We start from the raw sequence: 115,343 nt of genomic DNA, 5'->3' as shown, positions 1-115,343 counted from the left end.
ACGAATATCTTAAGAAAGAATGGATTAATAAATAATAAGATAGTTTCATGAATCGATCAGGAATCAGTAAAGCAAGATCAAACATAAGGAGTACTGGAGTTATGGATGCATTAGAAGCAATATTTAAAAGGAGAAGTATTAGAAGTTTCAAAGATATAGAATTGGAAAATGAACGAATCATACAGCTATTGAAGGCAGGAACCTCTGCACCTACGGCTGTTAATGCGCAGCCCTGGGAATTTGTAGTGGTAACAGAGAAGGCTATATTGAAACAGTTGCGTGAAAAGCTGGTATTTGCCAGATATGAAGCACCATGTTCCATAGTTGTCTGCGGCAATATGAAACTGGCTTTAAAGGGGCAGGAAAAAGACTTGTGGATTGAGGACTGCAGTGCAGCTACGGAAAATATGCTGATTGCGGCTACCAGTATTGGATTGGGATCTTTGTGGATCGGCATTTATCCCGTTGCAAGCCGGATGAGTACGGTTAGAAGAATATTAAATATGCCTGAGGAGGTCATACCGCTTAATATGGTATATTTTGGCTACCCTAATGAAATAAAAGAAGGAAGAACAAGATATGATGAAAAACATATTTACTGGCAGACTTATGAGCCTGACAGGAAACACAAAACCAAGCATAAGCCAGTAATTGGTCATTATTAAGTAAATCAGGTCTGTCATAACATATAGTTTAAGTTTCTAAAACCCTTCAATATGAAAGTAAAATGTTTTGATAGACCTGATATATAGTGCTGTTGTGTTTACCGACAAAACTAGAGCATCGTTTTTAATTACTGGTCCGTTATACTTGTCTGAACTTCTGCATTATAATAAAGACATGAAAAGAAAATAAAAGGAAAGTAAAAGTAAAGATTTACAGTTATTGTATCTTCTGTTATAATGATATTGTCTTTATATTCTGATAATACCCATCAACAACTTCTGTTAAGTCGATATCCTCCTTTTAGAAATCCATTTTATTTTATTATTGTTTTTTGCTATTCTGACTATTATATCGAAAGTTGAAAAGTATAGATAATCTAAAGTATGGGAAATTTTAAAGTATGGAAATTTGCCGGAATAGGGAGTAGGTTGATCTAAAAGTCATAATATATAAAATTGTCATACAGAGTGTTATAAGTTAATGAAAAAGCAATGTGGGATAAACAGAAAATGAGAGAACACCGAAATCTCTCCAGATGTAATTTGATATGGTTTTAATAAACGGCTTAACAAAGTCAATTCGAATATGTTTAAATAAGATAGCAAATCAATATGTGAACAAGATGACAATTCATTATTGACAAAAAGTATGTAATAAGTTATTATAATAATAAGAACATAAGTTCGTGAATGAAAAGGAGATTGAATATGTCAAGGGAAGATAAAACAAGAGCATTAGAATCCGCATTAGCGCAGATAGAGAAGCAATACGGTAAAGGTTCCATAATGAAATTAGGTGATACGGCCGCTCATATGAATATTGAGACAGTTCCTACCGGTTCCATCAGTCTGGATATTGCTTTGGGTCTTGGAGGTGTTCCAAAGGGAAGAATAATTGAAATCTACGGACCGGAATCCAGTGGTAAAACAACAGTAGCATTACATATGGTTGCAGAAGTTCAAAAACGTGGAGGTATAGCTGGTTTTATTGACGCAGAACATGCGCTTGATCCGGTATATGCCAAGAATATCGGTGTTGATATTGACAATTTATATATATCCCAGCCTGATAACGGTGAGCAGGCATTAGAAATCACCGAAACCATGGTTCGTTCGGGAGCTGTAGACATTATTATTGTTGACTCGGTAGCTGCTTTGGTTCCCAAGGCAGAAATTGATGGAGATATGGGCGATTCCCATGTAGGTTTGCAGGCAAGGTTAATGTCACAGGCCTTAAGAAAGTTAACTGCAGTAATCAGCAAGTCTAACTGCATTGTTATATTTATCAACCAGTTACGTGAAAAAGTAGGTGTCATGTTTGGTAATCCTGAGACAACAACAGGAGGCCGGGCCCTTAAGTTTTATTCTTCCATACGTCTGGATGTACGAAGGATTGAATCATTAAAGCAAGGCGGAGACATAATAGGTAACAGGACCAGAATCAAAGTCGTTAAGAATAAGATTGCACCTCCCTTTAAAGAAGCGGAATTTGACATTATGTTCGGGCAGGGTATTTCCAGAGAAGGCGATGTACTGGATCTGGCAGCCAATGAGAATATTATAATTAAAAGCGGAGCCTGGTATGCGTATAATGATGCTAAAATTGGACAAGGCCGTGAGAATGCCAAGACTTACTTAAAAGATAATCCGGAAATCTTTGCAGAAGTTGAAACAAAAGTTCGTGAGAAATTTAATATTACGGATGATCTTGTTGATTTTTCCAAGAGTACGGAAGAAAACAATAAATGATAAGTAATTAACTTATTATAAAACTTAGCGGGTATTCTGCTAAGTTTTATTTTATGATAAGGATATAACAGATGAGTATTCGAAGAAAAAACTGAACTATAATATGATAGCCAATATTTAAGGAGAAGGCAGTTATGATAATTACAAAAATTGAGAAACTAGATAAAGGAAAGGTTAAAGTATATATTGATCAAGAATTTAAATTCTGTCTTTATGAAAAGGATCTTAAAATTCACCAGATAAAAGAAGATGCAGAAATTTCAGAGATGGTTTATCGGGATATCTATAACAATACGGTATTGCGTAGGGCAAAGCAAAAAGCACTGGCAGTTTTAAAGTTTATGGACCGCACAGAAGCAGAACTTATCCTAAAATTAAAGCAGGCCGATTATACAGATCCTATTATTTCCGATGTGCTTACCTATATAAACAGCTATCATTATATAGATGATGAGAGGTATGCGTCCAGCTACATACGTTCAAAAAAAGATATAAAAAGTAAACGACAGATTTATGCGGAACTGGTTCAAAAGGGAATTGATAAAGGGAATATTGACCAGGCTTTCAGTGAAGAATATGATAATGAGGAGTCCGCAATACTAAGAGCTGTTGCTAAAAAGTCAAAATCAGTGAAAGACATGACCTATGAAGAAAAAACCAAACTAATTGCCAGTTTATATCGAAAAGGTTTTCAGTTAGATTTAATTAAAAAAATAATTGATTAAATTCAAATCTTGTTGAAAAATACTATTGCTAATTATTAAAATATAATTAAAAATGAAGTTTTATGCATCTCAGTATTGAAATTTTACCAAAAAAGGAATATACTTATAATTGGCAGAAAATTTGATTTTAATATCACAAAATAGAAAAACGGAGGGCAGAAAATGAATACGACAGCGCAATTGTCAGCAAGAGAAAGAATAAACTCTTTGCTTGACGACAATAGTTTTGTTGAAGTTGGTGCACTAATAACTAGAAGAAGTACCGACTTTAATCTGCAGCAGAAAGAAGCACCTGCTGATGGAGTTATTACCGGTTATGGGGTTATTGATGGTAATCTGGTATATGTATACTGTCAAGACAAATCCATACTAAACGGTACCATCGGAGAAATGCACGCTAAAAAAATTGCATATATTTATGATTTAGCACTTAAGGTAGGAGCACCGGTCATTGGTATCATTGACTGTGCAGGTTTAAGACTGCAAGAAGCAACAGATGCATTAAATGGATTTGGAGAAATCTATTTGAAACAGACTTTGGCATCTGGAGTTATTCCACAGATTACAGCAGTACTTGGTACTTGTGGTGGTGGAGCAGCGGTTTTAACTTCCTTAAGTGATTTTTCATTTATGACTAAATCAAACGCTAAATTATTTGTTAATTCTCCTAATGCATTAGAGAGTAATTATACTTCCAAACTAGATACTGCTTCTGCAGATTTCCAGGCTAAAGCAGGAACTGTGGATTTCGTTTTAGAAGATGATTCAGCTGTTCTTACTAAGATCAGAGAATTAGTTACCATATTACCATCTAATAATGAAGATGACGCATCTTACGATGAATGCGAAGATGATTTAAACAGATTAGTACCTGAAATCACTGGATTTATAGCCGATTCTGCAGCTGCTTTAAGAGCTGTTTCAGATAATAATTATTTTCTTGAAGTAAAGGCTGAATATGCCAAAGAAATGGTTACCGGATTTATCCGTCTTAATGGAATGACGGTAGGCGCTATTGCCAACAGAACCGAAATACTGGATGCTGAGGGTAAGGTTTCTGAGAAGTTTGATGGAACATTAACTACTGCTGGCTGCTATAAAGCTGAAAAGTTTGTTCAGATATGTGACTCCTATAATATTCCTGTTTTGACCTTAACCAATGTTACCGGATATAAAGCAACGGTTAACGAAGAAAAATCCATTGGTATAGCAACAGCAAAGTTAACCTATGCATTTGCCAATGCGACTGTACCAAAAGTTAATGTAATTGTTGGAAAAGCTTACGGAAGTGCTTATCTTACTATGAATTCCAAGCATATCGGCGCGGATTTGGTATTAGCCGTTGAAGGCGCAGAGATTGGTATGATGGATGCGAAATTAGCTGCACAGATTATGTATGATAAGGAACCTGAAGTAGTTGAAGCAAAAGCTTCCGAATATGCAGAACTTCAGTCCAGTGCTGTAGCGGCAGCCAAGAGAGGCTATGTTGACAGTATCATCGATGCAGCAGCTACTAGAAAACATTTAATCTATGCATATGAGATGTTATTTACAAAGAGAGAAAGCCGTCCCAGTAAAAAACACGGCACTGTATAGTAAATTACATCCCTGATATATACTTGCGCATAAGCGCAGATGGGAGCAAACTATGAATTTATTACATTCAGGATATAGTAATATCGTATTGGCAGCGAATGGCGATTCAAGTTTTGCGGATAGTATTCCCCAGCCATTGTTGAATATTTTAATAGGTTTAGGAATTATATTTGCTGCAATCGTTTTCATCGCTGGCCTGATTTATATAATAAAGTCAATTTCAAATTTATCGAATAACAAACCGAATGACACAGTATCAGGTTTTACAGGTGCCGTTAATAATGGGTCGAATACCGCTGTAAATACTGGTAATGACGCTGTAGTGGAAGAAGAACTGGTTGACGATTTGGAATTAGTAGCGGTTATAACAGCTGCAATCATGGCATCTATGGGTAAGGAAGCTCCTGCGGATGGATTAGTTGTAAGATCTATAAGGAAAGTTAATAAAAGATGGCAGAATGCATAATAAGATTTAGTTAATTTACTACTGTTTTTGATTATTAATATAGTTACCTTGTAAATGAGGGCATTTACAAGAGGCACAAGGAGGAAATATATCATGAAGAATTACACAATTACCGTCAATGGAACAGCATATGAAGTAACAGTGGAAGAAAATACAGGAAGTTCTTTTCAGGCGGCAGCACCGAAAGCAGCGCCTGTAGCAACACCGAAAACAGCACCCGCAGCAGCACCGGCCGCAAAAGCTGAAGCACCTGCAGCAGCACCTGCAGCAAAAGGCGGAGCTGCCGGCAATATCAAAGTAAATGCACCTATGCCTGGTAAAATTATAGCTATTAAGGCAAACGTAGGACAAACCGTAAAACGTGGTGATGTTCTTTTAATCTTAGAAGCTATGAAGATGGAAAATGAAATAGTAGCTCCTGATAACGGTACCATTGCAAGCATTAACGTATCCGCTGGTGATATGGTTGAATCCAGTACATTATTAGCTACTTTAAACTAATCAAATAAAAGTGACTTAAATTTAGTGAAATTATTAACAGGAGGTATAAGAATGTCAGAGCAAGTAAAAAGACCGGTAAAGATTACCGAAACTATATTACGTGACGCACATCAGTCCTTAATTGCCACCAGAATGACAACAGAACAGATGCTTCCCATTGTTGACAAGATGGATAAGGTCGGTTACCATGCAGTGGAATGCTGGGGCGGCGCAACTTTTGATGCGTCCTTAAGATTCTTAAAAGAAGATCCATGGGAAAGACTTAGAAAATTAAGAGCCGGATTTAAAAATACAAAACTTCAGATGTTATTCAGGGGACAGAATATATTGGGTTACCGCCATTATGCAGATGATGTGGTGGAATATTTTGTTCAGAAATCATTGTCCAATGGTATTGATATCATCAGAATATTTGATGCCTTAAATGATTTAAGAAACTTAGAATGTGCGGTAAAGGCAGCAAATAAGGAAAACGGTCATGCACAGGTTGCCATTTCCTATACTTTAGGGGATGCATATACTACAGAATACTATATTGATATGGCTAAAAGAATAGAAGAAATGGGTGCAAATTCAATCTGTCTTAAGGATATGGCTGGTTTATTGGTTCCTTATGAAGCAACAAGTTTAATTACTGCATTAAAATCTGCCGTAAGCATACCGATTGACCTTCATACTCATTATACCAGTGGTGTGGCTGCGATGACATATATGAAGGCAGTAGAAGCAGGCTGCGATATTATTGATACGGCTATGTCACCTTTTGCTATGGGTACCAGTCAGCCGGCAACAGAAGTTATGGTTGAAACTTTCAAAGGTACACCTTATGATACCGGTTTTGATCAGCAGCTACTTGCTGAAATAGCAGACTATTTCAGACCGATGAGAGATAAAGCTTTAGAAACCGGATTATTAAATCCTAAGGTTATGGGTGTTGATATTAAGACATTATTATATCAAGTACCCGGTGGTATGTTATCCAATCTTGTATCACAATTAAAGGAACAAAAAGCAGAGGATAAATATTACGATGTATTAAGAGAGATTCCAAGAGTACGTAAGGACTTTGGTGAACCGCCGCTAGTTACACCTTCCAGCCAGATTGTTGGTACACAAGCTGTGTTAAATGTTATAGCTGGTGAACGTTATAAGATGGTAACAAAGGAAACCAAAGCAGTCTTATCCGGTGAATACGGACGTACCGTTAAACCTTTTGATCCAGAGGTTCAAAAAAAGGTTATCGGAGATGCAAAACCGATTACCTGTCGTCCTGCTGATTTGCTAAAACCTGAATTAAAAACAATAGAAAAAGAAATGGAACAATGGAAAGAACAAGATGAAGATGTATTGTCCTATGCATTATTCCCTCAGGTAGCAACAGAGTTCTTTAAATACCGTCAAGCGCAAAAAACAAAAATTGATGTAACAGCAGCCGATACCGCTAATAAGGCATATCCGGTTTAATTGATAAAATACAGAATTATACAGGACAGAATCTATTGAAAGGTTTTGTCCTGTTTTTCTTTTAAAAAAGATGAATAATGGAAAGGGATATTAAAAGGAATATTAAAAGGAATAATCTCGTAAAAGAGAATCAGATAAATCGGAGGTGTTTCATGAAAAGTAATAAGTCAAAGTATATTATGATTATTCTGGGATTATTTTTACTTATAACCGTTGTAATTATCATATCGCATAAATTTAGTCTCAATACGACTTATAGCAGCGTATCCTATGATAAGTTAATGGCAGTGTTGGAGCATAAGGGGTTTTCGATAGATAGTAAGGCGGTTGATAAGGATATTCTAGAGGGTATAAGAAACTATGTAACGATCGATGAAAAAGATAATATTTCGGTTTATCTATATAAAAATAACAAAGCGATGGAAAGAGATGCGGGATATATTTCACCGGACGGTTTTGGATATGATAAGCTGATAAAGCATGTATCAGTAGATTGGATTGCTCCTCCGCATTTCTACAAAATGGATAACATGATTGTATTATATTGCGGTGAAAGGGAAGAAATTATTAACTGCCTTAAGGAATTTATGGGAGAGCAATTTGCGGGACAATAAATTTAGAGCAAACATAAAAATATTATGTAAACTTATATTTCTGAAAATATCATATTTACAATAATGAAATAAAGAAGACAATACAAATCAATTCAAAATAGTAAAATTCATATGAAAGTTTATAATTATTTTTTATATTTTAATTTTTTATATATTTACTTATTTCTTAAAATAGCTTACTATAAATAGATAAAAAGTAGGCAATATTAAGTTAAAAATGTTTGGAGGAATATATGGAGCACATTAAACCATATAAAAAAGGAGTAGAGTATTCCTATACTTTGGGAGCATTCCCAACATTCGAATTGATAAAAGCACATCCTGAACTTGTGAAGGCTGTTTATATACATTCCACTTTTACTGACAGAGAAAACCTTGTCAGTTTGTGTGGTGAAAAAAAAATACCTGTTTTAGCAGAGGATAAAATATTTAACAAATTAAGCGATAAGGAAAATTGTTTTGTAATCGGTGTTTTTGATAAATATGAATGTCTTTTAGAACAGAACAAATCTCATATTGTACTGGTAAATCCAAGTAATATGGGCAATCTGGGAACTATTATCAGGACTGCCGTAGGGATGGGAATTTATGATCTTGCGATTATAACACCCTGTGCCGATATTTTTAACCCTAAAACCATACGTTCTTCTATGGGGTCATTATTTAAACTAAGGCATCAGCATTTTGATTCCTTTGCGAAATACAAAGAGTGCTATCCAAAGCACGATGTGTTCACTTTTATGCTTAACGGTGCCAATACCTTGGAGATTCAAAATTGTCCAAAAACAGAACTATTTTCCCTTGTCTTTGGCAATGAAGCGACAGGCTTGGATGATTCTTTTCTAAAAGAAGGGACAAGTATTTGTATCCCCCAATCACCAGAAGTGGATTCCTTGAATATAACAATTGCGGTAGGTATCGGAACATTCATTTTTACGCATCAAGGTGGTTAAAACGTTATGATTTCTTTGTTACCCTAAGCGGTAAATGAAGGGAAGGTCAAAGGGTGGAAGAAAAAATACGATTTGAAAGGATGCTGCATTTTGATTCTTTTAAAGATTGAAAGAAATACACGATTTGAAAGGATGCTGCATTTTGATTCTTTTAAAGATTGAAAGAAATACACGATTTGAAAGGATGCCACATTTTCATTCTTTCAAAGGTTGAAAGAAAATATACGAATCGAAAGGATGCCACATTTTCATTCTTTCAAAGGTTGAAAGAAAATATACGAATCGAAAGGATGCCACATTTTTATTCTTTCAACCTGATTGTGGCTATATCGCAAGGGGACTTGTGGTATAACTATGGGATTAAAAATGAGTCGGATCACTGTAAGAATGGCAGCCCTAGAGGATGCAGAAGAAATATATTACATTTATGAACCTTATATCTTAAATACGGTAATAACCTTTGAATATGAAAAAGTACCGGTGGAGTTGTTTCGGGAACGTATGAAAAAAGTAATGGAGAAGTTCCCCTGGCTGGTTTGCATCATTGATGATGAAATCGCAGGTTATGCGTACTGTTCTCCACACCTGGAACGAGCAGCTTTTGGGTGGGATTGTGAATGTTCCGTCTATCTGAATGAAAAATACCACCGAAGGGGGATTGGAACTGCGTTATATAACGCGATGTTCAATATAATAAAGAAACAAGGATTTTATAACATTTACTCATTAATCTGCGTACCTCATGAAAGCAGCGTAGCACTTCATAAAAAGTATGGTTTTACAGAAGTGGGAACTTATAATAATACGGCATATAAATTAGGACGGTGGAGACATCTATTGGTTATGGAAAAAAGACTTAAGGAAACCACCGGAGAACCTGAACCGATTGTTTCGGTACATAATATTGATAAGGATTTTCTGGAAGAAGAATTCCGTAAAGCAGAGAGTTTATTACGTTAAGTATCCTTAATAAATTTTGATTCCCAAATTGTAATCCAGAAAGTAATACTTTTACAGGAAAATATGTTTGGCTGTGAATTCATTGTCTGAAATAGAGATAATATTTTAAAAAAAATGATTATTAGTCAAGAATATGATTTTTAAGAAAATAATTATTTGTCAAGGATATGATTTTTAAGAAAATGATTATTTGTCAAGGATATGGTTTTTAAGAAAATTATAATTTGTCAAGGATATGATTATTAAGAAAAATAATTATTTGTCAAGGATATGGTTACTAAGAAAATGATTATCTGTCAAGAACATAATTTTTGAAGAATTTTTGAAGAAAATGAATGTTTGTCAAGAAAATTCCTTGACAAACATATCAGAATCAGATATACTATCATCTGTAAAGAAAATAACTTTACAGGTGGTGCTGATATGGATGATATGATAATGGACGATAAACTAAAAGAAAAAGTTGAACTTTCAATATTATTTGATTTCTACGGGGAATTGTTAAAAAACCATAATAAGCAAATATTTGAAGATTATATTCTCAATGACTTATCTTTAAGTGAGATTGCAGAAGAGCAAGGCATCAGCAGGCAGGGTGTTTATGATATAGTAAAGCGCTGCAGCAAACAATTAAAAGAATGTGAAGAAAAACTTAATTTAGTAAAAAAGTTTGAGGAAACCAAAGCCTTAGTTAACCGGATTAAAGCCCTGTCTGAGCAGATGAAGATATCCGGAAAATTGACCGGCTTAGAGGATATCATTATATTATCCGATAACATAATGAAAGACTTATAACCAAAATAATTTATATAAATAATTCAATTTGTAATTAGAAATTTAAACTTGCTATTCATAACACGGATTTTTAATTTAAATTTATAGTTTGAAATTTGCAGGACAAAACAAGTTAATTAAAATTTACGTAATTGTTGTCCGAAACTACGCAGCAGTATTCTCAAATTTGAGAATGTATGTAATCATTAGGAGGTTGTACATGGCATTTGATAGCCTATCTGAAAAACTGCAAAATGTATTTAAAAATTTAAGAGGTAAAGGACGCTTATCCGAAGCGGATGTTGCCACTGCTCTGAAAGAAGTTAAGATGGCGTTGTTAGAAGCCGATGTTAATTTTAAAGTTGTTAAAAATTTCATCAAATCCGTACAGGAACGTGCCGTAGGACAGGATGTAATGTCCAGCTTAACACCGGGACAGATGGTAATTAAAATCGTTAATGAAGAAATGGTTAACCTGATGGGTTCTGAAACCACTGAAATATCCTTTAAACCCGGAAACGAAATTACCGTCATTATGATGTGTGGGTTACAGGGTGCAGGTAAAACCACTACTACAGCTAAATTAGCCGGCAAATTCAAATCCAAAGGGAAAAAACCTTTGCTTGCTGCCTGTGATATCTACAGACCCGCAGCGATTGAGCAGCTACAGATTAATGGAGATAAGCAGGGGGTTCCCGTATTTTCCATGGGAGATAAGCATAAACCGGTGAACATAGCAAAAGCTGCCATCGAACATGCCATTAAGAACAATTATAATGTTGTTATATTAGATACGGCTGGTCGTCTTCATATAGACGAAGACATGATGAATGAGTTAATTGAAATCAAGGAAAATGTAAGTGTACATCAAACCATATTAATTGTTGATTCCATGACTGGTCAGGATGCGGTTAATGTAGCTGAAAATTTCAGCAATAAAATCGGTATCGATGGTGTTATTTTGACCAAGCTGGATGGTGATACAAGAGGTGGTGCAGCCCTTTCCATTCGTGCTGTAACCGGAAAGCCAATTCTCTATGTTGGTATGGGTGAGAAATTATCGGATCTGGAACAATTTTATCCGGATCGTATGGCATCCAGAATCCTTGGAATGGGTGATATCCTCACTTTAATTGATAAGGCCCAGGCTGATTTTGATGAAGATAAAGCAAGACAATTGGAAAAGAAAATCAAAAAAGCAGAGTTTGACTTTAATGATTTCTTAGATCAGATGCAGCAGATTAAAAAAATGGGCGGCATTGGTGATATATTAAAGATGATGCCTGGTATGGGCGGAGGAATAAAAGACGTTGACATTGATGAAAATGCCTTATCTGGAGTTGAAGCAATAATTTATTCTATGACAAATGCAGAACGTTCCAATCCGGATATCTTAAATCCCTCCAGAAAAAAACGTATTGCTAAAGGTGCCGGTGTGGATATCAGCGAAGTTAACAAACTGGTGAAACAGTTTGAACAGATGAAGAAAATGATGAAACAGTTTTCCGGTATGATGGGCGGGAAAGCCGCAAAACGAGGCAAATTCAAATTGCCCTTTGGATTTTAGTTGGTATTATGTTATAAACAATATTTGTTATAACTTTTACAATAGAAACTTAATATATATTGTATATTAAGAGATATTAATTTAAGGAGGTGAAATCAATGGCAGTTAAAATTAGATTAAAGAGAATAGGACAGAAAAAAGCTCCTTTCTATAGAATCGTTGTTTCTGATTCCAGATCACCAAGAGATGGAAAGTTTATCGAAGAGATCGGTACTTATGATCCGACCGTAGAACCAAGTGCTTTTAAAGTTAATGAAGAAGCAGCTAAGAAATGGTTATCAAATGGTGCACAACCTACTGAAACAGTTGGTAATTTATTTAAAAAAGCAGGTATTTCTAAATAGTGCCTGTTAACTATTACGGTTTAGTTGCTACAAGAATTGTACATTTTTTGTACTATGCATTTCACATTCCAGTGGAGGTGAAGAGTAATGAAAGAATTAGTTAAAGTAATTGCTACATCACTCGTTGATCACCCTGAAGAAGTTGTTGTAACTGAGAAGGAAACCGATAAGTCTATAATTGTTGAATTGAAAGTGGCCCCGGAAGATATGGGTAAGGTCATTGGAAAACAAGGCCGTATTGCAAAGTCCATTCGTACAGTTGTTAAAGCAGCAGCTACAAAGGATGACAAAAAAGTAGTAGTCGAAATACTACAATAATTCCCAATTAAAACAAAAGTCGAATGTTCATGCAGGAAGCTTTGTTTAATTGCAGTATTTATCATATGAATACTGTTTTAAGATACAAGAACCCAGTCTTATTGACTTGCCTTTTTGGCTCGGGTTCTTGTTTTGTATTAAAAAGTAATCATATCTTTATTTAGAAAACCAATCATTATCATATTAATTATTTTTATAATATATTAAAGTCTTCATAATGATATTGCAAGCCATTCATAATGATATTGCAAGCTGTTCATAATGATATTACAAGCCATTCATAATGATATTACAGGCTTCATAATGATAATACAAGCCTTCATAATGATAATACAAGCCTTCATAATGATAATACAAGCCGTTCATAATGATATTACAAGCCGTTCATAATGATATTACAAGCCGTTCATAATGATATTACTTGTCGTTCATAATGATTACAAGCCATTTATAATGATATTTTACAAGCCATCCGCAAGGATATTATAAAAGCATTCGTAATAATAATGATTTTATAATGGGTCATCCATAATAATATTTTACTCAGTATTTTAACTGGCAATAATTTAATTAATACTAATGTTTTGATATATATATTTTATAAGAACAGATAGGAGCTGTAATGGATAATTTTTTACGTGTTGGAGTAATTTCTTCAACCCATGGTATCCGAGGTGAAGTAAAGGTATATCCTACTACTGACGATATCAATCGGTTTAAAAATTTAAAACAGGTTATATTAGATACCGGAAAAGAACAGATAAACCTTGAAATAGAAGGGGTTAAATTCTTTAAACAACAGGCCATCCTGAAATTCAAGGGTATTGATAATATAAATGATATTGAAAAATATAAAGGCAAGGATCTTCTTGTAACAAGAGAGAATGCAGTAAAACTTGAGAAAGATGAATATTTTATATATGATATTATCGGTTCAAAGGTTATTACAGATGAAGAGGAAGAGTTAGGAGAATTAACAGAAGTAATGACTACCGGAGCTAATGATGTATACATTGTTTCAACAAAGGAAGGAAAAGAAATTTTGCTGCCCTCCATTAAGGAATGTATATTAGATATAGATGCTGTTAATAAAATAATAAAAGTCCATGTTTTACCAGGATTAATCTGATTTGCCCGATATGCTGCAAAGATAAAAAAAGAATTATATCCGAAATAAATTGCACCGGGATAAATAAAGGAGTTTTACATGAATTTTTATGTTTTAACATTGTTTCCTGACATGATTGAACAGGGACTGAATACCAGTATAATCGGTCGGGCACTGGATAAGGGATTGTTGACCCTGAATATGGTTGACATCAGAGATTTTGCTGAAAATAAACATAATCGGGTGGATGATTATCCTTACGGGGGCGGAGCCGGCATGGTTATGGCACCGGGCCCGGTTTATCGTGCACATCAATATATTATGGAACAGATTAAATTAAGGAAAGGTCTGACACATAATAGATTCGAATATCCAGATAAAATGGAAGCTGATAAAACAGTATCAGCAGAGACACTAGAAGAAAACAAATCAGAAAAAAACCAATCAACCGAAGTGGATAAGCAGAATTCTAAGCCTATAAAAAAACAAACCAGAGTAATTTATCTTACTCCACAAGGCAGCGTATTTAATCAAGGTATGGCAGAGGAATTCGCAGAAGAAGAAGATCTGATATTCTTATGTGGTCATTACGAAGGTATTGACGAGCGGGTGTTGGAAATGGTGGTAACCGATTATGTTTCCATCGGAGATTATGTACTTACCGGAGGTGAGCTGCCGGCCATGGTTATGATTGATGCCATTGCAAGGTTAGTGCCAGGGGTTTTAAATAATGATGTTTCAGCAGAATTTGAAACCTTTCAGGATAATCTGTTAGAGTATCCACAATATACAAGACCTGAAGTATTTATGGAAAAGTCTGTACCGGAGGTGTTATTATCCGGTCATCATGCCAAGGTAGAAGAGTGGAGAAAACAGCAGTCCATTTTAAGGACAGCTAAAAACAGACCTGATTTGCTGAAAAAAGCGGAACTGTCTCAAAAGGAGAAAAAATTTCTTAATGATTATTTAAAAAAGTAAATTTGAATTCTTAGACATTGGAAGGCTTCATGTTCCTTACAAATATGTAAAAAAGTGAGATATATCCTTTTCTTTCTTTATTTTCTCTTGATTTTACTTTTATTTAATTTTACTAGAAAATACTTGCAATCTATATCCCCATCTTTGACAGGTCAAAAGCGGAAAACGCTGTATTTATAAGGCATTTTCCGCTTTTTAATGATGAAAAAATGTAGCTATATATTATTACTTTTTCTTTGTTTCTCGAATAGTCTTCTTCATGTTAACGTCGGTTATAATCTCATAATCCGTACGGAAACCAAAGGCTTCATGTAAAGCATCCGTAAGGTCTGTCCTTGTGTAGGCTGGTATGTAACCAAGTTTTTCTCCTGGGCGTGATATCATCATAGTTCGCAAGGTATCCATGATCTCTTCACAGGTGTATTCTCCAGAAAGCTTTTTCTCCAGTACCCGGAACACGAATAATGCAATGTAGCACGTAATGAAATGTGCTTTGATACGATCTTCTTTCTGAAGATATATAGGGCGGGCTTTAAACTCTGTTTTCATGATACGGAAGCATTCCTCAATCTCCCAGCGCTTCTTGTTAATCTTAATAATCTCATCAATCCCCATGTTCTCAAGGTTCGTACATACGGAGTAAAAACCATCATATCGTTCTTCTTCATGGATAGCAGTTGCATCCAGAAATGGGATATCTTTTGAACATACCTCACCATCCTCCGTAACAACCTCATGTCCAATAAAACGGTGTGGGTCGTTCTGATTTTTGGGACGTTGTTTATATTTTCCACTATTGATAAGCTCCTGTGCTCGGTCAATCTGCCCCTGACGTATTTTGCGTTGATAGCGTTGATACTTTAAAGAAAAGGAAACAATCAAATGCTGTTCCAGTGGGGTAGCACCCTGTTTGATTTTTCTTTGGGACAGGTCTTCTTTTATCCAGCGATCCTTGTAGTAAATCTTATTGTAATCTTCTGTTTCATCCAGCTCACTAATGTTATAGGTTCGGCTGTCGCCAGCCAGGCGCCACCCATCTGGATCAAGGGCAAAGTCTTTTAGATAGGAAGGGAGTTGTTTGACTGACTGCGTAGTAATAAAACTACGGAGTCGCTCGCCTCCAATGGATTTATCATTAAATTTACGGTTGCTCTTGGATGAGAGCCCTGCATCGGTGCAGACAATGATCTGATCCAGACCATAATCACTGATCACCTTTTTTTCTAAAGGTTTCAGAGTAGGCTGCTCGCTTTGATTTCCGGGAAAGATATCAAAAGCCAGAGGAATACCATCGTAATCCATGAAAAGACCCATACCAACCAGGGGTAAAGGCTGATGCTGCTTGCTCTTTCCGTATCTGCGAAGATCATCCGCTTCTTCAAGTTCAAAGTAAAAGTTAGTACAATCGTAGTAAAGGATATCCTTGCGTCGTTCCACGACTTTCTGACTATTTTTATAAAGCTCTGCCTGGATAAAGTCATTTTCTTGTGCCAGAACAGATAAGGCACGATAAATATCATGCAGTTCGAAAGAAGGTTGTTCTATGAACACGTCGGCCTGCCTGTTTGAAGCCAGTTTAGAAGAAGGATAGAGAATCCTTGTATAAATAAGTTTGGAAAGGATATCATTTAGGTCATACTCAAAGGAATGCCTTGAACGGATTGAGCTGCATATTTTGTGGAGACCAAGACTGTAGTAAGCATCCTGCAAGAAAAGATATCCGCAGTTAAAAGCTTTTTGCTCACCCTTTTTTAAGAGTTTAGTAGGGGAATAACTAACAATAATCTCTTTCTGTTCGTCGTACACTTTACGATTGAGTTCATTTACGTATTCCTGAGCCCAAATATATGGATCCATGCCATGAGCTTTTGTTCTTACTTCATCAAGGTTACCTAATTTTTCAACTGTAACAGTGGTAACAGAGCCATTCTGCTTGCGTATGGTTTTTTGTACATAGAAAGATGAAGAATTTTTGGACTTACTAACAGTTAGTTTCATAAAAAACACCTCCATGCCTTATTATACCATATATAGCCAAAAATAGCTACATATATTTACGCGAAATTTGACAAAAAAATAAGCCTATATCAAGGCTTACAGCAATTTATTCTTCATTTAACTGTCAAACTTCCGGCTGAAAAAAGCGGAACTGTCTCAAAAGGAGAAAAAATTTCTTAATGATTATTTAAAAAAGTAAATTTGAATTCTTAGACATTGGAAGGCTTCATGTTCCTTACAAATATGTAAAAAAGTGAGATATATCCTTTTCTTTCTTTATTTTCTCTTGATTTTACTTTTATTTAATTTTACTAGAAAATACTTGCAATCTATATCTGAATATGTTAAAGTAAGATGTTGTGAGATGGGATGGTCCTCTAATACACCGCTTTTCTGATTTTCAGGACATGTTTTTTACATATCCGTAAAGCAAGGTATTAAGAACATCTAAATATTAAGGAGGTCACAAAATGAACAATATTATTAAGAATATTGAAGCTGCTCAGCTCAAAGAAAACGTAGCCAGCTTTAACGTAGGCGATACTGTTAAAGTATATGCTAAAGTAAAAGAAGGTAACCGTGAAAGAACACAGATTTTTGAAGGCACAGTTTTAAAAAGACAAAACGGCGGAGCAAGAGAAACTTTCACTGTCAGAAAGTCCTCTAACGGTATTGGCGTTGAAAAAACCTGGCCATTACATTCTCCAAGTGTTGAAAAAATCGAAGTTATCAGACGTGGTAAAGTTAGAAGAGCTAAGTTAACTTATTTACGTAATAGAGTAGGTAAGAAGGCTAAAGTAAAAGAAATCGTAAAATAATTCGATCGTTTACAGATGAACAAAAAACGGGAAGGGACAACTACTTAGGTATTGTCCCTTTTTTAACAGGAAAAGATAAACGGAATCGTTTGTTGGTTTAACAGGAGTAAGGTTATGGATTTTGATTTTGATAAGGCAAGTAAAGGGCCTCTGATTAGAAAGATTATATTTAAAATAATCATATGGATTGTTGAGATTGCTTTTGTAATTACATTAGCTTATCTTATAGTAAATTATGCGTTAGAAAAGACCACCATGTTTGGTGTATCCATGGAAACAACCTTAAAGGATCAGGATAAAATAATCATTAACAAGTTTGCATACAAATTATCAAAACCAAAGCGCTTTGATATTATTGTTTTTAAACAAACGAATAAAGAACACAGCTATTATAATATGAAAAGAATTATCGCGCTGCCTGGAGAAAGAATTCGTATTGATGGCGGTAAGATCTATATCGACGGTAAAATCATCGAGGAACCTTTTGTTACTGAACCAATAAAAAACAGTGGACTTGCAGGGGAAGAAATTCTGCTTGATAAAAATGAATATTTTGTATTAGGTGATAACAGAAATAATAGTGAAGACAGCCGTTTTGCCAATATTGGTAATATACTTTTTAGTGACATAATCGGTAAAGCCTGGATTCGATCCAATAATTTCACCTTTATTAGTAATATAAATAAGAAAGAAATCAATAAGAATAATAATTCTACGGATACAACTGAAACAACCAATGATGAGAATTAATATTTATTAAAAGAGCTTAAATGAAAGAGTTAAGAGTTAATTGAAAGAGTTAATTGAAAGAACTAATTGATAGAGCTAATTGAAAGAGTTAATTGAAAGAGCTAAATGAAAGAGTTAATTGAAAGAGCTAAATGAAAGAGTTTAATTGAAAGAGCTTAATTGAAAGAGTTAAATTGATAGAGTTTTAATTGAAAGAGTTAAATTGAAAGATTTAATGAAGGGCTTAATAGAAGGAGTCTAATAGAAAAAACTTAATTGATTTGAAATTAATAGGAAAGAAAAGGTAGGTAAGTGAATGCATTTTCAATGGTATCCTGGGCATATGACAAAGGCAAAACGTATGATGCAGGAAGATATGAAATTAATAGATGTAGTAATTGAATTGGTGGATGCCAGAATTCCCCTTAGCAGTAAGAATCCGGATATAGATGATATGGCTAAAAACAAATCCAGGGTCATCTTATTAAATAAATATGATCTGGCTGATGAGAAACATACGGAAAGCTGGAAAACTTACTTTGAGAATAAAGGGTATTTCGTTACTTTGGTTAACTCCAAGAACGGAAATGGTGTAAGGAAAGTTAACGATGTGGTTCAATTAGCCTGCAAAGAAAAAATTGAAAGAGACAGAAAAAGAGGTATTTTAAACCGTCCGCTGCGTGCTATGGTAGTGGGAATCCCTAATGTGGGCAAATCTACCTTTATTAATAGTATTGCCGGTAAAGCCGCCACCAAGACCGGTAATAAACCTGGTGTAACAAAAGGAAAGCAATGGATTAAAATAAATAAAAACATTGAATTATTAGATACTCCTGGAATACTATGGCCAAAATTCGAAGATCAGTCCGTGGGATTAAAACTGGCTTACATTGGTTCTATCCGTGAGGAAATACTTAATATATATGAATTATCCCTGGAATTGATCCGTTTTCTTTTAGTTCATTATAAAAGCTGCCTGGCCAGCCGGTACGAAATAGAAGAAGATGAGGACAATTCCATAACTTTAAGCCGGATTGCTGAAAAAAGGGGTTGCAGAATTAAGGGCGGTGAATTAGACTTAAATAAAGCAGCGGGTTTTGTAGTGGATGATTTCCGAAATGGCAGATTAGGTAATATAACATTAGAATTCCCCGAGGTTTCTGATGCTGAGTAAATGTAACCTTCCATGAAAGAAAGTGGTGATTGGTGTTGGAAAATCAGGAATTGGAATCGAATGAAAGCCGTAATACAGGGGGCAGAACTAAGAAGGTTTTTACAGAGGGGTTACATCTGTTTTTTTATCTTGTAATTGTTATTCTGTCCACATTTTTAATCATGCATTTTATTGGTCAAAGAACACAGGTATACGGTCAATCTATGGAAAATACTCTTTCTAATCAGGATAGCCTGATTGTAGATAAAATATCTTATCATTTTGCTAAACCCCATCGTTTTGATATAGTGGTATTCCCTGTTGACGATAAGAAAAATATTTACTATATAAAACGTATCATCGGGCTGCCCGGAGAAACGGTGCAAATCATTGACGGAAAAATTTACATTAATAATAAATTATTAAAAGAAGACTATGGAAAAGAGGTCATTGCGATTGATCGGGAAGGTCTTGCCGCTCAGCCGGTTATGCTTGGCAAAGGTGATTATTTTGTGCTTGGTGATAATAGAAATCATAGTATGGACAGCAGGGATCCCGAAGTAGGCAATATATCAAAATCTTCTATAATCGGTAAAGCGTGGGTCCGTGTATGGCCTTTGAAGAAATTTGGATTTTTAAATCATTAGCAGTATGTTAAACTACAGATAAAGGAGACACGTATTTTGGATATTAAAATAACTGATATACAAAAGGAACTGGAGCTAACGGAACCTGGCAGTCTTGACGATATTTTAAATAAATACCGATCTGACAGCCGAGCAGGTGTTATGAAATTAATTCATAAATATGATAAGGAAAAACAAAAACTGGAAGCAGAAATTAAAAGAACCGAAGATATGAAGTGCTATGAAAAGAAATACCAGGAATATTCCTATATCTGCGGCATAGATGAGGTTGGAAGAGGTCCTTTGGCTGGTCCGGTAGTAGCCTGTGCGGTAATCTTACCAAAAGATTGCAGTATTCTGTATATTAATGACTCCAAACAGCTTACACAGAAGAAACGGGAAGAATTATATGATGAAATCATGGAGCAGGCAGTTGCGGTCGGTGTAGGAAGTGTACCTCACTCTAAAATTGATGAGATAAACATACTACAAGCAACCTATGAGGCGATGAGGCAAGCAATCGGTAATCTGGCTATAAAGCCTGATCTGCTTTTAAATGATGCCGTTACCATACCAGGAATCTCCATAAAACAGGTTCCCATAATTAAAGGAGATGCAAAGAGTATATCCATTGCAGCCGCCAGTATTGTTGCAAAAGTAACAAGAGACAGACTGATGACAGCATATGATAATATTTTTCCCCAGTACGGCTTTGCGGCAAATAAGGGATACGGTTCAAAAGAACATATTGAGGTACTAAAACAGTCAGGACCGTCACCAATACATAGACTAAGCTTTATTAAGAACTTTTTGTGATTTTAACGATTAGTATATTTCCTATAAGTGTCAGGAGTTTAACACTGAAAGAACAACAAAATCGAATCTGCTACCATAGCCTAGAAGTGGCAGAACCAGCATTACCTGGAAAGGTGTAAATTTTTAATTAGAAAGGATGCCACATTACGCTTCTTCAATCGGTGATACTTGTGTAACATTATATTCTGTGTAGTATCGTAGGAACATGCGGTAGGCAATAGGTGTAAAATTATGGCAGATAATTTTGATAAATTCAAGGATAAGAATAAAACAACTCACCATAATAAAACAGCAGTGGCGCTCACTTATAATCCGGAGGAAGCAGCACCAAGGATTATAGCTGCGGGAAAAGGTTATCTAGCAGATAAAATCCTTGAGAAAGCAGAACAGAATCGCATACCAGTCCACCAAGATGAACAGCTGGCAGCTACCCTTTCTAAATTGGATATTGGTGATTATATACCGCCGGAATTATATGATGTTGTATCTGAGATACTTCTTTTTGTTGATAATATGGATCGGATTAAAGCCAAGGTTCTTCCGAAGGGAGAATAGAATGTATAATAAGCGGTCGGTGGGTGCTCAAAAGGAAGAGATGGCAGCAGCCTACTTAAGAGAGAGGGGTTATGTGATCCTTGAACAGAATTTCCGATGCAGGACGGGTGAGATAGATATTATAGCCAGGGAGAAGGGATATCTTGCATTTGTTGAAGTAAAATACCGCAAAGACAGTGCTAAGGGATATCCGGAAGAAGCAGTAGATTTTCACAAAATGCAGAAAATAACCCGTACTGCTCAGTTTTATATGCTTATTAAGCATATACCGGAGGACACATCCTGCCGGTTTGATGTAATTACTATCTTAGATCAGGATATCACGCTAATACAGAATGCATTTGAGGCAGTCTATTAGAAAGGTAAAGTAGTCATAATGAAATTTAAAGATAATGAAAAAGCTGTTCTAAATATAGAATCGATTGCGCCCTATCTTACATTTCCTTCTTTAACCGGAATTGATTTTATTAAACACGGATTCTCAACCAGACTTGGTGGAGTAAGTGAAGGAATCTACGAATCCATGAATCTTGGTTTTAGTAACGGAGATGAGCCTGATCACGTTATGGAGAATTATAATCGTATCAGTAAGAGTATTGGCTTTTGTCTGGATTCGATTGTGACATCGGATCAGGTTCATAACACGGAAGTCAGACTGGTTACTGCCGAAGATAAGGGAAAAGGAATTAAGACAAGACGGGATTATAAGGGAATTGACGGTTTAATAACAAAGGAAGCCGGTATTATGCTGGCAACCTACTATGCAGACTGTGTTCCGCTTTATTTTATTGATAAAAAAAATCATGCTATTGGATTAAGCCACTCCGGTTGGCGTGGAACAGTCAAAAGAATGGGTGAGGTGACTCTTAAGGCTATGAAATCCCACTTTGGAACGAATCCTTCCGATGTTATAGCTATGATTGGACCCTCCATATGCGGTGACTGTTATGAAGTGAGCAGTGATGTAGCAGAGGCTTTTCAAAAGGAATTTAATGAAGAACAGCAAAAAGATATACTGATAAGGAAAGAAAATGATAAATACCAGTTAAATCTCTGGGAGGCCAACCGCCATATATTTGTAGACGCCGGGATAATACCTGAGAATATTCATGTCTCGGAAGTATGTACGTCCTGCAACAGTAGTCTGCTATTTTCCCACAGAGCATCAAAAGGCAAGCGGGGAACTCTGGCTGCATTTTTAATGATAAAAGAGTAGTAAAATCAGATGTGAATACGATTGCGGAATGTAATGGTGTTTGCTAATTATTAATATCAATATATTTAATAAACTCCTACAAACTAGGTTATATAACAAGAATAGTTTTGCGGGAGTTTTTATTGTATAAAATATAAAAGAAGACCAAACGAAACAGTACAAATAAATAATGCAACAAAACGACTAAAAGTAAAAATTAGAAAATACATAGATAAATGCCATATACCAATAACGTATACGAATGCGAGTATCAATGCAGTATATTAATGTGATATATTTATTATAAATGAATATCATTAAAATGTAAATGTAATAAGCTGAATGGATAATATATAGGAGATTTAATGATGTTATAATTGTCTAATTATTCCTCTTATAATCAGCGACAATATCCTGTATACGGGTAGTAGAGTCTAATATGCCATCTACGGACTGATCATGGTTTATGGTATGAATAATCAGCGCAAGATAGCGGCTTAAATCAACATTAGTATAATACTTTTTAGCAAGTAACTCAGGGGAACAATAAACAAGATTAGTTGTAAAAACACGATCTATGATTCCTTCTTCTACATATTTATCAAACATTCCATATCCATCCGTAAATAAACCGAAGGTAGCTGCAATATATATTTTAGAAGCTTTTCTTCGCTTTAATTCCAAAGCAATATTAAGAATACTGCGACCGGTAAAAATCGCATCTGCTACAATCAGAACATCTTTACCTTCCACGCTTGTACCTAAAAACTCATAAGCAGACACTGGTTTGTCTACATCAAAATTCTCTGTATAATCATGTTTTTTATAAAACATCCCCATGTCCACACCTAATATATTGGTGTAGAAAATAGCTTTTGACATAACACTTTCGTCCGGACTGATTATCATTAGGTGTTCACTGTCTAGTTTCAATCCCTTTTCTGTTGCCAGCAAAGCTTGTATAAATTGATAGGAAGTATAGAAATTATCAAAGCCATCAATCGGTATGGCGTTCTGAACCCGGGGGTCCAAAGCATCAAAAGTAATAATATTCTTAACACCCATCTTTACCAGTTCCTGTAGGGCGGTAGCGCAGTCGAGGGATTCTAAGTAAGTACGTTTGTGTTGTCTTCCTTCATATAAAAAAGGTATGATAACATTGATACGATGTGCCTTGCCATTACAAGCGTCAATCAACCGCTTTAAATCCTGAAAATGATCATCAGGGGACATCATATTGTTCATACCATCTAAACTATAATTTATGTTGTTATTTGTTACGTCAGCTAAAATATATAAATCAGTTCCATGAATGGATTCTCTGATAATTCCTTTCGCTTCACCTGAATTAAATCTAGGACAAGCTGCATCAACTAAATAAGTATCCGCTTCATAGCCGTTAAAAGCAGGTAAGTTTTTACATTCTAAAGCCTGGTTGTGTCTTGCATTTACAATTAATGAGTTTACTTTTTCTGCCAGGGGACGAAATCCATCCAATGTCATTATTTTTAAAGGTGCAACGGGAATAGTTTCTATCATATTATTGGTTGTCATAAAAGCCTCCAAAAGAAATCATTATCATACTATTTATAACACTACCGATGCCATTCGTCAATAAATAACAAAATATTAAGTGAATTAATTTCATATGAAAATTGCCGAAGTCTATTAATTTGAAAATATTTATAATTATTTCCAAATCCTATTGACAAAGTTATTAATTGCGTTATAATTAAGTAGTAAGTAGTAAGTAGTAAGTAGTAAGTAGTAAGTAGTAAGTAGTAAGTAGTAAGTAGTAAGTAGTAAGTAGTAAGTAGATTAAGAGCGAAAATGACGGAAGTGAAATTGAAGCAGTAGAGAAAAACACAAAATATAAGACGGAAAATACATTCATAATAACGGAATTAAAATTGTAAAGTAGTTAAAAACTAAAAAATCATAATTGGAGGTAATACCTTGAAAAATTTATCATTTATCCAGGAATTTTTTCTATGTGCATTAAAACCGGAAGGAAATATGTCATCTTTGAAATCAGTAGAAATTTCTACCTGTATTGTTGCGGGAGGTGTCTTAGCGTTATTGATTGATAACTATATTCTGATTGATGCGAATAAAAAAGTTCAAGTTGTGAAAGAACTTGATGCAGGCAAAAAGTATTTGGAACCACTATATCATTATATAAAGGACAGTAAAGCAAAAACGGTAGAGGGAATTGCGGAATCTTATATTTTTAGTTCGAATAAGAAATATAATAAGTTGATTCAGGTATTGGCGTCGTCTTTAGAAGATGGTTATGTTGAACTACATGATGATAAAGGGCTGCTCCGAACGAAAACAACAGTGGTTCCAATCCAGGGTGAACAACTGAAAATCATTGAAAAATTGAGAGCTGAATTTTTAGAAGAAGGCAGTGTCTCCGAAGAGACACTGACACTGGGAGTTTTGCTTTTGAAAAGCGGCTTAATAAAACGTTATTTTTCCAAGTTTGAAGCTGACAGATTAAAGGAACGTCTGGAAGAACTTAAAAAAAGTGATGCCGGAATATTTATTAAAAAAATCGTTGATTATATTGACACATTAATAACAATAATTGCGGCAATGTAAGCTTACTCCTGGTATAGTACACGATACCAGTTTATGAATTCTGAAAGAGAGGTGATCTGATTGTCTAGACAAAGAAGTATAGAAACTATAGAAAATGCTGAATATGTCACAATCGGAGAATTAGTACGGCTTACAGGAGTAAGGTACAGTACTTTAAAGTTTTATTCCGAAGAAGGAATTTTAAGTTTTGAACAAGATGATATAAACTTAACCAGACGATATAATAGAGAAGTTACGTTAAAAAAAATATCAACAATCAAAGAACTGAAGGAAAAGGGATTGACAATTCCTGAAATAAAAGAATATTTTTAAACTGATATAAAGATATATAAATCAGTACTTTACCTGCTATGCTGTAGGTTGTTCACTTAGTCAAATTAAGTAACCCTCCGTTGTCTTCAGACGGAATTTTGGGTAATACCCCCCCAGAAACTAGCAGGTAGAGCACTGGTAGTTAATAGTAATTACATTATAGAACATCTACATTACAATACCTTTACATAATATAACATAATTAGATACAAAATTGATTTGACAACATATGGAAATAAAGGTAGAATTTATTACAGAACATAAAATGTTAAATTATAACAATACTTATAATGAAAAAAATGATTTATATCGAAGGGGGATATATATTCGTGTTTCATATAGCAATTTGTGATGATGAGGTAGAGATTTGTTCTCAAATTGAAGCAATTATTTTAAAATATCAGAAACTTACTTCTCATGAGCTGGAAATAGAGGTTTTTTCATCGGGGGAAGAGTTATATAAATATTTGTTAGAAGATCACTTTTTTGACCTGATTTATTTAGATATTGAAATGAAGGAGTTAAATGGGATTCAGGTAGGACGAATGATACGGAAAACTATGGATAATTATTATACCAATATCGTTTATATATCCGGTAAGGATTATTATTATAAAGAATTATTTGAAGTTCAGCCCATGCATTTTTTGGAAAAACCCATAGACGCCGTAAAAATTATTGAAGATATCTGCCTGGCGATGAAGTTATCCAATAAACTTAATAAATTGTTTATATATAAAAAAGGTTATAACACTTATAAAATACCAGTAACGGATATATTATATTTTGAAAGTTCGGATCGTGAAATAAAAATTGTAACCACTAAGGAAGTTGAATGGTTTTATGGAAAGCTGGACGAAGTATATTCCCAGGTGGCAAAGCATTGCTTTATTCAGATTCATAGATCCTACCTCATTAACTATGCCCAGGTAAAAAAGTTTAAATATGATGAGGTACTTATGTTTAACTCGGATAACCTACCAATCAGTCAGTCCAGAAGAAAAGAAGTAAGAAAACATCAGCTGGCATATGCAAAAGAGAGGTTTTTGATATGATATTAAGTGTGTACAATATCATATATCTTTTCGGTAATGTATTTGGCACTTATACGATATATAAATTCATGAAGGTTTTCTTTGACAAAGATCGAACCTCAAGAACAACTGAAATTTTCTCTTACTTCTGCTACAATATTGCTATTTCTCTTATTTACATGTTTATTAATATTCCAATTGTATTGATGATAAGTAATATCCTTGCTTTTTTTCTTTTATCCTGGAATTATGTATCCAGCTTTAAATTAAGGATATTGGCAGCTTTATTTATATATTTAATACTAATGTGTATTGAAATGGCAATAGTAATTATGACGGGTTATCTTAAATTTCCTGTTTTAGAACAGAATGACTATTCCTCGGTTTATGGTATTTTAAGCATGAAATTGGTTTCTTTTGCGGTGGCATTAATCATCAATAATTTCAAAAATATCCGCAAGGGTAAGAATGTACCTAATTTTTATTGGGCTCTAATTGCACTGATACCGGCGGCATCATTGTATATCATAGTTCTTTTGTTTTGCTCAAAAGAACTTCCCTCCCCTTGGCTGGTCATCAGCATAATTTTAATATTGCTAATCAACTTTTCAACCTTCTTTTTGTATGATGTTATAATGAAGGTTATGTGGGAGCAAATGGATAAAAGATTGCTAGAACAGCAGAATCAATATTATGCGAGACAATTCAGCATTATGAAAGAATCCCTGCAGTCTTTAAAAGAGATGAAACATGACTGGAAAAACCATTTATCTGCGGTACATTCCTTAATTCAAAGAGGCGAAATAGAGAAATCTCTTCTTCACATTTCTGAAATGTTCCAGATTTCCAGTCAGGTGGGGCAAGCCCATACCGGCAATATTGTTGTGGATAGTATATTAAACTTTAAGCTTCAGGAAGTCTTTCGCAATCACATAGAAATCTCTCTGGATATTAATATTCCAGAGACTGTAAATATACCATCGTTTGATCTGACCGTTATTATTGGAAATCTTATCGATAACGCCATGGAAGCAGTTTTAAAATTAGAGGATAATCGATATATCAACATAAAAATGTCATACGATAAAGGGCAATTCCTGTGTTGTATCATGAATCCCTTTGACGGTACCCTTAATAAGGTCTTAAATCAGTATAGAACAACGAAAAATACGAATGAAAATCATGGGATCGGGTTGGAAAGCATAAAAAGTACATTAAAAAAATATAAGGGATCTATTGATTTAGAGCAGAATAATAATGTTTTTACTGCTCTGATTATGATGTACGTAGAGGAAGGAAGTTAACTAGAGACTTAAGAAAAGAGGTAAGAAAAGAGGTTTTTTGCATGGAAGCTGCAAATTATAGTGGGATTATGAGATTACATGTAAGAATAAGACTTAGATTTTGTTAATTTTGCAAAATCTAAGTCTTATTTTTTCACTTTTATAAGAATTTATAACTTTTAATATAAGAACACTTAAAACCACTTTTATAAGCACTATTGTAAATAAAACCACTTTTATAAGCACAATTGAAAACCCGTTTAAAGGCGCTTTTTATCGGCCATGTTCTGTGTCCAACTTAAATATATGAATAATTCACCTTAACAGTTTTACTTTATTACAAAAGTATATATAACCTACTGCAATACTCCGCAAAAAAAATAATATGTATTACAATTAACTTACCAAATTATTTTTAGGGAGGGGAGGGAGAAGCCGTGAAAAAATTTATGAAGAAACATGGGAAAATAGTGGCAGACATAGCATTAAAAGTTGTAAAAAGTAATGTTAATTCCGCATGTATGTTTGTTGCACATCAGCCTAAATTACCAGAAGGAGCAGAAAAGCTGCGTAAGTATTAAGAGGGAGACAAAATAAGATAAAGTTACCTCGTATTTAACCTGTCAGGTTATTACGTAAAATATGTACTTTGGGAGGATTTATAATGATTGATTCTTTGGACTTAACAAAAACCATTTTCGATGAAATTAATATATCAAATGATCTTGTCATGGATTTTGACGGATCTGCATATTCAGCCCGGGATTATATGAAGAAATATTATAATGGTATGAGAAGACAGTTTGAGAGAGGGGTATTACCTAAAGCTTATGAGCATCCAACCGGTGCCCAGCTTGAGTTAACCTACCGGTGTAATCAAAAATGCCGACACTGTTATAATCAGTCTGGCGGAGATAATAGTAACAACCCAAGCTTATCCTTGGAAGATTGGAAACGTATTGCTCATGAATTAGGAGAATTAGGTATTTTCCAATGCGTAATATCAGGTGGAGAACCAACTCTGATGGGAGAAGGTCTGTTTGAAATTATGGATATTCTGCATAGTTATAATGTAAAGTTTATCATAATAACCAATGGTATGCTTATTGATAAAGAAAAAATCAACCGACTTAAAAAATATAAATACAGTTGGTTTCAGGTGAGCATAGATGGTTCCAGACCGGAATTGCATGATTATGTCAGAGGAGTGGAATCCTGGGAGAAGGCTGTGAATGCAGCTAATCTGGTCGTGGAAGCAGGTCTGCCCCTTGTAATTGCCCATGCTGTGGTTAAGAAAAATTTGGATTACCTGGAAGAAATGATAGATATGGCATATTTATTAGGAGCGGTTAAAATAACAACGGGACCCTTTAGTTATATGGGACGGGCTGTACTAAACAGTGATGAACTTGAACTTACCGAAGACGAGAAAAAGAAGGTCTACGAAATCTCTAATAAGAAAGCCGCTGAATATAAAGGCAGACTTCAGGTTGGTATTTCCTCAGAAGAAGCGATCTCTCTTCGGATGAAATTAATTGAGCCTAATGGTGTTATGTTAATAAGACCCAATGGTGACGTTAAATTTGATTGTGTTGCACCGTTTAAAATTGGAAACGTCTTAACAGAAGACATTCAGGATATTTGGGATAAGGTAGGCAAAAACGTGTGGAGTAACCCAAGAATGGTCGAATATGTGAATTCAATTAAGTCCTCCAGAGATTTATTAACGGTAAAACCTAGAATCAATGTGGATGAAGATGAATTATTAAAACCATTTGAGAGGAGTTTATAACAATGCATGATTATGTTTATGAAGTTATTGGTAAAAGGATTCCAAGGCAAAAAAGATATAAGGGCAGAATAGACGGAAAGCACTACTTGATTTTAGCAGAAGAAGCAGGCGGATTAATTACATCCTTAAATAAAACCTCCCTTGCGGTTCTTGAATTATGCAATGGGCAGAATAGTATAAAAGAAATTACGGATATTATGGGAGCAAAATACCCCGGTGTAGAGAAAGATATTATCATAGCAGATACCGCAAGGTGCATCTGTGATCTTAAGGCTATGAATCTGGTTTTATTATAATGTTTATATTGTCATTGGATTTGATAATATAAAAATATTTTGAGAAAGGAGGATTTGTCATGAGTGATAGTACATATAAAGTTATTAATACTGAAATAGCAGATGAATATCTGACTCCAACAGTAAGCAATGTTTCTGCTGATGAATTTGTTATTCCGGCAGTTGTAGTTGCAGCCGTAGTTTCAGGTGCAGTTTCAGGGGCAGTTTCTGCAGTTGTTACCAAAGCAATCAGCTAATTAGTAAAATCCAGGTGGAACAGCGCTAGGTAAATAGTTACATGTCTCTAAGAAACTGTTTTCCACTGCGCTTTCCACATTGCTATAGAATCAATGAATAAAGTGAGCTAAATTCATAGTAATGAGGTGTAGGATGGAATGTATTCTTGAAATCAAAAATGTGGTAAAAACGTATGCTTCTTCTAAAAAAAGAGCTTTGGATAACCTGTCACTGGATTTATATAAAGGCGAGGTATTAGGTTTAGTAGGTGCGAATGGTGCCGGAAAAAGTACCTTGATTAAATGTATTGCAAAATTAATCCATTATAATGAAGGATCCATCAAATTATCGGATAGTTTAAAGGATATTAACAAGTCCATCGGTTATATGCCGGAAGAAATTAATCTGTATGATTTTTTATCTGGAAAGGATTATTTAGAACTTATAGGCAAACTAAGAGATTTAACGAAATGGGATATCCAGAAAAAGATTGACGAACTAAAAGAGGTTTTAGAACTGCCAGACCTGAATATGCTGATAGCTTCGTATTCCAAAGGAAATAAAGAAAAAATTATGTTCCTTGCCTCGATACTTCATGAACCAGCAATCATAATTTTGGATGAACCATTTACAGGTCTTGACCCTATTGTTATTGAAAAAACGAAAAAGTACATTATGGATTATGCGAGAAATGGGCATACGGTTATTTTTTCTACTCATATATTGGATATGATACTTCAGCTTTGCAACAGAATAGCAGTAATATCTACAGGAACAATTAAAGGAATTCATGATATAGATGAGTTCAAGAAAAATTCAGGTAATTATGATAAGTTAATAGAACTTTATGCCAAGGAAATTAAGGGTCAAGACTGAAAAAATATGATATTCAAGCCAGAGTCGCTTATTTATTACGTTGTCCCGGATTTTTATGCGCCATTTGCGGCTGCTGGGCAGCCATGTCGGGAAGTGTGAAGAAAAGCATCTTTGTACTGGAAGACCTTTTATTTCTGCGGCATTATTTCGGGAAGGTTGAAGAAAAGATAAGAATTGAAAGGATGCCACATTGTCGCAATGTAACTTGCGAAAGGTATGGGTATAAGTATGAAAACAGTAAAGATTATTTATTTATATTCACTGAAAGGAATCATTAACCGCTTTAAGCAGCATCCAATTAAAATGTTTCTCATATTACTGGCAGCCTCAGTAATCATATTTCTTCCGGCAGTACTAATAGGGGAGTCGGCGGAAGGAATAAAATTACCGTACAAATGGATTCTTTTGCTTTCTTCGGTTCTATTTTCTAGATTTAGTTTTAAAATTTATTTGAAAGGAAATGATTTTAAAGCCATTCCACAGGATTTCATATACCTGTTGACGGTAACTCCAGAAAAAGTAAAGAAATTATACCGTATATTGGTTATGGATACTTTTATTAAAAGTTGTGTTTCTTATTTAGTTTTATATTCTTTGTTTTATTTATATACAGGGGGAGAAATTGGGTATCTTTTTCTTAATCTTATTATTGTAATTATTTTAATTTCTGTGGTTACATTATTAAGCGGTATTATTTCTGTGTTGTCCACTTTTATGGTACCTATTGTGGTAAGGGGATTTTTTTTATTGTATAGTGTGTTTTTGATGGGATCCGGTATTTATACATTTATAAAAGGAAAGTATATCCCTGCACATATGTTACTTGGTAATTACATATTTGCAGATTCGGCAGAGTATGTCCTAGGTAGTGGCTATTCTGCCCAGGGATATATGAAAGCATTATTAATGGCGGTTTTATTATTGGTAATTACTATGGCGCTTTTTTTATGGTTGCTTCGCAGCAGCAGACTGAGTGCCTATCATATAATTGAAAGCAATTATTATAATGAGACAGGTAAAAGCGGAAACCTCCTGACTAAAGTCAGCAGTAAATTTTTCTTTTTGCCTGAAAAGATGCGTTTATTAGTATCAAAAGAACTGGTGCAGATGTGGCGTGAACGGTCGCCGTTGGTTTCTGTTATCCTGCAATCTGTCCTTGCTGGTTTGGTTATGCTTATATCTGCTAAGACCTTTGAGGGGGCAATCGTACAGTTGGGATTAATTGTTATTCTGGCCTATGAAACTTTTTTGCTGTCATTATTTTCTATTCCCAGGGAACTAAAAGGAATTTGGAATATTAAAGTGATGAACCCGGATTGGATGATGTTTATCAGATGTAAATTTTTTGCGTGTTACATCGGAGCGATCATTTTATCGGTTCCAATTTGTATTTTATATATGGCAGCCGTATATTTGTTATTACCGGTAAATTTAATTGTAATCCTTAATATTTATCTGGCAGGATTAATAACAATTGTACCTTTAAGCATTGGTTTAGGCTTTTTAATGAGTACCTTTATGCCTTTTGATATAGTAGATAAAAAGAAAAAGGTTACCTATAAATTCAATGGACTTGAAGGTGCAATGCTATTTATCCTGGTATTTTTAGCAGTCGTACCTACCTGGGTCATGATAGATAACCGTGAAATCTTTATTATAATATTGATTTATGCCCTTTATGCCTTAGTTCTTTTGTATATCTCATTTTTATGTGCAAAAAGGAAGTTGTTAAAATTCTAATCGAGTCTGAAGGAAAGTGCGCTAAAGCGTACGGAAAGGAATAAGTAGAAATTATATGGATAAAGATAAAAAATTATCGGTGGTTTTTTCAGTTAGTTATACGGTAGTGATTATGTTAGCATTACTATTTTTCTTTGTAGATATTATAACGGGTAAAAATATGGATTACCGGCTAATGGCTCTTATCGTATCCGGAACGTTAACTTATATGGTACTGAATATTCTTATTAAGGATAAACCGTTAAATAAAGACAATTAATTCTTGAGGATGGAGGAAGTGCTCCGACTGTTGATGGGCAGAGCACCACTGTTAATGAAAATGTTAATTAATTTAATCTTTCCGCCCTTGTGGGAGTGTGATTCACCGTATTCGAGTATAGCTTATTTAAGCGCATATTTAAAGAAAAACGGCTTTAAGGTAAATTGCTGTGATCTGAATATAGCAATTCAAAATTATATTCTATCGGAACAGGGAATGAAGGAGGCTGTTAACAGAATAAAAACAGACTTGTCTCGTTTGTCGGAAGAAAAAGGTGATTATTTAAGAAAAATCTTATCCTTATATGAACTGGTGGGAATGGAAAATATACTTAAGGCAGTAGAAACCTTAAAAGAAACGAAAGATATTAAATCGATAACCCGTGCCAAGAGAATTTGTGAAATCGGCAGAGTATTATACTCAGCACCATATTATCCTGCCAGCTTTGATGCGAACCGTTATCTTTCCGGACAGGGTGAAATTAATGATATCGATACCTTACAAAAATCAATTGAGGATAGGGATGGAAATATATTTTATTCATTTCTAGTTCAATATGTGAATGCGCATATAGATGAGTATGATATTTGGGGAATTTCCATTGCAAGTTCGAATCAATTGGTACCTGCTTTTACCCTGGCTAAAATTATTAAAACCAGAAACAGTGAGAAAAAAATTGTTATAGGAGGGGCTATTCTGCCCTATATGTATACGGCAATATTAAACTCACCGGAATTGTTTAGATATGCTGACTGTTTTATTTTCGGGGAAGGTGAAACTCCCTTGATGAAATGGCTGGATTATTTAAATGGAGCGATTGCCATAGAACGTATTCCCAATATTATGTATCTGGAACAAGGTCTTGTAAAAACAACGACAGAGCAAACCATAGAAAATATTAATTCTTTAGCTGCTCCGGATTATTCCGGTATTGCCTGGGAGTCTTACTTTTCTTCACAGCATATTAGTTCTTATATTTCCTCCAGAGGATGTTATTGGAATAAATGCAGTTTCTGCGGACTTACCTCGAACTATTCGCAGTTTTACCGAATCCGTGATATCAAGCTGGTTTTGGACGATATCAGTACGCTGGTATCAACCTATGGAATCCAATACATTAATTTTAATGATGAAGCATTATCTTCTAACCGGTTAAGACAGCTGGCGGAAGGTATTCTTGCGCGGAATCTGAAATTTTATTGGACCTGCTTATGCAGACTGGACAATAACCTGGAAAACGATTTGTTTTATTTATGTTATAAGGCTGGTCTTAGAATCATTTCCTTTGGTTTGGAAAGTGCATCGGAAACCCTGCTTAAAAAAATGAATAAGGGAATTCATTTAAACAGTGTTCCTGATATACTGAGAAACAGCCATAAAGCTGGAATTTGGAATAATGTATATCTGATTTTAGGCTTTCCAGGAGAACAGGATAAGGACATTCATATAACGAAAGAGTTTCTCAGCAATTACGGGGAATATATAGACAGTCTTGGATACGGAAGTTTCCGACTGGACGGCTACAGTAAAGTCTATAAAAACCCACAGGACTTCGGAATCAGCAGAAAACCCGTGAATATAAAGTATTTTGGACCGGATTATCCCTTCTGTTATGAAGAGGAGCAGTCACTGCATGATAAAATTAAGAATTTTGATGAATCGATCAGACATCAGAAATATTATCATGAAAATTTCTCTTGTGTAGACGTAAATAATTTATTCCTACTGACGGGGGAATATAGTAAAAAAGAAATATGGGATAATTGCTTTGAGGATATCCTTGCCAAACGAAAAGAATATGATCACAACTTGGAAAATAAACCGGATGGTCTTTATATTCAGCTTAAAAATATCAAAAGTCTGAAAGTTACTTTGAGTAAAGGCAGTTCTTTATATCTTTTTCATAATAAAACCGGAGGCTGTATCGAATTGGATGGACGGATGGAATTAATTATAGAAAAAATCAAACAGGGCAGTCATTACAATGAAATAATTAATTATATTGAAGAATTATTTCCGGTTAAACCAGAAGTCAGTAATGAAATTCTTAAGCAGTTGATAATTCACTTGAGAAGTATTGATGCAGTCATCATAATTGATAATAGGAAAATAATGAGTGCTGCTGAACTTAAGCATAGGTAAAGTTATTTCGGATATACGGTTTATTTTTCAGGAGGTGAATAATGGAGAATTTTATTTTGGCATTATTTGACACGGGTACAATCCAGATAATTGTGGCAATATTGATGGGTTTAAGCTTATATTGCATGGCTTTTTTTGCCATAGCTAACAAATGGAAACATATAAATCATCCATTGCTCGGATATGTACTTTACCTGAGCTCATTTTCGGGCGTTATTATTTATCTGCTTACCAATGCTAGGAATCGGGAAGTTTTTAATCATAGTAATTTTTTCGTAAGTTATGAATTTAAATTCAGTTGGTTCATCATTATTTTACCGGTAATGCTGAATGCAATAAACTACATATTTAACAGAATTACAAATAAGCAAGTGAAGTATTATAAAAATAAAAGTGTTAAACAAAATATAGTTCAATCCGAAAAAAAGACAGCGCCGTATCCATTTCATTTCATTTATACTATATTATTAGCACCGACTATTGAAGAAATATTATTCCGTGGGATATTATTTTGGCATATTTATTTAAAATTTGGATTAATTCCTGCAATGGTAATAAATTCTATGATTTTTGCATTCTTACACTTAAAACTAAGAGTTCTTATCTTTTCCTTTTTTGGAGGTCTTATCTTTTCTTACCTGACTTTTGAATGCAATTCTTTATATGCGGCTATTTTAGCACATTGTTTCTATAACTTTTTGAATTTTGTACCTGGAATTTTCGGAAAAATTAATTTTGTTCTTTCCAAAAACAGTCTGGGAGGAAAAACATAAATGATAAAGAAGTTTATTTCTGACTGGATTACAAAAAGTCTTATTAATAATAAGTTCATAAACGACCAGGACAAGGATTTATATGCCTATGGACTGCAACTGGGAATCACGGCATTGCTTAATATTTTTATAACAATTATACTGGGTATTCTTATGGGCAGGATATGGGAGAGTATTGTTTTTCTTTTGACCTATATTCCATTAAGGAGTTATGCAGGGGGCTATCATGCTAAAAATCAGTTCAGATGTGATGTGTTGTCAATTTTACTGATTATTACAGCCTTAATTGGATGCAGTCTGTTAATAAAATATGATTTTGCCGGGAGGTTATTGTTGCCCGCTTCCGGAATAATTATCTTTTTTCTTTCACCGGTAGAGGATTTTAACAAGCGGTTAAACCAGGAAGAAACGAAAAACTATAGAAAAAAATCCAGGATACTGGTGGGTGTTATTTTTAGTTTTGTCATTTTGTTACGGCAGCTTTATTATCCTCATATTGCAGCTCCATTAATAATGGTCTTTATTATTCTGGCTTTGATGCTGATTGCAGGGAAAATAAAGAATCAATTCCTTACCTGGCAGCAAAGCAGTTGAAAAAAATACTTATATTTCTTAAGAACTGCTAATGCATCCTTCACGGAGTACTTTTTATTTTACAAGATGGGTTATAGATCTTTGCTTGTAAAAGAACAAAGAGTCTGGCTCGCCAGACTCTAGCGCTGACGCACTGTCACGACAGTGACAATCTTCCTTAAGTGCGTCATGCGCATCCTGCCTGGAAGGCTTTTTTATTGCATAGGTAAGTTCGAAGAAGTTTCCTATGCAATAAAAAATAAGTACTGACATAAAACTTGTTTCGAAGTTTATATCAGTACTTATTACCCCCCCGTTAATACTTTATTATTTACGGCACCGGAAGATACCTGCCATTTTTGTGATTTTAAGACTACCGGTTTTACTCATTTTTTTCTTTATAAAATCTTTAAATTCATCATATCTGTCTTTTAAATATTCCTGCTGATTACCGTGACAGGATAGTATATAGTCAAAGAGCGGAGGTATCTGATTTACCATAAGACAGTCATCATATATTAACTGTTCTACTTCACGGAAGCAGTCTTTTAGATCATCCATACCATTTTCCATACCAAAAATGTCATAAAGATTTATTTCAGAAAGGGATATTCTTGAATCGAACTCTTTGACTAATTGTTCTATTTCCTTCATATGAGCCTTTCCATAGGTACTGCAATAAAAATAACCGTCATTTTTCAGAACACGATTTATTTCTTTAAAAGCTTTTTTACGGTCTTTCAGATAAAATACCAGATGATTGCCAATTACGTGATCAAAAACATTTGGTTCAGCCGGAATATCATGACAATCAAAGACCTTAAACTGAAAGGGGCTGTTAACTTGTTTCAGATTCTCCTTGGCATCACTAATCATTCCAACAGAAAAGTCGGATAGCAGGAGCGTACAATCAGGAGGAATTTTATCCTGGTTAACCCGCCATAATTCGCCGTTTCCACAGCCAATTTCCAGGATATTCTGCTTTGGTTTAATATATAGATTAGAGAATATCCAGGGAAACCAGCCTGTGGGATTCACAGAAAAGTTCTTATGAAGCTTGATCCGAATTGCCACATTGGCTGAATCCTTATATTGCTTATTCAGATCCTTTTCCATATTGGTAATATGGATGAGAGGAATAATCTGCTTCCAATCAACTTCTTTCGTTCCTTCAAAAAGTTTGGAGGTATCCTGAATGGTTTGCTCCATTAACTGAAGCTGTTCTATTTTTCTCCTGACAAGCTTTAGCTGCAGCTCAAAAGAGTTCATGATATAGTTGGAAGCATTGTTATTTCCGGTAATATCGGTAATTTCCTCAAGGGAAAATCCCAGGGATTTTAAACATAGGATAATTTGAAGATTACCAAAATCTGAATCCGTATAGAAACGGTATCCGGTATCATTGATAAAGCTGGGTTTTAATATACCCTGCTTATCATAATAGCGTATGGTTCTAATTGATACTCTGGCCTTTTTGGCAAATTCACCGGTGGAATAATATAAATTATCTTTCATATTCAGTGTGTACCTTTCGCCTGACTTATACTATACCTTTTAACTGACTTATATTATACCTGAAGTTTTAAATACCAGGCAATTGTTTTTTGCATGCCATCATAAAAACTAATCTCAGAAGACCAACCTAGTTCCCTCTTTATTTTACCCGAATCAATGGCATATCTGCGGTCATGACCCTTTCTGTCGGGGATAAAAGTAATATTGTCCCCTGATACATCAAAATTGTATTTTTCATTCAGTATCCTAAGGATAATTTCAGCAATTTCTAAAGTGTTTTTTTCATTGTGGGAACCAATATTATAAACTTCTCCGGGGTTACCTTTTGTAAGCACAAGATCAACTGCCTTACAATGGTCCGTTACATAAATCCAATCTCTGACGGCAAGACCATCCCCATAAACCGGAAGCTTTTTATGGTGTATACAATTGGTTATAAATAGTGGAATCAGTTTTTCATTAAATTGTCCCGGTCCGAAATTATTAGAACACCTGGTCCGAACAACGGGAAATCGGTAAGTTTCATAAAAAACCCTGCACATCATATCCCCGCTGGCCTTGGTAACAGAATACGGATTCCTGGGTACGAAAGGAGAGGCTTCCGTGAAATAGCCCTCCATTCCTAATTCCCCGTAAACCTCATCGGTAGAAATATAGAGAAACCTCCTGCCGTCTTTAAAACCGTCCTGGGTTTCCCAAGCCTTTTTTGCGCAGTTTAACAAATTCAAAGTCCCCATAACATTTGTACGGACAAAAACCTCCGCATCCTCAATGCTTCGATCCACATGGGTCTCTGCTGCAAAGTGTACAACATAACTGATATCATAAGCATTAAAAATCCCCTCAACCACCTTCTTATCACAAATATCGCCCTGAATAAACCGATATTCAGGAAAATCTTTAATCTCAAGCAAATTATCCATATTACCTGCATACGTCAATAAATCCAGATTAATAACTCGTACCTTGTCACCATACTTTTCAAATATAAACTTAATAAAATTAGAACCAATGAATCCAGCACCACCTGTAACAAAATAAGTAATCATAATAAATCCTCCTTGTATAAAAAATTTTATTGTAATGTCATTGTAGGGGATTACCTAAGGTCACGGTCAATACGTGATTTAAGAAAATTTAAGAAAATTAAGAAAATTAAGAAATTCGTTTGATTAACTAGAATGACGTGTTGTTGTTCATAACCTTATATTACTCGATATCTTGTTTCATTTACTAATTATTTCTTTTCAAATTATTATTCGAATTACTCAATAACTCTGTCTTATAAAAGAAAAAATTTAAAATAAAAATATTAAAAAACAGCTTTGCCTCACAACCTGTCGCAGGGGTGGAGGGTACCGGGGGTATTTTTTTGTGAATTGAAAGAATCCCTCATGTACTTATGTCCGGATAACTGCGCCAATCTTTGAAAAAGCCGGCTGTCTGAGCCAAGGGTCAGAAACAAAACCATTATCCAAAGAGTATAATCCCTTGGCGAGTTCCGGTTTTTCAAAGATGCCTTAAGCAGATATCCGAACATTAGTACATAAGAGGATTCTTTCCTGAACAAAAAAATACCCCCGGTACCCTCCACCCCTGCGATAGGTTGTGAGGCAAAGCGTCCGTCCTAAAAAAAAACCATATTCCACATAAATACCAAAATTCATTTGATAATTTTTAACTCAACTGCTATACTAATAAAGTAAAAATCAGAGAGGACAAGATTTTAATGAATAACAAAGGTCATCTCATTAAATCCGTAGCACCAGAAAGCATCGCCGAAGAACTGGAAATAGAAGCCGGGGACAGGCTGTTACAGATCAATGAGAAAGAAATAAAAGATGTATTTGACTATCATTATGCAGTAAATGACGAATACTTAGTAATACTTATTCAAAAGCCAGACGGCGAAGAATGGGAATTAGAAATAGAAAAAGAATATGAAGAAGATTTGGGAATTGAATTTGAAGAAGGTTTAATGGACAGCTACCGTTCATGCAGAAACAACTGTATGTTCTGCTTTATCGACCAGATGCCCCCGGGAATGCGAGAAACTTTATATTTTAAGGATGATGATGCAAGATTATCCTTTTTACAGGGTAATTATATTACGTTAACAAATATGTCTGAGGAGGACATAGACCGCATTATATTTTACAAATTATCACCAATCAATATTTCAATTCATACTACAAATAAAGAGCTTCGCTGCAGAATGCTTCATAACCGGTTCGCAGGGGAAGCACTTGATAAAATCAAACGTTTATATGATGCCGGAATTACCATGAACGGGCAGATCGTCCTGTGTAAGGGTGTTAATGATGGAGAGGAATTAGAACGTTCCATTCATGATCTGGCCGCCTATATTCCTCATATGCAGAGTGTATCCATAGTTCCGGTAGGGATTACAAAATATCGGGATAACTTAATTAAGCTGGAGAAATTCGAGAAAGAGGATGCCCTTAATGTCCTGGGCATCATTCACCGCTGGCAGGACATTTTATATAAGGAATACCAGACCCGGTTTATCCATGCCAGTGATGAGTGGTATATTACCGCGGGACTTCCCATTCCGGAAGCAGACAGCTATGAAGGCTATTTACAGATTGAAAACGGAGTTGGTATGGTACGATCTCTGGTAGATGAATTTAAGGAGTATTACGAGAATATAAAAGGTGATAACAGAACAAAATCCGTAACGTTGGCAACGGGAGTACTTGCTGCACCAATTCTTAAGAGTTTAATGGAAGAGATTCATATAAAATATCCTAATATCCGGATAACCGTATATACTATAATAAATGAATTTTTCGGAACGGATATTACCGTGGCTGGATTATTAACCGGTCAGGATATCATGAACCAGTTAAAAGGCAAAGAATTAGGGGATTATTTAATCTTACCTGATGTTCTGCTTAGAGACGGCGAGAATGTATTATTGGATGATATTACCGTAGATGATATGAAAAATGCTTTACAAACACAAATCCGTATTGTACAATCAGACGGAAAGTCCTTAATCAATGCCGTAGTGAATTAAGACATAAGGAGAAAAGAATATGAGTAAACCAATTGTAGCAATTGTTGGCAGACCGAATGTAGGAAAGTCAACCTTATTTAATGTTCTGGCAGGAGAAAGAATTGCAATCGTCCAGGATGTTCCCGGTGTAACAAGGGACCGTATCTATGCGGACGTTACCTGGCTGGATAAGCAATTTACCATGATAGATACCGGCGGTATTGAGCCGGAGAGCAGTGATGTTTTATTGACTTATATGAGGCAGCAGGCTGAAATCGCCATTGACACCGCAGATGTCATTATGTTTATCGTAGATGTCAGACAGGGTCTTGTAGACGATGACTTTAAAGTTGCTGATATGTTAAGGCGTTCCACAAAGCCCATTGTCTTAGTGGTAAATAAAGTTGACAGCTTTGAAAAATTAATGCCGGATGTCTATGAATTTTATAACCTGGGTATTGGCGATCCTATGCCCATATCCGCAGCCTCAAGACTGGGTCTGGGTGATATGTTAGACGAAGTTGTGAAGCATTTCCGTCCGGAAGACACCGTAGAGGAAGAGGATGAACGTCCGAGAATTGCCATCGTAGGAAAGCCTAACGTAGGTAAATCCTCTATAATCAATAAGTTAATCGGTGAACAACGTGTTATAGTATCCGATATTGCCGGTACCACCAGGGATGCCATTGACACCACCGTTAAGTTTCATGGTAAAGAATACATCTTTATCGATACGGCAGGACTTCGCCGTAAGAGTAAGATAAAAGAAGATATTGAACGGTTTAGTATAGTAAGGACTGTATCAGCAGTAGAACGTGCAGATGTAGTCGTACTGGTAATTGACGCGGAAGAAGGGGTTACGGAGCAGGATGCCAAAATAGCCGGAATTGCCCATGAACGGGGAAAAGGTGTTATCATCGCGGTGAATAAGTGGGATGCCGTAGAAAAGAATGATAAAACCATTTATCAATATTCCGCTAAAATAAAAGAAACGTTATCCTATATGCCATATGCAGAGATTATATTTATCTCGGCCCTGACAGGACAAAGAATGCCTAAATTATTTGAACTCATTGAGCAGGTAATACAGAATCAGAATCTACGTGTTGCTACCGGTGTATTGAATGAAATCATGATGGAAGCCGTTGCCATGCAGCAGCCCCCCTCAGATAAGGGAAAACGTTTAAAACTTTATTATATCACTCAGGTATCTGTGAAACCGCCTACTTTTGTTATATTTGTCAATGATAAACAACTGATGCATTTTTCTTATACGAGATATATTGAGAATAAAATCAGAGAAGCCTTTGGATTCAAAGGAACGTCATTGAAGTTTTTCATCAGGGAGCGAAAGGAAAAAGAATAGTATGTTATTAAAAATATTGATTTGCTTAATTGTAGGTTATGGTTTTGGATGCTTCTCAACCGCTTATGTGATCGGTAAGGCAAATAATATTGATATCAGGAATTATGGAAGCGGTAATGCCGGAACTACCAATGCCCTGCGTACTTTGGGCTGGAAGGCTGGATTTTTAACATTTTTAGGAGATGCCCTTAAGGCTGTCATACCTGTTTTCATAGTTCGTTATGTCTTTAAAAATGACAGTTATGGAGCGCTTTTACCGCTATATACTGGGCTTGGAGTTGTACTTGGACATAATTTTCCGGTTTGGTTAAATTTTAAAGGCGGAAAGGGAATTGCTGCCACCGCCGGAGTTATGTTTGCTTTTGACTGGCGTCTTGGCATGGCTGCGTTTATTTTGTTTGTCGTTGTTGTAGCAATAACGAGGTATGTATCTTTAGGGTCCTTATTAATATCTGTTTTATTTCCTGTATGGGTATTGATTTTGTATCTGGGAAACATACATATGCTTATCGTCAGTCTGGTATTTACCGTATCAGCCTTTATTAAGCATCGTTCCAATATGAAAAGATTACTAAACGGAACAGAAAATAAAATTGGACAAAAGGTTAAGATTGAAAAATAAGGAGGTACAAATAGTGGCAAAGGTTAGCATTTTAGGAGCTGGAGCATGGGGTAGCGCGATTGCAATATTACTCGGAAATAACGGACATGAGGTTACACTTTGGTCTGCGCTGGCGCCGGAAGTGGAAGTACTTAGAAAGGACAGGGAACTAAAAGATAAGCTCCCCGGAGTAAAACTACCGGATTCTGTAGTGATATCCGATGATCTTAAGGATTCCTGTACAGAGAAAGAATTAATCGTATTTGCAGTGGCTTCGCCGTTTGTCAGAAGAACAGCCAAATTGGCCAGTCCCTACATTAAAGAAAATCAAATCGTAGTAAACGTAGGTAAGGGAATTGAAGAAACTACCCTGGATACCTTAACAGATATATTAAAAGAAGAGTTAAATAATGCTGACGTGGCAGTTTTGTCTGGTCCCAGCCATGCGGAAGAAGTAAGCCGAGGAATTCCTACTACTTGTGTAGTGGGAGCGGATTCCAAAGCGACGGCTTATTTTATCCAGGATGTATTTATGAGCGACCGCTTCCGTGTCTATACCAGTCCGGATGTAATTGGAATTGAACTTGGAGGTTCTATAAAAAATGTGATTGCTCTGGCAGCCGGTGTTGCTGACGGGTTAGGGTTTGGAGATAACACCAAAGCAGCCCTTATGACCAGAGGGATTGCTGAAATCAGCCGTTTAGGTGTTGCCATGGGCGGAAAGATAGAGACTTTTGCGGGGTTATCCGGTGTAGGCGATTTATTCGTAACCTGTACCAGTAAACACAGCCGTAACCGAAATGCCGGATACCTGATCGGAAAAGGTTACACAATGGATGAAGCCATGGCAGAAGTAAAGCAGGTAGTAGAAGGTGTATTTTCTGCTAAGGCAGCTCTTGCACTCGCAAGAAAGTATAAGATTGAAATGCCTATTGTGGAACAGATCAATCTGGTATTATTCGAGAATAAATCTGCGGAGGAAGCAGTAGCGGATTTACTGCTTCGGGATAAAAGACGGGAATATTCTGAATTGACGTGGAATAAATAAAGTCAGGTAATGTTAGATACTAGATTAAACTTACTTTTGACTGTTATAAATTTAAGCGCAGTACTTAAAAAGTGCTGCGCTCTTTTGGTTTTATTATAGAACCAGGTAATAAACACTTACTGCATAAAAATTTCATAGATCTTTTGTAAGGTATTCAATTGCAGCGTTTTTTCATCAAGGGATTCTGAATTAATATACCACTCAACAAGCCGATATCCGAACATAAGAAGTATTAGCTCAGCCACGCAAGGTTCGGAAAGTTGGGATACATCTGAATATTCCGAAAATCCTTTATAATACGCAGGAATACATTTTTGAAAGTATTCAACCATATAATCAACATTCGCTTCGTCTGCAATTAGACTTGCAAGGTCTTCCCCCATATAACCCCATCCGGCAGTATCCCAATCGAGTAATACGATTTTACCGTCTGCGTAAAATATGTTCGCTACCCAAAAATCCCTGTGACAAAACACAATAGGTAAGTTTTCAAGCCTATTTAATATATCCTCTGCGTTCTCATCAATACCGATGAGCATTTTACATAAGTGTTTCGGAATATTACAATTAGCAGAGCGGATGTAATCATAGACAACATTCCATGACCTGTAATGAAGATAGCAGTTTTTCATGTATGAAACATTACTTAAGTTGGTCATCTTCTGTAAAAAAGCTGGTTGCTCGGCATACAGCTTTCCTTGGAAACGTCCTAATTCCTCTGCTGCGCGTTCATACATTTCACCAGACAGATTTAAGCCTGATATGCCTTCAATATATTCCATCCAGATCATGATTTCGTTACCAGTTTTGCTCATTTCAGTATGATAGCACTCTGGCCAACGGAATGAGTCGGTGAAAAATGTACCTAACGCGGAAGTGTAAAGATCATACTCCCTGCGCCAAGAACCGGGGTCCCCGAAACGTTCCCATTTTTTCTGAATTTTCAAAACGACACGATATGAAAATTGATTGCCATTAACAGCTACAGCTTTGCCGGTAACAAGCTGCACATCACCTAATGTACCGCCATGTAACTGTTTTGTTTGGTAATCTGCCTGGTGTATATCCGTACCGAGCATTTTGCTTAGAACTTTAAGTAAAGTTTTGATTTCAATATTCATCTTTATACCCGTTATATATCGTAAGCAGGCTTACGATACTGCCGTAATAAAAAAGGTGGAAGATCTATACGGCGACCTTTCAATACTTAAATTTTGTTTTACCTTATAGCCATTGCTTATTCATTCCTTCTTGCTTAGAACGTTCAAAAGGTAAATTTCGTCAAGTAATTACTTACATTTTAGCAATCATTTTATGGACGGTCAATGTAAACTATGGTTATAATTGTTTTACTCTGTTTTTGGTGATTCGTTTACCCTAATAGTCAATACGCTTTTACAAAAGGTATCTAAAGTTGTTATCGTATTTGACGGAACCAGATTTAGATTCTATTCTTTCATTAAAATTATAACAAACTTATCATTACTAATCATTAATTTTATTACTCTTGCATATGCTTAATTATAACCGAAAGGAGGATGGCATATGTTAGAGCAATTTTCGTCACTTGACTTATCTAATCAAATATACGATGTATATAATGATATTAAGGCTAGGACAGGCGGTGACATATACATAGGTGTGGTGGGGCCGGTTAGGACGGGAAAATCTACCTTTATCAAAAGATTTATGGATCTGTTGGTTATCCCCAATATTCAGGATATCCATAATAAAGAGAGGGCAATTGATGAATTACCCCAGAGTGCTGCCGGTAAAACCATAATGACCACCGAACCCAAATTTATACCCAAGGAAGCTGCCCAGATTCAACTGGGAGACAATACAAAAGTTAATATACGTCTTATTGATTGTGTTGGATTTATGGTAGACGGTGCCTCCGGCCATATTGAAAATGAGCAGGAACGTTTAGTAAAAACTCCCTGGTATGATTATGAAATTCCATTTACTCAGGCAGCAGAGCTGGGTACACAAAAAGTTATTAATGATCATTCCACCATTGGTATTGTCGTAACGACAGACGGAAGTTTTGGTGATCTGCCCCGGGATAATTACATACCCGCCGAAGAAAAGACAATTGCAGAATTAAAGAAGCTAAAGAAACCTTTTATCGTATTGCTGAATACCAATAAACCCTATTCTGAGGCTACCTTAAATTTAGCAAATGATATTGCTGTCAAATATAATGTCACCACAATGCCGGTAAACTGTGAACAATTAAAGAAGGAAGATATTAATCATATCATGACTAACATAGTATCTGTATTCCCAGTTTCAGAAATCAATTTCTACATACCAAAATGGGCAGAAATGTTGCCGGATGATCACTGGCTGAAACAGGATTTAATTGCATCGGTCAAACAGTTATTAAAGAAAATAAGTTTAATTCAGGATGCCAGACCGGAAAATTTAGTTACAGACAGTCAGTTTGTAAAAAGGTTTAATATTGATAATATCGAGATGGAAAATGGCAGGGTCAAAGTTAATGTTGATTTTGACGATACCTATTATTATACGATTCTCAGTGATTTAATCGGGGTTACCATCGCAGATGAATATCAACTGATAAATACCATCAGGGAACTGGCCAGTATGAAGAATGAGTATCAGAAAGTCAGCAGTGCGTGTGATCAGGTACGTGCCAGAGGTTATGGTGTAGTTGCCCCTACCAGAGAAGAAATCACGGTGGAAGAACCTGAAGTCATGAAACATGGCAATAAATATGGTGTAAAAATCAAGGCAACGGCACCTTCTATACATATGATTAAAGCCAATATCGAAACAGAAATTGCACCTATTGTTGGCAGTGAGGATCAGGCAAATGATTTAATTGCATATATAAAGAAGAATTCTGCTGAGAATCCCGATGGAATTTGGGATACCAATATATACGGTAAATCAATTCAGCAGTTGGTGGATGACGGTATTAGTACAAAAATCAATAAAATGACGGATGAGAGTCAGTTAAAATTACAGGAAACCATGCAAAAGATTATAAATGACAGTAACGGTGGAATTATCTGTATCATAATTTAATTGGTTTGCATGCATAAGGCAGTCTATAAAGACTGCCTTAGTTAATGTAATGAGATGCTGTTCCTATTATATAATAACCCTCCGTTTAGGTGCTAAGGTGCAGTAACCGATAATATCGGTTTACTTAAATAGTATTATGATCAATTGCTAATTTCTTAATAAATATCTGTATTTCATCAAGATATTTTTTTTGCTCTTCATCGGGAATCATATGCCCGGACTCCAGAAATTCGATTATTTTACAATCAGGTATCGAGGTTTGATAGCTATGAAGTATTTCTTCTGTAATATCAGACGGAATTATAGAAGACTTATTCTTACCGACAAAAAAGGTAACTGGAAGGTTAAGTTCTTTAAGCCTGGACGAAAAATCTACTTGGACAGCCTCTCTCTCAAGACCCTTAAGTGCAGATTTTCTCATGAAGTTCAGTATCGGAACTCCTAAATAGACCAGGTTCGACCAGAAATCTACATATCCTTCTCCTGGCTTAGTGTGCAGGGGAGGCTGATCTACCAGAATCAATCCGCTCATATTATTTTGTTCCTTAAGACTCCAGGAAAGGGCATAAGATGCGCCTCTTGAAAAGCCAAGAACACAATAATCTTTAAGTCCGCAGGACTTTACCACTGCCTCAATATCCGATAAATGATCATCAAGGTCATAACCATTCTCAGGTGTAGAACTTAATCCACGACCCCGGAAACTAAAGGCCACGGTATGACTGCTTAATTCTGAAAGTATTGGTATGGCCCGTTCAGCAGGTTCCCATAAACCGCCGATTACTAAGAGGGAGGGGGAATTATCTGTTTTTTCTCCATTTTCTAAAACATGAAGGTTAACCGTACCATTAGCTATAAAATAACTTTTCATTTTTTCCTCATTTCTGCACTGCTTTTGCACATCGCTTGTTTGTGGGTGCAGCGCAGTCACAAACAAGCTGAGTGAAAGAGTATCAAATCTTTCACTCTTTTCATTTATAAATATAGTTATAACTATTAAATATATATAGCAGCAAACCCTTTGTCAAGTGAAAGCAAACACTTTATGTTTTATTCTACACGAACAGTACAGGAGGGTATTTGGATTTCCTGATATTTACTTCGTTACAAAGATTTTTATTAAATTTTACTTTATTGTAAAATATTTCTGACACATAGTTGACAAATTTATGAACGATTGATATAATAAATTAGAAATAAATTTAATATATTTGTAACAACTTAGTTTTTTGGTTACAATACATATTAAAGAAAGTTCACAGGAGGAACCCGATGAACCAAGTTAATAAAAAGTTTCTGAAGATTTCTTGCCTTTGTATTGCCGGCACCGCTTTAATTTCATTCAATACAAAACATTCTAGCGCTGAAACTGTATATGGGGAACAACCCATAGCAGGAATTACGGTTACCTTGGATAACTATTATAATTCCGGCAGCACTGCTGCAGCTTCTGAAATTACGATAGCTGCACTCGAATCCAGCGTTGCTGCATATGATTATAATAATTTAGGTATTGCTGATGTTGAAAATCATTTAAACATTAGAAGCGGTCCAGGTGAAGATAACAAGATAATCGGAAAGTTACCAAAGAATGCAGGCTGTACCATTTTAGAAGTTGACAAGGATGGCTGGGCCAAAATCAAATCCGGTAAGGTTACCGGATATGTTATGAGTTCTTTTTTAATTACCGGAGATAAAGCAGTAAGCCTTGCAAAAAAGGTTGGAAGTTTGATTGCTACTGTTAATACAGAGACATTGAATGTAAGATCGGATGAAAGCCTTTTATCAGAGGTCGTTACTAGTGTACCGATAGATGAGGAAATGGAAGTTACGGAAGTAAACACAGATTGGATTAAGGTTAATATCGATAATGATGAAGGTTTCGTAGCCAGACAGTATATTAACTTATCCTATGCTTTACAAAAGGCCGTAACAGTTGAGGAATTACAGGCTGGCGTTTCCGGCGTTCGTGCAGATATGGTTGCTTTTGCAAAACAATTTTTAGGAAATCCCTATGTATGGGGCGGCGAAAGTTTAACAAATGGTACGGATTGTTCCGGTTTTACGAAAGGGATTTATTCTCATTTTGGGTATTCCTTGCCCAGAGTATCAAGAGGTCAGGCGTCGGCAGGCTACTCCATTAATTCCTCCGAGATCAGACCTGGAGATTTAGTATTCTACGGAAGCGGAAGTTATATCAGCCATGTTGCTATGTATATTGGCAATGGTCAGGTAATCCATGCTAGTAATCCAAGGACTGGTATTAAAATTTCCAATATGTATTACCGGTCACCGATTCGAATCGTTAGATTCATTAATGACTAATCTATAAGAAATACTTTGTGCTATATTTTATTATAAGAATTAACGGGGGCTGTCTTCGGACAGTTCCTTTTTTATAAGCATTTTTCAGGAATCGTGTATGATATAGCTCTTTATTAAATATTAAGATAGTTTTAAAAAAAGTTAATTGGATATTTATTGACATACTTAGTGGTTAATTTTATAATAATTTGAATGGTATAGAAGCAAGATAATGGAAGAATAAGAAAATTAAAAATCAAAAGCGTAAAGTATGCTCTGCATACGGTAAGGAGTTTTATGGAGTTCGTAATTATTATAATCGCAATTTTTGCAGCATTTATAGCTAAAAGTATATATGATAAAAAAAATAACCATATAAAATTAATAGCAAGACTCAGGCGGGAATGGGGAGAGATACCTGAGGAAGAGTATACGTCGGAATCCTTAAAGTCCTTATCCAGTTATTACAGGTCTGTAAAAGAGGAAGGTTTGGATGTAGATGATATTACCTGGAATGATGTAGATATGGACCAGATTTTTATGCTGGTCAATAATACGGGTAGTGCTATTGGTGAAGAATATTTGTATTCTGTTCTTCGTAAGGTAAAATTTAAAGAAGAGGATTTACTGGAGCGAAACCGCCTGATCGAATTCTTTCAGCAGAATGAAGAAAAACGGATGGATTTGCAGCTTGCACTTCGGGGAATGGGAAAGTTAAGGAATGTTTCTGTTTATGAATACATCAATCAGTTAGATAAACTGACAGTTAAGAGCAGCATTCCTCATTATCTTATGGACTTAGGGTTAATTGCAGCGATTGCATTGATTTTTTTCAACCCAGGGTTGGGAGGACTATTAACCTTTGGCATGATAGCCAATAATATTATCCAGTATTACAGAAGAAAGGCGGAAATTGAGATATATTTTAGTGTCTGCTCCTATATTATCCGTTTATTGAATTCGGTAAAAGATATCACGAAACTGGATATACCGGAAATAAAAACATATACCGCACAACTTGAACATGCAAGCAGTAAGTTCTCCCAGTTTAAAAAAGGTTCCCGGATCGTAGCAGGCAAAAATCCCAACGGGGATATCATGGACCTTGGGCTGGATTATGTGAGAATGCTGTTTCATACGGATTTAATTAAGTTTAATTCTATGCTGGACAGCTTTAAGCAAAACCGTGCAGCTTTAAATGAGATGTTTATTAGCATAGGTACCTTAGATAGTATGATTGCAGTGGCATCTTTTCGTAAGATGCTAGACTATTATTGTCTTCCAAAACTTACTTCCGGTTCCAATCCCTTTCTTCATGTAGATGAGTTATTTCATCCTATGATAGAGGAGCCGGTTACCAATTCCATTCATGAGGACCGCTGTGTATTAATTACCGGTTCTAATGCTTCCGGAAAATCCACTTTCATTAAAACACTGGCAATTAATGCGATCCTTTCCCAGACTATTTTTACCTCTGTGAGTAAAAGTTATCAGGCAAGCTTTTTTCAGATTGCGTCATCCATGGCTTTACAGGATAATATCTTTAGTAAGGAAAGTTATTATATCGTAGAGATTAAATCTTTAAAACGAATTTTAGACCGGTTAAATGATAATATTCCGACGCTTTGTTTCGTAGATGAGGTTTTAAGGGGCACAAATACCTTAGAGCGTATTGCGGCTTCCTCCCAGATCCTTTATAGTTTTTCAGAGGGGAATGCGATGTGTTTTGCTGCGACCCACGATATTGAGCTTACCCATATTCTTGAAAGTTTTTATTCAAATTATCATTTCCAGGAACAGATTGTTGAGGATAATGTTTTATTTGACTACAAGCTGTTTGAGGGCAGGGCAATTTCAAAAAACGCTATCAAGCTGCTTGGAGTTATGGGATATTCCGAGGATATTATCGGTCGGGCTACTGAGAGTGCAAATCGATTTCTTACGGATGGAACCTGGGAGATTTTGCAGTGACGCGGAAACTTCGCTAGATTTAGCAGGTGATGGTGCTCCGTCGGTGATACCCTGTGTGCTTCCTGTTCAGTGATAAATTCGGTCTGGTGGTCTATGTCTAAGGAAAGTAGAGAATGGTGATGGGATTTATAAAAGTAAAGAATGGTGACGAATTTATAAGCCGGAAGAAGAAGTTTATTATCTTTAGTTTCATTCTTTTGTCAGCAGCTTTGTTTTGCTATTGGCAGAATAATGATGTTGTTATTACCAAGTATGAAGTTACAGATTCTAAAGTACCGGAGGGTTTTGAGGGATTTCGGATTTTACAGGTTTCGGATCTGCATAATAAAAGGTTTGGTAAAAACCAGGCTGACTTAATCCATTTGGTGAAAAAGGTTAGGCCGGATATTATCCTCATTACCGGTGACTTAATTGACAGGAGCCGAACGGATATTTTTACTGCAATGGACTTTGTAAGGCAGGCAGTAGTTATTGCTCCTGTTTATTATGTTACTGGGAATCATGAGAAAAGCAGCAGAGAGTATCCAGAGTTAGAAAAACAATTACTGGAAAGTGATGTGGTTATCATGGATAATTATTCTGAATTGCTTCAAAAAGGAGAGGATTCCATTGCACTGCTTGGTTTGGAAGATCCATATTTTTTACCTGAGGCGAGTCGGAATGAAGTTATTTGTGATACTCTAAAGGACATTTCAGCAGGTGAAGAGGATCGGTTTAAAATCTTATTATCCCACAGACCGGAATTAATTGATTTGTATGCAGGTGAAAATATTGATCTGGTATTTTCCGGTCATGCCCATGGAGGACAGTTCAGACTCCCTTTTATAGGGGGAGTTTTCGCTCCAGATCAGGGTTTTTTTCCTAAATATACCAGTGGTATCAATGTAAGCAATAATACTTCCATGGTCATCAGCAGGGGTCTTGGAAACAGTGTGATACCAATTAGGATATTTAACAGACCAGAACTGGTGTTAGTCACATTGAAACGAGTTTTATAGGTTTTATGAAAAGAAAGTTTGATTTCATAAATTTGATTGAAAAAGATAGAAAAAAACATCAAAAAATATTTACCAATAAACCAATAAAACATATTGACAAAGTATGAATTAGAAGATATACTATCAAAAAAGGTAATACATATCATTCATATTTGATTAGTAGGAATACTTTGTGTGTAAGAGGTGATTATTGGTGGAGGATTCGAAAGGCAATATCGTTAAGAAGAATACGGTCAATGAAAAAGACATACAAAAGATAATTGAGTTTATTGAAACAATACAGTTTGGATCAATAATGCTCATCATTCAAGACGGCAGGATTGTTCAGATTGAGAAAAATGAAAAAGTTAGATTTAAGTAACTAAGTTGACTAGTTAACTAGAGGCTTTGGAAAGCACTTCTGTGTTTTTCCAGAGCTTTTTTTATCAAGAAAAGTTCTTTTTATTAAAAAACACCGGGAGATGTTTTAGTAATAAAAAGAAGCTAATTTGAAAGGAAGGCGTAGGGAAATTAATATAGATTATCAATTAATAAGAAAGGAAAGAAAAATGGCAGCAACGGAGGAAAAAATCAAAGAGTATTTAAAGATGAATCAAACAATTATCCTGACCACTATTGATGCGGACGGTATTCCGGATATCAGAACCCTTGGAGGCTATGGCATATCGGATTACGATATTTATTTTGCTACATTAAAAGAAAGTAATAAAGTGAAGCAGCTCGAAGGGAATAGCAATGTGGCGGTATTTATTCAACACGAAAATCAATTTATATCAAAATTCTTTAATGTAACAATTTATGGCAAGGCATGTTTAATCAATAATGAAAAAGAATACGAAACTGGAAAAACATTGATTATTTCAAGAAAGCCTTCCTTAAAAATTCAGAAAGATACCCATTACATATATAAAATCCTGCCAGAAAAGATTAAGGTTCTGGATTTTAGCGAACAAAATTTAAATGAAAGAGTTTCTATCTTTAAGTTGTAGATGGCAAAATTATTTTCATGGAATTAAGTCTGAGAAAGGAGGATAACGATTGGTTAAAGGCAGGGACAATATAAAAAACATACATCCTTGTTTTAGCAGTATGTATAACAATGGAAGGATTCATTTACCGGTTTGTCAAAATTGTAGATAAATACTAACTTTTAAGATATTTACAATAATTTGACCTGAATGAAGGAGAATAAGATGGCAAAAAAAATAAAGCAAATTGCAATTTATGGGAAGGGAGGCATAGGCAAGTCGACGACGACATCCAATATTAGTGCCGCTCTGTCAAAACTCGGCTACAGAGTAATGCAGTTTGGCTGTGACCCTAAAAGTGATTCCACCAATACGTTAAGGAATGGGGAGTATATCCCTACGGTTTTGGATACCTTAAGGGAAAAAAATTCGGTAAAGGCAAGTGAGGTGATTTTTGAAGGGTTTAACGGGATTTACTGCGTGGAAGCCGGTGGACCAGCACCTGGGGTAGGCTGCGCAGGGAGAGGGATTATCACGGCGGTCCAGTTATTTAAGCAGCAGAATGTATTTGAGGATCTGGATTTGGACCTAGTCATATACGATGTTTTGGGTGATGTGGTATGCGGCGGCTTTGCCGTACCCATTCGGGAAGGAATTGCAGAACATGTTTTTACGGTATCTTCAGCAGACTTTATGAGTGTATATGCCTCCAATAACCTGTTTAAAGGAATTCAACGATACTCGAACAATGGGGGAGCCTTACTTGGGGGTATTATTGCTAATTCTATAAACCAGCCTTATTCTAAAAATATCATCGATGATTTCGCAAAACGGACCCAAACCCAGATTATGCAGTATGTTCCACGATCGGTAACAGTAACTCAAAGTGAATTAAAAGGGAAAACGACCATTGAAGCAGCTCCGAATTCTGCCCAGGCGGCGGTTTATACGGAACTGGCAGAACGAATAGCGGCACATGACAAATCAACAATACCGGCTCCTATGGATACACAGACACTGCGACAATGGGCTTTTGATTGGGGAAATCAAATTTTGGAGTTAGAAAGCGGAGTGGTGGTCGGAGGTATTCAAGCGGGAATTTAATTTATTTATAGACAGGGGGATTTCATATGGCGGTAGAAAGTTTTAAAAATCAAATTATGAGTTTAAAGAACTTAAAAGAATTTGAACTGATTTTAAATTATTTGGCTATACCCAAATTTGGGTCTTTAACTATAGTGATTCATGACGGAAAAGTGGTGCAGATTGAAAAAACAGAAAAATTCAGAGTATAAGTGTAATGACAGGTTGACTAGTCATCTGGAGACCAGGATAACATCTAGTAGAAATACGGATATTATCCTGGTCTTTTCTTAAATCGGATAGTTTATAGATAATGAAGATATGAAAAAAGAAGAAAAATGACTGGATAAGATTGGAGGAATCGATTTGTCTGAGTTTATTGACCGTGCAAAATTTTCATGTGCCCTTGGCGGTGCACTAACTACCATTGCTGGAATTCCAAAGGCAGTACCTATTGTTCATGCTTCCGGAGGGTGTGCGGCTGCATTGTCAGGTACCTATAATCTGGCAGCAGGTTATCGGGGAACCGGATATTGCGGCGGAACCATGATACCTACTACAAACATAGCGGAAAATAATATTGTTTTTGGAGGAGAAGAACGTCTAAAAGAGCAGATTGAACAGTCTCTTGAGATTTTAGATGCTGACCTGTATATTGTCGTAACCGGCTGCCAGGTAGAAATTATTGGAGATGATGCTGTCAGTATTGCAAAGAAGTACCGGGATAAAAATGTGATTGGAGCCAGTACTCCTGGATTTTTAGGAAATACCTTTAAAGGCTATGATGCCGTTCTAAACACCATTATAAAGGAGGTTATCGAACCTTCCCCTGAGAAGGAGGAGAATACAGTTAATATTTTAGGGGTGGTACCTGGTCATGACGTTTTTTACAGAGGCAATTTAGACGAAATAAAAAGATTGCTTGGCTTAATCGGAGTGAAAGTGAATACTTTTTTTGGTACGGGAGAAAGTGTTGCTTCCATTCGCAACTATGGGAGGGCATCTCTTAATATCCTGTTGTCAGGTCAGGCTGGATTAGAACCAGCCAAGACTTTTCAGGAAATCCATGACATTCCTTATATAATTGCGGATGTGCCGGTGGGACCAACCGGAACAGAAGAATTATTAATCAATATCGGAAATGAACTCAATATTAGTCCCTATATGATACAACAAGTCCTGGAGAAAGAGAAAAAAGATTATTATTCCTACCTGGAACGTATCGTTGACATTTATTCGGATATTGATTTTCAGCGATATGCATTGATTGTAGCAGATAGTTATTATGCTTATGCTTTAACCAGATTTCTTGCTAACGATCTTGGATGGATTCCACACCTGACCGCTATTAACGACATAATCAGCAGGGAAGAGCGTGAGACTTACCTGGCTAAATTTAATGATTTGACCTCAGAAACCAAACCAAAGGTTATATTTGAGGAAAATGCAGGAGTCTTGTTAAAAGAAGTCAGAAAAAGCTGGCCTTACAATAGGAATCAAAAATATTATGATGCCCTGGGACCGGCATTTGTAGTGGGGAGCGGAATCGAAGGTAGTCTGGCGGAAAAAATCGGCGCTGGATTTTTATCCGTTGCATTTCCAGTCAGTAATCGTGTGGTCTTAAATAAAGGCTATACCGGCTTTAAAGGGGGACTTACTTTGGTAGAAGACCTGTTAACCCAGTTGGTAGCCGCAAGATGAGAAGAAGGGAGACTAAGTATGGCAAATTCCAGTTATGTTGAGAGTTTAAGTTATCATTTTTTAAATGCAGCAGCACCTCCTACCCGTGAAGAAAGAATAGGTGCCTGTCATGCTTTCTGCGGTTCCTGCAGACAATTAAAAGACGGTCTGCAAACCGGCTGTGCACAGCTTCAGAACAGGAAATTTTCACAAAGCGGCGGTTGTCAGTTAGGTCTGGCGGTGGGTATTGTAAGCAGTTTTACGAATGTGGTAATGATTATCCATTCCCCTTTGGGTTGCTGCTCAAGCTTTGTAGGTTCCGGTGGACTGCGTAAAACCATGAGGGCCTCCAAGGGAAAAACAGAAGATGATTTTGTCTGGCTTCATACGAATCTGGATGAACTGGACGTGGTCCAGGGAGGGCTTGATAAGCTGAGGAAAGCTATTTTGTATGCCGAAAAAGAGTACCATCCTGAGGCAATTGTTATAGCAAATGGGTGTGTGCCGGGAATTATTGGCGACGATATTGATTCCCTGGTCAATGAACTATCCGACCGCCTCAGTGCAAAATTAGTACCGGTACATTGTGAAGGTTTTAAGAGCAAGTTTGTAGCTTCCGGTTATGATTCAGCCTATCATGGTGTCTTAAGGCATTTAATTGAACCGGCCAAACCATATGAAAGAGCTATTCCATCGGAGGAAAGGGATGCCCTCTATCAGGCCAGGAATAAAAGGACGGTTAATATTTTTAATGTAGGTTCCAACAGTAATGGTGATGAAGTTGAATTATCCAGATTAATCAGTGCTTTGGGATTAATTCCAAAGGTATTACCATTACATGCTTCCTTAGAAGATTTAACCCATATCGGGGAAGCTGCATTAAATGTAAGTATCTGTGCCACCCACGATGATTATTTGCTGGGACATTTAAAGGAACGTTTCGGAACGGATTATTTAATTGATACCCTGCCTATTGGAATCCGCAATACCAATCAATGGATACGGTTAATAGCTGAACGCTTTCAATTGGAGGCTGCGGCAGAAAAGTTGATTCAGTTTGAAAATGAACAGCTTTTAAAAGCTCTGGAACCACTTAAGAGAGCCCTGAAGGGAAAAAGCGTATTCGTAGGAGGCGGAGAAACCAGGATTTTAACTACAGCAGAATTTTTTGCTTCTTTAGGAATGAATCTGGTTGGTGTCAAAGCCCATAATGTTGACCGTTTTGTAGAAAATATCCTGGATGATATGGAGAATACAGAATTAATAATTGAAGTTGCCGCAGGGCAACCGGCGGAGGAACTTAATATATTAAAACGGTTAAAGCCGGATTTATATATTGGTCACATGAATGCCAATGGCTGGGTAACTAAGCTTGGTATTCCCAATCTGCCCCTCTTTGGTCAACAACTTAATTATATGGGGTATTCCGGTGCTTTTGAACTTGCCAGAAAAGCAGTTAAGATACTGAAAAACACCAATTTCTTTAAGAATATATCCTCCAATGTCAAGCTGCCGTTAAGTGACGCCTGGTATGAAAGGGATCCAAAGGAAAATATTAAAGAGCTGGAAGTTTATTAATTAAAAAGGTGTTAGGTTGAAAGAAAATATTATGTATGAGAGGATGCCACTTATGGATTCTTTCAACCTTTTTATATGTGGCAGTAACCCATCTGCGTGCAGATGTGTTATGCAATGGGTGTTAGGTTGAAAGAAAATATTATGTATGAGAGGATGCCGCTTATGGATTCTTTCAACCTTTTTATAGGTGGCAGTAACACATCTGCTTGCAGATGTGTTATGCAATGGGTGTTAGGTTGAAAGAAAATATTATGTATGAGAGGATGCCACTTATGGATTCTTTCAACCTTTTTATATGTGGCAGTAACACATCTGCCTGCAGATGTGTTATGCAATGGGTGGTAGAATGAGTAGAATTGTAGAAAATTTAACGGAGCTGATTGGAGATACACCAATATTAAAGCCCATAGCCTTTTCAAACTTAGGTAATATAAAGGAATCTGAACTGCTTTTTAAATTGGAATATTTTAATCCCTTAGGAAGTGTGAAAGACCGGATTGCTTATGCAATGATAGCAGATGCAGAGGAAAAAGGGTTGTTAGACAAAAACAGTGTCCTAATTGAACCCTCCAGCGGTAATACCGGTGTAGGTCTGGCATTTGTGGCAGCAGCTAAAGGTTATAAACTGATTATTACCATGCCGGATTCCATGAGCATTGAACGACGAAGCCTTTTAACGGCTCTTGGAGCAGAGCTGGTTTTAACGCCGGGAAGCTTAGGGATGAAAGGAGCAATCAGAAAAGCGGAAGAACTAAACATCCAGACGCCAAACAGTCTTATCTTACAGCAATTTAACAACGAAGCCAATCCGGATGTACATAAAAAGACCACTGGTCCAGAGATTTGGGAAGCAACTAAGGGAAAAATTGATATTCTGGTAGCCGGAGTCGGAACTGGGGGTACCATTACCGGGGCAGGCAGTTATTTAAAGGAACAGAATCCGGATATTAAAGTAATTGCCGTTGAACCGGCTGCTTCTCCGGTGCTCTCCGGCGGTAATCCTGGTTACAATAAAATTCAGGGAATAGGTGCAGGCTTTATTCCAAAAGTGTTAAACCTTGAGATAGTGGATGAAATCTACCAGGTTCGAAACGAAGAAGCAATGGATACCTCCAGAGTCCTTGCAAGGGAAGAGGGGCTATTGGTGGGGATATCCTCCGGGGCAGCAGCTTTTGCAGCTGCTAAGATTGCGAACAGACTGGAAAATAAGAACAAGGTAATTCTGGCAATTCTTCCGGATACCGGAGAGCGGTATTTGTCGACGGAATTATTTAATACGGTACAGGAAGAAAAAAGCAGATACTGGTATTAGAGAGGGATGGCTATGGTGTATCGCGTCGCAATAGGAAGCAGGGATGGTATAACAATTACCGAACATTTTGGACAGTGCAGTCGGTTTTATCTTGCCGATATCAGCCAGGAGGAGGATACCGTTACTCTAGTGGGAGAACGTATAACTGATTCCAATGTCTCCTGGGGCAATCACCAGGAGGAGCGGATCAGAGAAAAAATCAAAGCCCTGGGGGATTGTCAGATTGTGCTTGTAAAACAAATCGGAGGTCAGTCGGAGAAACTATTAAACCACTATGGAATTATATCTCTGCAATATAGCGGATTAATAGAGGAGGCTCTTAATAAAGTTAAGAAGTATTACAAAAACCAAATACTAGTTAAGGAGGAGCAGCTACATGGACAAAGTGATTAAGAATGAACATAAGACTGTTTTTGGGTTTGATTACCGTGGAGTTCTTCCGATTATTGCGCTGGGAATTACGTTGCTTACCGACCTGCTGGTTCCCAACAGTCAGGAAGCGAAATACAGGGAACTTACTAATTTCAGGGATGTCATTACTTTTTTCTTAGTGGTTTCAATTATATTGTTTACCATTACCCTATTTCATGACAGGTTCCGAAAACAGTATTCCCATAAAGGCTGGTTTGTCAGTGGATTTGTTCTTTTTGTTAATGTAATAAATATTGTAACCGTTAAATATTTGTTATTGCCTCAGATATATTTTCCAAGCTTAAATAGGATTTTGAATGTTTATATTGAAGACCGGCAATTTTTATTTCAGTGTATGGGCAGTTCTTTTAGTTTGCTGATTGAAGGATTGATTTTTGGAACGGTTGCAGGAGTATTTACAGGGATACTGGTTGGGTGGAGTTTAAGCTTTAACTATTGGATCTATCCGGTTATCCGGATTTTAGGTCCCATACCTTCCTCTACCTGGATTCCCTTAGCCCTGGTATTGTTTCCAACTCCCAGGTGGGCGGCAGTATTTTTGATTGCCTTTGGTGTATGGTTTCAGATTACCATATTAACCAGTTCCGGAATCCAGAGCGTGAAAAAGTCTTACTTTGAAGTGTCTTCAACCTTAGGAGCCTCAAATCTGCAAAACTTATTCCATATTGCAATACCGGATGCGCTGCCTTCCATCTTTCTGGGATTTTTTAACGCTACCTGCAGTTCCTTTGTAGCCTTAATGGCAGCGGAAATGTTAGGAGTAAAGGCCGGTATCGGCTGGTATATCAACTGGCAGAAAGAAATGATTTCCTATCCTAATGTATACGCAGGGCTTATTCTGATAGCAGTATTTTGTTACCTCTTTATTACCCTGCAATTTAAAGTAAGGGATAAGTTATTAGGCTGGCAGAAGGGAGTAATCAAATGGTAACAATGGAACTGACAAAACCGGATAAGGGATTTGGTAGAATAACGGCAAAAGACATAAGCAAAGGGTTTAAACGTACAGATGGAGAGGTAACGATTGCTCTTAATCATCTGGATGCAGATATTAAGGCAGGGGAATTTATATGTCTTATCGGTCCGTCCGGATGTGGGAAATCTACTTTTTTAAGGCTGATTGCAGGACTTAGTGAACCTACCTCAGGGGTTATCACATTAGATGAGCAGCCGATTAAAGAACCGGGATATGAGCGTGGACTGGTGTTTCAGGATCCTACCTTATTTCCCTGGCTGAATATATACGAAAATATTGCTTATGGATTAAAGACCAGACATGTCTATAAGGCACATAAGCAGGATGTGGCTGATTTTATCCATCTGGTAGGTCTTGATGGTTTTGAAAAATCCTATCCTCATCAGCTTTCCGGCGGCATGGCACAAAGAGCAAGTTTAGCCAGGGCACTGGTGAACAATCCCAAAGTACTCTTACTGGATGAACCCCTTGGTGCCTTGGATGCATTTACAAGAATGAATATGCAGGATGAGATTCTTAGAATATGGAAGGAACGGGGGACGACTATGGTTATGGTGACCCATGATGTAGACGAGGCGATTTATCTAAGCGACCGTATCTTTGTTATGACGCCTAGACCAGCAAAGATAGAAGAGATTATTGAGGTTTTAATCGGACGGGGAGAAAACCAGGGGAGACAAAGAGACAGCAGTGACTTTTTAAGGCTGCGGTCTAAGATACTCCAGATTCTTGATTTTACTGGTAAGACCCTATCACCGGAATACTATTTGTAATACATCAAGAAGGTAACTGAAAAAAGTAACTTAGAATCAGGAATTGAGTAAAGCGAATCTAAATAAAAGCAAGGAAGGGCTGGGCTATGAAAAAATACAGGAAAATAATAATCTTATTAATTATGTTAATACTATCTGCTTTTATAACTGCCTGTGGTGTCAGAACCAGAGAAAGTTCAGTTGGTCAAACAGAAGTTGTTACCGAGGAAAGTTCCGAAACTGACGACACCAAAACTGCAAATGCCGGTAATAAGAAACCGATAAAAATTCTGTACGGTGCAGGATTGTGTGGAATTCCCCTGCACCTGGCGAAACAACTGCAATTTTATGAAGCAGAAGGTCTGGTAGAAGGAGTTGATTATGAATATTTAACTTCCAGTACGCCAGGAGTAGAGATGCTCTCCACCGGTCAGGCAGACGTGACCTTTGGACTCATTGCAGCCATGCTGGCACCTCTTGATAATGGTCTGGAAGCAAAAACAGTACTGGGTATCCATACCGGATGTATTCAGATATTAGCCGGTAAGGAAACAGGAATTACTGATATTAAAGGTCTAAAGGGTAAGAAAATCGGGGTAGAACAACTGGCGTCCTCCAGCCATATTGTTACCCAACGGGCTTTAGCATCGGTAGGAATTGGTTCTACGGCAGATAAGATGGAGGTCGAATTTGTAGTTTTCAGTAAAGATAATTTACCCCTTGCCCTGAAAAACGGCGCTGTAGATGCAATAGCCATAGGGGATCCTCAGGCTACGATTCTGGTAAAGGATGGTGATGCCGTATCCATATTTAATTCTGCAACTTCTGACCTATTAAAGGATGAATATTGCTGTTCATTATGGGTCAGGAATGAAGCCCTTGAAAAATATCCAGACCAGGTTGCCAAGGTGGTAAGAGCTATCCAAAAAACTTCCGTATGGATAGACCAAAACACTGATCTGGCGGCCGAAATCCAACTGGATAATAACTGGTTGGTAGGCGATTTGGATATTGACAGACATACCATTAGTACCTTTAAATACTTACCCTCCGTAAGCGGAGTCCAGACAGCACTAACTCGTAATATACTGGATATGAAAGACCTGGGACTGATTAAAGCGGATACGGATGCCGCTGCACTGGCTAAGAACAGTTTCTTTAAACTAAATGGTGTTCCAGACAGTATAACTGGAACAGTAAAACCTCCCATTGATCCCAAAAGTCAATTAAAGGAAGGGTGAAAAAGTGATAATTCGTTATTAAGTTGTGTAAGAATTATGAAGTTGCGTATGAATTATTACGATGAATATATATTATGAAGTGAAGTATGGAGTATAAAGGTATATATCACTTTAGTTTGCAAAGAGTCCCTTGGAATCTTGGGATAAACAAGGAGGAGATAATGAAAAACAGAATCTTAACAGGACTTCTTTTCATCATCAGTGGACTGCTTATTGCCGCTGGGCCGCAGTCAATCTTTAAGGTTTGTGCAGTGAAGGAGATGGCTATGAAATGTCACTGGTCCGCAAGGGCTTTGATTGCTGTCGGAGGAATCATATTTTTTGGTGGTATCCTATATTTGCTTGCAAATATCATAGTTGTTAGACTGAATATTACTCTTTTGGTACTGGCAGCTTACATCTCTTCCCTACTGATTCCATCTGTTTTGATTGGTGGCTGCGGGAATAAGAAGATGATTTGTCAAAGCCTTACCTTTCCTCTTATTTATGTCATATCAGGAGCGGGATTGCTTTATATTGCGGGTAATATTTTGTTTCTGATAGCACAGTTTAAAAAAGAAACCACCGATGCGAAAACCGCATAAAGGAGGCGTAACCAGTCCTATGATGGTTAATTCAAAAAAAGAGAAACGTAAGCATATAACCTTATTCTATATTGTATATCAAAATCTGAAAAAACGACCCACTCGTACATTTTTAATGATTTTCTTTGTGTTTATGCTTACCATTACAACGTATGCAAGTAACTTGATTTTGTTAAGTTTAAAGCAGGGTGTAAATAATACAGTGAAAAGGCTTGGCGCGGATTTGGTTATCGTTCCGGGAGATTATGTGAGTACGATTCAGAACGCTCTTTTCATGGGAGAACCATGTATGGTTTATTTTGATAAAGATTGGCTGGATAAAATTAAAAAAATGGAGGGGGTAGAAAAAATATCCTCCCAATTGTTTCTAGCTACATTATCTGACAGTGCATGCTGTGATAATGCAATACAGATAATAGCCTTTGATCCAGCCAGCGATTTTACCATACAGCCCTGGATTCAAAAGAAGTATAGAGGTAATCTGCCGGATGATCAGATTGTTATCGGCAATAATCTGTCTTATGAACCAGGGGATACCGCTACCTATTATGGTAAAGAATTTTTAGTTGCTGCAAAACTGGAAAAGACCGGAATGGGTTATGACAATTGTGTGTTTTTAAACTATGCTGCGGCTTTTAAGCTAGTTAAACAGCCAATCATCCGCAATTACTTCGCCCTCGGTGATCATGAAAATTTAATATCCTTATTATCTGTTGATGTAAAAGCTGATTATGACTCTGAGGTTGTTGCGGGAGAAATTACAGATGCCTATAAAAATGAAGATATTGCAGTATATACCTCTAACAAACTGGTAAAAGGTCTGACGGATGAAATAGGTAAATTTACGGTTTATCAACAACTGACCGTGTACATATTAATGATATTTACCATAGCTGCCCTTGTTTGTATATTTTCAATTACCATACAGGAAAGAAGAAGAGAATATGGGATATTTCGAAGTATAGGAGCTAAAAGATCCCATCTGATTGGTTTTATAACCACAGAAGCGGCTATTATTAGTTTTTTGGGGAGTGTACTTGGAAGTTTAACCGCTTATGTTCTGGTAACCGTATTTCATACTTATATTATGGTGACATTTAGATTTCCATATTTTCAATCAGGTGGGATGAACGCGCTGCTTCTTGGGGGAGGCTGCAGTCTGATTTCTCTTCTGATTGGAGTGGTATCTTCACTGATTGCAGCAGTTAAGATTGGCAGGAAACAAACCTTTTTGCTGATACAGGAGAATGAATGATGTTATTGGAGATAAAGAATATATCCAAACAATTTAAACGAAACAAGAAAGCCTTTTATGCTTTGAACCAGGTTAACCTAAAAGTGGATGCCGGTGACTTTGTTTGCATCCTGGGAAGTTCAGGAAGCGGAAAAAGTACTTTGCTAAATATAGCAACCGGTTTATTAAAGCCCACAGAGGGTACTGTTACTTTTGAGGGCAAGGAGTTAATTGGAAAAAGTCTTTGTGGACTGGATCAATTACGCGGCAGTAAAATCGGATATGTTATGCAGGGACAGAACCTCCTTGCCAATTTCAATATTCTGGATAACATGCTGATGCCTGGGTATTTTTCCGGCAAGCAAAATCTGAAGCAGCGTTCTATTAAGTTATTAGAGGGATTTGGGCTAATTGAGTTAATAAAGATGTATCCTGGCCAGTTATCCGGCGGGGAGTTAAAAAGAGCTGCCATTGTAAGAAGCATAGTTTCTGAGCCTGCACTTATTTTCGCTGATGAGCCCACCGGTAATCTGGATCCTGATAATGCGGTATCTATTATGAGGCTGTTTCAGCGCTTAAGTCAGGAGGGAATTGCTGTTATTGTCAGTACCCATGATTATGAATTTTTAAAATATTCAAAAATTGCGTATAAACTAACTGGTGGTAAGCTTGAGGAGTACTCCAATTAATAAATCAAAATTCATAAATTAATAGGAGCAGCACTAATTTTTTAGATACTATTTGATAAAACTATTAGAGGGGTAGTAATAAAAAATATTAAAGTATCTTGGAGAGAATAAGAATTATGTTTTGTAAACAATTTGTTACAAAGCATAATTCTTATTTTATTTACATTTCTATTCTCTCTATAATTTTGAAGGAGCCCTTTTATCTTTTCGTTTACCTGGGTTAAAAAAAGTGGTATTATATAATACGAATTAAGGTGAAGACACAAAGGATGGTTTACTTATGATGGATTGGAACAGGGAATATCATGATATTTCAGTAAAATATGAGGATAAAATAGTAAGGATTAAATCGGATGATTTCCTGAGGGAATATTTAGAACAGCTTCATGGCGGGGCTTTGTTACTGGCTGAGCACATATTAAAAACATATGAGGGACTTTTTTGTAAGCCTTTAAAAATAAATCACCATTCTTTAGCAATTGAAATTATTGCTCATGTCTTTGTTGATAATATACTGGAAAACATGAGCGAATTCAGTAATTTTATTTCTCATGATAAATTAAAACCGGTAGTGAATGCTTTGGAAGCTTTCAGAAAGCATACCAAAGTAATAGACTGCGGAGAAGCCTCCGTTGACAATAACCGCCATGTCTGGGATGTAATGGAACCAATACATGGTTTTATATATGGTCTGGCTAATATGTCAACAGATAACGAAAATCATAAGGTAGAAGAAGATACGGAGAACGAAATTAATAAGGAAGAAGAAAATCATACGGAGAACAAGATTAGTAAGGAAGAAGAGAATCATACGGAAAACGAGATTAATAAGGAAGAAGAGAATCATACGAAAAACGATTAATAAAGAAAAAGAGAACTAATATGGAGAACGAGATTAGCAAAGAAGAGAAAAATTCGGAAGAAGAGAACTATACAGATAAAGAAAATAAAATTAATGAAGCTAGGAGGAGCGCATGCTTTCAATAGATAAAGATAGTGTTATGAATTTAGAAAATGCCATTAGGGGAGCAAGAAACCCTATGAACAGCTGGGAGAAAAGTGACAGTTACATTTCGGAAAACGGAGGCTATATATTAGGGGCTAATGACTTATCCCTGGCAAAACGGCTGTGCAAGGCAGGCAGCGACCACCGAAAGTTTATGCGGCAGATTTTTGTATCTGTGGATATTACAGCACCCTTATACTGGTGGAAGGAATTTGATACTTATAAGGTTTCTACCGTATCCAATTCCACCAGTACCATGCATAAAATACACAGCAAACCTTTTGAACTAAAGGACTTTAGTCATGATAAGCTCTCTCCTGCCTCGAAAGAACAACTTATGCTTACCATCCGGTATTTGGAGGAGCTAAGATGCCAATACAATAAAGACCAGAAGAAAGAGGACTGGTATGACATGATACAGCTATTGCCCTCAAGTTACAATCAGCTTAGGACCTGTTCCTTAAATTATGAGACACTTATTCATATTTATCATGCCAGAAAGAATCATAAACTGGAGGAATGGCATGTATTCTGTGACTGGATAAAAACTTTACCTTATGCTCTGGATTTGATTATTGGAGAATAATTATCATTAAGAGGTTGATTTTATTTTCCCATCCGCTGTAAGTGGATGGACTGCTCCTGGCAGCAGCGGATTTATCTAGATAAGTTTTAACGAGAGAAAATTCGGTGTTCATTTCTACATAATGTTTAGAAGTTGCAATTAAATCGGTATATGTTATAATTATTTTGTTAATTTGTACTATTTATAATCGCTTATGATATGGTACGGCTAAAAGGATGTTAGTTAAAGTTGTTTACTTACATCATATATGATACCAATCATTAGCAAGTAGAACGAAACTAATTTATTACATAACGAATGCCAGACGGATAGAATTATCCTTGTAAACGTTGATTACTGGCGTGATTTATAGTAAGGATGGCTTTTTACTCTATTCGTAAGATAAATACAAATTTATTAATTATCAGGAAATAAAGATTCTTGGAGGAAATATATGAAAGTAACAATTTATACCGATGGATCAGCCAGAGGAAATCCGGATGGACCAGGTGGGTATGGTACGATAGTCGTGTATGTTGATCCTAACGGACAGGAACATATCAGGGAATATTCCGGAGGCTTTAAGAAAACCACCAATAACCGTATGGAATTAATGGCGGCTATCATCGGTTTGGAGGCCTTAACAAAGTCCTGTGAAGTGGAATTATATTCCGATTCCCAATACCTGGTCAAAGCTTTTAATGAGCATTGGCTGGAAGGCTGGATCATAAAAGGCTGGAAGAGAGGGAAAAATGAACCGGTTAAAAATGTTGATCTCTGGCAGCGGCTGTTACAGGCAATGAAACCTCATAAAGTCACTTTTAACTGGGTAAAGGGTCATGACGGACACCCTCAGAATGAAAGATGTGATATATTGGCTACAACTGCGGCGGATGGGGACAACCTGGCTGAGGATGTTGTATTGTAAGGAAGAATGCATTTAAAAGCATTGCAATTTGAGCATGACTGCTTGAGCATTTCAGGGGAACTTTAAAGCAGCATATTAATATTGCATATATAATATAGGTCTACCTTACACCAAAGTACTCTCCTGAGAAAAAGGTAAGAATCATGAATTGTCAAGATACGGAAGGAACGAATTAAAATGGCTGAATTAACACCAATGATGCAGCAATACATGGAAATAAAAAACCAATATAAGGATTGTATATTATTCTATCGCTTAGGGGATTTTTATGAAATGTTTTTTGAAGATGCCCTAACCTGTACCAAGGAGCTTGAAATTACCCTGACGGGTAAAAATTACGGTCAGGAAGAACGTGCACCCATGTGCGGTGTGCCCTACCATGCAGTGGAAAGTTATTTAAGCAAATTAATCAGCAAGGGCTACCGGGTAGCCATCTGCGAACAGGTGGAAGATCCAAAAGCCGCCAAGGGAATTGTACGGCGGGAAGTTATCAGGATAGTGACCCCGGGTACTAATTTAAATCCTCAGGCACTGGATGAAAGTAAGAATAACTACCTGATGGGAATTGTACATACTACCAATGCCTATGGAATAGCAACGGTAGACGTGACAACAGGAGATTTTTATGTTACGGAAGTAGATAACGACAGAAAACTCTTAGATGAAATCAATAAATTCAACCCAACTGAAATTATCTGCAACAGTACCTTTATGGTAAGCGGAGTCGATATAGAAGACTTAAGAAACCGGATGCAGATTTCGGTATCTGATTTAGAACCTTGGTATTTTGATGATGACTTATGCATGAACTCCCTAAAAAGCCATTTTAGTGTATCTTCCCTGGCGGGACTGGGATTAAAGGATTATACCATTGGGGTGATAGCGGCAGGAGCTATTATGCAGTATCTATATGAGACCCAGAAAAACTCTTTGACCCATTTAACCAGACTGACGCCTTACATAACAAGCAAATTCATGCTGTTAGACAGCTCCACCAGAAGAAACTTAGAGTTGGTGGAAACCTTAAGGGAAAAGCAGAAGAGAGGCTCCTTATTATGGGTGCTTGATAAAACTAAAACCGCTATGGGTGCCAGATTACTAAGAAGCTATGTGGAACAACCCTTAATTGACATAGGTGATATCAACGAAAGACTGGATGCAATCACAGAGCTTAATAATTCTGTGATTACCAGAGAGGAAATCAGAGAATATTTAAATCCGGTTTATGATTTGGAACGATTGATTGGCAGGATTAGTTATAAAAGTGCGGGACCCAGGGATTTAATAGCTTTTAAATCCTCTTTATCCATGCTGCCACATATTAAAGGGCTTCTTGGTGAAGCTTCTTCCAAGCTCTTAACCCAGATACATAAGGAATTAGATCCTTTAGCAGACATTCATTTCTTAATTGAGCAGGCCATCCTGGAAGAGCCGCCTCTGGCAGTAAAAGAAGGAGGTATTATTAAGGATGGTTATAATACAGAGATTGATAAATTAAGAAAAGCTAAAACAGAAGGAAAGACCTGGCTGGCGGAATTAGAAACCAAAGAAAAAGAAAAAACCGGTATTAAGAATTTAAAAATCAAATTTAACCGGGTATTCGGCTACTATCTTGAGGTTACTAATTCCTATCAGAATCTGGTACCGGAGAACTGGATTAGAAAGCAGACCCTTGCCAATGCAGAGCGTTATACAACGCCGGAATTAAAGGAACTGGAAGATGTTATTTTAGGTGCGGAGGATAAGTTGTTTTCTCTGGAATATGATATCTTTTGTGAGATCCGGGACCGTATCGGCAATGAGGTAAACCGAATTCAGCAGACCGCTAAGGCAGTTGCTAAAACCGATGTATTTGCTTCCCTGGCTTTGGTGGCTGAGAGAAACAACTTTACCCGTCCGGTTATGAATGAGGATGGTATTATTGATATAAAAGACGGCAGGCATCCGGTAGTTGAACAGATGCTTTCCAATGATATGTTTGTTACCAATGACACCTATTTAAATAATAAGGAAAACCGTATCTCTATCATCACAGGACCTAATATGGCAGGTAAATCCACTTATATGCGGCAGACAGCGCTGATAGTCTTAATGGCTCAAATCGGCAGCTTTGTTCCGGCTTCCCAGGCGGATATCGGCATTGTAGACCGGATTTTTACCAGAGTCGGTGCTTCCGATGATTTAGCCTCCGGTCAAAGTACCTTTATGGTAGAAATGACGGAGGTAGCCAATATCCTTAGGAATGCAACGAAAAACAGTCTTCTGATACTGGACGAAATCGGAAGAGGTACCAGTACCTTTGACGGTTTAAGTATTGCCTGGGCAGTGGTCGAACATATCAGTAACCCCAAATTATTGGGTGCTAAAACCTTATTTGCCACCCATTATCATGAACTTACGGAACTGGAAGGAAAGCTTGACAGCGTAAATAATTATTGCATTGCCGTAAAAGAAAATGGTGAAGATATTATTTTCCTCCGTAAAATCATAAAAGGCGGTGCGGATAAAAGTTATGGAATTCAGGTGGCGAAGCTGGCCGGAGTTCCAGACAGTGTCTTAAAAAGAGCCCATGAAATCGTCGAGGAATTAAGTAAGAATGATATAGCGGAAAAAGCCAGGTCTATTGCTGCTGATAAAGTAACAAAGGGAATGGAAGAAAAGGACGACACTGTCTTACTGGTTAATGAAATGGTAAGTACCTTGGAAGCGGCACCAAAATCCAGGAAGAAAACGGTAGATATCCCAGATCAGATGTCCTTTTTTGACTTTAATTCCAACGACGATATTATTAATGAATTAAGAGATATGGATATGAATGCAATGACTCCCATGGATGCTTTGAATAAATTATACCTATTGCAGCAAAAACTTAAGAAACGTTTATAGTATATCATATTGCATATAACTGGACTGACCAATCGGTCCAGTTATTTTAAAAACGATGTACTTATACCTTTTACAGGAGGTGATACCTATGTCAAAAATAACTGTGCTGGATGAAAATACAATTAATCAAATTGCAGCAGGAGAGGTAATCGAGAGACCGGCAGCAGTGGTTAAGGAATTGGTAGAAAATGCAATTGATGCAGGAGCTAATGCTGTAACCGTTGAAATTAAAGAAGGCGGCATCAGTCTCATTCGAATAACAGATAATGGTTCAGGTATCGAAGAAGAAGATATGCCCTTAGTATTTTTAAGGCATTCTACTAGTAAAATCCGGACTGCAGAAGATTTATTAAAGGTTACAAGCCTGGGTTTTCGCGGTGAAGCTTTATCAAGTATTGCCGCAATCGCTCAGGTGGAATTAGTGACAAAAACCAGTGAGTCTTTTTCCGGACTTAGATATATGATTGCCGGAGGAGAAGAAAAGAGCTTAGAACACATCGGATGCCCCAACGGGACTACCTTTATCATCCGGAACTTGTTTTATAATACCCCGGCGAGAAAGAAGTTTTTAAAATCCCCTATGACGGAAGCCGGCTATATCAGTGACTTAATGGAGCGGCTGGCAGTATCCCATCCGGGTGTTTCTTTTAAGTTCATTAATAATGGACAGGTCAAACTTCACACTTCTGGGAACAATAACTTAAAGGACATAATTTACAATGTTTACGGAAGGGATATTACCTCTAATCTGGTGTCGATTGAGGGCAGCAGCGAAGAGATATCCCTGGAAGGGTTTATTGCAAAACCAGTTGTGTCCAGAGGAAACCGAAATTATGAGAATTATTTTATTAACGGAAGATATATAAAAAGTGCCCTCATCAATAAAGCCATAGAAGAAGCCTTCAGGCCCTATATCATGCTGCACCGGTACCCTTTTACCTCCCTTCATATCCTTATAGACAGCGAATTAATCGATGTAAACGTTCATCCGGCAAAGCTGGAAATCCGTTTTAAAAATGGTGAAGACGTATACCAGCTTATTTATCGTTCTATTAAGAATGAATTAGAAGGAAAAGAAATGATACCGGATGTGTTTTTAACAGAGGAAAAGCAGGAAGTTAAGACATTTAAACAAGTCCCGGAACCCTTTGAAGAAAAGCGACTCCAGGAATTCCGTGAGAAAAGTAGTAATGGTGACAGAAATCAAAGGGTAAAAGATGAAACTAATTCTTATGAGAAGGCTGAGGCTAATTTTACTGATATAGCAGCAAATCCAAGCGGGAATGGTGCTAATAATACAGTTGACGGTAAGGTATCCAATACCTCGAATACTTTTCACAACTCCTATAACAATGCCGATAAATATAACAACACCGATAATTATAACAACAACCCCAATAATTATAACAACAACCCCAATAAGCACAATACGATTCACGAAACTGCTGATTATTCCATAAACCGTGAACTGATAAAAGAAACCGAGATTGGAAGGCTGAATGAAGTAATTACTGATGCCGCTGCCTTTGTCCGGGAGGAACTTATGCCATCACCTGGAAACGCAATGGAAGAAGCAGCTCCAACCATGGAAGGATTAACACAAAACAATGCTTCTATAAAAGAGATTAAAGACACTGCAAAACCGGAACAGCTATCCTTTATTTCTAAGGAAGCCATACATAGTCACCGAATTATAGGTCAGGTATTTTCGACTTATTGGCTTGTGGAGTTTGGTGACAAACTTTTTTACATCGATCAGCATGCCGCTCATGAAAAGGTATTATATGAAAAAATCATGAAGTCCCTGAAAGATAAACAGTATAATTCCCAGCTGCTTGAACCGCCCATCATACTTTCGCTATCCATGAGGGAAGAGGAAGCTTTGAAAAAGCACCAAAAAGGATTAAACGATATCGGTTTTGAAATCGAAGAATTCGGAGGAAAAGAATACGCTGTCAGGGCTGTCCCAAGTGATCTGTTCGGCTTGCTCCAATACGAAATATTAATCGAACTCATTGACGGATTAATGGATGAGGTATATAATGAAACGCCGGAAGCAATCTTAGAAAAAATAGCTTCCATGTCCTGCAAGGCAGCCGTCAAAGGCAATCACCGTTTATCCAGTGAGGAGGCCAGGGCTTTAATTGAGGAATTATTAACCCTTGATAACCCTTATCATTGTCCTCATGGAAGACCAACCATTATCTCTATGAGTAAATATGAGCTGGAAAAGAAATTTAAACGAATTGTATAAACCCATTTAAAGGAAGTTTAACATGAAAAGACCCCTGATTATATTAACCGGACCTACAGCCGTAGGTAAAACGGAATTATCCATAAAACTTGCAAAAGAAATCGGCGGAGAGATTATTTCCGCCGATTCCATGCAAGTGTATAAATACATGGATATCGGTACTGCAAAAATTACGCCCGAAGAAATGAACGGTGTTAAGCATTATCTGATAGATGAACTGGAACCGGAGGAAGAATTTAATGTAGTTAAATTCAAGGAATACACCAACCGGTATATGGAAGAAATTTATTCCAGAGGGAAAATACCTGTTATTGTAGGTGGTACTGGTTTTTATATACAAGCAGTCCTTTATGGAATTGACTTTAAAGACAATGGGGAAGATACTTCTTACAGACAGCACCTGGAAGAGCTTTATAAAAAAGAAGGCAGCAGTTATCTTCATGATAAATTGGCTCAAGTAGATCCACCCTCAGCCGAAGCGATCCACCCTAACAATGTAAAGCGTGTCATTCGTGCATTAGAATATTTTTACCAGACCGGCAGCAGAATCTCAGAACACAATGAAGAACAACGCAGGAATGAATCACCCTATCAGTTCTGCTACTTCGTGTTAACCAATAAACGTGAGATATTATACGAAAGAATAAATAAACGGGTAGACCATATGATGGAAAACGGTCTAATCGATGAAGTAGCTATACTGCTAAAAAAAGGCTGTACAAAAGATATGATATCCATGCAGGGTTTAGGATATAAGGAAATTATTGCATATTTAAACGGCGAATGTTCGTTAGAAGATGCGGTATATACCTTAAAACGTGATACGAGACATTTTGCGAAACGGCAGCTTACCTGGTTTAAACGGGAAAAAGAAGTAATTTGGATTGATAAAAATGAATTAGAAAATGATGAAACCAAAATTTTGGAAGCTCTGATTAAAACAATCAGGGATAAAAATATGATATAGATTTAAGCATTATCTCAAAAGAAGAAAGGCTAATACATGGACAAATTATTTAATCAGATGTATAAAGACTTTAATATTGATGAAGCAATATTAAATTACTGCGATACCATCGAAACAAATCTTAAGGAACGTTTTGAAGCCATAGATCAAATAGCAGAATACAACCAGCTTAAGGTACTAAAAGCCATGCAGGATAACAGAGTAAGTGATATTCATTTTGCTGCCACCACCGGTTATGGCTACAACGATTTAGGCCGTGATACGCTGGAAAAGGTATATGCTGACGTTTTCCATGCGGAATCCGCACTGGTAAGACCACAGTTAATCAGCGGAACCCACGCTTTAACCATTGCCTTATCCGGCAACTTACGTCCTGGGGATGAAATTCTCTCACCGGTTGGAAAACCTTATGATACCTTAGAAAGTGTAATCGGTATCAACCGAGATAATGCAAATCAAGAAACCTCTTCCTCCAATAATACCCAGGATAGAAAAACCTCATCAGGACGATTAACCGGTTCACTAGCCGAATATGGTATCACCTATTCTCAGGTTGATTTGCTTTCTGACGGTGGCTTTAATTATGAAGAAATCCGCAAAGCAATGAATGAACGGACAAAACTAATAACCATCCAGCGTTCCAAAGGCTATGCTACAAGACCGACCCTATCCGTAAAGCGGATTGGAGAGTTAATCCGATTTATAAAGGACATTAATCCCAATGTTATCTGTATGGTAGATAACTGTTATGGAGAATTTGTTGAGACTCTCGAACCCACCGATGTAGGAGCAGACCTGTGTGTAGGCTCTCTCATAAAAAATCCCGGTGGTGGTCTTGCGCCCATTGGCGGCTACATTGTTGGTAAAGAAGACTATGTGGAAAACGCAGCCTTTCGCCTCACAGCTCCGGGACTTGGCAAAGAAGTAGGGGCTACCCTTGGAATCACTGGTCTGCTATTCCAGGGTTTATTCTTAGCACCTGTAGTTGTCTCCGGCGCCTTAAAAGGGGCCATCTATGCAGCCAACATATACGAAAAACTCGGTTTTCCAGTAGTTCCAAACAGCACAGAATCCCGTCATGATATCATCCAGGCCGTAACCCTTAAAACCCCGGAAGGAGTAATTGCCTTTTGCAAAGGAATCCAGGCTGCAGCTCCCGTAGACAGCTTTGTTACTCCGGAACCCTGGGCGATGCCCGGATATCATTCCGATGTCATAATGGCCGCCGGAGCTTTCGTACAAGGCGCATCCATAGAATTAAGTGCCGACGCCCCCATAGAACCTCCCTATGCAGTATATTTCCAAGGTGGCTTAACCTGGTACCACGCCAAAATCGGAATCTTAATGTCCGTACAGAAACTATATGAAGAAAATTTGATTCATCTAAATTAGTTATTGAACCAAATTCAATTAAATGTCACGCCTTACTATTAGATAACAATTCTGATAAGTAAAATTCAGTAATACAAAAACCAATAAACAAAAAACTTCGCAGTCAAAAAGCACAAAACTTGCTGAAATCAGCTCAACCATTAGAATGGAAAGCAGTGATACGGATCGGTTTCCTATGCGCTTCATTCTGAGCCACTCATTCACTTATGGACTTTTTATGTGGTTCAGAGTGAAAAAGCACACTGTCTGACGAGCTTTGCGAGGAGTTTGTGCTTTTTCACTCTCGCTTTACCACATAAAAAATCCATTAGTGAATTAAGGCAAAGAATACGAAGCATAGGAAACCGATCCGTATCGCTGCTTTCCTCACAACCTAAAAGCTGATATCAGCAAGCCCACAACCCCAAACTGCGAAGTCTCAGCCTAAACTTTACCCCCAAAATTTACCCTAACCTTCGATAGTTAAACAATATAACTGTATCCCCAAATAAAGATACAAGAATCCTATGTAACAATACCAAACAGCCTACAACCAATAGGTATTTTATGCTATTAATGTATACAAATGTGCTGAATTATGTTAGAATGATTGGTAGAAATCTTGTAATTGGAGGAAAAACGGTTATGGCTAGAGTGAGCGGTAAAAACTCATGGGCATTGTTTCTGCTGATATTAGCAGGTGTAGTAGTAGGCGGTTTTATCGGTTATCTGGCAAAAGATGTATCCGCCCTGACCTGGTTAAACTATGGACAGGAATTTGGCATTGGCGGTACGAACAATAGCGGTATAATACGTTTAAACCTGGGAATTATGATAATCAGCTTTGGTCTATCCATAAAGATTACAATTGCCGGAATTATCGGAGTAATCTTAGCCATAATAATATATCGAAAGCTTTAGCAAAAAAGTCCTTTTTATTGTCTTGGAGAGAGAATAAACAGGAGGAAAAATGATAAACAAGTACTATACTGTAAAAGAATTGCCATTAACTGAAAGACCTTACGAAAAGTGCGAAAAGACCGGAGCTGGTTCTTTATCTGATGCGGAACTTCTTGCGGTGATTATACGGACTGGCACACGGAATGAACGTGCTGTGGATGTAGCCTCCAGAGTGCTTGGACATTCTGCGGCCTACCCGGGTCTCCTGGGTTTAAACCATATGAATCTCAATGATTTACAAGGGATTAAGGGTATTGGAAGGGTAAAAGCAATTCAGTTATTATGTATTGCCGAATTGACAAAACGTATGGCTAAAGCAACCAATGAAGGGAGACTTAAGATGATAACTCCTGAAGCGGTTGCTCATTATTATATGCAGGATATGAGACATTTATCAAGAGAGAGGGTGCTTTTGATTATGTTAGATTCCAAAAGTAAGATTTTAAAAGATATGATTATTTCAACCGGTACAGTAAGCAGTTCGCTTTTATCGCCCCGGGAAATTTTTTTGAGTGCATTAAAATACGAAGCAGTTAATGTTATTTTATTGCATAATCATCCAAGTGGCGATCCAACTCCCAGCAGAGAAGATATCCAGACCACAAAAAGAATGAAAGAAGCTGGAAATTTAATTGGAATTAAACTTATGGATCACATTATAATTGGTGATAATAAATATGTAAGCTTAAGTGAACAAGGTTATATTTAGGCTTAAAGTGTGCATAATCTAGAAGTTATCGCATAGCATCAACAGTAAGAAAGCTTAAGATGAAGGACAGATTCAAGTTTGGAAGGAGACAACAGGTATGACAGGAAAGATATATGGTATTGATTTTGGTACCAGTACCATTAAAATATATCAGAAAAATGACGGAATTATTTTGGATGAAAAAAACATGATAGCAGTGGCAAACAGGAAGCAGGTAATTGCTGCTGGAAATGAAGCGTTTGAAATGTATGAAAAAGCACCTGCCAATATAAGAGTAACCTATCCGGTTAAAAATGGCGTAATTGCAGATATTGCCAATATGCTTGATTTGCTTAATTATATGATTCATAAAATAGCAAAAAGTAAGAAACTATCTGCGGCAGCGGTTATCGTTGCTACACCCTCTGATATCACAGAGGTGGAGAAAAGAGCCTTTTTTGATCTGGTGGCCAGTTCCAATGTAAAAACCAAGAATATAAAAATTGTTGAAAAACCCATAGCAGATGCAGTAGGAATCGGTCTTGACGTAACCAATGCAAAAGGTGTTATGGTCGTAGATATTGGGGCTGATACAACAGAAGTATCCATTATGTCTTTGGGTGGTATTGTAATCAGCAAATTGATTCCTGTTGGAGGAAACCGCCTGGATGAATCGATAAAGACTTATGTTAAGAAAAATTATAACTTAATTATTGGAGACAAAACCGCAGAAAATATAAAAAAAGAACTGGCTTGTGCACTGCCTGTAGAAGATCAAAGCATTAAAGCCTATGGTCGTAATGTGGTTACTGGTCTGCCCTCAGAGGTTGAAATTAATTCCTCCTATGTATACGAGTCCATTACCGAATATCTCTACACCATTATAGATGCCATTCGAATCATACTGGAAAGGACTCCACCTGAAATTTCTTCTGATATTATTGATTCCGGTATTTATGTTACCGGCGGTTCTGCTTCTATTTCCGGATTGGATAAGCTGATTGCAAAAGAAACTGGTTTAAGGGTTAATATCTGTAAAGATGCAACGGATACCGTAGTGAATGGACTTGGAAGAATTATTGAGGACAAAAAACTCGCAACCCTGGCTTGCAACTTAAAACAGACAAATTTCAGCAGCTGACAGCCTGGCATATCTGTCTGATACCATATGCGATAAGGATAATCCGCTTAAAGACAGAATCCGATATAGGAAAGGTATACTGTGCGGACAGAATGAATGATGATGAATGAGTATAAAATGTATATTGGGAAAAGAGGTATTTATGAGAAGACGGACAAAATTAAATATAAATCCTAAGCATTTATTTATTGCAGGTGCTTTGTCATGTTTTGTATTAATATTTGTTTCTTTTCAATACAGAGAACAAATATCACCGGTAAAAACTGCTGTTGGAAATGTGATATCACCGATGCAGGATGGTATTAATTCTATCGGACGCGGTATATCTGATCAGGTTGCAAGGTTTACCAGCCTCAACAGATTATTAAAAGAAAATGCCTCCCTTAAGGAACAGGTAGCCGCATTATCCTATGAAAACAAAACCTTGCTGCAGGATAAATATGAACTGGACCGGTTCCGGGACTTATATAAATTAGACAAAAAATATGCAGATTATCCCAAGGTAGGTGCAAGAGTTATCAGCGCAGATCCTAACAGCTGGTACAATACCTTTAAGATTGATAAAGGAACAGATGATGGAATTGCCGTTAATATGAACGTAATTTCCGGAAATGGTCTGGTTGGCATTATTGAAGAGGTTGGAAAGAATTGGGCAAGAGTAAGGTCCATTATTGATGATTCCAGCAATGTAAGCGGTATGTTCTTAAAAACCTCCGATCCTTGTATCGTAAATGGTGATTTGCAATTATATAATTCTGGAGTGATCGGTGTGGAATTAATCAGTAAAGACGCCGATGTTTCAGACGGTTACGAAGTAGTTACCTCACCAATCAGTGATAAATATCTGCAGGGTATACTTATCGGTTATATCAGCGATTTAACCGTTGATCCTAATAATTTAACCAAGACAGCCCATTTGACTCCGGCTGTTGATTTTGACCGGTTACAGGATGTACTTATTATCACCGAATTAAAAGAACCACTGGTGGATGCGGATACTCCGAAGAAGTAAAGAATTTGGGAAAGGCAGGGGTAAACATTTAAGTGAAGCGTTTTATAGTTTTAGTTATTGAAATTTTAATATGTTTTTTATTGCAGACGACGGTATTCCAATGGATAGCTCTTGCTCATGTTACTCCTAATCTATTGCTTATTTTAACGGTAGCCACCGGATTAATGAGAGGCAGGACAGAAGGACTTGCAGTAGGTTTTGCAAGTGGATTATTAATAGATTTCTGTTATGGCAATGTGCTTGGCTTATTTGCTTTAATTTATATGATAATCGGCTATTTAAATGGTTACAGCCACAGAATCTTTGTAAAGGATGATTTGACCATACCAATCCTTTTAGTGGGAGTCAGTCAGTTCGTATACTTTTTCTTGTATTACGTATTTGAATTTTTGCTAAAAGGCAAACTAAACATATTGTTCTATCTTGTTAGGATCGGGCTACCTGGGATTATATATACCGTAGTAGTATCCATAGTACTGTATAAACTATTGAATATAATCAATATCCGGTTGGACCGGAAAGTGGAAGAGGAGGTTACCTAAATGCTTGATATTATATGGGAAAAAGTGAAGCAGATCGTATCATCCAGACTTCTGCCCGTTACTTTGATATTCATCTTTTTACTCTGTGTATTGGTTAACCGAATTTTCACCCTCCAGATTGTCGAAGGTGAAACCCATTCCCAGGACTTGGATTTAAAATACAACAAGACTAGAGAAATCAAAAGTACCAGAGGGAATATTTATGACAGGAACGGTATTCTGCTGGCTTATAATAAATTAATTTATTCCGTGGTATTGGAGGAAAGTACTAAAATCACCTCTAACCAGGGAAGAAATGAGATGCTTTATCAGCTGATTAAATTACTGGAGAAGTATGGCAATAAAATAGAAATCGAGTTTGGTATATCCCTTGATAAAGAAGGAAATCTTTATTTTAATACAAAAGATGAAAAAGCAGAACTTCGGTTTAAAAAGGAAGCGTATGGTCTCCGTTCCGTTGACGACCTGACCAAAGACCAGCGTAATGCAACCGTAGAACAGGTATATGAATATTTAAAACATGGTGATGGTAAGACCACCCGTATGTTTGATATATCAGATGAGTATTCTTTAGAAGATACCTTAAAGATCATGACCTTAAGATATGCTATCTTTACGAATTATCCGAAATATAATCAAATTATTATTTCCTCCCATGTCAGTGATGAAACAGTTGCAGCGATCTATGAAAACAGTGCCACATTGCCCGGTGTTGATATAGCACAACAGACATACCGTGTGTATAATGACAGTATATATAACTCCAATATTTTAGGATATACCGGATTGATTAATTCCGATGAACTGGAAGCTATGCCAAATTATAATAGTTCGGATGTTATCGGTAAAACAGGAATAGAAAAAAAATTTGAAGGTTATCTTGCCGGTGAAAAAGGGATTGAAACAATCTCCGTTAATTCTGCCGGCAGATTTCTGGATGTACTGGAACGAACGAATCCGGTAGCAGGCGGGGATCTTTATTTAACCATCGACAGTGTGTATCAAAAAGCATATTATAAAATTATTGAACGGGTATTGGCAGGCATACTCTTATCTAAGATTAACAACAGTACGGATGCGGGAACCAGAGGAACTTCTACCAAGGATATCCGTATTCCGATTTATGATGTATACTTTGCCTTAATTAATAACAGCGTTATTGATGTGGATGCTTTCACAGAAGAAGATGCAACCACCCTGGAAAAAACAGTTAACCAGAAGTTTATATCCAAACAAAAGGACGTACTAAAAGATCTTAGAAGTTTATTAGCCGTAAACAGTACTACGGTAAACAGCGCCGCCTCCGAAGAAATGCAGGATTATCTGTCCTACATCTACAGTAAGCTGAAATCAGTTGATGTTTTATTATCCTCTAAGATTGATGCTGAGGATGCTGCCTATAAGGATTATACTACTAATAAAATCAGCCTAAGTAAGTTTCTTCAATATGCCATTGCAAATAATTGGATCGATCTTACAAAACTTAATATTGGAGACGAATACTTCAGTACGGAGGAACTCTATACCAAACTCTTGGATTATATTGAAAAATTATTGTTGGATGACAACACATTTCATAAAAAAATATACAAAGATTTGGTATATTCGTACAAATTATCCGGAACGGAAATTTGTCTTTTATTATTTGACCAAGGTGTGATAAAATATAACGAGGAAGATATTTCAAAATTAGAAAACGGCTCCTTATCCGCTTATTCCTTTATAACGGAAAAGATAAGGAAGTTAGAGATTACCCCTGCCCAATTAGCACTTGATCCTTGCAGTGCATCTGTTGTCATAACAGATCCAAAAACCGGTGAGGTAAGGGCAATGGTTTCTTATCCAAGTTATGATAATAATAAGTTTGCCAATAAGATCGATCCTGCTTATTATGCAAAAATCAGCAGTGATTTAACCTATCCTTCCATGAACCGTCCGACAATGCAGCGTACGGCTCCAGGTTCTACCTTTAAGATGGTAACCTCCACAGCAGGACTTCTAGAAGGTGCAATTCATCCTGGGGAGACAATTCATGATAATGTAATCTTTGACAAAGTGACTCCATCACCGCGTTGCTGGTCAACCTCAAGCCATGGTTCCATTGATGTGACGGATGCGCTGCAGGTATCCTGCAATTATTTCTTTTATGAAGTAGGCTGGCGTTTAGGTCTTGACAGCTCTGGTATTAACAGAAATCAGCTTGGTCTTGACACACTTAAGAAATATGCTTCCCTTTACGGTCTTGACAGAAAATCAGGTGTTGAATTAGTAGAAGAAGAACCACAGATTTCAGATAAGGACTCAATTCGTTCAGCAATCGGACAGGGAACCAATAACTATACTCCAGTACAGCTTGCACGGTATCTGACCGCGATTGCTTCCAGCGGCAGTCTTTATGATTTGACGCTGATTGATAAGGTAGTAGATAAAGATGGATCTGTTATTCTGGATAAAAAAGCAAAATCAAAAGAACTTACGCAAATCAGTGATTCTACCTGGAATTTAATTCATGATGGTATGTATAAAGTAGCCAATGGAAACAGGAGTTCATCCTCCTATGTATTTAAGAATTTTCCTGTAACAATAGCCGGCAAAACCGGTACGGCACAGGAAAGTAAGTCAAGAGCTAACCATGCACTGTTTTTGTCTTATGCACCTTATAATGACCCTGAAATAGCGGTTACAGTTGTAATACCAAACGGTTATGCTTCCAGTAATGCCGTAGAATTGGCACGTTATATTTACAGTTATTATTTTAATGTGGAAGATAAAGACAAATTGGTGAATGGTGATGCACTTATGCCGGAGACGGAAGCACCGACATTTACGGATTAAATGTGAATGATATTATTATATAGTAACTACTCAGCTGCGGACATTCTGAGTAGTTACTGAAAACAAGCCATACCAGGAGGTATTCATGAATAATCCAGTCATTATAAAGGGTAATAAATATGGCATCGTTGTCGTACTGGATGCTGAAATGGGATTTGAAGAACTAAAGACAAAAACCGCGGAGAAATTTCGTGATTCTGCAAAATTTTTTGATAAAGCCCAAATGGCCATCAGTTTTGAAGGACGCAAACTCTCCAATGAAGAACAGAGGGAAATATTAAATATTATTGCTGAAGAAACAGAACTTCATGTTGTATGTGTCATAGAGAATGACCCTCAGAAAGAAGAAGTCTTTAAGAAAGCACTGGATGAGAAATTAATGGAATTATCCAATACTACAGGGCAGTTTTATAAAGGGAATCTCCGGTCTGGACAGGTCTTGGAATCAGAGACCAGCATTATTGTAATCGGTGATGTAAATCCTGGGGCTCGTATTGTTTCAAAAGGCAATATTATTGTATTGGGATCCTTAAAAGGAACGGTATTTGCAGGGGCTACCGGCAATACCAATTCCTTTGTTCTGGCCCTTTCCATGAATCCGGTTCAAATACGGATTGCGGATACCATAGCCAGATCTCCGGATAAGCCTGTAAAAGAAAGCTTAAGAGAAACTAAAATAGCGTTCTTAGAGAATGGAAATATCTACATTGAACCTTTAAGCAAAGAGGTTTTAAATGATATTAATATATAGTTATTCATTATATTAACGAATCTTTTGGAGGATAAACAGGAATGGGTGAAGTAATTGTAGTAACATCCGGCAAGGGTGGAGTAGGTAAAACAACGACAACAGCAAATGTTGGAACCGGTTTGGCAAAATTAGATAAAAAAGTTGTATTGATTGATACCGATATAGGTTTAAGAAATCTTGATGTAGTAATGGGACTTGAAAACAGGATCGTATATAATCTGGTTGATGTCATTGAAGGAAATTGCAGAATCAAACAAGCGTTAATTAAGGACAAGCGTTATCCCAACCTGTACTTATTACCTTCTGCACAGACAAGAGATAAAACAGCTGTTAATCCGGAACAAATGAAAAAATTAGCAGATGAATTAAAAGATGAGTTTGATTACATATTAATGGACTGTCCTGCCGGAATAGAGCAGGGATTTAAAAACGCCATTGCTGGAGCAGACAGAGCATTAGTAGTTACTACACCCGAAGTATCCGCAGTACGTGATGCGGATCGGATTATCGGTTTATTAGAAGCAAATGAGATAAAGCGGACCCATTTAATTGTAAACAGACTAAGATCAGATATGGTGAAACGTGGTGATATGATGTCAAGCGGCGATGTAGTTGAAATACTGGCCGTTGATTTGATTGGAGTCGTACCGGACGATGAGAATATCGTAATCTCAACCAATCAGGGAGAACCTTTAGTTGGCTCTGATACCTTAGCCGGACAAGCGTATATGAATATATGCCGCAGAATACTTGGAGAGGACGTTCCGTATCTTGATTTAAACGGAAAACAGGGGCTTTTTAGTAGGCTTGCTAATCTACTTAAGAAAAACTAGAGAGGGGATAGTATGATGAGTTTGGCGGATTTTTTCAAGAAAAAAACGTCCAGTAACGTGGCCAAGGACCGACTAAAATTAGTTCTGGTTTCTGATCGCGCCGGCTGTTCTCCTGAAATAATGGAACAGATGAAAAATGATATTATTACAGTAATATCAAGATATATTGAGATCGATATGGACGGTTTGGACATCAAAATTACCCAAACCGAATCAGAAGGAAATAACGGAGTTGTTCCAGCGCTTTTTGCAAATATTCCGATAAAGGATCTTAAAAATAAAAAATAAGGATTGATTTGCATGTTTCAATTTAAGCAGTACAATATTAAGAATTATAACATATCGTTGTTTTTTTTCGTAATATTATTAAGTGGTATAGGAGCTTACCTGGTTAGGCTTGTTGAAGGGGATGGAGAAGGTCTTTTCAAAAAGCAGGTAATGGGTATTATATTAGGTATATTTGTCATTCTTTTTGTTTCTTTGGTTGACTACCATTTTGTATGCCTATTTTATATCCCTTTATATATTATCAATATGGGGCTCTTAGTTGCTGTAAGACTTTTTGGTACTACGGTTAATAATTCAAAAAGATGGTTAAATTTAAAGGTGATATTGTTTCAGCCTTCTGAGTTAAGTAAAATAATTCTGATTATTTTTATAGCCCAGCTAATAGTCATATTTAAGGACAAGATGAATAAATTTTATATCTTTTTATTAATTGGTATCTTAACTGCAATGCCCACCTTTTTGATATTAATCCAGACAAACTTGTCCACTAGTTTGGTCATCTTGTTTGTATTTGCCATGATGGTTTTCTGCGGTGGATTAAGTTACCGGATAATTCTGCCTGTATTGCTGATTGGAATTCCTTTAGTGTTTGGAACATTATGGTGTGTTGAGCAGGGATATAAGGTCTTTTTCTTAACAAACTATCAGCAAAACCGAATTGTATCTTTTTTGAATCCGGAATTGGACAGTTCGGCAGCTACCTTGTATCAGCAGGATAATTCTATTGAAGTAATTGGTTCCGGTAAATTGACGGGTAAACTGCTGACAGAAGGAAAAGATGCTCTTCAAAGTGATTCTATTCCGATAGCAGAAAGCGATTTTATTTTCTCTGTAATAGGAGAATCTCTTGGATTTATTGGCGGATGTGTTATAATATTTATATTAGCAGTAATCATTTTTAAGTGTATCAGTATTGCTCGTCATGCACCTGACTTTAAAGGGATGCTTATTGCAATTGGTATCGCATCCATGTTTATGTTCCAGGTATTTGTCAATATTGGAGTAGCGACAGCGCTTTTACCAAATACCGGAATACCATTGCCTTTTGTAAGTTATGGTCTTAGTTCCATGACCAGCAGTATGATAGCAATAGGTTTAGTTATGAATATAAGTTTACAGCGAAAAAATAAAAGGGGGTAAAACCATATGAATATTGGAATGATTGCACATGATGCAAAAAAGAAATTAATGCAGAACTTTTGTATAGCATATAGGGGAATATTAAATAAACACGAGCTGTATGCCACCGGAACTACCGGAAGATTAATTGAAGAAGTAACAAACTTAAATGTTCATAAGTATCTTGCCGGTCATTTAGGCGGTGAACAACAGATGGGAGCTCAGATTGAGCATAATCAGATTGATTTAGTTATTTTTTTAAGAGATCCCCTTTCTCCGAAATCTCATGAGCCGGACGTGAATAATGTTGTCCGTTTGTGTGATACTCATAATATACCATTAGCAACCAATCTTGCATCAGCAGAGTTGTTAATAAAAGCATTAGACCGGGGAGATTTGGACTGGCGTGAAATTTTTAAAGCATAATCAGGTGCCGGATGAATAAACCTAAAATACCCGATTATACTTTTGGTGAGGTTTAGAATTATGAAAAAAAAGTTAATATGTATTTTAATGTCTCTCGCATTTTTAACAGGATGTTCTAATTCCTCCAAAGCGTTATTACCATATTCGGAGACAAATAATGTAATTCGTTATGAAAATAATATCGGCACCGAAGTGTCGGATTTTTTTGCAAGGGATCTGACGGTAATTCCCGATGAATTAAATCATATGGAGGATCCCAGTATAACTGCTACATCAGCACTTATTGTCAATGACAGTGATGATGTAGTACTTTATGCCAACAACGTCTATGAGCGGATGTATCCGGCCAGTTTAACAAAATTAATTACTGCTTTAGTAGTTTTAAAGGAAGGTAATTTATCCGATACGGTAACTGTAAGTTATAATGCATCCCATATAACGGAAAGTGGTGCCAAACTCTGTGGATTTAAAGAAGGCGACAAGATAAGTATGGAGGTCTTATTAAACAGTTTATTGGTATATTCCGGTAATGATGCCGGGATTGCCATAGCCGAACATATAGGAGGAACAGTGGAAGGATTTGCGGATAAGATGAATGAAACTGCTAAAAGTATTGGGGCAGTACATTCGCATTTTGTTAATCCTCATGGCTTACATGACGATAATCATTACACGACAGCATATGATTTGTATTTGATTTTCAATGCACTGTTAAAATACGACAAATTTGTATCCATTATCAATCAAGAAAGTTATACAGCAATTTATAAAGATGCTCAGGGACAGGAACAAAAAAAGGAACTTGCTACTACAGACCGTTATTTAAAAGGTACGGAAAAGGCTCCGGAGGGAGTAACCGTAGTGGGCGGTAAAACCGGGACCACCAGTAAAGCAGGTAATTGTTTAATTCTTTACAGTAAAGATAAAAAGAATAAATCCTATATATCCTTAATTTTACAAGCGGATGGTAGTAATAGTTTATTTTCACAAATGACACATTTATTAGAAAAGATTAAATAATCATTTCTATTTTTTGGTTGTTTTTCGAGTAATAATAGACTATAATTAAGTTATATTAATTATTTATTTATACATATCACCCAAATTTTGTACACATCTTAAGGAGGAGATTACAATGATACAGATTATTGCAGGCGAAAAAGGTAAAGGCAAAACCAAGATTTTAATTGAAAAAGCTAATTCCGCAGTAAGAGCAGCGAAAGGCAGTATTGTTTATCTTGACAAAAGTAACAAGCATATGTACGAATTAAGTAATAAGATAAGATTAATTAATGTAAAAGATTATTGCATTGAAAATTACAGTGAGTTTATTGGTTTTATCTGCGGTCTCCTATCGCAGGATCATGATGTGGAAGCGGTTTATGTAGACAGCTTTTTAAAGATCGCTTATACGGAAGGTCCTAATGTCTCCTTAATCCTTGAGAAATTGGAACACATTTCGAACGAATTCAATATAGACTTTGTCATCAGTATATCTCTTAATGAAACCGAATTCCCAGAACCAATCAAAGATAAAATTGTTGTTTCCTTATAAATAAATAATAATATACCCTATGAGTAAAGATGGACCAATGAATAAATAAAGGTTTTATTATACCTTAAAGAATAAGTTATAGTTAAATCCCGCAAAGTAAATTAATCAATCAAATTAATTTAATATACCTATTGAAAAATTTATGTTTTAATAAATCATATAGACAGATAAACAAGCGGCACAGTTTAGTGCCGCTTGTTTATTAATAAGACGTCTGTTTTAGTTTGGCGTCCAAAATGGTATTGCTTAATTATTCGTTACGTAATCTTCCGAAATAACTTAATGCATACAAACCAGCAATACCTACCACAGCATAAATAACTCTTGATACCCAAGTCATGTCACCAAAAATTACTCTTACCAGATCGAATCCCAAAAATCCGATTAAGCCCCAATTGATGGCTCCGATAATAACTAAACACAATGCTATATAGTCTACTGTTTTCAATTGATTACCTCCTTTTTGTTGCATTAATTATTGTTACCATTTTTATGCTTAATATTCCTAATCATATTTTGTAAAAAAGTACATTTAGGTCTTTTATTCTTAGACAATTAAAAGTATAATAGATAGGAAATGTAAAGGAGGATTTAAGATTGAGTTCAGGCAGTAAAGTTACCAAATACCGGAAACGTAAAAGCATCAATATTGGAGTTTTAGTTTTTCTGATTATTTTTGTTTATGTGTTAATCAGTGTATATATATATTTAATGAAAGATCATTTAGTAATATATGAAGTTAAGGAAGGTACCACTTCTGACGATAATGTATTTACTGGAATTATCTTTAGGGATGAAGAAATTTTTAATACAAATATAGCCGGTTACATTAATTATTATCATGGTGATGGAGAACGGGTTTCAAAAAATTCAACGATTTATTCCGTAGATGAAAATAAAGATACCTATGAATTGATCGGCAACAGTGATAATGCCATAGCATTAACACCGGATGATACGGTTTCTTTTAAAAAGGATATCAATGATTTTCAAAACAGTTATCAGGACAGTAATTATCAGTCTGTTTATAATTTTAAATATAATATAGAAAATTCCGTACTGGAAATCGTGAATGACAGCAAATTAGCAAAACTTAATACTGCCTTAAAGGATAATGGGACAAGCAGTTCGTTTAAAGTTTTAAAATCAAAATACAGTGGTATTATTACATATAGTGTGGATAATTTTGAGAAGTTATCCATTGATGCCGTAACGGCTGAGAATTTTAAGGCTGAGGATTATAAGAAAATTCAGCTTCGTACTATGGATTTAATTGAAAAAGGAAGCCCTGTATATAAAATCATAAAAAGTGATAACTGGAGCATATTGTTATTACTGAATAAAGAGCAATATAAAAAATTATCCGATAAGGACAGTGTTAAACTAACGTTTCGGGATGATGGAGTAACTACCACGGCTCCGATTACTGTATATCAAAAAGGTACGGATTATTTTGCCCGACTGGATTTAAGCCGGTTTATGATCCGATATATTAACCAGCGGTTTATTAATGTTGAAATAGCCATCAATTCTGCCGAAGGCATCAAAATACCGGTATCCTCTATCGTAAAAAAGGAGTTTTACAAGATACCCCTTAAGTATTTTACAGAAGGCGGAAACACTGGTAGTACAGGTCTGGCTAAGGTAACCTTTACCGAAAAGGGAGAACCCAAATATGATTTTGTGCCTGCCGATATTTACTATAAAGATGAAAAGTATGGTTATGTCGATGCAAGATTGTTTCAATCGGGGGACAGGATTCATTTAAAAGATGCCGATAAAGAATTTACCGTCAGCCAAAAAGAGACATTAGAAGGAGTCTTTAATGTAAATAAAGGATATGCGGTTTTTAGAAGGATTGAAGTCCTATATGAAAATGAGGAGTATTGTATTGTGAAAAAAGGCACAGAGTATGGTCTTTCGGTCTATGATCATATTGCGCTGGATAGTAAAACTGCGGTTGAGCAAAAAATAATATATTAGATTTTTATTTGTAACATATGGAAGGAGTCATTGTTTTGATTAAAGAAAATTTATCTGTCGTTGAGCAAAATATACAGAATGCCTGCTTAAGAGCTAGCCGTTTACGCGAAGAAGTAACTTTAATTGCTGTAAGTAAAACAAAACCGGTTTCGATGATTGAGGAGGTAATGGCTGAGGGAATCGTTGATTTCGGTGAAAATAAAGTACAGGAATTAACTACCAAATATGAGATTCTGCCAAAAGATTTAAGGTGGCATTTAATTGGACATTTACAGACAAATAAGGTAAAATATATCGTAGACAAGGCTGTGCTTATTCATTCTGTAGATTCGTATAAACTGGCGGAGCAAATAGATAAAGAAGCAGCCAAAAAAGGCATTATCTGTGACATTTTAATTGAAGTAAATGTAGCAGGAGAAGACACAAAATTCGGTGTATCGGCAGAGGAAGTCTATCCGTTGATCCTTGAGATAGCGCAGCTTAAAAACCTGCGCATAAAAGGCTTGATGACTATTGCACCTTTTGTAGATAATCCGGAGAAAAATAGGGAGCATTTTAGAAATTTGCGACAATTAAAGGTTGACATCAAATTGAAAAACATCGATAATGTTAGTATGGATGAACTATCAATGGGAATGACCGGCGATTATGAAGTGGCAATTGAAGAAGGCGCAACGATGGTGCGTGTTGGGACAGGAATATTCGGTGAACGTGAATATATGATTTAGCGAATTAAGTATAAAGGGAATATAGTGAACCAGATTATTATGGATAGGAGATAGGTACATGGCAAATATATTTAAGAATATTTTAGATTCATTAAAACTGACAGAAGATGATGATTATGATGATTACGTCAGCGAAGAGGAAGAAAAAGAAGCGAGGCGTGCCGAACGGGTAGAACGAAAAACTGTAAAACAGCCGGTTCGTCAGGCATACGAAAGAGAAGAACAATCTCCGATCATGAGTGCTATTATGAATGACCCTAAGAAGGATAAAGTGACCAGACTTGAGAGAACTTCTACGAATAAGGTTGTTCCAATCCGTACAACTCCAAAAGGTTTTGAAGTCTGTATTATGAAACCCGGCAATTTTGAGGATTCACAGGATATTTGCGATATGTTATTATCCGGTCGGGCAGCGGTTATTAATCTGGAAGGTTTTGATGTAGATTTGGCACAGAGAATTATGGATTTTATTTCCGGATCAGTTTATGCTATGAACGGCAAGCTGCATCAGATATCAAGTTATATATTTATAATCTCACCCGAAACTGTAGACATCTCCGGGGATTATCTCGATCTTATCCAGAATGATGGGTTTGAGGTACCGACTTTGAATAAGGAATTTTAATAACTATGGCTCATTTATTATATAATGCTTTATATGTGTTTTTTATTGTACTTGAGATGATTTTATTTTTATATGTTATAACCTCCTGGTTTCCGATTAATCACAGCATAAAGAGTTTTTTAGCCGTTTTAATTGATCCTGTTCTGGTACCGGTGCGTTATCTGTTGAAACACTCTATTTTTAACACACCAGCAGCCGATTTATCACCGATAATAAGTTTTGTTATTATCTTATTTCTGCAGGAATTTTTCTATATCCTAAAATAATACGTGTGATATTCAAAAACATTAACAGGAGACAGGTATGAATAACGATAAAGAAGAGCAGATTCTGCGTAAAAGATTTATTGATTTAGCAAGAGCTGCTGAGAATAAAGGTATCTGCGCCTATACTGATTTTCTTAACTTAAATGAAACCAGTATATTCTTTCATATGAAAAAAGAAATACCTAATGTAAATTATGACCTTTTTGGCGGATATACCGGAGCTGAAAGGAAAGTTTTATGCTTTTACGGAGACGATTCTGTAAAAGCTTTTTCAGATTACATCACCTGCGTGCGCATTTTGCCCTTAAATAAAAAATTTAGCGATGATTTAAGTCATCGTGATTTTTTAGGTGCAATTATGAATCTCGGAATAGACCGCAGTAAAATTGGAGATATACTGGTTAAGGAAAAAGAAGGATATGTATTCTGTGAAACCACAATCAGCCAGTTTATTATAGATAATTTGGATAAAATTAAACATACCAATATCAAATGCAATATCATAAATCAGGAGGCACCAGAAATTGAACCTAATTTTCAGGATATAAAAGGTTCCGTATCTTCAGCCAGACTGGATTCTATTATTGCTTTGGCATTTAACTCCTCCAGAAGCAGTATGTTATCTCTGATTTCAGGGGGGAAGGTCTTTGTTGACGGCAGATTGGTGGAGTCCAACAGCTATATGCTAAAGGAAGACGAGACTGTGTCAGTCCGGGGATTTGGAAAATTTATATATAAGGGCATGCAGAATCAGACGAAAAAAGGAAGATATTTTGTTGTATTGCAAAAATATATATAATGAGGTCCGCCATTGGCAAAAGAAAAATATTAATAAAGATACACTTTTTATAATTTTTAAATACGATTAGGGAGGAAAAGAAATGATCACACCAATAGAATTACAAAGTAAAACCTTTAAAAATGGAATTGGTTATGATAAAAAAGACGTAGATAATTTCATAAACGAAGTATTAATAGGATATGAAACCTTATATAAAGAAAAAATGGAATTAAGTGATAAAATCAATACTTTGAATGAGGGGTTAAATTATTATAAAACCATAGAAAAGACGTTGCAAAAAGCTTTGGTTCTTGCAGAACAGACTGCAGAAGAAACTAAAGAAACGGCCAGAAAGCAGGCAAAAGCCATTGAAGCGGAGGCTAGAGGCAAAGCACAGCTGATATTAGCAGATGCCTCAAATGATTTCAACCACCTTCAACAGCAGACCATACAGCTAATCAGGCAGTATGAAGCCTACAAAGCGCAGTTTAAGCATCTTGCGGCGGCTCAGTGCGAGCTGTTGGAAAGTGACAGCTTTCAGATACATATAGCGAATTTGAATACATTTATAGATAGCGAACAATCGGCTAACGTAGAAAAAGGGAATGAAAATTCAACCTTAGTAAGAGAGAATGGGTATTCAAAATTAGCAAATAACTCAGATAAAGAGAATAGCTATTCTAATTTAGTCAATAACTCTCAAAAGGGGAATCGTTATACTGATTCGGAGAATTCAACAAAAGATAATCCTGCCGGTAGCAATAAGGCATCTGAGATAAGAAGTAAAAAATATTCTGCCAAACCCAATATCCCCAGACCGAACCAAACTGACTATTATAATAATAGCGATTTAGACAAAAGAGAAGAGGAAGATGAGTTTGAATTCTACAATTTAATCGAGGATGAACAGGAGTAACCTTATGAACACAAATATAACGGTCAAATATAATGGAGTACCAAGCTATGATATTACCCTGGCACAGGATTATACCTTTTTGTACCGCGAACTTAATAAGCTTAATACAAAGGAAAGAAAAATCTGTATTGTTACGGATTCCAATCTAAGCAAATTGTACTTAAATGAATTAATAGAAACCGTAAAGGACTATGCAAAAGTAGTAGAAACCTTTACATTTCCTGCCGGTGAAGACAGCAAGAATCTGGATACGGTATATAAACTCTATGAAAGATTAATACAGTCAGGTTTTGACAGAAAAGATCTGCTGATTGCTTTAGGCGGCGGAGTTGTCGGTGATTTAACCGGTTATGGGGCAGCAACCTATCTTAGAGGCATCAACTTTATCCAGATGCCAACTTCCTTGCTTGCTATGGTAGACAGCAGTATCGGCGGTAAAACCGGAGTTGATTTTCTTGCCTATAAAAATATGGTAGGTGCGTTTCATCAGCCAAAATCTGTTTATATGAATTTAAAGACTCTGCTTACCTTAAATGATGCACAATTTTTTTCCGGTTTTGGAGAAATCATTAAACATGGTCTGATAAAAGACCGGGAGTATTACTACTGGTTAAAAGAAAACCGTCAGCTGCTTATTAAGCGGGATATAAATACCCTTTTCGATATGATTTATAAAAGCTGCCTTATCAAACGTGAGGTAGTGGAAAAAGACCCAAAGGAATTAGGCGATAGAGCGCTGTTGAATTTTGGACATACAATTGGACATGCAGTTGAAAAGTTAATGGAGTTTAAACTTCTCCATGGTGAATGTGTTGCTGTGGGTATGGTTGCAGCAGGTTATTTATCCTGGAAACGTAACCATATAACAGAGGAAGATTTCAGCGATTTGGTAAACACCCTTAAAGAGTACCATCTTCCCACTACTGTGTCCGGTATCAAAGCCGTGGATATCTTAAAGACCGCCTTACATGATAAAAAAATGGATGCAGGACAAATTAAGTTTATTCTCTTAGACGAAATTGGAAAAGCATATATGGATACAACGGTTACGGAAACCGAAATGCTTGATGCTATCAATTATATCTTAAACTAATAAAAAAATACTATAAACAAAAGTAACTGGAGGCAATATGAAAAAAATCAGACATCTGATTTATCTTATTTTATTAATAGCATTGGATCAGTTAACAAAGTACTTGGCGGCTGCACATTTAAAAGATGGACCTATGGCAGTCATTCCTAATATATTTGAACTCTATTACCATGAAAACAACGGAGCCGTATGGGGAATTATGAGCGGCAAAATCAGTATATTAATTGTTGCTACCGTAATCATAATGGGAGGTATGATATACTTTTATACCAAAATTCCAGCCGGCAAGCGGTATAATGTTATGAGATTAATTCTGGTATTTATTGCTGCGGGTGCAATTGGTAACTTAATAGACAGAAGTATAAAAAAATATGTAGTGGATTTTCTGTATTTTAAATTAATTGATTTTCCGATTTTTAATCTGGCAGATTGTTATGTAACCATATCAGCTATCTTATTAATCGTATTAAGCTTATTCTATTATAAAGATGAAGATTTTGCTTTCTTAAACAGGAAAGAAGAACAGAAACATGATTAATGCAGTTATTGATATTGTTGTGGAATCACAGGACAGCGGTATCCGAATTGATAAATATATTGCAGAGAACCAGGAGGAACTGACCCGATCATATATTCAAAAACTTATTCAGGATGGAATGGTTCTGGTAAATGATAAAGCAGTGAAAGCGAATTATAAAGTAGCACCGGAGGATTCTATTTTGATTAATCTGCCGCCTCCGGTGGACTTACAGATTAACCCGGAGGATATACCCCTTGATATTATTTATGAAGACAAGGATATCATCGTCGTAAATAAGGAAAAAGGAGTGGTGGTACATCCGGCGGCAGGGCATTATTCAGGTACCTTGGTTAACGGTCTGCTGTATCACTGCAAAGATGAGCTTTCTGGAATTAACGGCGTATTCCGCCCTGGGATTGTACATCGTATTGATATGAATACAACCGGTGTACTTGTGGTCTGTAAAAACGACAAAGCACATCAGTCTATAGCCGAACAGCTGAAAGTCCATTCCATAACAAGAAAGTATAATGCCCTTGTATACGGCGCTTTTAAAGCAGAGCAGGGAACGGTTGATGCTCCCATAGGCAGGCACCCGATTGATCGTAAAAAGATGGCTATTAACCAAAAGGGTAAACGTGCCGTGACTAATTATATGGTACTCGAGAATTTAAGTAATAAATATGCCCATATTGAATGCTCCTTGCAGACCGGACGTACCCATCAGATCAGGGTTCATATGGCAAGTATCGGGCATCCTCTTCTGGGAGATGATATATATGGACCATCCAAAGACAGCTTTCACCTGGAGGGACAAGCCCTTCACGCCAGAGTATTGGGTTTTATACATCCAACCACGAAGGAATATGTAGAATTTGAGGCCCCATTGCCGGATTATTTCAAGTTACTATTAGAAAAGTTAAGAAAATAAGGAGTTCTGCTTTGAAAAGGAAACTGATTGAAAAATTACTGGAATGGAAGGAATTATCGAACCAAAGTCCAATCTTGCTCACCGGAGGACGCGGTGTGGGCAAGACTTATTTGGTGTACGATTTTGCCAGCTCCTTCTATAAAGAATCAGTCTACATTAATTTTGAAAGGGAACCTTACCTATATGACCGGTTATTTTGCAATAATCCTTCAACAGTAGATTGTGTTTTGAAGGATTATTTTCAGTTATCCGAATACCACGAACCGGTTTTGATTATATTGGATGAGATAACCAGGTGTCCAGATATAGAGCAGGTGCTTAACTTATTAGTCCAATCGAAATTAACCTATCATATCATTGCAATATCAAGTTCTCAGGTGATTGATTCTATGGACTGCCAGTTTTATAAACTGCAGTTGTTCCCATTGGATTTTGAAGAGTTTTTAATCGCTACAGGGAATGAATGGTATATTGAAGTGATTACCGTGCATTATAAAACCAATACAAAAATTCCAGATATCGTACATCAGGAACTTCTTACTTTATTTGAACTGTATCTAACGGTAGGAGGAATGCCTTTAGCAGTGAATGAATATATCAATACCGGTGCTGATTTTAATGTTTCAGAGCAGCACAGAATTCTATTAAATTCTTTTACGGCTGAAAGCTATAAAGAAAATTCAGAAGGGGATTTTCTAAAAATCAACCAGATGTTAGGTACCATAGATAAGCAGCTGATGAAAGAAAACCGTAAGTTCCAATATAAGATGATACGAAAAGGTGCTACCCAGGCATTATATTCAGATGCCCTAAAATACATAAAAAATAGCTGCTATGGTATGTGCTGTTATAAATTAACGGAGGATATGATGGACAAGCTTACGGATGATTCAGCCGATTCCATTCATAATTCATTAAAGAGTTATAACTTAGACCAGAATCATCTAAATTTTAAGCTATATCTGTTGGATACCGGTTTATTACAGTCTATCATTACATATCAGGGTATCCAGTTAAAGGAGCAGCACCGTAAAGGTTTACTAGAAAACTATGTTGCACAGGGACTGGCTGCGAATGGATATCCGTTATACTTCTGGGAATCGGATTCCCAGGCTAAACTGGATTTTATCCTATACAAAGACGGTATGTTGATTCCTGTTGAAGTACGGGCCAATGATAATACCAGATCTCGTAATGTCAGTACATTCCGAAGGAAATTTGATAAAGTCACAGATTCCATTAAAATATCAACAAGAAATTTTGAATATACCAATCACGTTAAATATGTGCCCATTTATGCCGTATTCTGCATTTGATGTTATAAATAACTCATTTATAACAAGCAAATCCTTCGGTAAACTTAAAGAAACAGCAAGGTAAGTTCACAAACAAAGGAATTTTAGCCTTAAGGCTGAAAAGTAATTCTTATGAAGATCATATCTATTTATACTAATATTTCATGGAAATAAAAGCCCGTTTCGGTATAATACTGGAACAGGCTTCTTTTATTATCTTATTAAAAATACTTTTTCCAATTTTAATTAATAAAAACATATGTTTTTTATTATTATGATGCGGAAAATTATTGACATTTGAATTCTATTTGGGTAGAATTGTATCAATGGTTGTAATCTACATTGGTAGTTTACAACCATTGATTCTTAAAACTATTATTCGACAACGGTAGACTATATATAACAAGGATTTTGCCAATATGCTTATTTTAAGAGAAATACTGCTATTTCTTAGATCTTTTTATCAGATGATAGGAAAAAACATAAGAAATAATTTTCATCTTTTGAGTTTGAAATAAACGCTATTTATTTTTAGAATTAATTAACCTAAGAAGTTGTCCCGTTCCATATAAAGTGAACAACGTATGAATTTAAATAAAAAAGGTTAGCCTTTATTGATTAATTCTACACTGGTAGTACATATTATTTTTTCTTTTATTCATTAATTTGAATTTCATATAGATATTTTATAGATGCAAGTACGTATTAATATATACATAACGTACGGATAGGAGTCAGAATGAATGAAATACGTCTACATGAAGGTGAATTAAATATAATGGAGCTGTTGTGGTCAAATAAAGTATTGGCTGCAAAAGATATCTCTAAAATTATAAAAGAATACATCGGTTGGGAAAAAAATACTACCTATACGGTAATCAAGCGATTAATCGATAAAGGTGCCATAAAAAGAGAGGATCCCGGTTTTTTGTGTAAGGCGCTGGTATCCAAACGTACGGTACAAAACACGGAAACCAAGGCATTATTAAATAAGTTTTATAACGGATCGTTAAACACTTTCTTTTCGGAATATCTGAAATTTCAAAAACTTACGCAGGGAGAACTGCTGGAATTAGAGCGGATAGTCAGTGAGCAGAAATTATAATAATATGCAAAGCATAATCATTTGTGACTTAATCACATACAAATAAAGAGTCTAAGTCTAATATTAACCTATCAACAAACATAAACTTATGAGTTATCCTTATACTATATCTAGTGCCCTTTCAAAAACGATGCATTCGATATAAGATAAACTAATATAAATATAAACGGTACATAATATACATGAGGTGAAAGAAGTAAAGTGTGAAGTAAATGCATTGAAACAAATGTTAATATACGTAACATGGAAGAACTTCATATAGTGACCAAGGAATTTTAGTTTTAACTTTTTTCATCCTTGTTTCGTTATCACTACTGGCCATCGTGACAGGGTGATTGTATAGTATATTAAACCGGATAAAAGCACACAGGATAGTTTATACTCAGCATTAGATTGCCGTTCAAGCGGCAGATGGAGGTTATTATGAATACAAACAATTATGATAAAGAACAATCACATAAAGATGAGAGCAGACAGTCAATTCAGATACGTTCTCCCTTAGATGATTCTGTCATCGGAGAAGTTCTTGCTTTATCGAAAGAAGATGTAAACAGCGCGATTCAACTGGCAAAAGAAACATTTGCCACCTGGAGGAATGTACCTTTAAATGAAAGGGCTGAAGTTTTGTATAAAGCTGCCAATCTGTTATTGGAAGAGGCAGACAGACTTACTGTTCTGCTGATGATGGAAGTTGGCAAGGACAAAAAAAGCGCTCATTCCGAAATAACCAGAACAGCTGATTTTATTCGATTTACGGCTGACACTGCAAAAAGCATACATGGGGAAAGTATTCAGGGTGATACTTTTTCTGGCTTTAATAAAGAAAAATTTGCAGTCGTAACAAGAGAACCCGTGGGAGTTGTACTTGCTATCTCACCTTTTAATTATCCTATTAATCTGGCAACTTCAAAAATTGCACCGGCTCTGGTTGCAGGTAATACGGTCGTATTTAAACCGGCTACCACCGGAAGCTTGTGTGGTATTGAACTGGTTAAGGTCTTTGAAGCCGCTGGTCTTCCTAAGGGTGTTTTAAATATTGTGACGGGAAGAGGCAGTGAAATCGGTGATTATGTTGTTACCCATCCCGATATAAACTTTATTAATTTCACAGGCAGTACAGAAGTTGGCTCTGGTATATCGGAAAAGGCACATATGGTACCACTGCTTATGGAACTAGGCGGTAAGGATGCTGCAATTGTATTAAAAGACGCCGATTTGGCGTTTGCTGCTAAAAATATTATCGCAGGTGCATTTTCCTATTCGGGACAGCGTTGTACGGCTGTTAAAAGGATTTTAGTTGTCAATGAAGTCGCTGACCGTTTAATCGCTTATTTAAAAGAAGAAATCCAAAAACTAGAGGTTGGTAATCCTCTGGAAAAGCAAGTGGATGTGGTGCCTCTAATCAGTACAAAAGCAGCGGATTATGTCTGGGATTTAATTGAAGATGCCAAAGCAAAAGGAGCTAAATTAATTTACGGAGGAACCAGAGAAGGGAATTTAATTTTTCCGACCCTTTTTGATTATGTTACGACTGACATGAGGGTGGCCTGGGAAGAACCTTTTGGACCGGTGTTACCGATTCTACGTGTGAACAATGCGGATGAGGCAGTTGATTTAGCCAACCAATCCGAATATGGTCTGCAAAGCTCCGTTTTTACGGAAAATCTAAGTGATGCCTTCCATATAGCCAGTCGACTGGAAGTTGGTACGGTTCAAGTTAATAATAAAACGGAACGTGGACCAGATCATTTCCCTTTCTTAGGAGTTAAAAAATCCGGTATCGGTACTCAGGGAATCCGTTATTCCATAGAAGCAATGACCAGAGTGAAAGCTACTGTAATTAATCTGAGTCACTAATGAATCAATACGCAAAAGAAAAGGTTAAAATCATCTTTTAAATAAAAGTTTTAAGAAAACTGATGCAGGAATTAGGTTTATCAAAGGAAATAAATATCTACTTTATTGATTTGCCTATTGGCAAATGAATGGTTATAAAACTTAAGTTCTGCATCAGCTTTTTATTTGTGAGGTAATCAAGCTATGAACAGAATATTTATGGATTTGATGGAGGAGAGCCCCATAATTGCTGCAGTAAAAGATTATAGCGGGCTTTCAAAATGTCTGGAATCAGAAAGTAAAATCATATTTGTTTTATTTGGTGATATCTTAACAATAAATGATATTATTAATAAGATTAAAGACAGCGGACGTATTGCAATCATTCATATCGATTTAATTAATGGTCTAAGTTCTAAAGAAATAGCCATCGATTATATTAAACACAATACTAAAGCAGACGGTATTATATCTACAAAACAGGCTCTTATAAAACATGCCAGGGAACTGGGACTTTTTACTGTCTTCCGTTTTTTTGTGATAGATTCCATGGCATTTGAAAACATAAAAAAGCAAAGTGAAGCTGTAAAACCTGACTTCATTGAGATACTTCCGGGTGTTATGCCAAAAGTAATCAAAAGAATCAGCAGCATTGTGAGTATGCCGGTTATAGCCGGTGGACTGATTTCTGATAAAGAGGATGTTATGGCTGCTTTATCTGCCGGGGCAGTTTCTATTTCGTCCACCAATCCGGATGTATGGTTTATGTAATAATATCATTTATAAGATAGATTGCTAATATATTATTATAACACGATAACTAGCATATATCGACAATATAACTTCGTAAGATCGATTTATAACTTAGTAATTCATAATACGATACCTAATATCTTGATAATATAAATTCGTAACATAAATCTATAACATAAATTTTACATAAAAATAGTTGTAATTATATGGTACTTATGATACTATCAAATTAATTAAATAGTGTTTTGCATGAGAATTGGAGTCAAGCAAATACAATGTCTTTTCAAAAGATGTTGTTTGCTTGCTTTTTTTTATTTCTCTATCTTATATTACAGGAATTCTTATGATTTACTATGTAACGGGCAGAATGCGATACACTCTTTTTTAAGGTTTACAAGGAGGATGAGGTTCTTATGTATGACGTTATTATTATTGGCGCAGGTGTAATCGGGTGTGCCACAGCCAGAGAATTATCCAAATACGAGTTAAAAATTAAGGTGCTGGAAAAATGCAGTGATGTGTGTGAAGGTACCTCAAAAGCAAACAGTGCCATTGTGCACGCAGGCTTTGACGCAAAGGCAGGCAGTTTAAAGGCAAAACTTAACGTAGAAGGGAACCGGTTAATGGAAGGACTGGCCAAAGAACTTGATTTCTCCTTTATGAGAAACGGATCCCTGGTTCTATGCTTTGATGAAAATGAGAGGGAACAGCTTACTAAGTTACTAAAAAACGGTATCAGCAATGGTGTAGAAGAGCTTAAAATTATAGATAAGCCAGAGCTAAAGACACTTGAACCCAATGTTTCTGATAAAGCCATAGGGGCTTTGTATGCGCCTTCCGGAGGGATAGTCTGTCCTTTTAATTTAACCATTGCACTGGCAGAAAATGCATGTATAAATGGAGTAGAATTTCAATTTAATTCAGAGGTTATCTGTATTGAACGATTATCATCAAATGGTGATGGCTATTATTGCCTTAATACAGATAACGAGTGCTTTCATGCAAAGCTGGTTGTCAATGCGGCCGGAGTGTACGCGGATAGGATTCATAACATGGTGAGTGAGCATAAAATGCTGTTAATACCACGTAAAGGTGAATATTGTCTGCTAGATAAATCTGTGGGTGGTTATGTAAAAAGTACCTTGTTTCAAATGCCAGATAAACTTGGAAAAGGTGTATTAGTAACCCCTACGGTCCATGGAAATCTGTTAATAGGACCAACCGCTGAGGATATCGAGGATAAAGAACAGATTACTACGACAGCTCCCGGTTTAAAGAAAATAGCTGAAAAAGCCTGTAAAAGTGCACAAGCGCTGCCGCTTAATAAAATCATAACCTCTTTTGCAGGACTTAGGGCACATGCAGAGAAGGATGATTTTATTATTGAAGAAATAAGCGATGCACCGGGATTTATTGATTTAGCAGGAATTGAATCGCCGGGCTTAACCTCTGCTCCTGCAATAGCAAAACTTGCAGCGGATCTGGTTCTTGCCAGGATTGGTGCCGGTCAAAAGTTTAATTTTATACCTAACCGTACCGGAATTAAAAACTTTGCAAGCCTAACCAGAAAAGAACAGAAGGAAATGATTAAAACAAATAAAGCGTATGCCAATGTCGTATGCAGATGTGAACTGGTTACAGAAGGGGAAATTTTAGAAGCAATCCACAGACCTCTGGGAGCGACTACACTTGATGGAATCAAAAGACGTACCAGGGCAGGTTCCGGACGTTGCCAGGCAGGCTTCTGCCTGCCTAAAACCATGGAAATTCTGGCAAGGGAACTAAAATTAGATGTCAAAGATATTACGAAGTCCGGCGGGAAATCCAATATTATCTTGTAGTTATGAAATAATCAGGTTTGATTTCAGGTTTGATTTCTTTTGATTTAATAAAATTAATCAGTGGCTAACGCCTAAAAAACCAACTTTGCTAAAAAAGATGATAATATATCCCTAAATGAATCACGGTTATTAGACATTGTCGTTATCTAACAGACAGGAGTTAAGTGTGTAAGAAATTTATAATGAGAAAGGTTGCCACACTGAGCATCTTTCACACATTCTAATTGTGGCAATATCCCAGGCCAGCCTGGGATATGCAATGGGTGTAAATTATGAAATTGTATGATATTGTAATAATAGGCGGTGGTCCTGCCGGTCTGGCCGCGGCTATTGAAGCTAGAAATGAAGGCTGCGAAAAAGTATTAATTCTGGAGCGGGATAAGGAACTAGGTGGAATTTTAAACCAATGTATTCACAATGGATTTGGGTTGCATACGTTTAAAGAGGAATTAACAGGAACAGAATATGCCGACAGGTTTATAAAACGCGTTCTGGAATTAAAGCTTGAATATAAGATTAATACCATGGTAATCGACATAAATGCCGAGAAACAGATTACAGCTATGAATAAAACAGATGGCATGTTTACCCTCCAGGCAAAGGCTGTTATATTGGCAATGGGCTGTCGTGAGAGACCAAGGGGAGCCTTAAATATACCAGGATACCGTCCGGCGGGAATATTTTCAGCAGGTACGGCACAGCGGCTGCTGAATGTGGAAGGAATTATGCCTGGAAAGGAAGCTGTTATTTTAGGCTCCGGAGACATTGGGCTTATTATGGCTCGCAGAATGACACTTGAGGGAGCTAAAGTGAAAGCAGTGGCAGAAATAATGCCTTACTCCGGCGGATTAAAGCGAAATATAGTCCAATGCCTTAACGATTATGACATACCTTTAAAATTAAGCCATACAATTATTGATATTGAGGGCAAAGACCGCATACAGGGAGTTACCCTTGCCAGAGTCGATCAAAACTTAAAGCCGATTCCAGGTACCGAATATCATCTGACCTGCGACACCCTGTTATTATCCGTTGGATTAGTTCCTGAAAATGAGCTTTCCGCAGGTATGGGCGTGCATTTAAATCCGGTCACCAATGGACCTATGGTCAATGAATTACTGGAAACAAATTTGGAAGGGATATTTGCCTGCGGTAATGTACTGCACGTCCATGATCTGGTGGATTATGTTTCTGAAGAAGCAAAAATAGCAGGACGTAATGCTGCAAGATATGTCAGAAAGACCGATACACCGAAAGATGGAACCAGGACAGAGATTCGTCTTATCCCTTCTTATGGAGTTCGTTATACTGTGCCCCAAACCATCCAGCCAGAACGGATGGAAGAAGAGTTGACGGTACGTTTTCGTGTCGGAAATGTATATCTGAATAAGTGTGTTACGGTGTACTTTGATGACCGAAAAGTACACAGCCGTAAGAAAAAGGTAATGGCACCTGGTGAAATGGAGGAAATTAAGCTTGTCAAAAGGGAGCTAATGAAAGAACCGTCTCTTAAAGAAATTACAATAAAGATAGAAGATAAGTAGGACAATTACCGCTGAAATTATCTTGTAAATACTATTATTTGCAGATGAATTGACACTCGAATCATAAATTATATAATTCTAAAAATATCTTAGGATTATAATCAGGAGGATAGAATGGAAAAGAAGGAATTAATCTGTATCGGCTGTCCGTTAGGCTGCATGCTTTCTGTTGAATGGGAGAATGGACTAATTTCTTGTATCAGCGGGAATAACTGCAGGATTGGAGATGATTATGCCAGGAAAGAAATATCAAATCCAACCAGGATCCTAACTACAACCGTCAAAGTCCTTGATGGTACGGCTCCCCTTGTATCTGTAAAAACCAAAACAGATATCCCCAAAAATAAAATCTTTGAATGCTTGCGTGAAATAAAATCCTGTACTGTAAAAGCACCGGTACACATAGGTGATGTTATCTTAGAAAAGGCAGCCGGTACGGATATCCCGGTAATAGCAACAAAAACAGTTAAAAAAATATAAATTCTGCCAAAAAACTTTTGTGTTAAATTAAACAATATAGTATAATAGTTTTATATAAGTATAGAAACTGGAGTCTCAATTAAAGTAACCTGACTGGAAATCCTTTTATCCGGGAAATCGATAGATCGTATGGATATGGATATCTGGAATATTACAATAATACTACCGGGAGGAATCATTAAATGAAACGGTCAATGAAAAACTGCGTTGTATCAGCTCCATGCAAAGTCAAGTAGATAGAGATTGCATGGAGTAACATTCTGTTTTATCCTATCTCGTTTTGACTTTGCATTTTCAATTATACATTGAAAAGGAGTAAAGTTAAAATGAATATAAAAAATAATAATAACGAATTTAAGAATTTTTATTGGTTTGCAACGGGACAATTTGTATCCCAGTTTGGCAGCAAAATGACGAGCTTCGGCTTGGTTTTATGGGCATATAAAGAAAGCGGGTCGGTTTTATCTACTTCCTTACTTTCGGTATGTTATTTATTTCCAGAGGTACTTCTTAGTTTTATAGCAGGAAGCATCAGTGACAGCTGGAATAAGAAAAAAATCATGATGGTTTCCGATACGGTAGCCGCCATGTTTTCCTTTGGCGTATTAATACTGATGTCTGCTCATTCCCTTAAGGTGGAATACCTTTACCTGATTAATTTTATGCTGGGTATCATGGATTCCTTTCAGAATCCGGCTTCTGAGGTGGCAGTTTCGTTCATTGTGTCCAGAGAGAATCTAATGAAAACCAGCGGATTAAGGTCATTTTTTAATTCCTTTACTGGAATATTCGCTCCTGTGGCAGCTACTTCCCTATATGCATTTTTTGGATTAAAAATTGTAATCTTAATTGACCTTTCGACTTTTTTCTTTTCACTGATAACCTTACTTGTTTGTGTAAGTATTCCGAAGGTATATAAGACCGTTGATACATCAGAATCCATAATAAGCAAATGCAGGTTGGGAATACAGTATATATTCAGCAAAAAAGATATTCATAGTCTTATCATGTTTATGGCTTTTGTAAATTTCATCGCAGCTGTCTATAATTCCATTCTATCACCAATGATTTTGTCCAGAAGCGGTGATAATGATGTACAGTTGGGGATAGTAACCAGTACAGTAGGAATTGCCGGTTTAGTCGGAAGTATCCTTGTAACAAGGCTTCGTCCGGTAACAAAAAGAGTGCCACTGATATTAAATATTATGACATTTTCCTTTCTGATCTGCAATGCTTTACTGGGAATCGGACGCAATTTTTATGTCTGGACCTTCGCTGTATTTGCGGGAAATATACTAATTCCCTTATTAATAGCTAATGTTGAATATATCATGAGGACTAAAATACCGCTTACAATGCAGGGAAGAGTATTTTCGGCACGCAATACCCTGCAGTATACTTCCATACCCCTTGGTAATTTAACGGCCGGTTTTCTGGCGGATAACGTGTTTGAACCATATATGCACCGGGTATCGGCAGGTAAGTTATTTTTTGAAAAAGTTGTCGGTAGTGGAAACGGAAGCGGAATTGCGTTGCTTTATCTTTGTATTGCCGCAGCAGGTGTTCTTGGATGCTTTGTATTCAGAATGAATAAAGATATGAAACGGTTAGATGAGAATTAAACTAATTAGTATAAGATAACAAGGGTAATAAACTGCCCTTGTTTTTTTGTACCCCCAATAATTATGCTGCTTTACAGATCTTAAACTGAAATAGGAAAGCAGCATAATTATTAGTATTTTATTTTAGAAGTTTCACAAACCAGATATAGGAATCGACATATCTGTTTCCAGTTCTTTTTTCATGTATATACCAGGAACTTCCAATGAACAGTGTTAATAATAAAAGTACTACAACATAGAACATGGTCATATTCCTCACCTCTTTACCTGAATAGTTTCTCTTACATATATAACATATCACCTGACGGTTTTGTGTGCTATGCAGGTTCTGTTAAATACAGGTAAACTTAAAGTAAATTCATGCGGTAGCCATGCAGGAAGAGGGCGGTATTAAATGAATAAGTAAAGCAAATAGGTAATAATATAAGCACTATCGGAATAGGCATGTTTTTAATAAATGATCTAATTGGAAGGAGCTTTGTTTATTTGCGGTAATTGAATCGTTAGCCGGTTATCATCAGTATTATTGTCTGTTACAATGCTTTCAATATAAAATTTACGAAAACTGTCAGGAGAATCAAGCCATAGTTTATAACCTTCCGAGTTCTTAACCTCCGTTGCATTTAAGTTCTCCGTTCCGGAAAAGTATCTTAAATTCAGTGTTCTTATCGTATCTGCCATCAGTTGTGCCTGTTTATCGGCATAGCCAGAATCAATCAGAGATTTATAGGTTCGGTTATAGGAAACTTTGCCGAAATAATCCTTGGAATATGTATTAAAATTCAGGAGATTTTTATCTTTAATATGTTTGATTTTAGCCCAGGAGTCTACCTCCACACTTTGGGTATGGTAGTTAAGGGTGTTATTGGCTGCCGAATAGTTTATTACACCATACAGGTGCGGATATACAGATAAAGCACCGGAGGCTATATCATACAGTGGGTCAGGACTTTTTAGGTCAGAACTGATATCCTGAACATGAATATGCCCGCTGAGTACTAAATTAACCGGATAATCTTTTAGAAGGATTAACGCCTGACCGCTGTTATTTAGCGTATAACCTTCTCTGATTACTTCACTGTGGTTTAATATATTATGGTGCATGACGACTACTACATTGGCTTCCTTTTCTTTTGCAGCGTTTAAGCAGTTTTTAATCCAATCCTGGGTACCCTTTTTTAGCAGACCGTCGGCGGAGGGCACACCTACGGTGATATTATCCATATACTTATTGGAATCCAGCATAAGCAGCCATAATTTATCGGACGGAGCAGCCAGATAACTTAAAGAATTCTCATCCCTTGAAAGAGCGTTATCATATCCATAAGGTCCATATATTTCACTGAAATCCTTATCACTGATGTAATCTGCAAAATACTGCTTATCACCTTGAAAGGATCTTGCAAAGGGATTATATATATCATGATTGCCTGGTACGACTAAAACCTGGGTACCATTTTCTTCAATGGTTTTAAACTTTTCCGCCAGATCCAGGTGACTGGCTTTTTCGCCGTTCGTAGTCAAGTCACCACTGACTATAAGAATATCCGGTTTCTCCTTTTTTATATCGTAGACAAAGGCATCCATGATGCTATCAATATATTTTAATACCTTTCCGTCACCGGTAGTAACAAACTTTTCATAGGCTGCTCCATGATCGGTTAGTTTATCTGATAAATAATGGATATCCGAAGCAACAAAAAAAGTCAGATCCTTATCGGATTTATGCTCAGAAGACGGAGTGGTATCCTTTATTAAAACTAGGTAAGAAAGAATCCCAATTAATAGGATTACAACCGATAGAACTAAAAGAAGTACTTTCTTTTTTGTATCAACGGATTCTTTTAAGGCGTATTTAAGTATCATTTTCATCTCCTTGCCATTCATTTTTATAAGGCTATTTTAGTTAATGTATCTATTATATACAGACAGTCTTAAAATAGCAATGAAATTTCATACCGTAGCGATATGTTAACTATGTATAGGTTATTTTCAATTGTACATAATAAGAAAAGAATATTAATATAAATGGAGGTTCAAGCAATGAAGGCAAAATCAAACCCGCAGAATAATGGCAGTAAAAATTCTATTAAAGATGAAAATAAGACGGTTTATGGTACCCGCAATTATGTAAGCGGTGTACCGGCTCCCTCCTCCGCTAATCATAAGTTTCAGGATAAGCAGGGCAAGTAAGTGAAGCAGCCGTAAAAAACTGATGAACAGTAGGAAATAGAAATAGTTCAAAATAGAAGCAGTTCAAAATGTAGGAAATAGAAGCAGTGCAAAATGGTAATAGTACGTAATGAAAATTATAATTACGAAAAACATTTGACAGTTGATTAAACTGGAAGTATAGTAAAAGAGAGTTCTACTAATTTTACCAATAAGAGGTCATGAATATAATGAGGATTCGAAAATAATGATTCAGATGCGATGAATACAGAGTTTATAAGCCATTAATCCAGGGGATGAAGGCTTATTTCTGTACTTTCCTTGTATTATGAATCTATTTTTATGTCCAAGTATATTTCTGGGCTCTTTTTTTATGCATATAGAGAGGAGGTTGCAGATATGTGGATTTTTAAATTACGTAGCAAAGTATATTTGGGTTAAACCGGCGTATGAAACGACGTTTTCGTCGTAATAGCTGCCGGGAAGAATAGGAGGCTGTTTATGTCGAAAATTATTATGAATGAAATGCATTATCATTATACAGATTATTTTAAACCAATCTTTTCCGGTGTTAATCTTATTCTGGATACAGATTGGCGGCTGGGACTGATCGGGCGGAATGGACGGGGTAAGACTACCTTTTTAAGACTGCTGCAGGGAGAGTTGATACCGGATAGAGGAGTGATTAAAACCTCTGTCCGTACAGAATATTTTCCTTATCCTTATCAAACTACTTATACAAGAACCTTAGATGTTATAAAAGAAAATATCGGGAATCTGAAAAGTATGGAAGACAAGATGGACGAAATCCTGAATCGAAATGAGGAAAAGTTCTTTGACTTATATCAGAATATATTGGAAACGTATATACAAGCTGACGGATATGAAATGGAGAGCAGGATAAAAAAGGAACTCCATCAAATGGATTTACCGGAAGAACTTTTAGCGCGGGATTTTAATCTTCTTTCTGGTGGAGAAAGGACGAAAATGCTGATTATTTCTCTGTTTTTAAGAAAGAATACGTTTGTTTTGCTGGATGAGCCTACCAATCACCTGGATCTTGCAGGTAAGGGGACTTTGTCGGGATATCTTAAGCAAAAAAAAGGATTTATCCTGGTATCCCATGACCGTCAGTTTCTGGATGAGGTGACCGATCATATTCTGGCTATTAATAAAGCGGATATTACCCTGACAAAAGGTAATTATTCTGATTGGAAGGATAATAAAGATAAATGCGAACTATTTGAGTTCCGGACAAAAGCCAGACTTGAGAAAGAGATACTTAATCTGGAGAAAAGAGCGGTAACCAATCGAAATTGGGCAGCTATAGCTGAAAAAGAAAAAAATCCTTATGCTACCAATAACCGGGGCAACAGTTCAAGAGCCGCCAAGTTCATGCGCCAGGCAAAAGCCTCTGAACTTGCCGTGCAGAATAATATTAGGGAGAAGAAACAGCTACTTAAAAATTATGAAGTGGCAAAGGAGCTGGTTGTTAATCAGAATAATCACGAAAGTTTTCAGTTAGTTACCATTGATAACATAACCTTTGGATATGACGGGGTAGCTTTATTGAAGGACTTTTCTCTTCAGATTAATTCCGGTGACAGAATCTGGATACGTGGACGAAACGGAAGCGGTAAAAGTACACTGCTTAAGCTGATCGGCGGACAGTTACCGTCCGATCAGATTTCCTACAGTGAAAATCTGATCATTTCAGAAAGCTATCAGGAACCGGAATTCGGAACCAAATTCCTCCAGGCTGACTATAATGACAAGTTTAACGACAGATGGAGAGAGTTATGTGCCTGTCTGGATGTGGAGGCAGATACCTTTAGCAGACCCTTTGAGACCTTGAGCAGCGGTGAACGAAAGAAAGCGGATATAGCCAGAGCCCTGGCAGGGGAGAATCAACTGCTGCTTCTGGATGAACCCTTAAATTTCACGGATGTATATTTTAGGGAACAGTTAGAAAAAGCCATACTAATCTATACCCCTACCATTGTTTTTGTTGAACACGATGAGAGGTTTGGTTACCATATTGCAAACCGGATAATCGAACTATGATTAGGAGCTTATATTTGTAACTATGAAGGTAAGGATTCATTCCAGGTACTTATAATCTTAGAATTTATAGTTTTGAAAGAATCTTTACACTCGAAGAATTCTAGAAGAATTTAAATGAAACGCTGAGGGGTTTCCGAAAGACCTCTTTACAAAATTATTTAAAATATTAAAAAAGCTAAATTATGGAAATGATAACCAGGATTCATACATTGTTTGCACAAAATGGCAGTACCATAGTGTGATTCTATCAAAGGTTGAAGAAAATTTATAAAGGAAAGGAAGCCACAGTATGTTTCTTCAACTTGTTTTAGTGGCTGTATTGCAAGGTACTTGCGATATACAAAGGGTATAAAAATGAAAGTATGCCGTTAATTTAAGTGGTAATTAAAAGGCATACCGCGTATGGAACTTTATTATTAACTTAACTAAATCATTTATTCTCAAGGGTGATACCTAATATAAAAGTTATTCATCTTTTTATTATGGGATTAATAAGTATGTATTGCAGGCTTTCCTTGTAAATAAATTAGGTTATGGTTTTAAGATAATAAGGGCAGGAACCCGAACTGTTCTATAGTTATAATCTAATGGTTAGGCCTCAAATAATATTTGGAGGTCCTGACTATGAAAATAGAATCAAACATGAATTATGCTGCCGAAGCAGATGTAATCAGTGCACTGGAATTGGCCCTTGGGCAGAAAAATATGGAGGTGGTCAGTTCTGATACCCGTAATATATATGAAACCTTAATGTTTTGCAATATGGCATGTACCCTGGAAACCGATAAAATACTAGTAACCGGTTCACAACTGGATATGGCAGTTATAATCCTTTCCTATATTTATACACCGGATAGATTGATAATATATCAGGAAAAGAAAAATAATTATTATAAAAACCTTCCTGTTGTGATGGAAACTGCGAAACAACTCTTAGCAGGATATCGCAGCAGACAGCCTGTTTACCTTTATGGTGAAGATAATCCCCAGGAAATGGGGCTTGATTCTTTTGATGTTGTAATTTCCAATTGCTTTCATGAGGATAAAGAAAATCAAGAGCAATGGTGTGAAGATATGATGCCGAATAACCGATATTTCTTTGAGGCAGGAATAGAATTGGAGCGTTTTGAAAAAACAATTATGAATGCCGGTAATTGGTTAAAAGAAAATGGCAGGTTAATAATCCTTGCCAAACCGGCTTGGATACTTAAGTTTTGGAATTTATTTGATGATCTGGGGTTACTGCTTGAGTACGGCACTTTTCAAGGGTATACTTGTTCAGAAAGGCATCCGAATGTATGGATTTGGCTAAGGTTTGTTAAGAAAAAGGAAACTTATAATGAAGAGCTGCAAAGAAAGAATATACTGGCATTGATGAATGATAATGTTATAGACAGGCTCTATGCCCATAGAAACTCACTAAGATTTCCCTATGCAGAATTGTCTTATACGAACTCCCAGGGATACATTAACCTGGAACAGAATCAGGAATATCTGCAATATTTCTTTTCACAGGAAACCACCAAAGAGCTGGCTTTGCTGTGTGAGGGGTATACTGCATGTCTGGTTACTCCTTCCATAGCACAATATGCTTACCAGAGTAAAAGGAAGGTTGTACTTTTTGAACGGGATAACAGGTTTCGGGAAAATAAGGGGTTAAACTATGTGAAATATGATCTAAACAAAGGACTTACAAAATATATCCAGAATAAATATACCCACAAATTTGACAGGGTAATCTGCGATCCGCCTTTTGATATCAAATTGGATCAATTAGCTTATGATATTTACGAATTAATCAAAATAGATGAAAAAAGTGCTGTTTATATAGTATTCCCTGACAGTAGAAAAATCAGTTTATTTAAGGAAATGCAAAAAAGAGGTTTAATCTATATCCAAGAAGGTGAACATATCACCATTGAGTATGCAAAACCACCTAAAATAGTCAGGGTCAATGGGAAAAGTGCCATTCAGCTATATAAATTTGCCTTTGTGGAAGGTTAGACAGGTATCTTCTAATATTCCTGTGAAATATTGTATATTTAGCCAGTAAAGTTTATAAAACTGTAATTAGTACAAACTTGAAAAGGAATTGTCAAAAGAAGCATCACTATTCTGGAAGGTTATGGTATAATGATATTTAGATTATTTAATGTTGATTTGAGAGTCAAAAGCTTAATTTAGGTTGTAAAATGAATAACCCGGTATATATATTCATTTTGTCTACCTTACCTTCCTGCGGCATGTCCTTTGTAGAGCCTCATAGATGCAAAAAGCATCGCACTGCTCAGCTTTTTGCTGAGTCTCTATTCGGACATAAACAGCCTTGTCAGCCGGTCTACGACAAAATGAATATATATACCGGGTTATTCATTAATTAAGTTTTTTGAGGCTTTTGACTCTCAAATCAATGTTGGAAAAATAAATAATTAAATACAGGAAGGCGAAGGTATGGGAGATACCGTAATTAAGTCACTCGAACGGGACAGAAAAAGAGCAGTCCGGGCTTATGGCGAAAGAAAAGTTTTAGCTTGTCTGTCAGAAAAAACAGAGTATCAGGTACTTTGTGATATTTATTCAGAATTGCAAAAGGATATACTAGAGAACAGACACTCTGATGAAGCGAAATGGTTAAAAGGTGTAGTTGAGAAAACAATATTTTCAAAGGTAATGGAGGAACATGGATTTACAAAAAGCGGTAATAAGATTATGGAAGTTAAGAGTCAGGGTTAATCTGGATAATACGAGGAACCAGACTTTTGGGATATTTAATTAAGACAAAGAGGTGAAGGAATGCTAAACCAAGGAAGTGAAATGCTAAGGGAACAATTACGGATACTGGTCAGAAATCTGGGCATTCTTGAGAAAAGTGATGCCTCCTGCAGCGGAATTACCCTTGCACAATGTCATGCTTTAGTTGAAATCGGGAGAGTAAAGCGTATTTCACTTATCAATCTTGCCGATTTACTGGGACTTGATAAAAGTACGATGAGCAGGACCATTAATAACCTGGTTGATGTGGAACTGGTAAAAAGGGATATTGATGAGGAAAACAGGCGTTACGTAACAATACAGTTAACCGATAAAGGCGTCGAGGTTTTTAAGTCCATCGAAGATAACATGAGTGGTTACTATTCCGGAATCTTTAACTCTCTTCCGGAAAATAAAAGGGATCAGGTTTTAGAAAGTCTGGAATTATTGGTTCAATCTATTAAGGAGAATAAGGGCTGATACAACCTATTAAACTGCTATTAATTCACAGAAAAGTACTTGAAATTATAGTTTTCTATTAGATATATCATAGGGAAATCAAAAAAAATTTTTTCAGAGACAATAGTTGCAATATACAACAGATGTATGATACAATTAACTCAAATAAAAGAGAGGTGATGAGATTAATAATCAGTGAGTCGTATCTATTAAGAGTAAAAGTACAATCAGTGTATCGTTAGGATTTACAGGGAATCATACTAACGTTTATAAATGAAAGGAGCAGAAATGAATTTTACAATAGAAGAGATGAAAGAAGCAGACTGGCAGCAGGTTTCAGAGATTTACGCAGCAGGTATAAAAACTAAAATAGCTACATTTCAAAATGAAGTACCATCCTGGGAAGAATGGGATAAGGGACATAGTCTTAACTGCCGGTTTGTTGCACGTTCGGGTGAGCAAATCCTTGGCTGGGCAGCCTTATCCCCGGTATCCAGCAGGTGCGTATATGCTGGTGTAGGAGAAGTCAGCATTTATATCGGTGATAAGTATAGGGGTATTGGAGTAGGAACTACTCTTCTTAATCATTTGGTCAGGTGCTCGGAAGAAAAGGGGTACTGGACCATACAGGCAGGAATCATAAAAGAGAATCTTACCAGCAGGAGCTTACATAAGAAATGTGGTTTTAGAGAGATTGGTTACCGGGAACGCCTTGGAAGAATGGACACCGGAAAGTGGCATGATGTTATTCTGATGGAACGGAGAAGTACTCTGACAGGTAACGAAAGCTAGGGAGTGGTTCTCGATTCAAGCTTAATATTGCATTATATAGTGTACAAATAATATTGTTTATGTGGTTAAGCCTTCTAAAACCTTTCCTGTGTTTTAGGGGCTTTTTTCAGCAACTATAATAATTTTTTTTCGTCTAACGTCTATATCAAGTTCATGCGATAAATTATGTTATTCTACTACTATTCTATGTAATATATATGTAAAATCAAATAAATCATATTGACACTTCTCTATATGATGGCTATACTATGGATATAGATAAATATCAATATCATAGAAAACCATCTATATGTGAGGTGAAAATATGAAATACAATTATAATGAATATGTACCAATCTTGAAAGCACTGGCGGATGAAACAAGACTAAAGATCGTTGAGATGCTATCCTGTGGTGAAATGTGTGCATGTGATATTTTAGAGCCATTTCAAATTACACAGCCGACCTTATCCTACCATATGAAAATACTGACGGAAAGTGGTCTGGTTAATGGAAGGCGGGATGGAGCCTGGATGAGATACCGTTTAAACCCAGAAAAAATCACCTTAGTGAAAGAAATGTGGGAGTTTATAACAACACCTCAGGAAGCCTGTATCTGTAAAACCGTTAAGGGGGAAAGCAAATGCGATTGTTAATAATCGGTGGAGTAGCAGCCGGAACAAGTGCTGCGGCGAAAGCCAGAAGAAATGATGAGACTGCTGAAATCGTTATCTATGAAAAGGATACGTATATATCCTATTCCAGTTGTGGTATGCCTTATTATATCGGTGGAGAAATTGACGAAGCCGAAAAACTGACCCCCCGGACGCCTTCCTTTTTTAAACACAAATACAATGTAGACGTTTTCGTCTGTCATGAAGTGCTTGACATTGACAAAGCGGCTAAGACAATTGCTGTAAAAGACCTGACTACTGGAGAAAGCTTTAAAGATCACTATGATAAGCTTGTAATTGCAACCGGTGCAAAAGCAGTTCTTCCACCTGTGAAAGGGGCCAAAGGAGATCATGTTTTTACGCTTCGCAACATAGGAGATATGAATCGTATCAAAGATTATATTAGCTTAAAGAAACCAAAGTCTGCCCTTATTCTTGGCACCGGCTTTATCGGTCTTGAAGTTTGTGAGAATTTAGTCCGTCTTGGTTTAGAGGTGACTCTCATCGAAAGACTTCCTCAGGTGACTCCGGGGCTTGATAAGGATATGTCCCTATACTTAGAAGATCATCTTAAGAAGAACAAAGTCACTGTTTTAACCGGTGCTAATGTGATAGAGATAAAAAAGGACAGAGTACTTTTAGAGGACGGTAGAGAAATCTGTACGGATTTTATATTACTTTCAGCAGGAGTAAGACCGAACACGGAACTGGCAGAAAAGGCTGGAATCGAGTTAGGGATTACTAAGGCTATTAAGGTAAATGATAGGATGTTAACAAGTGCAGAAGATATCTACGCTTGCGGTGATTGTACCGAACAATTTCATATTGTAACCGGAAAACCAGTATACCGTCCGATGGGTTCCACTGCCAATAAAACCGGCAGAATTACGGGGGATAGTATAACTGGGGGAAATTTGACTTTTCGAGGAATCTTAGGAACCGGAATCTTTCGGGTTTTTGATATGGTTATTGCCCAGACCGGTTTATCTGAAAAAGAAGCAAAAGCAGAAGGTTATGAAACGGTAGTCTG

115 protein-coding genes (2 of these 115 cut by a window edge) are annotated in these 115,343 nt (G+C 36.5%); 106 read left to right on the top strand and 9 right to left on the bottom strand.

Features of this window, described 5'->3' with window-relative positions; translation table 11 throughout:
• The 17 genes from QA584_RS14525 to trmD form a co-directional block, all read left to right on the top strand.
• Positions 1–35, top strand: the final stretch of a protein-coding gene (locus QA584_RS14525) for a GNAT family N-acetyltransferase (protein WP_278269756.1). The gene continues 949 nt to the left of window position 1, outside the view; 35 of the gene's 984 nt are visible here — the last part of the coding sequence; its start codon lies beyond the left edge, outside the window; its stop codon occupies positions 33–35.
• Positions 36–101: 66 nt separating this feature from the next.
• The gene (locus QA584_RS14520; protein WP_278269755.1) at positions 102–665 is read left to right on the top strand and encodes a nitroreductase family protein; all 564 of its coding nucleotides are present in this window, start codon (positions 102–104) and stop codon (positions 663–665) included.
• Between the two features lie 708 nt (positions 666–1,373).
• Positions 1,374–2,414: a recombinase RecA gene (gene recA, locus QA584_RS14515; protein WP_278269754.1), complete on the top strand. Its 1,041-nt coding sequence runs from the start codon at positions 1,374–1,376 to the stop codon at positions 2,412–2,414.
• A 134-nt stretch (positions 2,415–2,548) separates the two neighbouring features.
• Positions 2,549–3,139 (top strand): regulatory protein RecX, encoded by a 591-nt coding sequence (locus QA584_RS14510; RefSeq protein WP_278269753.1) that lies wholly within the window; start codon positions 2,549–2,551, stop codon positions 3,137–3,139.
• Between the two features lie 162 nt (positions 3,140–3,301).
• Positions 3,302–4,735 (top strand): acyl-CoA carboxylase subunit beta, encoded by a 1,434-nt coding sequence (locus QA584_RS14505; RefSeq protein WP_278269752.1) that lies wholly within the window; start codon positions 3,302–3,304, stop codon positions 4,733–4,735.
• Between the two features lie 52 nt (positions 4,736–4,787).
• Positions 4,788–5,201 carry an OadG family protein gene (locus QA584_RS14500; RefSeq protein ID WP_278269751.1) on the top strand — a complete coding sequence of 138 codons (414 nt, stop codon included), beginning with the start codon at positions 4,788–4,790 and terminating at the stop codon, positions 5,199–5,201.
• Between the two features lie 93 nt (positions 5,202–5,294).
• Positions 5,295–5,702 (top strand): acetyl-CoA carboxylase biotin carboxyl carrier protein subunit, encoded by a 408-nt coding sequence (locus QA584_RS14495; RefSeq protein WP_278269750.1) that lies wholly within the window; start codon positions 5,295–5,297, stop codon positions 5,700–5,702.
• Between the two features lie 51 nt (positions 5,703–5,753).
• On the top strand, positions 5,754–7,166 hold the full coding sequence (locus tag QA584_RS14490; RefSeq protein ID WP_278269749.1) for an oxaloacetate decarboxylase subunit alpha: 1,413 nt from the start codon (positions 5,754–5,756) through the stop codon (positions 7,164–7,166).
• 152 nt (positions 7,167–7,318) lie between these two features.
• Entirely contained in the window at positions 7,319–7,780 is a 462-nt protein-coding gene (locus tag QA584_RS14485) for a hypothetical protein (RefSeq protein WP_278269748.1), read from the top strand.
• Positions 7,781–8,013: 233 nt separating this feature from the next.
• A complete protein-coding gene (locus QA584_RS14480) occupies positions 8,014–8,733 on the top strand; it encodes a TrmH family RNA methyltransferase (protein ID WP_278269747.1) in 720 nt (239 codons plus the stop codon).
• A gap of 366 nt (positions 8,734–9,099) precedes the next feature.
• Positions 9,100–9,693, top strand: coding sequence for a GNAT family N-acetyltransferase (locus tag QA584_RS14475; RefSeq protein WP_278269746.1), 594 nt, complete (start codon positions 9,100–9,102; stop codon positions 9,691–9,693).
• A gap of 423 nt (positions 9,694–10,116) precedes the next feature.
• Positions 10,117–10,488, top strand: coding sequence for a YlxM family DNA-binding protein (ylxM, locus tag QA584_RS14470; RefSeq protein ID WP_278269744.1), 372 nt, complete (start codon positions 10,117–10,119; stop codon positions 10,486–10,488).
• A gap of 199 nt (positions 10,489–10,687) precedes the next feature.
• Positions 10,688–12,034, top strand: coding sequence for a signal recognition particle protein (gene ffh, locus QA584_RS14465; RefSeq protein WP_278269743.1), 1,347 nt, complete (start codon positions 10,688–10,690; stop codon positions 12,032–12,034).
• A gap of 98 nt (positions 12,035–12,132) precedes the next feature.
• A complete protein-coding gene (gene rpsP / locus QA584_RS14460) occupies positions 12,133–12,378 on the top strand; it encodes a 30S ribosomal protein S16 (protein WP_278269742.1) in 246 nt (81 codons plus the stop codon).
• An 87-nt stretch (positions 12,379–12,465) separates the two neighbouring features.
• Positions 12,466–12,696, top strand: a complete 231-nt coding sequence (locus tag QA584_RS14455; protein ID WP_161839039.1) for a KH domain-containing protein — start codon at positions 12,466–12,468, stop codon at positions 12,694–12,696.
• 622 nt (positions 12,697–13,318) lie between these two features.
• Positions 13,319–13,825 (top strand): ribosome maturation factor RimM, encoded by a 507-nt coding sequence (rimM, locus tag QA584_RS14450; protein ID WP_278269740.1) that lies wholly within the window; start codon positions 13,319–13,321, stop codon positions 13,823–13,825.
• Between the two features lie 78 nt (positions 13,826–13,903).
• Entirely contained in the window at positions 13,904–14,782 is an 879-nt protein-coding gene (gene trmD, locus QA584_RS14445) for a tRNA (guanosine(37)-N1)-methyltransferase TrmD (protein ID WP_278269739.1), read from the top strand.
• Between the two features lie 225 nt (positions 14,783–15,007).
• Here trmD and QA584_RS14440 read toward each other — a convergent pair whose 3' ends face one another.
• Positions 15,008–16,780, bottom strand: a complete 1,773-nt coding sequence (locus QA584_RS14440) for an IS1634 family transposase (protein WP_278269738.1) — start codon at positions 16,778–16,780, stop codon at positions 15,008–15,010.
• Positions 16,781–17,250: 470 nt separating this feature from the next.
• Here QA584_RS14440 and rplS point away from each other — a divergent pair, with 470 nt between their 5' ends.
• The 8 genes from rplS (at position 17,251) to pgeF (ending at position 22,693) form a co-directional block, all read left to right on the top strand.
• On the top strand, positions 17,251–17,598 hold the full coding sequence (gene rplS, locus QA584_RS14435) for a 50S ribosomal protein L19 (RefSeq protein ID WP_278269737.1): 348 nt from the start codon (positions 17,251–17,253) through the stop codon (positions 17,596–17,598).
• Between the two features lie 114 nt (positions 17,599–17,712).
• Complete coding sequence (gene lepB, locus QA584_RS14430; protein WP_278269736.1) at positions 17,713–18,348, top strand: signal peptidase I; 636 nt, start codon at positions 17,713–17,715, stop codon at positions 18,346–18,348.
• 295 nt (positions 18,349–18,643) lie between these two features.
• Positions 18,644–19,501: a ribosome biogenesis GTPase YlqF gene (gene ylqF, locus QA584_RS14425; protein ID WP_278269735.1), complete on the top strand. Its 858-nt coding sequence runs from the start codon at positions 18,644–18,646 to the stop codon at positions 19,499–19,501.
• Positions 19,502–19,536: 35 nt separating this feature from the next.
• Positions 19,537–20,127 (top strand): signal peptidase I, encoded by a 591-nt coding sequence (gene lepB / locus QA584_RS14420; RefSeq protein ID WP_331487608.1) that lies wholly within the window; start codon positions 19,537–19,539, stop codon positions 20,125–20,127.
• A 36-nt stretch (positions 20,128–20,163) separates the two neighbouring features.
• Positions 20,164–20,922, top strand: a complete 759-nt coding sequence (locus QA584_RS14415) for a ribonuclease HII (protein WP_331487607.1) — start codon at positions 20,164–20,166, stop codon at positions 20,920–20,922.
• 231 nt (positions 20,923–21,153) lie between these two features.
• Positions 21,154–21,477, top strand: a complete 324-nt coding sequence (locus tag QA584_RS14410; protein WP_278269733.1) for an EscU/YscU/HrcU family type III secretion system export apparatus switch protein — start codon at positions 21,154–21,156, stop codon at positions 21,475–21,477.
• Between the two features lies 1 nt (position 21,478).
• Complete coding sequence (locus QA584_RS14405) at positions 21,479–21,835, top strand: YraN family protein (RefSeq protein WP_278269732.1); 357 nt, start codon at positions 21,479–21,481, stop codon at positions 21,833–21,835.
• 18 nt (positions 21,836–21,853) lie between these two features.
• On the top strand, positions 21,854–22,693 hold the full coding sequence (gene pgeF, locus QA584_RS14400) for a peptidoglycan editing factor PgeF (protein WP_278269731.1): 840 nt from the start codon (positions 21,854–21,856) through the stop codon (positions 22,691–22,693).
• Between the two features lie 360 nt (positions 22,694–23,053).
• Here pgeF and QA584_RS14395 read toward each other — a convergent pair whose 3' ends face one another.
• Complete coding sequence (locus QA584_RS14395) at positions 23,054–24,226, bottom strand: ribose-phosphate pyrophosphokinase (RefSeq protein ID WP_278269730.1); 1,173 nt, start codon at positions 24,224–24,226, stop codon at positions 23,054–23,056.
• A 402-nt stretch (positions 24,227–24,628) separates the two neighbouring features.
• Here QA584_RS14395 and QA584_RS14390 point away from each other — a divergent pair, with 402 nt between their 5' ends.
• The 14 genes from QA584_RS14390 (at position 24,629) to QA584_RS14325 (ending at position 36,593) form a co-directional block, all read left to right on the top strand.
• The gene (locus tag QA584_RS14390; protein ID WP_278269729.1) at positions 24,629–25,276 is read left to right on the top strand and encodes a GPP34 family phosphoprotein; all 648 of its coding nucleotides are present in this window, start codon (positions 24,629–24,631) and stop codon (positions 25,274–25,276) included.
• 60 nt (positions 25,277–25,336) lie between these two features.
• Positions 25,337–25,588, top strand: a complete 252-nt coding sequence (locus QA584_RS14385) for a helix-turn-helix domain-containing protein (protein WP_278269728.1) — start codon at positions 25,337–25,339, stop codon at positions 25,586–25,588.
• 329 nt (positions 25,589–25,917) lie between these two features.
• Positions 25,918–26,643 (top strand): LytR/AlgR family response regulator transcription factor, encoded by a 726-nt coding sequence (locus QA584_RS14380; RefSeq protein ID WP_278269727.1) that lies wholly within the window; start codon positions 25,918–25,920, stop codon positions 26,641–26,643.
• Entirely contained in the window at positions 26,640–27,926 is a 1,287-nt protein-coding gene (locus QA584_RS14375; RefSeq protein ID WP_278269726.1) for a sensor histidine kinase, read from the top strand. The genes QA584_RS14380 and QA584_RS14375 overlap by 4 nt, the downstream gene beginning before the upstream one ends.
• A gap of 416 nt (positions 27,927–28,342) precedes the next feature.
• Complete coding sequence (locus QA584_RS14370; RefSeq protein WP_278269725.1) at positions 28,343–28,486, top strand: cyclic lactone autoinducer peptide; 144 nt, start codon at positions 28,343–28,345, stop codon at positions 28,484–28,486.
• Between the two features lie 83 nt (positions 28,487–28,569).
• Positions 28,570–29,697: a radical SAM protein gene (locus tag QA584_RS14365; protein ID WP_278269724.1), complete on the top strand. Its 1,128-nt coding sequence runs from the start codon at positions 28,570–28,572 to the stop codon at positions 29,695–29,697.
• A gap of 2 nt (positions 29,698–29,699) precedes the next feature.
• The gene (locus QA584_RS14360) at positions 29,700–29,993 is read left to right on the top strand and encodes a PqqD family protein (RefSeq protein ID WP_278269723.1); all 294 of its coding nucleotides are present in this window, start codon (positions 29,700–29,702) and stop codon (positions 29,991–29,993) included.
• A gap of 59 nt (positions 29,994–30,052) precedes the next feature.
• Positions 30,053–30,229: a hypothetical protein gene (locus tag QA584_RS14355; RefSeq protein WP_278269722.1), complete on the top strand. Its 177-nt coding sequence runs from the start codon at positions 30,053–30,055 to the stop codon at positions 30,227–30,229.
• Positions 30,230–30,362: 133 nt separating this feature from the next.
• Complete coding sequence (locus QA584_RS14350) at positions 30,363–31,085, top strand: ABC transporter ATP-binding protein (protein WP_278269721.1); 723 nt, start codon at positions 30,363–30,365, stop codon at positions 31,083–31,085.
• A 228-nt stretch (positions 31,086–31,313) separates the two neighbouring features.
• Positions 31,314–32,825: a hypothetical protein gene (locus QA584_RS14345; protein WP_278269720.1), complete on the top strand. Its 1,512-nt coding sequence runs from the start codon at positions 31,314–31,316 to the stop codon at positions 32,823–32,825.
• Positions 32,826–32,880: 55 nt separating this feature from the next.
• Positions 32,881–33,084, top strand: a complete 204-nt coding sequence (locus QA584_RS14340) for a hypothetical protein (protein WP_278269718.1) — start codon at positions 32,881–32,883, stop codon at positions 33,082–33,084.
• Between the two features lie 33 nt (positions 33,085–33,117).
• Complete coding sequence (locus tag QA584_RS14335) at positions 33,118–35,226, top strand: B12-binding domain-containing radical SAM protein (protein ID WP_278269717.1); 2,109 nt, start codon at positions 33,118–33,120, stop codon at positions 35,224–35,226.
• A gap of 41 nt (positions 35,227–35,267) precedes the next feature.
• Positions 35,268–35,999 (top strand): CPBP family intramembrane glutamic endopeptidase, encoded by a 732-nt coding sequence (locus QA584_RS14330; RefSeq protein ID WP_278269716.1) that lies wholly within the window; start codon positions 35,268–35,270, stop codon positions 35,997–35,999.
• Positions 36,000–36,593: an accessory gene regulator B family protein gene (locus tag QA584_RS14325; RefSeq protein ID WP_278269715.1), complete on the top strand. Its 594-nt coding sequence runs from the start codon at positions 36,000–36,002 to the stop codon at positions 36,591–36,593.
• A 306-nt stretch (positions 36,594–36,899) separates the two neighbouring features.
• Here the strand turns inward: QA584_RS14325 and QA584_RS14320 are convergent, their stop codons facing one another.
• From QA584_RS14320 to QA584_RS14310, 3 genes are all read right to left on the bottom strand, one after another.
• Entirely contained in the window at positions 36,900–38,087 is a 1,188-nt protein-coding gene (locus QA584_RS14320) for a MerR family transcriptional regulator (protein ID WP_278269713.1), read from the bottom strand.
• A 53-nt stretch (positions 38,088–38,140) separates the two neighbouring features.
• Positions 38,141–39,136: a dTDP-glucose 4,6-dehydratase gene (rfbB, locus tag QA584_RS14315; protein ID WP_278269712.1), complete on the bottom strand. Its 996-nt coding sequence runs from the start codon at positions 39,134–39,136 to the stop codon at positions 38,141–38,143.
• 281 nt (positions 39,137–39,417) lie between these two features.
• Complete coding sequence (locus QA584_RS14310) at positions 39,418–39,657, bottom strand: hypothetical protein (protein WP_278269710.1); 240 nt, start codon at positions 39,655–39,657, stop codon at positions 39,418–39,420.
• A 159-nt stretch (positions 39,658–39,816) separates the two neighbouring features.
• On the opposite strand from QA584_RS14310, the gene QA584_RS14305 reads away from it, so the two are divergent.
• The 4 genes from QA584_RS14305 to QA584_RS14290 are packed head-to-tail and all read left to right on the top strand — an operon-like array spanning position 39,817 to position 44,121.
• Entirely contained in the window at positions 39,817–41,127 is a 1,311-nt protein-coding gene (locus QA584_RS14305; RefSeq protein WP_278269708.1) for a DUF512 domain-containing protein, read from the top strand.
• Between the two features lie 19 nt (positions 41,128–41,146).
• Entirely contained in the window at positions 41,147–42,472 is a 1,326-nt protein-coding gene (gene der, locus QA584_RS14300; RefSeq protein ID WP_278269707.1) for a ribosome biogenesis GTPase Der, read from the top strand.
• Between the two features lies 1 nt (position 42,473).
• Positions 42,474–43,094, top strand: coding sequence for a glycerol-3-phosphate 1-O-acyltransferase PlsY (gene plsY / locus QA584_RS14295; protein ID WP_278269706.1), 621 nt, complete (start codon positions 42,474–42,476; stop codon positions 43,092–43,094).
• 13 nt (positions 43,095–43,107) lie between these two features.
• Positions 43,108–44,121 (top strand): NAD(P)H-dependent glycerol-3-phosphate dehydrogenase, encoded by a 1,014-nt coding sequence (locus QA584_RS14290; protein ID WP_278269705.1) that lies wholly within the window; start codon positions 43,108–43,110, stop codon positions 44,119–44,121.
• Between the two features lie 116 nt (positions 44,122–44,237).
• Here QA584_RS14290 and QA584_RS14285 read toward each other — a convergent pair whose 3' ends face one another.
• Positions 44,238–45,242, bottom strand: coding sequence for an aminoglycoside phosphotransferase family protein (locus QA584_RS14285; protein WP_278269704.1), 1,005 nt, complete (start codon positions 45,240–45,242; stop codon positions 44,238–44,240).
• 424 nt (positions 45,243–45,666) lie between these two features.
• Here QA584_RS14285 and spoIVA point away from each other — a divergent pair, with 424 nt between their 5' ends.
• Positions 45,667–47,175, top strand: coding sequence for a stage IV sporulation protein A (spoIVA, locus tag QA584_RS14280; protein ID WP_278269703.1), 1,509 nt, complete (start codon positions 45,667–45,669; stop codon positions 47,173–47,175).
• A 124-nt stretch (positions 47,176–47,299) separates the two neighbouring features.
• Here spoIVA and QA584_RS14275 read toward each other — a convergent pair whose 3' ends face one another.
• Positions 47,300–48,046: an alpha/beta fold hydrolase gene (locus QA584_RS14275; protein WP_278269701.1), complete on the bottom strand. Its 747-nt coding sequence runs from the start codon at positions 48,044–48,046 to the stop codon at positions 47,300–47,302.
• Positions 48,047–48,447: 401 nt separating this feature from the next.
• On the opposite strand from QA584_RS14275, the gene QA584_RS14270 reads away from it, so the two are divergent.
• The 37 genes from QA584_RS14270 (at position 48,448) to QA584_RS14090 (ending at position 87,104) form a co-directional block, all read left to right on the top strand.
• The gene (locus tag QA584_RS14270; RefSeq protein ID WP_278269700.1) at positions 48,448–49,500 is read left to right on the top strand and encodes a C40 family peptidase; all 1,053 of its coding nucleotides are present in this window, start codon (positions 48,448–48,450) and stop codon (positions 49,498–49,500) included.
• A 276-nt stretch (positions 49,501–49,776) separates the two neighbouring features.
• A complete protein-coding gene (locus QA584_RS14265; protein ID WP_278269699.1) occupies positions 49,777–51,450 on the top strand; it encodes a MutS-related protein in 1,674 nt (557 codons plus the stop codon).
• 113 nt (positions 51,451–51,563) lie between these two features.
• Positions 51,564–52,448 (top strand): metallophosphoesterase, encoded by an 885-nt coding sequence (locus tag QA584_RS14260; protein ID WP_278269698.1) that lies wholly within the window; start codon positions 51,564–51,566, stop codon positions 52,446–52,448.
• 193 nt (positions 52,449–52,641) lie between these two features.
• A complete protein-coding gene (locus QA584_RS14255) occupies positions 52,642–52,809 on the top strand; it encodes a YezD family protein (protein ID WP_278269697.1) in 168 nt (55 codons plus the stop codon).
• A gap of 187 nt (positions 52,810–52,996) precedes the next feature.
• Positions 52,997–53,437, top strand: a complete 441-nt coding sequence (locus tag QA584_RS14250) for a pyridoxamine 5'-phosphate oxidase family protein (RefSeq protein ID WP_278269696.1) — start codon at positions 52,997–52,999, stop codon at positions 53,435–53,437.
• A gap of 204 nt (positions 53,438–53,641) precedes the next feature.
• Positions 53,642–54,520: a nitrogenase iron protein gene (gene nifH / locus QA584_RS14245; protein ID WP_278269694.1), complete on the top strand. Its 879-nt coding sequence runs from the start codon at positions 53,642–53,644 to the stop codon at positions 54,518–54,520.
• A gap of 26 nt (positions 54,521–54,546) precedes the next feature.
• Positions 54,547–54,711 (top strand): YezD family protein, encoded by a 165-nt coding sequence (locus QA584_RS14240; RefSeq protein ID WP_278269693.1) that lies wholly within the window; start codon positions 54,547–54,549, stop codon positions 54,709–54,711.
• Positions 54,712–54,865: 154 nt separating this feature from the next.
• Positions 54,866–56,200, top strand: a complete 1,335-nt coding sequence (locus QA584_RS14235; RefSeq protein WP_278269691.1) for a nitrogenase component 1 — start codon at positions 54,866–54,868, stop codon at positions 56,198–56,200.
• An 18-nt stretch (positions 56,201–56,218) separates the two neighbouring features.
• A complete protein-coding gene (locus QA584_RS14230; protein WP_278269690.1) occupies positions 56,219–57,757 on the top strand; it encodes a nitrogenase component 1 in 1,539 nt (512 codons plus the stop codon).
• A gap of 346 nt (positions 57,758–58,103) precedes the next feature.
• Positions 58,104–59,069 carry a cysteine synthase A gene (gene cysK, locus QA584_RS14225; protein ID WP_278269689.1) on the top strand — a complete coding sequence of 322 codons (966 nt, stop codon included), beginning with the start codon at positions 58,104–58,106 and terminating at the stop codon, positions 59,067–59,069.
• A gap of 12 nt (positions 59,070–59,081) precedes the next feature.
• Positions 59,082–59,462, top strand: a complete 381-nt coding sequence (locus tag QA584_RS14220) for a NifB/NifX family molybdenum-iron cluster-binding protein (RefSeq protein ID WP_278269687.1) — start codon at positions 59,082–59,084, stop codon at positions 59,460–59,462.
• Positions 59,446–60,432, top strand: coding sequence for an ABC transporter permease (locus QA584_RS14215; RefSeq protein ID WP_278269686.1), 987 nt, complete (start codon positions 59,446–59,448; stop codon positions 60,430–60,432). The genes QA584_RS14220 and QA584_RS14215 overlap by 17 nt, the downstream gene beginning before the upstream one ends.
• Entirely contained in the window at positions 60,426–61,250 is an 825-nt protein-coding gene (locus QA584_RS14210) for an ABC transporter ATP-binding protein (protein WP_278269685.1), read from the top strand. The genes QA584_RS14215 and QA584_RS14210 overlap by 7 nt, the downstream gene beginning before the upstream one ends.
• An 86-nt stretch (positions 61,251–61,336) precedes the next feature.
• The gene (locus QA584_RS14205; RefSeq protein ID WP_278269684.1) at positions 61,337–62,470 is read left to right on the top strand and encodes an ABC transporter substrate-binding protein; all 1,134 of its coding nucleotides are present in this window, start codon (positions 61,337–61,339) and stop codon (positions 62,468–62,470) included.
• Between the two features lie 161 nt (positions 62,471–62,631).
• Positions 62,632–63,054, top strand: a complete 423-nt coding sequence (locus QA584_RS14200; protein ID WP_278269683.1) for a DUF4418 family protein — start codon at positions 62,632–62,634, stop codon at positions 63,052–63,054.
• A gap of 19 nt (positions 63,055–63,073) precedes the next feature.
• A complete protein-coding gene (locus tag QA584_RS14195; protein ID WP_278269682.1) occupies positions 63,074–64,309 on the top strand; it encodes an ABC transporter permease in 1,236 nt (411 codons plus the stop codon).
• On the top strand, positions 64,306–64,977 hold the full coding sequence (locus tag QA584_RS14190; protein WP_278269681.1) for an ABC transporter ATP-binding protein: 672 nt from the start codon (positions 64,306–64,308) through the stop codon (positions 64,975–64,977). The genes QA584_RS14195 and QA584_RS14190 overlap by 4 nt, the downstream gene beginning before the upstream one ends.
• 280 nt (positions 64,978–65,257) lie before the next feature.
• On the top strand, positions 65,258–65,839 hold the full coding sequence (locus QA584_RS14185; RefSeq protein WP_278269680.1) for a hypothetical protein: 582 nt from the start codon (positions 65,258–65,260) through the stop codon (positions 65,837–65,839).
• A gap of 112 nt (positions 65,840–65,951) precedes the next feature.
• A complete protein-coding gene (locus QA584_RS14180; protein WP_278269679.1) occupies positions 65,952–66,569 on the top strand; it encodes a hypothetical protein in 618 nt (205 codons plus the stop codon).
• Between the two features lie 433 nt (positions 66,570–67,002).
• Positions 67,003–67,476, top strand: coding sequence for a ribonuclease HI (rnhA, locus tag QA584_RS14175; protein ID WP_278269678.1), 474 nt, complete (start codon positions 67,003–67,005; stop codon positions 67,474–67,476).
• A gap of 177 nt (positions 67,477–67,653) precedes the next feature.
• The gene (gene mutS / locus QA584_RS14170; RefSeq protein WP_278269677.1) at positions 67,654–70,362 is read left to right on the top strand and encodes a DNA mismatch repair protein MutS; all 2,709 of its coding nucleotides are present in this window, start codon (positions 67,654–67,656) and stop codon (positions 70,360–70,362) included.
• An 88-nt stretch (positions 70,363–70,450) separates the two neighbouring features.
• Positions 70,451–72,616 carry a DNA mismatch repair endonuclease MutL gene (gene mutL / locus QA584_RS14165; RefSeq protein WP_278269676.1) on the top strand — a complete coding sequence of 722 codons (2,166 nt, stop codon included), beginning with the start codon at positions 70,451–70,453 and terminating at the stop codon, positions 72,614–72,616.
• Between the two features lie 22 nt (positions 72,617–72,638).
• The gene (miaA, locus tag QA584_RS14160; RefSeq protein ID WP_278269675.1) at positions 72,639–73,583 is read left to right on the top strand and encodes a tRNA (adenosine(37)-N6)-dimethylallyltransferase MiaA; all 945 of its coding nucleotides are present in this window, start codon (positions 72,639–72,641) and stop codon (positions 73,581–73,583) included.
• 57 nt (positions 73,584–73,640) lie between these two features.
• Positions 73,641–74,975, top strand: a complete 1,335-nt coding sequence (locus tag QA584_RS14155) for a methionine gamma-lyase family protein (protein ID WP_442870361.1) — start codon at positions 73,641–73,643, stop codon at positions 74,973–74,975.
• A 624-nt stretch (positions 74,976–75,599) separates the two neighbouring features.
• Positions 75,600–75,875 (top strand): DUF4321 domain-containing protein, encoded by a 276-nt coding sequence (locus tag QA584_RS14150; RefSeq protein WP_278269673.1) that lies wholly within the window; start codon positions 75,600–75,602, stop codon positions 75,873–75,875.
• Positions 75,876–75,927: 52 nt separating this feature from the next.
• Positions 75,928–76,623, top strand: a complete 696-nt coding sequence (gene radC, locus QA584_RS14145) for a RadC family protein (RefSeq protein ID WP_278275175.1) — start codon at positions 75,928–75,930, stop codon at positions 76,621–76,623.
• Between the two features lie 97 nt (positions 76,624–76,720).
• Positions 76,721–77,743, top strand: coding sequence for a rod shape-determining protein (locus QA584_RS14140; RefSeq protein ID WP_278269672.1), 1,023 nt, complete (start codon positions 76,721–76,723; stop codon positions 77,741–77,743).
• A 142-nt stretch (positions 77,744–77,885) separates the two neighbouring features.
• Positions 77,886–78,755: a rod shape-determining protein MreC gene (mreC, locus tag QA584_RS14135; RefSeq protein WP_278269671.1), complete on the top strand. Its 870-nt coding sequence runs from the start codon at positions 77,886–77,888 to the stop codon at positions 78,753–78,755.
• 32 nt (positions 78,756–78,787) lie between these two features.
• The gene (gene mreD, locus QA584_RS14130) at positions 78,788–79,297 is read left to right on the top strand and encodes a rod shape-determining protein MreD (protein ID WP_278269670.1); all 510 of its coding nucleotides are present in this window, start codon (positions 78,788–78,790) and stop codon (positions 79,295–79,297) included.
• A complete protein-coding gene (locus tag QA584_RS14125; RefSeq protein WP_278269669.1) occupies positions 79,298–82,132 on the top strand; it encodes a penicillin-binding transpeptidase domain-containing protein in 2,835 nt (944 codons plus the stop codon).
• An 85-nt stretch (positions 82,133–82,217) separates the two neighbouring features.
• Positions 82,218–82,883 (top strand): septum site-determining protein MinC, encoded by a 666-nt coding sequence (gene minC / locus QA584_RS14120; RefSeq protein WP_278269667.1) that lies wholly within the window; start codon positions 82,218–82,220, stop codon positions 82,881–82,883.
• A gap of 41 nt (positions 82,884–82,924) precedes the next feature.
• Positions 82,925–83,716 carry a septum site-determining protein MinD gene (gene minD / locus QA584_RS14115; protein ID WP_278269665.1) on the top strand — a complete coding sequence of 264 codons (792 nt, stop codon included), beginning with the start codon at positions 82,925–82,927 and terminating at the stop codon, positions 83,714–83,716.
• Positions 83,717–83,731: 15 nt separating this feature from the next.
• Positions 83,732–84,004, top strand: coding sequence for a cell division topological specificity factor MinE (gene minE, locus QA584_RS14110; RefSeq protein ID WP_278275174.1), 273 nt, complete (start codon positions 83,732–83,734; stop codon positions 84,002–84,004).
• A gap of 12 nt (positions 84,005–84,016) precedes the next feature.
• Entirely contained in the window at positions 84,017–85,144 is a 1,128-nt protein-coding gene (locus QA584_RS14105) for an FtsW/RodA/SpoVE family cell cycle protein (RefSeq protein ID WP_278269664.1), read from the top strand.
• Between the two features lie 6 nt (positions 85,145–85,150).
• The gene (locus QA584_RS14100) at positions 85,151–85,549 is read left to right on the top strand and encodes a methylglyoxal synthase (RefSeq protein WP_278269663.1); all 399 of its coding nucleotides are present in this window, start codon (positions 85,151–85,153) and stop codon (positions 85,547–85,549) included.
• Between the two features lie 60 nt (positions 85,550–85,609).
• Positions 85,610–86,569: a serine hydrolase gene (locus QA584_RS14095; protein ID WP_278269661.1), complete on the top strand. Its 960-nt coding sequence runs from the start codon at positions 85,610–85,612 to the stop codon at positions 86,567–86,569.
• Positions 86,570–86,684: 115 nt separating this feature from the next.
• A complete protein-coding gene (locus QA584_RS14090) occupies positions 86,685–87,104 on the top strand; it encodes a twitching motility protein PilT (RefSeq protein WP_278269659.1) in 420 nt (139 codons plus the stop codon).
• Positions 87,105–87,354: 250 nt separating this feature from the next.
• On the opposite strand, the gene QA584_RS14085 is transcribed toward QA584_RS14090, so the two are convergent.
• Positions 87,355–87,552, bottom strand: a complete 198-nt coding sequence (locus tag QA584_RS14085; protein WP_278269658.1) for a DUF378 domain-containing protein — start codon at positions 87,550–87,552, stop codon at positions 87,355–87,357.
• 149 nt (positions 87,553–87,701) lie between these two features.
• On the opposite strand from QA584_RS14085, the gene QA584_RS14080 reads away from it, so the two are divergent.
• From QA584_RS14080 to QA584_RS14000, 17 genes are all read left to right on the top strand, one after another.
• A complete protein-coding gene (locus tag QA584_RS14080) occupies positions 87,702–89,087 on the top strand; it encodes an HlyD family efflux transporter periplasmic adaptor subunit (protein WP_278269656.1) in 1,386 nt (461 codons plus the stop codon).
• 35 nt (positions 89,088–89,122) lie between these two features.
• Positions 89,123–89,815 carry a YggS family pyridoxal phosphate-dependent enzyme gene (locus QA584_RS14075; RefSeq protein ID WP_278269655.1) on the top strand — a complete coding sequence of 231 codons (693 nt, stop codon included), beginning with the start codon at positions 89,123–89,125 and terminating at the stop codon, positions 89,813–89,815.
• A 58-nt stretch (positions 89,816–89,873) separates the two neighbouring features.
• Positions 89,874–90,440 carry a cell division protein SepF gene (locus tag QA584_RS14070; RefSeq protein WP_278269654.1) on the top strand — a complete coding sequence of 189 codons (567 nt, stop codon included), beginning with the start codon at positions 89,874–89,876 and terminating at the stop codon, positions 90,438–90,440.
• Positions 90,441–90,445: 5 nt separating this feature from the next.
• Positions 90,446–90,706 (top strand): YggT family protein, encoded by a 261-nt coding sequence (locus QA584_RS14065; protein WP_278269653.1) that lies wholly within the window; start codon positions 90,446–90,448, stop codon positions 90,704–90,706.
• Between the two features lie 37 nt (positions 90,707–90,743).
• Complete coding sequence (locus QA584_RS14060) at positions 90,744–91,505, top strand: YlmH family RNA-binding protein (protein WP_278269651.1); 762 nt, start codon at positions 90,744–90,746, stop codon at positions 91,503–91,505.
• A gap of 82 nt (positions 91,506–91,587) precedes the next feature.
• Positions 91,588–92,403, top strand: a complete 816-nt coding sequence (locus QA584_RS14055; RefSeq protein WP_278269649.1) for a DivIVA domain-containing protein — start codon at positions 91,588–91,590, stop codon at positions 92,401–92,403.
• 4 nt (positions 92,404–92,407) lie between these two features.
• Positions 92,408–93,496 (top strand): 3-dehydroquinate synthase, encoded by a 1,089-nt coding sequence (aroB, locus tag QA584_RS14050; protein ID WP_278269648.1) that lies wholly within the window; start codon positions 92,408–92,410, stop codon positions 93,494–93,496.
• Between the two features lie 37 nt (positions 93,497–93,533).
• Positions 93,534–94,034 (top strand): signal peptidase II, encoded by a 501-nt coding sequence (gene lspA / locus QA584_RS14045; protein ID WP_278269647.1) that lies wholly within the window; start codon positions 93,534–93,536, stop codon positions 94,032–94,034.
• A complete protein-coding gene (locus QA584_RS14040) occupies positions 94,027–94,947 on the top strand; it encodes an RluA family pseudouridine synthase (protein ID WP_278269646.1) in 921 nt (306 codons plus the stop codon). Before lspA ends, QA584_RS14040 begins: the two co-directional genes overlap by 8 nt.
• Positions 94,948–94,958: 11 nt before the next feature.
• A complete protein-coding gene (locus QA584_RS14035) occupies positions 94,959–96,263 on the top strand; it encodes an ATP-binding protein (protein ID WP_278269645.1) in 1,305 nt (434 codons plus the stop codon).
• A gap of 718 nt (positions 96,264–96,981) precedes the next feature.
• Positions 96,982–97,347: a BlaI/MecI/CopY family transcriptional regulator gene (locus QA584_RS14030; RefSeq protein ID WP_278269644.1), complete on the top strand. Its 366-nt coding sequence runs from the start codon at positions 96,982–96,984 to the stop codon at positions 97,345–97,347.
• A gap of 423 nt (positions 97,348–97,770) precedes the next feature.
• On the top strand, positions 97,771–99,204 hold the full coding sequence (locus QA584_RS14025) for an NADP-dependent glyceraldehyde-3-phosphate dehydrogenase (RefSeq protein ID WP_278269643.1): 1,434 nt from the start codon (positions 97,771–97,773) through the stop codon (positions 99,202–99,204).
• Between the two features lie 183 nt (positions 99,205–99,387).
• On the top strand, positions 99,388–99,954 hold the full coding sequence (locus QA584_RS14020; protein WP_278269642.1) for a glycerol-3-phosphate responsive antiterminator: 567 nt from the start codon (positions 99,388–99,390) through the stop codon (positions 99,952–99,954).
• Between the two features lie 395 nt (positions 99,955–100,349).
• Complete coding sequence (locus QA584_RS14015; protein ID WP_278269641.1) at positions 100,350–101,777, top strand: NAD(P)/FAD-dependent oxidoreductase; 1,428 nt, start codon at positions 100,350–100,352, stop codon at positions 101,775–101,777.
• Between the two features lie 272 nt (positions 101,778–102,049).
• Complete coding sequence (locus tag QA584_RS14010) at positions 102,050–103,321, top strand: NAD(P)/FAD-dependent oxidoreductase (protein ID WP_278269640.1); 1,272 nt, start codon at positions 102,050–102,052, stop codon at positions 103,319–103,321.
• Between the two features lie 114 nt (positions 103,322–103,435).
• Entirely contained in the window at positions 103,436–103,801 is a 366-nt protein-coding gene (locus tag QA584_RS14005; protein ID WP_278269639.1) for a DUF1667 domain-containing protein, read from the top strand.
• 326 nt (positions 103,802–104,127) lie between these two features.
• Positions 104,128–105,423 (top strand): MFS transporter, encoded by a 1,296-nt coding sequence (locus QA584_RS14000; protein ID WP_278269638.1) that lies wholly within the window; start codon positions 104,128–104,130, stop codon positions 105,421–105,423.
• A gap of 462 nt (positions 105,424–105,885) precedes the next feature.
• Here QA584_RS14000 and QA584_RS13995 read toward each other — a convergent pair whose 3' ends face one another.
• Entirely contained in the window at positions 105,886–107,289 is a 1,404-nt protein-coding gene (locus QA584_RS13995; RefSeq protein ID WP_278269637.1) for a metallophosphoesterase, read from the bottom strand.
• 177 nt (positions 107,290–107,466) lie between these two features.
• On the opposite strand from QA584_RS13995, the gene QA584_RS13990 reads away from it, so the two are divergent.
• The 8 genes from QA584_RS13990 to QA584_RS13955 form a co-directional block, all read left to right on the top strand.
• Positions 107,467–107,616, top strand: coding sequence for a hypothetical protein (locus QA584_RS13990; RefSeq protein ID WP_278269636.1), 150 nt, complete (start codon positions 107,467–107,469; stop codon positions 107,614–107,616).
• A 480-nt stretch (positions 107,617–108,096) separates the two neighbouring features.
• Positions 108,097–109,659 carry a ribosomal protection-like ABC-F family protein gene (gene abc-f / locus QA584_RS13985; RefSeq protein ID WP_278269635.1) on the top strand — a complete coding sequence of 521 codons (1,563 nt, stop codon included), beginning with the start codon at positions 108,097–108,099 and terminating at the stop codon, positions 109,657–109,659.
• Between the two features lie 624 nt (positions 109,660–110,283).
• Positions 110,284–111,663, top strand: coding sequence for a hypothetical protein (locus tag QA584_RS13980; RefSeq protein WP_278269634.1), 1,380 nt, complete (start codon positions 110,284–110,286; stop codon positions 111,661–111,663).
• A 447-nt stretch (positions 111,664–112,110) separates the two neighbouring features.
• Positions 112,111–112,392, top strand: a complete 282-nt coding sequence (locus tag QA584_RS13975; RefSeq protein ID WP_278269633.1) for a hypothetical protein — start codon at positions 112,111–112,113, stop codon at positions 112,390–112,392.
• 60 nt (positions 112,393–112,452) lie between these two features.
• Complete coding sequence (locus QA584_RS13970) at positions 112,453–112,890, top strand: MarR family winged helix-turn-helix transcriptional regulator (RefSeq protein ID WP_278269632.1); 438 nt, start codon at positions 112,453–112,455, stop codon at positions 112,888–112,890.
• 267 nt (positions 112,891–113,157) lie between these two features.
• Positions 113,158–113,661: a GNAT family N-acetyltransferase gene (locus QA584_RS13965; protein WP_278269631.1), complete on the top strand. Its 504-nt coding sequence runs from the start codon at positions 113,158–113,160 to the stop codon at positions 113,659–113,661.
• A 304-nt stretch (positions 113,662–113,965) separates the two neighbouring features.
• Positions 113,966–114,295, top strand: a complete 330-nt coding sequence (locus tag QA584_RS13960; protein WP_278269630.1) for an ArsR/SmtB family transcription factor — start codon at positions 113,966–113,968, stop codon at positions 114,293–114,295.
• Positions 114,283–115,343, top strand: the 5' portion of a protein-coding gene (locus tag QA584_RS13955; RefSeq protein WP_278269629.1) for an FAD-dependent oxidoreductase. Its footprint extends 592 nt past the window's final position; the window shows 1,061 of its 1,653 coding nt (coding positions 1–1,061); it begins with the start codon at positions 114,283–114,285; the stop codon falls past the right edge of the window. The genes QA584_RS13960 and QA584_RS13955 overlap by 13 nt, the downstream gene beginning before the upstream one ends.

This window comes from Anaerocolumna sp. AGMB13025 (assembly GCF_029689925.1).
GTDB lineage: Bacteria > Bacillota > Clostridia > Lachnospirales > Lachnospiraceae > Anaerocolumna.
Note: the sequence above shows the minus strand (reverse complement) of the source record. Positions and strands in the feature narration are given on the sequence as shown.

Bases quoted from the DNA above. Each gene is read 5' to 3' on its own strand.
- QA584_RS14520 (WP_278269755.1), top strand. From the start codon at position 102: ATGGATGCATTAGAAGCAATATTTAAAAGGAGAAGTATTAGAAGTTTC.
- recA (WP_278269754.1), top strand. From the start codon at position 1,374: ATGTCAAGGGAAGATAAAACAAGAGCATTAGAATCCGCATTAGCGCAG.
- QA584_RS14510 (WP_278269753.1), top strand. From the start codon at position 2,549: ATGATAATTACAAAAATTGAGAAACTAGATAAAGGAAAGGTTAAAGTA.
- QA584_RS14505 (WP_278269752.1), top strand. From the start codon at position 3,302: ATGAATACGACAGCGCAATTGTCAGCAAGAGAAAGAATAAACTCTTTG.
- QA584_RS14500 (WP_278269751.1), top strand. From the start codon at position 4,788: ATGAATTTATTACATTCAGGATATAGTAATATCGTATTGGCAGCGAAT.
- QA584_RS14495 (WP_278269750.1), top strand. From the start codon at position 5,295: ATGAAGAATTACACAATTACCGTCAATGGAACAGCATATGAAGTAACA.
- QA584_RS14490 (WP_278269749.1), top strand. From the start codon at position 5,754: ATGTCAGAGCAAGTAAAAAGACCGGTAAAGATTACCGAAACTATATTA.
- QA584_RS14485 (WP_278269748.1), top strand. From the start codon at position 7,319: ATGAAAAGTAATAAGTCAAAGTATATTATGATTATTCTGGGATTATTT.
- QA584_RS14480 (WP_278269747.1), top strand. From the start codon at position 8,014: ATGGAGCACATTAAACCATATAAAAAAGGAGTAGAGTATTCCTATACT.
- QA584_RS14475 (WP_278269746.1), top strand. From the start codon at position 9,100: ATGAGTCGGATCACTGTAAGAATGGCAGCCCTAGAGGATGCAGAAGAA.
- ylxM (WP_278269744.1), top strand. From the start codon at position 10,117: ATGGATGATATGATAATGGACGATAAACTAAAAGAAAAAGTTGAACTT.
- ffh (WP_278269743.1), top strand. From the start codon at position 10,688: ATGGCATTTGATAGCCTATCTGAAAAACTGCAAAATGTATTTAAAAAT.
- rpsP (WP_278269742.1), top strand. From the start codon at position 12,133: ATGGCAGTTAAAATTAGATTAAAGAGAATAGGACAGAAAAAAGCTCCT.
- QA584_RS14455 (WP_161839039.1), top strand. From the start codon at position 12,466: ATGAAAGAATTAGTTAAAGTAATTGCTACATCACTCGTTGATCACCCT.
- rimM (WP_278269740.1), top strand. From the start codon at position 13,319: ATGGATAATTTTTTACGTGTTGGAGTAATTTCTTCAACCCATGGTATC.
- trmD (WP_278269739.1), top strand. From the start codon at position 13,904: ATGAATTTTTATGTTTTAACATTGTTTCCTGACATGATTGAACAGGGA.
- QA584_RS14440 (WP_278269738.1), bottom strand. From the start codon at position 16,780: ATGAAACTAACTGTTAGTAAGTCCAAAAATTCTTCATCTTTCTATGTA.
- rplS (WP_278269737.1), top strand. From the start codon at position 17,251: ATGAACAATATTATTAAGAATATTGAAGCTGCTCAGCTCAAAGAAAAC.
- lepB (WP_278269736.1), top strand. From the start codon at position 17,713: ATGGATTTTGATTTTGATAAGGCAAGTAAAGGGCCTCTGATTAGAAAG.
- ylqF (WP_278269735.1), top strand. From the start codon at position 18,644: ATGCATTTTCAATGGTATCCTGGGCATATGACAAAGGCAAAACGTATG.
- QA584_RS14410 (WP_278269733.1), top strand. From the start codon at position 21,154: ATGGCAGATAATTTTGATAAATTCAAGGATAAGAATAAAACAACTCAC.
- QA584_RS14405 (WP_278269732.1), top strand. From the start codon at position 21,479: ATGTATAATAAGCGGTCGGTGGGTGCTCAAAAGGAAGAGATGGCAGCA.
- pgeF (WP_278269731.1), top strand. From the start codon at position 21,854: ATGAAATTTAAAGATAATGAAAAAGCTGTTCTAAATATAGAATCGATT.
- QA584_RS14395 (WP_278269730.1), bottom strand. From the start codon at position 24,226: ATGACAACCAATAATATGATAGAAACTATTCCCGTTGCACCTTTAAAA.
- QA584_RS14375 (WP_278269726.1), top strand. From the start codon at position 26,640: ATGATATTAAGTGTGTACAATATCATATATCTTTTCGGTAATGTATTT.
- QA584_RS14365 (WP_278269724.1), top strand. From the start codon at position 28,570: ATGATTGATTCTTTGGACTTAACAAAAACCATTTTCGATGAAATTAAT.
- QA584_RS14360 (WP_278269723.1), top strand. From the start codon at position 29,700: ATGCATGATTATGTTTATGAAGTTATTGGTAAAAGGATTCCAAGGCAA.
- QA584_RS14355 (WP_278269722.1), top strand. From the start codon at position 30,053: ATGAGTGATAGTACATATAAAGTTATTAATACTGAAATAGCAGATGAA.
- QA584_RS14350 (WP_278269721.1), top strand. From the start codon at position 30,363: ATGGAATGTATTCTTGAAATCAAAAATGTGGTAAAAACGTATGCTTCT.
- QA584_RS14345 (WP_278269720.1), top strand. From the start codon at position 31,314: ATGAAAACAGTAAAGATTATTTATTTATATTCACTGAAAGGAATCATT.
- QA584_RS14340 (WP_278269718.1), top strand. From the start codon at position 32,881: ATGGATAAAGATAAAAAATTATCGGTGGTTTTTTCAGTTAGTTATACG.
- QA584_RS14335 (WP_278269717.1), top strand. From the start codon at position 33,118: ATGGGCAGAGCACCACTGTTAATGAAAATGTTAATTAATTTAATCTTT.
- QA584_RS14330 (WP_278269716.1), top strand. From the start codon at position 35,268: ATGGAGAATTTTATTTTGGCATTATTTGACACGGGTACAATCCAGATA.
- QA584_RS14325 (WP_278269715.1), top strand. From the start codon at position 36,000: ATGATAAAGAAGTTTATTTCTGACTGGATTACAAAAAGTCTTATTAAT.
- QA584_RS14320 (WP_278269713.1), bottom strand. From the start codon at position 38,087: ATGAAAGATAATTTATATTATTCCACCGGTGAATTTGCCAAAAAGGCC.
- rfbB (WP_278269712.1), bottom strand. From the start codon at position 39,136: ATGATTACTTATTTTGTTACAGGTGGTGCTGGATTCATTGGTTCTAAT.
- QA584_RS14305 (WP_278269708.1), top strand. From the start codon at position 39,817: ATGAATAACAAAGGTCATCTCATTAAATCCGTAGCACCAGAAAGCATC.
- der (WP_278269707.1), top strand. From the start codon at position 41,147: ATGAGTAAACCAATTGTAGCAATTGTTGGCAGACCGAATGTAGGAAAG.
- plsY (WP_278269706.1), top strand. From the start codon at position 42,474: ATGTTATTAAAAATATTGATTTGCTTAATTGTAGGTTATGGTTTTGGA.
- QA584_RS14285 (WP_278269704.1), bottom strand. From the start codon at position 45,242: ATGAATATTGAAATCAAAACTTTACTTAAAGTTCTAAGCAAAATGCTC.
- spoIVA (WP_278269703.1), top strand. From the start codon at position 45,667: ATGTTAGAGCAATTTTCGTCACTTGACTTATCTAATCAAATATACGAT.
- QA584_RS14275 (WP_278269701.1), bottom strand. From the start codon at position 48,046: ATGAAAAGTTATTTTATAGCTAATGGTACGGTTAACCTTCATGTTTTA.
- QA584_RS14270 (WP_278269700.1), top strand. From the start codon at position 48,448: ATGAACCAAGTTAATAAAAAGTTTCTGAAGATTTCTTGCCTTTGTATT.
- QA584_RS14265 (WP_278269699.1), top strand. From the start codon at position 49,777: ATGGAGTTCGTAATTATTATAATCGCAATTTTTGCAGCATTTATAGCT.
- QA584_RS14260 (WP_278269698.1), top strand. From the start codon at position 51,564: ATGGTGATGGGATTTATAAAAGTAAAGAATGGTGACGAATTTATAAGC.
- QA584_RS14250 (WP_278269696.1), top strand. From the start codon at position 52,997: ATGGCAGCAACGGAGGAAAAAATCAAAGAGTATTTAAAGATGAATCAA.
- nifH (WP_278269694.1), top strand. From the start codon at position 53,642: ATGGCAAAAAAAATAAAGCAAATTGCAATTTATGGGAAGGGAGGCATA.
- QA584_RS14240 (WP_278269693.1), top strand. From the start codon at position 54,547: ATGGCGGTAGAAAGTTTTAAAAATCAAATTATGAGTTTAAAGAACTTA.
- QA584_RS14230 (WP_278269690.1), top strand. From the start codon at position 56,219: ATGGCAAATTCCAGTTATGTTGAGAGTTTAAGTTATCATTTTTTAAAT.
- cysK (WP_278269689.1), top strand. From the start codon at position 58,104: ATGAGTAGAATTGTAGAAAATTTAACGGAGCTGATTGGAGATACACCA.
- QA584_RS14220 (WP_278269687.1), top strand. From the start codon at position 59,082: ATGGTGTATCGCGTCGCAATAGGAAGCAGGGATGGTATAACAATTACC.
- QA584_RS14215 (WP_278269686.1), top strand. From the start codon at position 59,446: ATGGACAAAGTGATTAAGAATGAACATAAGACTGTTTTTGGGTTTGAT.
- QA584_RS14210 (WP_278269685.1), top strand. From the start codon at position 60,426: ATGGTAACAATGGAACTGACAAAACCGGATAAGGGATTTGGTAGAATA.
- QA584_RS14205 (WP_278269684.1), top strand. From the start codon at position 61,337: ATGAAAAAATACAGGAAAATAATAATCTTATTAATTATGTTAATACTA.
- QA584_RS14200 (WP_278269683.1), top strand. From the start codon at position 62,632: ATGAAAAACAGAATCTTAACAGGACTTCTTTTCATCATCAGTGGACTG.
- QA584_RS14195 (WP_278269682.1), top strand. From the start codon at position 63,074: ATGATGGTTAATTCAAAAAAAGAGAAACGTAAGCATATAACCTTATTC.
- QA584_RS14190 (WP_278269681.1), top strand. From the start codon at position 64,306: ATGATGTTATTGGAGATAAAGAATATATCCAAACAATTTAAACGAAAC.
- QA584_RS14185 (WP_278269680.1), top strand. From the start codon at position 65,258: ATGATGGATTGGAACAGGGAATATCATGATATTTCAGTAAAATATGAG.
- QA584_RS14180 (WP_278269679.1), top strand. From the start codon at position 65,952: ATGCTTTCAATAGATAAAGATAGTGTTATGAATTTAGAAAATGCCATT.
- rnhA (WP_278269678.1), top strand. From the start codon at position 67,003: ATGAAAGTAACAATTTATACCGATGGATCAGCCAGAGGAAATCCGGAT.
- mutS (WP_278269677.1), top strand. From the start codon at position 67,654: ATGGCTGAATTAACACCAATGATGCAGCAATACATGGAAATAAAAAAC.
- mutL (WP_278269676.1), top strand. From the start codon at position 70,451: ATGTCAAAAATAACTGTGCTGGATGAAAATACAATTAATCAAATTGCA.
- miaA (WP_278269675.1), top strand. From the start codon at position 72,639: ATGAAAAGACCCCTGATTATATTAACCGGACCTACAGCCGTAGGTAAA.
- QA584_RS14155 (WP_442870361.1), top strand. From the start codon at position 73,641: ATGTATAAAGACTTTAATATTGATGAAGCAATATTAAATTACTGCGAT.
- QA584_RS14150 (WP_278269673.1), top strand. From the start codon at position 75,600: ATGGCTAGAGTGAGCGGTAAAAACTCATGGGCATTGTTTCTGCTGATA.
- QA584_RS14140 (WP_278269672.1), top strand. From the start codon at position 76,721: ATGACAGGAAAGATATATGGTATTGATTTTGGTACCAGTACCATTAAA.
- mreC (WP_278269671.1), top strand. From the start codon at position 77,886: ATGAGAAGACGGACAAAATTAAATATAAATCCTAAGCATTTATTTATT.
- QA584_RS14125 (WP_278269669.1), top strand. From the start codon at position 79,298: ATGCTTGATATTATATGGGAAAAAGTGAAGCAGATCGTATCATCCAGA.
- minC (WP_278269667.1), top strand. From the start codon at position 82,218: ATGAATAATCCAGTCATTATAAAGGGTAATAAATATGGCATCGTTGTC.
- minD (WP_278269665.1), top strand. From the start codon at position 82,925: ATGGGTGAAGTAATTGTAGTAACATCCGGCAAGGGTGGAGTAGGTAAA.
- minE (WP_278275174.1), top strand. From the start codon at position 83,732: ATGAGTTTGGCGGATTTTTTCAAGAAAAAAACGTCCAGTAACGTGGCC.
- QA584_RS14105 (WP_278269664.1), top strand. From the start codon at position 84,017: ATGTTTCAATTTAAGCAGTACAATATTAAGAATTATAACATATCGTTG.
- QA584_RS14100 (WP_278269663.1), top strand. From the start codon at position 85,151: ATGAATATTGGAATGATTGCACATGATGCAAAAAAGAAATTAATGCAG.
- QA584_RS14095 (WP_278269661.1), top strand. From the start codon at position 85,610: ATGAAAAAAAAGTTAATATGTATTTTAATGTCTCTCGCATTTTTAACA.
- QA584_RS14090 (WP_278269659.1), top strand. From the start codon at position 86,685: ATGATACAGATTATTGCAGGCGAAAAAGGTAAAGGCAAAACCAAGATT.
- QA584_RS14070 (WP_278269654.1), top strand. From the start codon at position 89,874: ATGGCAAATATATTTAAGAATATTTTAGATTCATTAAAACTGACAGAA.
- QA584_RS14065 (WP_278269653.1), top strand. From the start codon at position 90,446: ATGGCTCATTTATTATATAATGCTTTATATGTGTTTTTTATTGTACTT.
- QA584_RS14060 (WP_278269651.1), top strand. From the start codon at position 90,744: ATGAATAACGATAAAGAAGAGCAGATTCTGCGTAAAAGATTTATTGAT.
- QA584_RS14055 (WP_278269649.1), top strand. From the start codon at position 91,588: ATGATCACACCAATAGAATTACAAAGTAAAACCTTTAAAAATGGAATT.
- aroB (WP_278269648.1), top strand. From the start codon at position 92,408: ATGAACACAAATATAACGGTCAAATATAATGGAGTACCAAGCTATGAT.
- lspA (WP_278269647.1), top strand. From the start codon at position 93,534: ATGAAAAAAATCAGACATCTGATTTATCTTATTTTATTAATAGCATTG.
- QA584_RS14040 (WP_278269646.1), top strand. From the start codon at position 94,027: ATGATTAATGCAGTTATTGATATTGTTGTGGAATCACAGGACAGCGGT.
- QA584_RS14030 (WP_278269644.1), top strand. From the start codon at position 96,982: ATGAATGAAATACGTCTACATGAAGGTGAATTAAATATAATGGAGCTG.
- QA584_RS14025 (WP_278269643.1), top strand. From the start codon at position 97,771: ATGAATACAAACAATTATGATAAAGAACAATCACATAAAGATGAGAGC.
- QA584_RS14020 (WP_278269642.1), top strand. From the start codon at position 99,388: ATGAACAGAATATTTATGGATTTGATGGAGGAGAGCCCCATAATTGCT.
- QA584_RS14015 (WP_278269641.1), top strand. From the start codon at position 100,350: ATGTATGACGTTATTATTATTGGCGCAGGTGTAATCGGGTGTGCCACA.
- QA584_RS14010 (WP_278269640.1), top strand. From the start codon at position 102,050: ATGAAATTGTATGATATTGTAATAATAGGCGGTGGTCCTGCCGGTCTG.
- QA584_RS14005 (WP_278269639.1), top strand. From the start codon at position 103,436: ATGGAAAAGAAGGAATTAATCTGTATCGGCTGTCCGTTAGGCTGCATG.
- QA584_RS14000 (WP_278269638.1), top strand. From the start codon at position 104,128: ATGAATATAAAAAATAATAATAACGAATTTAAGAATTTTTATTGGTTT.
- QA584_RS13995 (WP_278269637.1), bottom strand. From the start codon at position 107,289: ATGATACTTAAATACGCCTTAAAAGAATCCGTTGATACAAAAAAGAAA.
- QA584_RS13990 (WP_278269636.1), top strand. From the start codon at position 107,467: ATGAAGGCAAAATCAAACCCGCAGAATAATGGCAGTAAAAATTCTATT.
- abc-f (WP_278269635.1), top strand. From the start codon at position 108,097: ATGTCGAAAATTATTATGAATGAAATGCATTATCATTATACAGATTAT.
- QA584_RS13980 (WP_278269634.1), top strand. From the start codon at position 110,284: ATGAAAATAGAATCAAACATGAATTATGCTGCCGAAGCAGATGTAATC.
- QA584_RS13975 (WP_278269633.1), top strand. From the start codon at position 112,111: ATGGGAGATACCGTAATTAAGTCACTCGAACGGGACAGAAAAAGAGCA.
- QA584_RS13970 (WP_278269632.1), top strand. From the start codon at position 112,453: ATGCTAAACCAAGGAAGTGAAATGCTAAGGGAACAATTACGGATACTG.
- QA584_RS13965 (WP_278269631.1), top strand. From the start codon at position 113,158: ATGAATTTTACAATAGAAGAGATGAAAGAAGCAGACTGGCAGCAGGTT.
- QA584_RS13960 (WP_278269630.1), top strand. From the start codon at position 113,966: ATGAAATACAATTATAATGAATATGTACCAATCTTGAAAGCACTGGCG.